97 protein-coding genes (1 of these 97 running past the window's edge) are annotated in these 115,343 nt (G+C 71.8%); 57 read left to right on the forward strand and 40 right to left on the reverse strand.

Annotation, left to right across the window (positions count from 1 at the left end; genetic code table 11):
- Positions 1 to 171: 171 nt before the first annotated feature.
- Positions 172 to 915, reverse strand: coding sequence for an IclR family transcriptional regulator (locus tag ACFC0D_RS07880; protein WP_376432452.1), 744 nt, complete (start codon positions 913 to 915; stop codon positions 172 to 174).
- A gap of 265 nt (positions 916 to 1,180) precedes the next feature.
- Between ACFC0D_RS07880 and ACFC0D_RS07885 the strand changes: the two genes are divergently transcribed.
- Both ACFC0D_RS07885 and ACFC0D_RS07890 read left to right on the forward strand, forming a co-directional pair.
- The gene (locus ACFC0D_RS07885) at positions 1,181 to 1,501 is read left to right on the forward strand and encodes a bifunctional 3-phenylpropionate/cinnamic acid dioxygenase ferredoxin subunit (protein ID WP_376432233.1); all 321 of its coding nucleotides are present in this window, start codon (positions 1,181 to 1,183) and stop codon (positions 1,499 to 1,501) included.
- Entirely contained in the window at positions 1,498 to 2,715 is a 1,218-nt protein-coding gene (locus ACFC0D_RS07890; RefSeq protein ID WP_376432235.1) for an NAD(P)/FAD-dependent oxidoreductase, read from the forward strand. The genes ACFC0D_RS07885 and ACFC0D_RS07890 overlap by 4 nt, the downstream gene beginning before the upstream one ends.
- Positions 2,716 to 2,932: 217 nt before the next feature.
- Here the strand turns inward: ACFC0D_RS07890 and ACFC0D_RS07895 are convergent, their stop codons facing one another.
- A complete protein-coding gene (locus ACFC0D_RS07895; protein WP_376432237.1) occupies positions 2,933 to 3,478 on the reverse strand; it encodes an EF-hand domain-containing protein in 546 nt (181 codons plus the stop codon).
- A gap of 127 nt (positions 3,479 to 3,605) precedes the next feature.
- On the opposite strand from ACFC0D_RS07895, the gene ACFC0D_RS07900 reads away from it, so the two are divergent.
- Together ACFC0D_RS07900 and ACFC0D_RS07905 are read left to right on the forward strand one after the other, a co-directional pair.
- Positions 3,606 to 4,664 carry a M28 family peptidase gene (locus ACFC0D_RS07900; protein ID WP_376432239.1) on the forward strand — a complete coding sequence of 353 codons (1,059 nt, stop codon included), beginning with the start codon at positions 3,606 to 3,608 and terminating at the stop codon, positions 4,662 to 4,664.
- A 104-nt stretch (positions 4,665 to 4,768) separates the two neighbouring features.
- Entirely contained in the window at positions 4,769 to 5,065 is a 297-nt protein-coding gene (locus tag ACFC0D_RS07905; protein ID WP_376432241.1) for an antibiotic biosynthesis monooxygenase family protein, read from the forward strand.
- Between the two features lie 25 nt (positions 5,066 to 5,090).
- On the opposite strand, the gene ACFC0D_RS07910 is transcribed toward ACFC0D_RS07905, so the two are convergent.
- Positions 5,091 to 5,552, reverse strand: a complete 462-nt coding sequence (locus ACFC0D_RS07910; RefSeq protein ID WP_376432243.1) for an RrF2 family transcriptional regulator — start codon at positions 5,550 to 5,552, stop codon at positions 5,091 to 5,093.
- A 150-nt stretch (positions 5,553 to 5,702) separates the two neighbouring features.
- Between ACFC0D_RS07910 and ACFC0D_RS07915 the strand changes: the two genes are divergently transcribed.
- Positions 5,703 to 8,399 (forward strand): FAD/NAD(P)-binding protein, encoded by a 2,697-nt coding sequence (locus ACFC0D_RS07915; protein ID WP_376432245.1) that lies wholly within the window; start codon positions 5,703 to 5,705, stop codon positions 8,397 to 8,399.
- Positions 8,400 to 8,405: 6 nt separating this feature from the next.
- Here ACFC0D_RS07915 and ACFC0D_RS07920 read toward each other — a convergent pair whose 3' ends face one another.
- Positions 8,406 to 9,632, reverse strand: a complete 1,227-nt coding sequence (locus ACFC0D_RS07920; RefSeq protein WP_376432247.1) for a Tm-1-like ATP-binding domain-containing protein — start codon at positions 9,630 to 9,632, stop codon at positions 8,406 to 8,408.
- A 104-nt stretch (positions 9,633 to 9,736) separates the two neighbouring features.
- Here ACFC0D_RS07920 and ACFC0D_RS07925 point away from each other — a divergent pair, with 104 nt between their 5' ends.
- The 3 genes from ACFC0D_RS07925 (at position 9,737) to ACFC0D_RS07935 (ending at position 11,667) form a co-directional block, all read left to right on the forward strand.
- On the forward strand, positions 9,737 to 10,315 hold the full coding sequence (locus ACFC0D_RS07925; protein ID WP_376432249.1) for a Type-2Aa cytolytic delta-endotoxin: 579 nt from the start codon (positions 9,737 to 9,739) through the stop codon (positions 10,313 to 10,315).
- A gap of 76 nt (positions 10,316 to 10,391) precedes the next feature.
- Positions 10,392 to 11,012 (forward strand): L-threonylcarbamoyladenylate synthase, encoded by a 621-nt coding sequence (locus ACFC0D_RS07930; protein WP_376432251.1) that lies wholly within the window; start codon positions 10,392 to 10,394, stop codon positions 11,010 to 11,012.
- Between the two features lie 28 nt (positions 11,013 to 11,040).
- Positions 11,041 to 11,667, forward strand: a complete 627-nt coding sequence (locus ACFC0D_RS07935) for a DUF4232 domain-containing protein (protein WP_376432253.1) — start codon at positions 11,041 to 11,043, stop codon at positions 11,665 to 11,667.
- A 16-nt stretch (positions 11,668 to 11,683) separates the two neighbouring features.
- On the opposite strand, the gene ACFC0D_RS07940 is transcribed toward ACFC0D_RS07935, so the two are convergent.
- Entirely contained in the window at positions 11,684 to 13,339 is a 1,656-nt protein-coding gene (locus ACFC0D_RS07940; RefSeq protein ID WP_376432255.1) for an FAD-dependent oxidoreductase, read from the reverse strand.
- 44 nt (positions 13,340 to 13,383) lie between these two features.
- Entirely contained in the window at positions 13,384 to 14,298 is a 915-nt protein-coding gene (locus tag ACFC0D_RS07945) for a diiron oxygenase (RefSeq protein WP_376432257.1), read from the reverse strand.
- 338 nt (positions 14,299 to 14,636) lie between these two features.
- Here ACFC0D_RS07945 and ACFC0D_RS07950 point away from each other — a divergent pair, with 338 nt between their 5' ends.
- Complete coding sequence (locus ACFC0D_RS07950) at positions 14,637 to 15,074, forward strand: hypothetical protein (RefSeq protein ID WP_376432259.1); 438 nt, start codon at positions 14,637 to 14,639, stop codon at positions 15,072 to 15,074.
- Positions 15,075 to 15,172: 98 nt separating this feature from the next.
- Here the strand turns inward: ACFC0D_RS07950 and ACFC0D_RS07955 are convergent, their stop codons facing one another.
- On the reverse strand, positions 15,173 to 15,529 hold the full coding sequence (locus tag ACFC0D_RS07955; protein WP_376432261.1) for a zinc ribbon domain-containing protein YjdM: 357 nt from the start codon (positions 15,527 to 15,529) through the stop codon (positions 15,173 to 15,175).
- A gap of 115 nt (positions 15,530 to 15,644) precedes the next feature.
- Here ACFC0D_RS07955 and ACFC0D_RS07960 point away from each other — a divergent pair, with 115 nt between their 5' ends.
- The gene (locus tag ACFC0D_RS07960; RefSeq protein ID WP_376432263.1) at positions 15,645 to 16,448 is read left to right on the forward strand and encodes an N-formylglutamate amidohydrolase; all 804 of its coding nucleotides are present in this window, start codon (positions 15,645 to 15,647) and stop codon (positions 16,446 to 16,448) included.
- 4 nt (positions 16,449 to 16,452) lie between these two features.
- On the opposite strand, the gene ACFC0D_RS07965 is transcribed toward ACFC0D_RS07960, so the two are convergent.
- Together ACFC0D_RS07965 and ACFC0D_RS07970 are read right to left on the reverse strand one after the other, a co-directional pair.
- On the reverse strand, positions 16,453 to 18,333 hold the full coding sequence (locus tag ACFC0D_RS07965; RefSeq protein WP_376432265.1) for a serine/threonine-protein kinase: 1,881 nt from the start codon (positions 18,331 to 18,333) through the stop codon (positions 16,453 to 16,455).
- A gap of 122 nt (positions 18,334 to 18,455) precedes the next feature.
- Positions 18,456 to 19,520 (reverse strand): AI-2E family transporter, encoded by a 1,065-nt coding sequence (locus ACFC0D_RS07970; RefSeq protein ID WP_376432267.1) that lies wholly within the window; start codon positions 19,518 to 19,520, stop codon positions 18,456 to 18,458.
- 163 nt (positions 19,521 to 19,683) lie between these two features.
- Between ACFC0D_RS07970 and ACFC0D_RS07975 the strand changes: the two genes are divergently transcribed.
- Entirely contained in the window at positions 19,684 to 20,538 is an 855-nt protein-coding gene (locus ACFC0D_RS07975) for a DMT family transporter (protein ID WP_376432269.1), read from the forward strand.
- Positions 20,535 to 21,716, forward strand: coding sequence for an MFS transporter (locus tag ACFC0D_RS07980; protein ID WP_376432271.1), 1,182 nt, complete (start codon positions 20,535 to 20,537; stop codon positions 21,714 to 21,716). The genes ACFC0D_RS07975 and ACFC0D_RS07980 overlap by 4 nt, the downstream gene beginning before the upstream one ends.
- An 8-nt stretch (positions 21,717 to 21,724) precedes the next feature.
- Here ACFC0D_RS07980 and ACFC0D_RS07985 read toward each other — a convergent pair whose 3' ends face one another.
- Complete coding sequence (locus ACFC0D_RS07985; protein ID WP_376432273.1) at positions 21,725 to 22,123, reverse strand: molybdopterin-binding protein; 399 nt, start codon at positions 22,121 to 22,123, stop codon at positions 21,725 to 21,727.
- A 128-nt stretch (positions 22,124 to 22,251) separates the two neighbouring features.
- On the opposite strand from ACFC0D_RS07985, the gene ACFC0D_RS07990 reads away from it, so the two are divergent.
- Positions 22,252 to 23,712, forward strand: coding sequence for a basic amino acid/polyamine antiporter (locus ACFC0D_RS07990; protein ID WP_376432275.1), 1,461 nt, complete (start codon positions 22,252 to 22,254; stop codon positions 23,710 to 23,712).
- A 58-nt stretch (positions 23,713 to 23,770) separates the two neighbouring features.
- Positions 23,771 to 25,036: an arginine deiminase gene (locus ACFC0D_RS07995; RefSeq protein ID WP_376432277.1), complete on the forward strand. Its 1,266-nt coding sequence runs from the start codon at positions 23,771 to 23,773 to the stop codon at positions 25,034 to 25,036.
- A gap of 74 nt (positions 25,037 to 25,110) precedes the next feature.
- Here the strand turns inward: ACFC0D_RS07995 and ACFC0D_RS08000 are convergent, their stop codons facing one another.
- The 8 genes from ACFC0D_RS08000 to ACFC0D_RS08035 form a co-directional block, all read right to left on the reverse strand.
- Positions 25,111 to 25,599 carry a DUF1269 domain-containing protein gene (locus ACFC0D_RS08000; protein ID WP_376432280.1) on the reverse strand — a complete coding sequence of 163 codons (489 nt, stop codon included), beginning with the start codon at positions 25,597 to 25,599 and terminating at the stop codon, positions 25,111 to 25,113.
- A 77-nt stretch (positions 25,600 to 25,676) separates the two neighbouring features.
- Positions 25,677 to 28,547 carry an NHLP bacteriocin export ABC transporter permease/ATPase subunit gene (locus tag ACFC0D_RS08005; protein WP_376432454.1) on the reverse strand — a complete coding sequence of 957 codons (2,871 nt, stop codon included), beginning with the start codon at positions 28,545 to 28,547 and terminating at the stop codon, positions 25,677 to 25,679.
- Positions 28,548 to 28,668: 121 nt separating this feature from the next.
- Complete coding sequence (locus ACFC0D_RS08010) at positions 28,669 to 30,945, reverse strand: NHLP family bacteriocin export ABC transporter peptidase/permease/ATPase subunit (RefSeq protein WP_376432282.1); 2,277 nt, start codon at positions 30,943 to 30,945, stop codon at positions 28,669 to 28,671.
- On the reverse strand, positions 30,942 to 31,748 hold the full coding sequence (locus ACFC0D_RS08015) for an HlyD family efflux transporter periplasmic adaptor subunit (protein WP_376432284.1): 807 nt from the start codon (positions 31,746 to 31,748) through the stop codon (positions 30,942 to 30,944). The genes ACFC0D_RS08010 and ACFC0D_RS08015 overlap by 4 nt, the downstream gene beginning before the upstream one ends.
- 97 nt (positions 31,749 to 31,845) lie before the next feature.
- A complete protein-coding gene (locus ACFC0D_RS08020; protein WP_376432286.1) occupies positions 31,846 to 32,097 on the reverse strand; it encodes a hypothetical protein in 252 nt (83 codons plus the stop codon).
- Between the two features lie 426 nt (positions 32,098 to 32,523).
- Entirely contained in the window at positions 32,524 to 33,771 is a 1,248-nt protein-coding gene (locus ACFC0D_RS08025) for a VWA-like domain-containing protein (protein ID WP_376432288.1), read from the reverse strand.
- A complete protein-coding gene (locus ACFC0D_RS08030; RefSeq protein WP_376432290.1) occupies positions 33,768 to 34,991 on the reverse strand; it encodes an AAA family ATPase in 1,224 nt (407 codons plus the stop codon). The genes ACFC0D_RS08025 and ACFC0D_RS08030 overlap by 4 nt, the downstream gene beginning before the upstream one ends.
- A 62-nt stretch (positions 34,992 to 35,053) precedes the next feature.
- Entirely contained in the window at positions 35,054 to 36,457 is a 1,404-nt protein-coding gene (locus ACFC0D_RS08035; RefSeq protein WP_376432292.1) for a hypothetical protein, read from the reverse strand.
- 136 nt (positions 36,458 to 36,593) lie between these two features.
- On the opposite strand from ACFC0D_RS08035, the gene ACFC0D_RS08040 reads away from it, so the two are divergent.
- The 5 genes from ACFC0D_RS08040 (at position 36,594) to ACFC0D_RS08060 (ending at position 42,335) form a co-directional block, all read left to right on the forward strand.
- The gene (locus ACFC0D_RS08040; protein WP_376432297.1) at positions 36,594 to 36,725 is read left to right on the forward strand and encodes a hypothetical protein; all 132 of its coding nucleotides are present in this window, start codon (positions 36,594 to 36,596) and stop codon (positions 36,723 to 36,725) included.
- Positions 36,726 to 36,733: 8 nt separating this feature from the next.
- Positions 36,734 to 38,788, forward strand: a complete 2,055-nt coding sequence (locus tag ACFC0D_RS08045; RefSeq protein ID WP_376432299.1) for a prolyl oligopeptidase family protein — start codon at positions 36,734 to 36,736, stop codon at positions 38,786 to 38,788.
- Between the two features lie 373 nt (positions 38,789 to 39,161).
- Positions 39,162 to 40,706, forward strand: coding sequence for a globin domain-containing protein (locus tag ACFC0D_RS08050; RefSeq protein WP_376432301.1), 1,545 nt, complete (start codon positions 39,162 to 39,164; stop codon positions 40,704 to 40,706).
- The gene (locus ACFC0D_RS08055; RefSeq protein WP_376432303.1) at positions 40,703 to 41,500 is read left to right on the forward strand and encodes a pyridoxamine 5'-phosphate oxidase family protein; all 798 of its coding nucleotides are present in this window, start codon (positions 40,703 to 40,705) and stop codon (positions 41,498 to 41,500) included. Before ACFC0D_RS08050 ends, ACFC0D_RS08055 begins: the two co-directional genes overlap by 4 nt.
- Before the next feature lie 124 nt (positions 41,501 to 41,624).
- Positions 41,625 to 42,335 carry a DUF6215 domain-containing protein gene (locus ACFC0D_RS08060; RefSeq protein ID WP_376432305.1) on the forward strand — a complete coding sequence of 237 codons (711 nt, stop codon included), beginning with the start codon at positions 41,625 to 41,627 and terminating at the stop codon, positions 42,333 to 42,335.
- Positions 42,336 to 42,454: 119 nt separating this feature from the next.
- Here the strand turns inward: ACFC0D_RS08060 and ACFC0D_RS08065 are convergent, their stop codons facing one another.
- Positions 42,455 to 43,021, reverse strand: coding sequence for a DinB family protein (locus ACFC0D_RS08065; protein ID WP_376432307.1), 567 nt, complete (start codon positions 43,019 to 43,021; stop codon positions 42,455 to 42,457).
- A 199-nt stretch (positions 43,022 to 43,220) separates the two neighbouring features.
- Here ACFC0D_RS08065 and ACFC0D_RS08070 point away from each other — a divergent pair, with 199 nt between their 5' ends.
- From ACFC0D_RS08070 to ACFC0D_RS08100, 7 genes are all read left to right on the forward strand, one after another.
- Positions 43,221 to 45,533, forward strand: a complete 2,313-nt coding sequence (locus ACFC0D_RS08070; protein WP_376432309.1) for an FdhF/YdeP family oxidoreductase — start codon at positions 43,221 to 43,223, stop codon at positions 45,531 to 45,533.
- A gap of 124 nt (positions 45,534 to 45,657) precedes the next feature.
- Complete coding sequence (gene moaA, locus ACFC0D_RS08075) at positions 45,658 to 46,668, forward strand: GTP 3',8-cyclase MoaA (protein ID WP_376432311.1); 1,011 nt, start codon at positions 45,658 to 45,660, stop codon at positions 46,666 to 46,668.
- A 61-nt stretch (positions 46,669 to 46,729) separates the two neighbouring features.
- A complete protein-coding gene (locus ACFC0D_RS08080) occupies positions 46,730 to 46,987 on the forward strand; it encodes a DUF6457 domain-containing protein (RefSeq protein ID WP_376432313.1) in 258 nt (85 codons plus the stop codon).
- Positions 46,988 to 47,001: 14 nt separating this feature from the next.
- Positions 47,002 to 48,234: a molybdopterin molybdotransferase MoeA gene (locus ACFC0D_RS08085; protein WP_376432315.1), complete on the forward strand. Its 1,233-nt coding sequence runs from the start codon at positions 47,002 to 47,004 to the stop codon at positions 48,232 to 48,234.
- A gap of 35 nt (positions 48,235 to 48,269) precedes the next feature.
- Entirely contained in the window at positions 48,270 to 48,716 is a 447-nt protein-coding gene (locus tag ACFC0D_RS08090) for a molybdenum cofactor biosynthesis protein MoaE (RefSeq protein WP_376432317.1), read from the forward strand.
- 94 nt (positions 48,717 to 48,810) lie between these two features.
- Positions 48,811 to 49,794 (forward strand): Dyp-type peroxidase, encoded by a 984-nt coding sequence (locus ACFC0D_RS08095; protein ID WP_376432319.1) that lies wholly within the window; start codon positions 48,811 to 48,813, stop codon positions 49,792 to 49,794.
- Positions 49,795 to 49,799: 5 nt separating this feature from the next.
- Positions 49,800 to 50,615, forward strand: a complete 816-nt coding sequence (locus ACFC0D_RS08100; RefSeq protein ID WP_376432321.1) for a family 1 encapsulin nanocompartment shell protein — start codon at positions 49,800 to 49,802, stop codon at positions 50,613 to 50,615.
- 31 nt (positions 50,616 to 50,646) lie between these two features.
- Here ACFC0D_RS08100 and ACFC0D_RS08105 read toward each other — a convergent pair whose 3' ends face one another.
- On the reverse strand, positions 50,647 to 51,123 hold the full coding sequence (locus tag ACFC0D_RS08105) for a GreA/GreB family elongation factor (protein ID WP_376432323.1): 477 nt from the start codon (positions 51,121 to 51,123) through the stop codon (positions 50,647 to 50,649).
- Positions 51,124 to 51,252: 129 nt separating this feature from the next.
- Here ACFC0D_RS08105 and ACFC0D_RS08110 point away from each other — a divergent pair, with 129 nt between their 5' ends.
- Both ACFC0D_RS08110 and ACFC0D_RS08115 read left to right on the forward strand, forming a co-directional pair.
- Complete coding sequence (locus tag ACFC0D_RS08110; RefSeq protein WP_376432325.1) at positions 51,253 to 51,888, forward strand: DUF1345 domain-containing protein; 636 nt, start codon at positions 51,253 to 51,255, stop codon at positions 51,886 to 51,888.
- Positions 51,885 to 53,429: a phytoene desaturase family protein gene (locus tag ACFC0D_RS08115; protein WP_376432456.1), complete on the forward strand. Its 1,545-nt coding sequence runs from the start codon at positions 51,885 to 51,887 to the stop codon at positions 53,427 to 53,429. The genes ACFC0D_RS08110 and ACFC0D_RS08115 overlap by 4 nt, the downstream gene beginning before the upstream one ends.
- Positions 53,430 to 53,455: 26 nt before the next feature.
- Here ACFC0D_RS08115 and ACFC0D_RS08120 read toward each other — a convergent pair whose 3' ends face one another.
- The 4 genes from ACFC0D_RS08120 to ACFC0D_RS08135 all read right to left on the reverse strand — a co-directional run bounded on the left by ACFC0D_RS08120 (position 53,456) and on the right by ACFC0D_RS08135 (position 59,003).
- Positions 53,456 to 54,385 (reverse strand): LysR family transcriptional regulator, encoded by a 930-nt coding sequence (locus ACFC0D_RS08120; RefSeq protein ID WP_376432327.1) that lies wholly within the window; start codon positions 54,383 to 54,385, stop codon positions 53,456 to 53,458.
- 85 nt (positions 54,386 to 54,470) lie between these two features.
- On the reverse strand, positions 54,471 to 55,307 hold the full coding sequence (gene fdhD / locus ACFC0D_RS08125; protein WP_376432329.1) for a formate dehydrogenase accessory sulfurtransferase FdhD: 837 nt from the start codon (positions 55,305 to 55,307) through the stop codon (positions 54,471 to 54,473).
- A 178-nt stretch (positions 55,308 to 55,485) separates the two neighbouring features.
- Positions 55,486 to 56,679 (reverse strand): MFS transporter, encoded by a 1,194-nt coding sequence (locus ACFC0D_RS08130; protein WP_376432331.1) that lies wholly within the window; start codon positions 56,677 to 56,679, stop codon positions 55,486 to 55,488.
- 32 nt (positions 56,680 to 56,711) lie between these two features.
- Positions 56,712 to 59,003: an FdhF/YdeP family oxidoreductase gene (locus tag ACFC0D_RS08135; protein ID WP_376432334.1), complete on the reverse strand. Its 2,292-nt coding sequence runs from the start codon at positions 59,001 to 59,003 to the stop codon at positions 56,712 to 56,714.
- Positions 59,004 to 59,307: 304 nt separating this feature from the next.
- Here ACFC0D_RS08135 and ACFC0D_RS08140 point away from each other — a divergent pair, with 304 nt between their 5' ends.
- The 14 genes from ACFC0D_RS08140 to ACFC0D_RS08205 all read left to right on the forward strand — a co-directional run bounded on the left by ACFC0D_RS08140 (position 59,308) and on the right by ACFC0D_RS08205 (position 73,110).
- Positions 59,308 to 59,934, forward strand: a complete 627-nt coding sequence (locus ACFC0D_RS08140) for a DUF998 domain-containing protein (RefSeq protein ID WP_376432336.1) — start codon at positions 59,308 to 59,310, stop codon at positions 59,932 to 59,934.
- Between the two features lie 67 nt (positions 59,935 to 60,001).
- On the forward strand, positions 60,002 to 60,649 hold the full coding sequence (locus ACFC0D_RS08145; protein WP_376432338.1) for an alpha-ketoglutarate-dependent dioxygenase AlkB: 648 nt from the start codon (positions 60,002 to 60,004) through the stop codon (positions 60,647 to 60,649).
- A gap of 90 nt (positions 60,650 to 60,739) precedes the next feature.
- Complete coding sequence (locus ACFC0D_RS08150) at positions 60,740 to 62,434, forward strand: protein kinase (protein WP_376432341.1); 1,695 nt, start codon at positions 60,740 to 60,742, stop codon at positions 62,432 to 62,434.
- Positions 62,435 to 62,821: 387 nt separating this feature from the next.
- Entirely contained in the window at positions 62,822 to 64,198 is a 1,377-nt protein-coding gene (locus ACFC0D_RS08155) for a nucleobase:cation symporter-2 family protein (protein ID WP_376432343.1), read from the forward strand.
- 80 nt (positions 64,199 to 64,278) lie between these two features.
- Positions 64,279 to 64,983: a helix-turn-helix transcriptional regulator gene (locus ACFC0D_RS08160; RefSeq protein ID WP_376432345.1), complete on the forward strand. Its 705-nt coding sequence runs from the start codon at positions 64,279 to 64,281 to the stop codon at positions 64,981 to 64,983.
- A 69-nt stretch (positions 64,984 to 65,052) separates the two neighbouring features.
- Positions 65,053 to 65,604, forward strand: coding sequence for a YciI family protein (locus ACFC0D_RS08165; RefSeq protein WP_376432347.1), 552 nt, complete (start codon positions 65,053 to 65,055; stop codon positions 65,602 to 65,604).
- A complete protein-coding gene (locus ACFC0D_RS08170) occupies positions 65,601 to 66,515 on the forward strand; it encodes an alpha/beta fold hydrolase (protein WP_376432350.1) in 915 nt (304 codons plus the stop codon). Before ACFC0D_RS08165 ends, ACFC0D_RS08170 begins: the two co-directional genes overlap by 4 nt.
- A gap of 79 nt (positions 66,516 to 66,594) precedes the next feature.
- Entirely contained in the window at positions 66,595 to 66,915 is a 321-nt protein-coding gene (locus tag ACFC0D_RS08175) for an L-rhamnose mutarotase (RefSeq protein WP_376432352.1), read from the forward strand.
- Between the two features lie 97 nt (positions 66,916 to 67,012).
- On the forward strand, positions 67,013 to 68,038 hold the full coding sequence (locus ACFC0D_RS08180) for a LacI family DNA-binding transcriptional regulator (protein WP_376432355.1): 1,026 nt from the start codon (positions 67,013 to 67,015) through the stop codon (positions 68,036 to 68,038).
- Between the two features lie 379 nt (positions 68,039 to 68,417).
- A complete protein-coding gene (locus ACFC0D_RS08185; protein WP_376432357.1) occupies positions 68,418 to 68,915 on the forward strand; it encodes a SigE family RNA polymerase sigma factor in 498 nt (165 codons plus the stop codon).
- On the forward strand, positions 68,908 to 69,297 hold the full coding sequence (locus ACFC0D_RS08190; RefSeq protein ID WP_376432359.1) for a hypothetical protein: 390 nt from the start codon (positions 68,908 to 68,910) through the stop codon (positions 69,295 to 69,297). Before ACFC0D_RS08185 ends, ACFC0D_RS08190 begins: the two co-directional genes overlap by 8 nt.
- Before the next feature lie 72 nt (positions 69,298 to 69,369).
- Positions 69,370 to 70,593 (forward strand): mannosyltransferase family protein, encoded by a 1,224-nt coding sequence (locus ACFC0D_RS08195; RefSeq protein ID WP_376432361.1) that lies wholly within the window; start codon positions 69,370 to 69,372, stop codon positions 70,591 to 70,593.
- A gap of 64 nt (positions 70,594 to 70,657) precedes the next feature.
- Positions 70,658 to 71,122: a hypothetical protein gene (locus tag ACFC0D_RS08200; protein WP_376432364.1), complete on the forward strand. Its 465-nt coding sequence runs from the start codon at positions 70,658 to 70,660 to the stop codon at positions 71,120 to 71,122.
- Between the two features lie 206 nt (positions 71,123 to 71,328).
- Positions 71,329 to 73,110 carry a sigma-70 family RNA polymerase sigma factor gene (locus tag ACFC0D_RS08205; protein WP_376432367.1) on the forward strand — a complete coding sequence of 594 codons (1,782 nt, stop codon included), beginning with the start codon at positions 71,329 to 71,331 and terminating at the stop codon, positions 73,108 to 73,110.
- 58 nt (positions 73,111 to 73,168) lie between these two features.
- Here ACFC0D_RS08205 and ACFC0D_RS08210 read toward each other — a convergent pair whose 3' ends face one another.
- The gene (locus tag ACFC0D_RS08210) at positions 73,169 to 74,152 is read right to left on the reverse strand and encodes a LuxR family transcriptional regulator (RefSeq protein ID WP_376432369.1); all 984 of its coding nucleotides are present in this window, start codon (positions 74,150 to 74,152) and stop codon (positions 73,169 to 73,171) included.
- Positions 74,153 to 74,302: 150 nt separating this feature from the next.
- Between ACFC0D_RS08210 and ACFC0D_RS08215 the strand changes: the two genes are divergently transcribed.
- On the forward strand, positions 74,303 to 75,715 hold the full coding sequence (locus ACFC0D_RS08215; protein WP_376432371.1) for an aminopeptidase P family protein: 1,413 nt from the start codon (positions 74,303 to 74,305) through the stop codon (positions 75,713 to 75,715).
- A gap of 162 nt (positions 75,716 to 75,877) precedes the next feature.
- Positions 75,878 to 77,851, forward strand: a complete 1,974-nt coding sequence (gene recQ / locus ACFC0D_RS08220) for a DNA helicase RecQ (protein ID WP_376432373.1) — start codon at positions 75,878 to 75,880, stop codon at positions 77,849 to 77,851.
- Between the two features lie 13 nt (positions 77,852 to 77,864).
- On the opposite strand, the gene ACFC0D_RS08225 is transcribed toward recQ, so the two are convergent.
- The 8 genes from ACFC0D_RS08225 to ACFC0D_RS08260 all read right to left on the reverse strand — a co-directional run bounded on the left by ACFC0D_RS08225 (position 77,865) and on the right by ACFC0D_RS08260 (position 88,470).
- The gene (locus ACFC0D_RS08225; protein WP_376432375.1) at positions 77,865 to 79,205 is read right to left on the reverse strand and encodes a patatin-like phospholipase family protein; all 1,341 of its coding nucleotides are present in this window, start codon (positions 79,203 to 79,205) and stop codon (positions 77,865 to 77,867) included.
- Positions 79,202 to 79,636, reverse strand: coding sequence for a hypothetical protein (locus ACFC0D_RS08230; protein WP_376432377.1), 435 nt, complete (start codon positions 79,634 to 79,636; stop codon positions 79,202 to 79,204). The genes ACFC0D_RS08225 and ACFC0D_RS08230 overlap by 4 nt, the downstream gene beginning before the upstream one ends.
- Complete coding sequence (locus tag ACFC0D_RS08235; RefSeq protein WP_376432379.1) at positions 79,633 to 80,118, reverse strand: hypothetical protein; 486 nt, start codon at positions 80,116 to 80,118, stop codon at positions 79,633 to 79,635. The genes ACFC0D_RS08230 and ACFC0D_RS08235 overlap by 4 nt, the downstream gene beginning before the upstream one ends.
- Positions 80,115 to 81,044 carry an acetoacetate decarboxylase family protein gene (locus ACFC0D_RS08240; RefSeq protein ID WP_376432381.1) on the reverse strand — a complete coding sequence of 310 codons (930 nt, stop codon included), beginning with the start codon at positions 81,042 to 81,044 and terminating at the stop codon, positions 80,115 to 80,117. The genes ACFC0D_RS08235 and ACFC0D_RS08240 overlap by 4 nt, the downstream gene beginning before the upstream one ends.
- Complete coding sequence (locus ACFC0D_RS08245; protein ID WP_376432383.1) at positions 81,041 to 82,111, reverse strand: hypothetical protein; 1,071 nt, start codon at positions 82,109 to 82,111, stop codon at positions 81,041 to 81,043. Before ACFC0D_RS08245 ends, ACFC0D_RS08240 begins: the two co-directional genes overlap by 4 nt.
- A 6-nt stretch (positions 82,112 to 82,117) precedes the next feature.
- Complete coding sequence (locus ACFC0D_RS08250) at positions 82,118 to 84,013, reverse strand: metallophosphoesterase family protein (RefSeq protein WP_376432385.1); 1,896 nt, start codon at positions 84,011 to 84,013, stop codon at positions 82,118 to 82,120.
- Positions 84,010 to 86,418, reverse strand: a complete 2,409-nt coding sequence (locus ACFC0D_RS08255; RefSeq protein ID WP_376432387.1) for a GMC family oxidoreductase — start codon at positions 86,416 to 86,418, stop codon at positions 84,010 to 84,012. The genes ACFC0D_RS08250 and ACFC0D_RS08255 overlap by 4 nt, the downstream gene beginning before the upstream one ends.
- A 138-nt stretch (positions 86,419 to 86,556) precedes the next feature.
- Positions 86,557 to 88,470: a S41 family peptidase gene (locus ACFC0D_RS08260; protein WP_376432389.1), complete on the reverse strand. Its 1,914-nt coding sequence runs from the start codon at positions 88,468 to 88,470 to the stop codon at positions 86,557 to 86,559.
- Between the two features lie 169 nt (positions 88,471 to 88,639).
- On the opposite strand from ACFC0D_RS08260, the gene ACFC0D_RS08265 reads away from it, so the two are divergent.
- Complete coding sequence (locus ACFC0D_RS08265) at positions 88,640 to 88,996, forward strand: hypothetical protein (RefSeq protein WP_376432391.1); 357 nt, start codon at positions 88,640 to 88,642, stop codon at positions 88,994 to 88,996.
- 87 nt (positions 88,997 to 89,083) lie between these two features.
- Here the strand turns inward: ACFC0D_RS08265 and ACFC0D_RS08270 are convergent, their stop codons facing one another.
- Entirely contained in the window at positions 89,084 to 90,742 is a 1,659-nt protein-coding gene (locus ACFC0D_RS08270; protein ID WP_376432393.1) for an FAD-dependent oxidoreductase, read from the reverse strand.
- A 233-nt stretch (positions 90,743 to 90,975) separates the two neighbouring features.
- Here ACFC0D_RS08270 and ACFC0D_RS08275 point away from each other — a divergent pair, with 233 nt between their 5' ends.
- The 7 genes from ACFC0D_RS08275 (at position 90,976) to ACFC0D_RS08305 (ending at position 96,295) form a co-directional block, all read left to right on the forward strand.
- Positions 90,976 to 92,100, forward strand: a complete 1,125-nt coding sequence (locus ACFC0D_RS08275) for a SchA/CurD-like domain-containing protein (RefSeq protein WP_376432395.1) — start codon at positions 90,976 to 90,978, stop codon at positions 92,098 to 92,100.
- Between the two features lie 68 nt (positions 92,101 to 92,168).
- Entirely contained in the window at positions 92,169 to 92,639 is a 471-nt protein-coding gene (locus tag ACFC0D_RS08280; protein WP_329112807.1) for a cupin domain-containing protein, read from the forward strand.
- Complete coding sequence (locus ACFC0D_RS08285; protein ID WP_376432398.1) at positions 92,636 to 93,904, forward strand: beta-ketoacyl-[acyl-carrier-protein] synthase family protein; 1,269 nt, start codon at positions 92,636 to 92,638, stop codon at positions 93,902 to 93,904. The genes ACFC0D_RS08280 and ACFC0D_RS08285 overlap by 4 nt, the downstream gene beginning before the upstream one ends.
- Positions 93,901 to 95,148, forward strand: coding sequence for a ketosynthase chain-length factor (locus ACFC0D_RS08290; RefSeq protein ID WP_376432400.1), 1,248 nt, complete (start codon positions 93,901 to 93,903; stop codon positions 95,146 to 95,148). The genes ACFC0D_RS08285 and ACFC0D_RS08290 overlap by 4 nt, the downstream gene beginning before the upstream one ends.
- Positions 95,149 to 95,175: 27 nt before the next feature.
- On the forward strand, positions 95,176 to 95,436 hold the full coding sequence (locus ACFC0D_RS08295; protein WP_329112804.1) for a phosphopantetheine-binding protein: 261 nt from the start codon (positions 95,176 to 95,178) through the stop codon (positions 95,434 to 95,436).
- 1 nt (position 95,437) lies between these two features.
- Positions 95,438 to 95,917 carry an SRPBCC family protein gene (locus tag ACFC0D_RS08300; RefSeq protein WP_376432402.1) on the forward strand — a complete coding sequence of 160 codons (480 nt, stop codon included), beginning with the start codon at positions 95,438 to 95,440 and terminating at the stop codon, positions 95,915 to 95,917.
- Between the two features lie 45 nt (positions 95,918 to 95,962).
- On the forward strand, positions 95,963 to 96,295 hold the full coding sequence (locus tag ACFC0D_RS08305; protein WP_376432404.1) for a TcmI family type II polyketide cyclase: 333 nt from the start codon (positions 95,963 to 95,965) through the stop codon (positions 96,293 to 96,295).
- 89 nt (positions 96,296 to 96,384) lie between these two features.
- On the opposite strand, the gene ACFC0D_RS08310 is transcribed toward ACFC0D_RS08305, so the two are convergent.
- Positions 96,385 to 97,413 carry a methyltransferase gene (locus ACFC0D_RS08310; RefSeq protein ID WP_376432406.1) on the reverse strand — a complete coding sequence of 343 codons (1,029 nt, stop codon included), beginning with the start codon at positions 97,411 to 97,413 and terminating at the stop codon, positions 96,385 to 96,387.
- A 53-nt stretch (positions 97,414 to 97,466) separates the two neighbouring features.
- Complete coding sequence (locus ACFC0D_RS08315) at positions 97,467 to 98,531, reverse strand: nitrous oxide reductase family maturation protein NosD (protein WP_376432408.1); 1,065 nt, start codon at positions 98,529 to 98,531, stop codon at positions 97,467 to 97,469.
- A gap of 330 nt (positions 98,532 to 98,861) precedes the next feature.
- Here ACFC0D_RS08315 and ACFC0D_RS08320 point away from each other — a divergent pair, with 330 nt between their 5' ends.
- The gene (locus tag ACFC0D_RS08320; protein WP_376432410.1) at positions 98,862 to 99,518 is read left to right on the forward strand and encodes a sortase; all 657 of its coding nucleotides are present in this window, start codon (positions 98,862 to 98,864) and stop codon (positions 99,516 to 99,518) included.
- A 96-nt stretch (positions 99,519 to 99,614) separates the two neighbouring features.
- Positions 99,615 to 100,289, forward strand: a complete 675-nt coding sequence (locus ACFC0D_RS08325) for a class F sortase (protein ID WP_376432412.1) — start codon at positions 99,615 to 99,617, stop codon at positions 100,287 to 100,289.
- A gap of 70 nt (positions 100,290 to 100,359) precedes the next feature.
- On the opposite strand, the gene ACFC0D_RS08330 is transcribed toward ACFC0D_RS08325, so the two are convergent.
- On the reverse strand, positions 100,360 to 100,788 hold the full coding sequence (locus tag ACFC0D_RS08330) for a DUF1707 domain-containing protein (RefSeq protein ID WP_376432415.1): 429 nt from the start codon (positions 100,786 to 100,788) through the stop codon (positions 100,360 to 100,362).
- Positions 100,789 to 100,844: 56 nt separating this feature from the next.
- Between ACFC0D_RS08330 and ACFC0D_RS08335 the strand changes: the two genes are divergently transcribed.
- A complete protein-coding gene (locus tag ACFC0D_RS08335; protein ID WP_376432417.1) occupies positions 100,845 to 101,471 on the forward strand; it encodes a TetR/AcrR family transcriptional regulator in 627 nt (208 codons plus the stop codon).
- A 193-nt stretch (positions 101,472 to 101,664) separates the two neighbouring features.
- On the opposite strand, the gene ACFC0D_RS08340 is transcribed toward ACFC0D_RS08335, so the two are convergent.
- Positions 101,665 to 103,542: an endoglycosylceramidase gene (locus ACFC0D_RS08340; protein WP_376432419.1), complete on the reverse strand. Its 1,878-nt coding sequence runs from the start codon at positions 103,540 to 103,542 to the stop codon at positions 101,665 to 101,667.
- 196 nt (positions 103,543 to 103,738) lie between these two features.
- On the opposite strand from ACFC0D_RS08340, the gene ACFC0D_RS08345 reads away from it, so the two are divergent.
- On the forward strand, positions 103,739 to 104,404 hold the full coding sequence (locus ACFC0D_RS08345) for an HAD family acid phosphatase (protein WP_376432422.1): 666 nt from the start codon (positions 103,739 to 103,741) through the stop codon (positions 104,402 to 104,404).
- A 211-nt stretch (positions 104,405 to 104,615) separates the two neighbouring features.
- Here the strand turns inward: ACFC0D_RS08345 and ACFC0D_RS08350 are convergent, their stop codons facing one another.
- Complete coding sequence (locus ACFC0D_RS08350; protein ID WP_376432425.1) at positions 104,616 to 105,011, reverse strand: hypothetical protein; 396 nt, start codon at positions 105,009 to 105,011, stop codon at positions 104,616 to 104,618.
- A 139-nt stretch (positions 105,012 to 105,150) separates the two neighbouring features.
- Here ACFC0D_RS08350 and ACFC0D_RS08355 point away from each other — a divergent pair, with 139 nt between their 5' ends.
- The gene (locus ACFC0D_RS08355; protein WP_376432427.1) at positions 105,151 to 106,329 is read left to right on the forward strand and encodes a low temperature requirement protein A; all 1,179 of its coding nucleotides are present in this window, start codon (positions 105,151 to 105,153) and stop codon (positions 106,327 to 106,329) included.
- A 162-nt stretch (positions 106,330 to 106,491) separates the two neighbouring features.
- On the opposite strand, the gene ACFC0D_RS08360 is transcribed toward ACFC0D_RS08355, so the two are convergent.
- Positions 106,492 to 115,343, reverse strand: the 3' portion of a protein-coding gene (locus ACFC0D_RS08360; RefSeq protein ID WP_376432430.1) for an amino acid adenylation domain-containing protein. Its footprint extends 3,676 nt past the window's final position; the window shows 8,852 of its 12,528 coding nt (coding positions 3,677-12,528); its start codon lies beyond the right edge, outside the window; the stop codon is at positions 106,492 to 106,494.

The following is a 115,343-nucleotide window of genomic DNA, read 5'->3' on the forward strand; positions in this document are numbered from 1 at the left end:
GGGGTTGCGCGTTGGGAAATCTTGAGAGAACGCCGACCCCGGGGGGCCACGTGGCCGGAGATCCCGTCGCCCAACCCGGTGGGGTGCCCCGAACCCCCCCCGACCCCGGCCTCCGCGGGGCGGGCCCCCCCCGCCCCCGCGTCGTGAGGGGCACCGCTCGGTGGATTCCTGTCAGAGGCCGTAACCCATGCGCCGGGACAGCTCGTCGGCCGCGACGACGGTCCGTGCGGCGAGCTCGGTGAGACGCTCGCGCTCCAGCCGGTAGGCCGGACCGGAGACGCTGATCGCGCCGATCACCCGGCCGTCGTGCGCCCGCACCGGCGCGGCGACCGCGTGGAGTCCCAGCTCCAGCTCCTCGGCGGCGATGGCGAAGCCCTGTGCGTACGCCGAGTCCAATTCGGCGCGCAGCATCCCCGCGCTCGTCACCGTGTGCTCCGTGAACCGCGGCAGCGCACGGGCGAGCAGACCCTCGCGCAGGGTCACCGGCAGATGGGCCAGGAGCACCTTGCCGCTGGACGTGGCGTGCAGGGGAGTGCGCCGGCCCAGCCAGTTCTGCGCGGTGACGGAGGCGGGTCCGCGGGCCTGCATGATGTTGACGGCCGCGTCGTCGTCGAGAACCGCGATGTTGACCGTCTCGCCCAGTTCGTCGGCGAGTTCACGGCAGACCGGCGCCGCCTCCTGGGAGATGTCCAGCCGTACGGCGGCGGCTCCGGCCAGGCGAAGGATGCCGGCGCCGAGGAAGTACTTGCCCCGGTCCTGCGCCTGGGAGACCAGGCCCCGGTTCTCCAGCACCCCGAGGAGCCGGAACGCGGTGGACTTGTGCACGTCCAGCTCGTCGGCGATCTCGGTGACCCCGACCTCGCCGTGCCGGGCCAGGATCTCGAGAACGCTCACGGCGCGGTCCACCGACTGGATCGCCCCCGCCCCGCCTCTGGGTGTCCGCTCCGGGGTCGTCCCGGTCGGTCCGTCTGTCTCCTCGGCCGGTTCGGCTGCTGTGCGGTCGCGGGTCATAGCTCAACTCTCGCCATCTTGCGGCCCCTTGGGCACGCATCTTCGGGAAGCCCTTGACGCGGCGGGCACCCCGACCGGATTCTGTTGCGCATAGCGCTCCCTCATGCGCCATACGCAACCTGATGTTACCGAAGCGTCCTTCAGATCACTCCTGGACCGAGGGGGGCCCGTGATTCCCGTCTGCCGCCTTGAAGACCTCCCCGTGGGCGAATCCGTCCGGATCGACACCACTCCGCCGATCGCGGTGTTCAACGCCGACGGCATGCTGTACGCCATCGACGACACATGCAGCCATCAGGACGCCTCTCTCTCCGAGGGATGGCTCGAGGGCTGTCTGGTCGAATGCCCGCTCCACGCCGCCTCATTCGACCTTCGTACCGGCCGGCCGACCTGTCTGCCCGCGCGGCGGCCCGTCCGCACGCACGAGGTCGTCGTCGAGGACGGCGTCATCCATGTCCGGCCTGCTGTGAAGGAGGGCACCGCGGCATGAGAACCGTCACCGTCGTCGGCGCCTCGCTCGCCGGCCTGTACGCCGCCCGCGAGCTGCGCGCCCAGGGATTCGACGGGCGGCTCGTGATCGTGGGTGAGGAACCCCACCCGCCCTACGACCGGCCGCCGCTCTCCAAGGACTTCCTCACCGGGCGGATCGACGAGGAGCAACTGGCCCTCTCCGACCCGGAGGAGAAGGCCGAACTCGACGCGGAGTGGCTGCTCGGCACCCGCGCCCGGGGCCTCGACGCCCGCGGCCGCACTCTCCTTCTGGAGAACGGCCGCACCCACGTCACCGACGGGCTCGTGATCGCCACTGGCGCCTCCGCCCGCCGGCTGCCCGGAACCGACGGACTCGCCGGTGTCCACACCCTGCGCACACTCGACGACGCGCGCGCCCTGCGGGCCGCCCTGGCCGGCGGCGGCCTGCGGGTCGTCGTGATCGGGGGCGGCTTCATCGGCGCCGAGACCGCCTCCTCCTGTGCCTCGCTCGGCCACGAGGTCACCGTGGTCGAGGCCGCCCCGCTCCCGCTGCTGCCGCAACTCGGCCCCGAGATGGCCGCGGTGTGCGCCGCGCTGCACCGGCGCGGCGGCACCGAACTGATCACCGGCACCGGCGTGGCCCGGCTGAACGGCCGGGAGTCCGTCACCGAAGTCGAGCTGGCCGACGGCCGGACGCTCCCCGCCGACCTGGTCGTCGTCGGCATCGGAGCCGTACCCAACACCGGGTGGCTCGCCGGCTCCGCCCTTCCGCTGAGCGACGGCGTCCTCTGCGACGACGGCTGCGTCACCGCCCTCCCGCAGGTCGTGGCCGTGGGTGACGTCGCCCGCGTCGGCGGGCTGCGCGCCGAGCACTGGACCAGCGCGACCGAGCAACCCGCCGTCGCCGTACGCAATCTGCTGGCCGGACGGACCGTGGACAGCGCCCGCCCGCTGCCCTACTTCTGGTCGGACCAGTACGGCGCGCGCATCCAGTTCGCGGGGCGCCACCGCGAAGGGGACGACGTACGGGTCGTCGAAGGCTCCACGGCCGAGGGCGGCTTCCTCTGCATGTACGAGCGGGAGGGCCGCACGACCGCCGTCCTGGCCGTCGACCGCCCCCGCCCCTTCATGCGGGCCCGGCGGGAGCTGAGCTCCGCTCAGTCGCCCGACCTGCCCCTGCCCTTCCGTCCCGTGCGGGCGGAGTCCTTGGCCCCGGTCCCCGAGCCGGGGTAGAGGTGATCGACCTCGGGCCTGAGGTCCAGTATGTCGAGGAACTCCGCGAGCTCGGCCGGGTCGGTCGTCCGGCTCGCGACGACCCGACGGGCGGCACGGCGGCGCTCTCCGGGATCCTGCTCCGGCGAACCGTCGTTCTCCTCTGTGAGGTCCATGACGCCGATCCGACCACACCACGGCCCGCCCCGCATCACCCGCCTCCTGTCGGCAGCCCCGTTCAGTGGATGCCGAGGAAGATGGCGCCCGGTGTGTTCAGGTCGTCGTTGTTGAGGTGGAACGCGCGCAGCGACCGGTTGATCTCCCGCTGGGAGACGTACGCGTCGCGGTCCAGGTCGAGCCGTTCGAAGACCGCCGGGCCCTCGTCGCCCGACACACCCCAGACGGCGAGATAGGCGGCGAACTCCTCCTTGCTGACCCGCTTGTCGCCCGTCGTGTCCATGATGCGGAAGATCGCCTCCGCGAGATTCTCGAGCAGCTCGGGGCGGTCGGTGTCGTAGCCCACCGCGCGGTGCGCGGCGACGAACTCCTCCTGGTTCAGCCGGTCCTGCCCGGGCACCGCCTGGGTGAGCAGCCCGAGCCACTGGGACCAGTACGCCCGGCCCAGTGCCTGGATCCGGGGATCGTCCTCCGCAAGCCCGTAGGCGTCGGCGTACGCCTCCACGATCCGCCGGTGGTCGGACCAGGTGACGAACCCGTTCCCGTCGGTGTCCAGGACCGCGAAGAGTCGCAGAAGCCTACGGGTGATCGGATCGAACGTCGCCATTCTTCCGCTTCCTTCCGGTAGTGACGTGGGTTTCGCCGTCCCAGTGTCGTCGCCCGTACGGACCGGGGCACGGCGCAACACCCGCCCGCAGGGCGCGCGAGGGCGTGGCGTGCGTCACCATCGGGTCATGGAACCCGGCCATGAGGTGGGCGACGACGTGCTCCCCGACGTGCCGGAGCTCGTCGCGGAACTGACCTCGCGGGCCGACCCGCGACGCCTGCGGCGCGATGTGGAGTTCCTCGCCGACCGCCCGCGCGGGCGGATCCACGCGCCCGAGGCCATGGTCCGGGCCGAGACCCATGTGGCGGAGGAGCTGGCCCGGGCCGGCTGGCGGACCGAACGGCAGTCCTTCGACGTCCGGTGGCGTCCCGGCTGCACCGATCGCCCCGGCAGTGCGGCGGCACCGCTCCGGTTCCGGCTGCACCGACGGCTCACCGGCGCGAACCTGCTGGCCACGCTCCCGGGGCCGACGGCGAGCGGAGACCGTCCCACCGTCCTCGTCGGAGCGCACCTCGACACCGTCGAGGGAAGCCCCGGTGCCGACGACAACGCCTCCGGAGTCGCCGCGCTCCTCGAGATCGGCCGGCTGCTCGGCGGGCTGCCACGGCCACCTGCGGTCACCCTCGCCTGCTTCGACATGGAGGAGCTGGGGTTCATCGGCTCCCGGGTCGTGGCGCGGGCACTGCGCCGCGGGCGTCGGGTGAGCGGCATGATCTGTCTGGAGTCGGTCGGCTGCTTCGCGACAGGGACGGGAACGCAGGCGCTGCCGCCGGGGTTCGGCGCGGTCTTCCCCCGCGTGGCCGCCTCCGTGCGCGCGGCCGGGCGGCGGGGCGACTTCACCCTCGTGGTCCATCGCCGTTCGTCGGACGCGGCCGCCGCCCTCTGGCGCCGGGCGGCGCGGGCCGGCGAGCCACCGCTGCCCGTCGTCACCCTGCGCGATCCGCGCCCGGACGGCCCGCTGGGAACCCTCGCGGGTCTCGTACTGCCCCCGGTGAACCACCTCGGCCGCAGCGACCACGCCGCGTTCTGGAATGCGCGGATTCCGGCCGTCATGCTCACCAACACGGCGAACTTCCGGAACCCCCGCTACCACCGGCCGACGGACACCCCCGACACCCTCGACTACGACCGCCTGACGACCGTGGCCGTCGCCACCGCCGTCACCGCCGTGTGCTGGAGCCCCTAGGGGCCAGGCCCCTCCCGGATCCCCCTCGGAGGCGGAAACGGCACCGTCGACCTACCGTGGTGAGGAGCGCGATCAAGCCGATCCCCGTTTCCGAGGAGGCTGCGATGGAGCGGCACTTTGTCTGGGTGACCACGCGCCGCATCAAGCCGGGCACCCTGGAGGAGTTCGAGCGGGCCTGGCGCCCCGGCTTCTCCCCCGACGGGCTGCGCCGAGCCCTGGCCTACTGGTCCGAGGACGGGCAGGAGATCACCGGAGTCTCCTTCTGGGACTCGCAGGAGGCCTGCGACGCCTGGCGGTCCTCCGACGCCGAGCGGGAGCGGCGCGAGGTCATGGCGCCGTACGTCGTCCAGGAGACCGAAGGCTTCTACCGGGGCGGCGAACTGACTCTGCCCGCACGCTGACGACCAACGGGTCCGTACGCCGCGACTACGGATAGGTCCGTACGTCGTCGTTGTACTCCCGGGCCCGCTCCCGCACGAGCGCGGGCAGCGTTCCCGACGCCAGGTCCGCGAGGGTCGTGCCCTCCAGGACCTGGCGCAGACTCGTGCGCACGGCCCGCCACACGTCCGGCATGGGCGCGGCGGCGCCCTGGTACTCCAGACCGGTCAGCTTCAGGTCGCGCACGCTCACGAGGGGCCCGTCCATCGCGCGGACGACATCGGCGAGGGTGATCTCCGCGGGGGGTCTCGCGAGGGTGTACCCGCCGTCCGGGCCGCGCACGCTCTGTACCAGCCGGGCCTGGCGCAACTCGCTGAGGACGACGAAGAGGAAGCGGACGGGGATGTCCTGACGGCCCGCGATGTCCTCCGCCTTCAGGGGCCGGTCGGGCGAGCAGGCCAGCTCCGCCATGGCCCGGACAGCGTAGTCCGTTCTTGCTGAGATCCTCACCGCCTCAATGTCTCACGGTTGGCGCGAATGCGATCCGGCGCGGGTCGCGAGGACGTGGCGGGCTTGTCAGTGCACATTGTTCATCGACATAGTGCACTTCACTGTGCAGCGCCCGCCTGGCTCGGAGGTTCGGTCGTGTCCGTGGTGTCCTTGAGGTCCACTCGTCCGCGTTCCACCGTGGCCGTCGTCGGCGCGGGCGCGGCCGGCGCGCTCGTCGCCGTCCAGCTGTGCGAGGCCGCGGCGCGTCGGCGCACACCCCTCGACCTGGTCCTGATCGACCCGGCGGCGGAGGCGGGCCGCGGAACGGCGTACGCCACCGAGGTCGCCGAACACCGGCTCAACGTCCCGGTCGGCGGGATGAGCTGCTACCCGGACGATCCCGGCCACTTCCTGCGCTGGCTCTGCCGCCATGGCGAATCCGCCGTCGCCGCCACCGACTTCGCGTCCCGCTACCGCTTCGGCTCGTACCTCGCCGACACCCTGGGCCGCGCCATCATCACCGCCCACGGCACGGTCTCCGTACGCCGCCTGCGGGCGAGGGCGACGCGCTGCGCCGACACCGCCGACGAGCGCCTGGAGCTCCGGCTCGCCGACGGCGGGACCGTGACCGCCGACACCGTCGTCCTGGCCACCGGGCCGGCCGCAGGCACCGCCGGCTGGGCCACGGACGAACTGCGCGGCTCCGACCGGTTCATCGCCCGCCCCTGGGCACCCGGCGCGCTCGACGAGATCGGCGCGCACGACGACGTGCTGCTGGTCGGCACCGGGCTGACCGCCGTCGACCTCGCGCTCGTCCTCGACCGGCCGGGCCGCACCGTCCACGCCCTGTCCCGCAGCGGCCTGTTGCCCCAACCCCACGCCGTCGCCCCGCTCCCGCCCGTACCGCCGCCGCCGGGACTCGCGGCCCTGCCGCTGCACCACCTGCGCACCGAACTCCGGCGCCATCTGGCCGCCTCGATGCGCGACCACGGCGACTGGCGGCCCGCCCTCGACGGGCTGCGCCCCGGCATCGTGGCGCTCTGGCAGGGCCTCACCGACGAGGAGCGGGCCGAGTTCCTCGACCGCGACGCCACCCGGTGGAACGTCCACCGGCACCGGATGGCCCCGACCACCGCCGAGAGCATCGCCCGCGCCCGCGCCGCCCGCCGCCTGCGGATCCACGCCGGCCGGATCGCCTCGGCCGCGCCCCGGGAGGACGGCCGGCTCGCCGTCGCGCTCGCCGACGGACGGGAACTGACGGTGGCCTGGGTGGTGGACTGCACCGGGCCCGGGCTCCGGATGGACGCCTCGGGCGACCCGCTGTGGGGCGGGCTGCTCGCCGACGGCCTCGCGGCGCCCGGACCGCTCGGCATCGGCGTCGCCACGGACGCCGGCCGGCTGCGCGACACCCACGGCCGCAGCGAGCGGCCCCTGTTCACCCTCGGCAGCCCGCGCCGCGGCGAGCTGTGGGAGACCACCGCCATCCCCGAGATCAGGGCCCAGGCCAAGGACATCGCCGAGGCCGTGCTCGCCCCGCTCACCCGCACCCCGCAGACCACCCGCCGCCGGCCCACCGACCAGTTCGGCCTGCCGCTGTCGACCCATGCCGCCGCCGCGGCCTCCTTCCGCAGTGGACTCGCCCGGGTCGTCACCGTGCGGGCGAAGGCGGCCGAGGCGTTCGCCCGGGCCACCGAGCTCGACCCCGGCTTCGCCCTCGGCCACGCCGCGCTCGCCCTGCTCGGCCACGAGTGCGGCGCGGACGTCGACGTGGACCGGGAACTCGCCGACGCCCAGCGCAGCGCGGCCGAACGCGGCGACGAGCGCGAACGCTCCTTCGTCGACGTCGTCACCCGCCGGGTCCGCTCCCACGACGGCGACGGTGGCGCGGACGGCGACCGGGCGCTCGTCGACCACCTCGACCGCTTCCCCGGCGACGCCTTCGCCCTCTCCACCGCCGTCCCCACCATCGCCTTCTCCGGGGTCGGCGACCTCGACGGCACGCTGGCCCAGCGGCTCGTGGAGCGCACGGCGCCCGCCTACGACGGCCACTGGTTCCACACCTCGCTCCTCGCCTTCCTCCGCCAGGAACAGGGGCGCATCGACGAGGCGGGCGCCCTCGCCCGGGTCGCCCTGGCGGCCGAGCCCGCCTCCGGGCACGCCGTGCACGCCCTCGCCCACGTCCACTACGAGTCCGGCGAGCACCGGGCCGGCCGCGACTGGCTCGACGGCTGGATCGGCGGCCAGGGCCGGGGCGCGGTGCACCGGGCCCACTTCTCCTGGCACGTGGCGCTGCACGAACTCGCCCTGGACGACGCCGAAGCCGTACGCCGCCGCTGGTTCGCCCAGCTCGCACCCCGCCAGGTGAACGGCGTCCGGGCCCTCGTCGACTCCGGCTCGCTGCTGTGGCGCGCCCGGATGTCGCGGAACTGGACGGGCCCCGTCCCCGTCGGCGGGGTACTCGACGCGGTCGCCCGCGATCTGGTCGAACGGCCCGCGACCGCGTTCACCGCCCTGCACAGCGCCGTCGCCCTGACCGCCGCCGGCGATCTGCCCGCGCTCCGACGGCTGCGCACCCACGCCGCCGGCGCGGACGCCGTGCAGCGTGAGGTCATCGCACCCCTGTGCCGTGCCCTCGAAGCCGTCCTGGAGGAGCAGTGGACCACCGCCGTGGAGGGGCTGCGCGGTCTGCTGCCCACCCTCCGTCGGGTGGGCGGCAGCGCCGCGCAGCGCGAGGTCGTCGAGGAGACCCTGCTGTACGCGCTGATGGAGGCGGGCCACAGCGACGCGGCCCGCCACCTCCTGGAACAGCGCCTCGACCGCCGCGCCTCCCCGCTCGACAGCCGACGCCTGACCGACCTGCCCGGGTGAGGGGCCTCAACCCCCCTCGATCAGACGGTGCAGCAATTCCGCGGCGGCGCGGCCGAACGACGGGTCGTTGAGGTGGGTGTCGACCTCCACGACATCGACCGCGCTGCCGCGCAGCCCGTCCCGGACGGCGGTGAACAGCGCCTCGTCCACCGCCGGGTCGTGGTACGGCCCGCCCGGCGCCCCGAGGGTGGAGAGACCGCGCAGCGGCAGACAGAGGGTCGTCGGGCCTGTCGCGGACCGCAGCTTCGCCGCGACGCGCGCACCGAGCTCCGCGCACTCCTCGGCCGTCGTCCGCACGACCGATATCGACGGGTTGTGCACCCGCACATCGCGGTCCAGAACGCGCTCGGGGACCGTGTCGAGCGGCCCGAACTTCACCAGGTCCAGCGCTCCGGGGCTCACCACCTGCGGAAGGCCCGCACGCCCTGCGGCGAGCAACCGGTCGGGTCCCGCCGTCAGGATGCCCCCGAAGAGGTCGTCCGCGAGTTCGCACAGGGTCAGATCCAGGACACCCGCGAAGAGCCGCTGCTCCGCCAGCGATTCGAGCGTCCGCCCGCCTGCTCCGCTGGCATGGAAGACCAGCACCTCGTAGCCCAGCTCGGTCAGCCGCTCTCGCGCCGCGTCGACGCCCGGTGTCGTCACCCCCGCCATGCTCGCCGCGATCAGCGGCCGGCCGTCGTCGACCGCCGGCGGCCGCACGGCCGCGAACCCCCGTGCCATCCCGGCGACGGCGTCGACCGCGTTCGCCAGTATCGGGGCCGACACCCTGTTGACCCCGGCGATGTCGACCACGCTGTACATCATCGTGATGTCCGTGGAGCCGACATAGGGCGCGACATCGCCCGAGGCCATCGAGGAGACCATCACCTTCGGCACCCCGAGCGGCAGTTCCCGCATCGCCCGCGTCGCGATCGACGTGCCCCCGCTGCCGCCGAGGGCGAGCACCCCGTGCAGCCTGCCCCGCTCGTACAGCCGCCGCACCACCTCCGCCGCGCCGCGCGCCATCGCCGTGACGGCCGCGCCGCGGTCCCCCTCGCTCCGTAACCGTTCCAGATCCGTACCCGCCGCCCTGGCCACCTCGGCGCGCGGGACGTCCGAGGGTATCCGCGCCGCACCGATCACCCCCGCGTCGACCACGATGACCTCGACCCCGCGACCCAGCAGCCGTTCGCGCAGCCATCCGTACTCGAGACCCTTGGTGTCCAGCGTGCCCACCAGTACAACGATCGCCATCCCCGTACTGTCCGGCGAAGTCGACAGAGCGACAAGAGAGTGGCTGCCCGACGCCAGACGGCATACTGACCCTCCTTGATCACCACAACGCATCAGGAGGAGTCATGACCGCCAGTTTCAAGACCGTCATCGAGGTGGGCGAGGGCCATCTCGACCAGGCCCGGGCCATCGACCGGACGTTCCAGGACGCGATCGCCCCGGCCACCGTCAACTTCGACTTCGACAACATCCGCCGGGCCGCCGACGCCATACCCGACAGTGCCGTCGTCAAGATGGTCCGTGGCTGGGGACTTCAGGAGCACGCCCCCGTCATGGTCATGGTGCTCTCCCTCAAGGAGGCCGTGCGTCAGGCACTGCCCGGCGAGTTCGCCGACGCCGCCTTCTGGGACACCGTGGAGCGGGAGCTGGCCCACGCGTTCACCGGCCTCGCCGCACAGGAGGGTGAGCCGGGACTCTCGTACTACGCGGAGGAGGCGGACCGCACCAGCTACTACCGGGACCTGTTCTTCGCTCTTCAGGACGAGGAGACCGGTGACCACATGTACGCGATCGCGTTCTGCATCGATGTGACCGTCGGACTGGAGAAGGAGAAGGCCGCCGCCCTGGAGATCATGGACATCGCGCCGTACACGATCCGGCTCAACGCGATCGTCCTGCGCCAGGAGCTGCGCCTGGCGGCCTGACGGTCGCCCGAACGTGCGGTGACCCGCACCGGCCCGCCGTCCCGGGCCGCCCCCGCGGGGAACCTAGACTGCCCGCATGGCGAAGTACTTCGACGTGCACCCCGAGAACCCCCAGCGGCGCACCATCAGCAGCGTGGCCGACAGCATCCGCGCAGGCGCGCTCGTCGCGTATCCGACGGATTCCTGCTACGCGCTGGGATGCCGGATCGGCAGCCGCGACGGCATCGGCCGCATCCGCTCGATCCGCGAGCTCGACGACCGCCACCACTTCACGCTGGTGTGCCAGAACTTCGCGCAGCTCGGCCAGTTCGTGCACGTCGACAACGACGTGTTCCGCGCCGTCAAGGCGGCGACGCCCGGCAGTTACACCTTCATCCTGCCGGCGACGAAGGAGGTCCCGCGCCAGCTGCTGCACCCCAAGAAGAAGACCGTCGGCGTCCGGATCCCCGACCACGTCGTCACCCAGGCGCTTCTGGAGGAGCTCGGCGAGCCGCTGCTCTCCAGCACTCTGCTCATGCCCGGCGAGGACGAACCGATGACCCAGGGCTGGGAGATCAAGGAGCGGCTCGACCACGCGGTGGACGCCGTCCTCGACTCCGGTGACTGCGGCACGGATCCGACGACCGTCATCGACTTCTCGAGCGGCGAGCCGGAGATCGTGCGCAGAGGGGCGGGCGACACCACGCGGTTCGAGTAGCGCGGGGGCGGCATGTGATGATCGCGGCATGACCGTCATACCTGTTCGGCACGGGCTGATCCTGGCCGCGGTGGCCGTCCTGACCACCGGATGCGGCCTGGCGGCCGAGCTCGACCGCGAGGCCGACCCCGGGCGGACCGCCACCCAGGCGGCCCCCGAGCCGTCGGTGCCCGAGGTGCCCCTGGCCCCGCCGGCCGAACCGCCCCGTCCCACGTCGACGGAGGGCTGCCCGGCCACCGGCGTCAAGGTGTGGACCGGCATGGTCAACGCCGCCATGGGACTGCGTTCCATGCCGGTGACGCTCACCAACTGCGGAGCGGGCGAGCAGCGGTTGAACGGTTATCCGGACGTGCGGGTGCGGGACGTGAACCGCGAGCGCATGGACGTCACGGTCCTCAAGGGCGCGGGGCCGATCACCACGCTCGACGACCCGGGCGCGCACCCGGTGACGCTGAAGCCCGGGGAGTCCGCACGCAGCGTCTTCGTCTGGCGCTACTCGGCCGTCGACGCGGCGACGCAGCGGGGGAGCGGCGTGTACGTGGAGATCGGCCCCGTCGCCGGGGTGGCCCGGCAGACGGTGGAGCCGGAGGGCGGCCTCGACATCGGCGAGACGGGCATGCTCGGCACGACGGCGTGGGAGAAGGTCGTGGACTGAGGTTCGTCGCGTACCGTCACCGGACGAGCCGCAAACGGCCTCGCTTCGCCGCCGCCACCAGCTCGGGCACGGTGCCGAGTTTGACCCGGGGACGCCCGGCGGCGCGGCCCCGTGCCAGTTCGGCCCGGTCGATGGCGGCGAGCCCCCGGGCGTCGACGAGCTGACGGGCGCGGCGGCGCGCGAGTCGCTCGAACGCTCTGTCCGTGCCCGACGGGGCGGGCAGGACGCCCGCGACGGCGTCGGCGAGAAGCGTGCCGATCGTCTCGGCGGCGCAGGTGCGGTTGGCTCCGATGCCGCCCGAGGGCCCGCGCTTGATCCAGCCGACGACATACGCGCCGGGCACCCCGGCCACCCTGCCTCCCTCGTGGGGCACGGTCCCGGTCGCCTCGTCGAAGGGCAGTCCAGGCACCGCCACTCCGCGGTAGCCGACCGCCCGCAGCACCAGCCCGGCTGGGATCTCCCGCTCCTGTGGACCCTCCGTCACCCGCGCACCCCGCACGGCGTCGTCGCCGACCACCGCCAACGGCGCGGAGTGGAACCGGAGCACGATGCGTCGCCCGGACCCCGGCGGACGTGCCCAGTCCACGGTCTCCCGGGCCACGCCCCGTAGCAGGGCCGCCTTCTCACGGGTGCCCGGCTCGGCGCCCTCGATCGCCGCCCCGGTCCGCGGGTCGTGGTCGTCGACCACCAGCCGCACACCGGACAGGTGGGTGAGCGCGAGCAGTTCGGACGCGGTGTACGCGGCGTCCTCGGGGCCACGTCGCCCGAGCAGGACCACCTCGCGCACCTTCGACGCGCGCAGGGCCGCGAGCGCGTGGTCGGCGATGTCGGTGCCGGCCAGCGTCTCCGGATCCATGACGAGGATGCGGGCCACATCGAGGGCGACGTTCCCGTTGCCGACCACGACGACCCGCTCGGCCGACAGGTCGATCGTGTCCGGCGCCGCCTCGGGGTGGGCGTTGTACCAGGACACGAACGTGGTCGCCGAGATGCTGCCCGTCAGGTCCTCGCCCGGGACGCCGAGCCGGCGGTCGGTCGAGGCGCCCACCGCGTACACGACCGCGTCGTGGTGCGCCGCGAGCTCCTCGACGGTGACGTCCTCACCGATCTCGACACCCAGGTGCATCCGTACCCGGGGGTGGTGGTGGAGGCGGGCGAACGTCTCGCCCACCTTCTTCGTCGAGGGGTGGTCGGGCGCAACGCCGTACCGTACGAGACCGCCGGCCACCGGCAGGCGGTCGATCAGGGTCACTTCGGCGTTGGTGTTCAGGAGCAGGTCCTCCGCCGCGTACATCCCGGCCGGGCCGGTGCCGACGACGGCGACCCGGATCGGCGCGAAGTCGGACGGCACACCACGCTCGAAGGCCGGCGCGCCCCAGGTGTGGAAGTTCGGCCCTGTGGCGGCCGGTTCGGCCTCCCGGTCGGCGAAGTACGCGGCGTTGACGGCCTCGTACTCCCGCTGCGTCGGGGAGAGGCTGTCCACCGGGAAGATCGCGTCGACGGGACAGGCGTCGGCGCAGGCACCGCAGTCGATGCACGCCTTCGGGTCGATGTGCAGCATCTCCGTGCTGCCGAACGCCCGCTCCTCGGGTGTCGGATGGATGCAGTTGACGGGGCAGACGGCGACGCACGTGGCGTCGCTGCAGCACGTCTGGGTGATGGCGTAGGTCATGTCGTCGGCTCAGCTCGGGTCGGCGGGTCGATGGGCGAGGCGCGTCAGATCAGGTGGGCGCGCTTGTAGAAGAAGAGCGCCGGTCCGGTGAGGAGACGGGCCGAGGCCAGGAACTCCATGAGGCCCGAGCAGCTGGACCGCATCAGCGACCGGTGGTGCTCGTTCGTCCGCGCCTCGTCGACGGCCCGCCGGGTGTCGAGGCCGGCGTGCGCGTAGACGTCGCGGTTCACCATGCTGGTGACGATGACGTACGAGGCGATCGCGATCACGAGCGCGTTGAGGTGCCGGCGCAGCGGGCCCGCGTGCCGCAGCCGCTTGCGGGTCTCGTCGCGGGCGAACTTCATGTGCCGCGACTCCTCGACGACATGGATGTTGTTGATGGTCCGGACGAAGGGCACGACCCGCTCGTCCCGCATCCAGTCGCGCTGCATGACGTCGAGGACCTCCTCGGCGACCAGGATCGCCGCGTAAGCGGCCTCGCCGAAGGCGACCGTCTTGAAGACGCGGCCCAGTTCGACCGCCGCCCGGCGGGGGCGGTAGGCCGGCGCCCCCAGCTTCGCGGCACCGCGGGCGAACATGATCGAGTGCCGGCACTCGTCGGCGATCTCGGTGAGCGCCCACTGGAACCGCGGGGAGGTCGGGTCCTTGGCGTAGATGTCCCGCAGCACCATCTGCTGGAGGATCATCTCGAACCAGATGCCCGTGCTGGCCACCGACGCGGCCTCCTGCCGCGTCAGCTCCTTGCGCTGCGCGTCGGTGAGTTCCTGCCAGTACGCCGTGCTGTAGAGCGTGCTCCACTCGGGGCTCGCTCCGTGGAAGTCCTTGTCGAGCGGCGTGTCCCAGTCCACCTCGACGACGGGGTCGTACGACAGCTTCGCGGCCGAGTCGAGCAGCCGCCGGGCGACGTCCTGCTCCGCGCTCCGGTCCCGGCTCTCCGTCCGGGCGGTGCTGCTTGCCATGGTGCGGCTCCTTGAATCGAGAGAGTTCGACCCGACGCCGGCCGGCTTCGCCGTTCCCGTCCCCGTGTGACGAGACCGAAGGCCACCGAGCGCCACCACGCTTGTTAGACGTGGCGTCTAGCAAGCTGTTAGACGGAACGTATAACAAGAGCGCCGTGCGGGCCTACCCCCGTGCGCCGAATTCCACGCGATCTCTCCACCCCCGCCGCGCGCCGACCCACCCATGAGGCAACCCCCGGCGTCGAGTTGCCGTCCTCCGGTGAAGAGAGGGGAGCCCGGGTCTCCCGAGAGCCGGCGCCCCGGCACTCCGGCGGCCCGCCCGGTCACCATGCCCCGGGGTGACCGCGCGGAACGACGACGCGATGCCCACCCTGACGCTGACGCCGGTCGCGGACGACGTCACCGAGGGCACGTCGCTGACCTGGCGGCTCCTGCTGTCCGAGGTCGCCGACGTGGACGTGAGCGGCCCGCTCGTCCTCCTGCCGGTCAGCGGTGGCGCCGAGCTGTCCACCGCGGATGTCGAACGGGGCTGCCTTGAGGAGAACTTCGGCGAGCTGCCGGAACAGCCTCTGTCGCTCTCGGGGATCTGGGAGTGCCCGACCATCTCGGTGAACGTGCCCGCCGGGCAGGCGAGCGCCGAGGTGAGGGTGCCGACGGTCAAGGACGCGGTGAGCGAGCCGACCGAGTCGCTGCGGGCCCGGCTGACCACGTACGACGCGGACTGGGAACCGCACGAGGGCCCGGGGTTCACGGGCTCGGTACGGGACGTTCCGTAGAACGGACTGTCCGAACGGACCGAACGGACCGAACGGACCTGACGGCGCCCGCGGCTCCGTGGCCGCGGCCGCCGTCCGGTCGGGAGGGCGAAGAGGCGTCAGGCCTTCTTGACCACGCTCGACTTGAGCTGCATGGGGCCGAACCCGTCGACCTTGCAGTCGATGTCATGCCCGTCCACGCCGTCCACCAGACGGATGTTGCGCACCTTGGTGCCCGCCTTGATGCCGCTCGGGCTGCCCTTGACCTTCAGCGTCCTGACCACGGTGACGGTGTCGCCGTCGGCGAGCACATTGCCGACCGCATCCTTGATCACCTTCGCGCCGCCGGTGCCGCCCGAGGTGGAGTCGGCGGAGGCGGACCACTCGTGGCCGCACTCCGGGCAGACCAGGAGTGCGCCCATCTCATAGGTGTACGCACTGGAACATCGGGGGCACGGCGGAAGATTCTCGGTCACACGGCCATTCTATTTCAGCCAGGGCGCCCCTACCCGCACTCCGTTGATCATGCTGGTGTCGGACGCCACGAGCCACACGTCACCAGCCATCGACGCCGTACAGCGAGGACCGCCCATGACCGACGCACCGCACTCCTTCCAGCTCCTCCCCGGAGCGCCGCACTCCCCGGTGCTCCTCCATGTGCCGCACTCCTCGCGCGAGCTGCCCCCGGACGTGCGCGACGGCATCGTGCTCGACGCCGAGGACCTCGCACGCGAGCTGGACCACATCACCGACTCCCACACGGAGCGGATCGCCGACCTGGCCGCCGGGGCCGCCGGCACGACCCCCTGGCGGTTCGTGAACCGGCTCTCGCGGCTGGTCGTCGACCCCGAGCGCTTCCCCGACGAGCGGGAGGAGATGACCGCCGTCGGGATGGGCGCGGTGTACACGCGCACCACGCACCGCGCCGAGCTGCGGCCGGACGGCTTCGACGCGCGGCCGCTCCTGGAACGGTACTTCGAGCCCTACGCGCGGGCCATGACCGCCGCCGTCGCCGATCGGCTGGCCACCGTGGGCCGGGCCGTGATCATCGACGTCCACTCGTACCCGACCGAGCCCCTGCCGTACGAGCTGCACGGTGACGGTCCGCGCCCGCCCATCTGCCTGGGCACGGACCGCCGGCACACACCGCCCGCGCTCCTCGCGTCGGCGCGGGCGGCGTTCGACGGCTTCGGCGGGATCGGCACGGACAGTCCCTTCGCGGGTACGTACGTGCCGCTGGAGCACTACGGCCGGGACACGCGCGTCAGTGCCCTCATGGTCGAGATCCGCCGGGACGTCTACATGAAGGAGCCGGGCGGCCCCGCCGGGCCGGGCCTCGAGGCGCTCGCCACGGCTCTGGCGGAGCTGGTCGACGCGGCGGGGAACACCGACTGAGACCTCAGCCCGAGGAGGCCACGGCGTTGCGCCACACCGTCAGGTCCAGGGTCATGTACTTGCTGGGGGACTCCTCGGCCGAGAAGCCCCGGACCGTGACGAGGCCCATGTGCCCCGTGCCGGTCGTGACGCACACCTGACGCCCGGGCGACAGCAGCTTCACGTCGACGTTCTCGGTGAAGCGGGTGTCCGCGCGGCACACGGCGAGCGACCCGTCCTGGCCGGGGTCGAGCAGGACGAGGCTTCCGCCCGAGCTCTCGGCGTCCAGGTAGCCACCGGTGTCGTAGGAGAGTTCGTACCCGCCGTCCTCGCCGTCCTGAGGCCGGACGTTCTCGTCCCCGAGGGTCAGGTGGTACCCGGCGGTGAGGTTGATGCCCTTGAAGTCGGAGGGCTTGGGCTCCGGCTTGGTGCTGGGCTTGGTGCTGGGCTTGGCTCCGGCGTCCGTGGTCGTGCCGCCCTGCCCGCCCTGCGAGGAGCTGCCGCCCTGCGTCGAACCGCTGCTCTTCGTCGCCTGATCCTTCTCCTTGAGCAGCATGTACGCCGTGCCACCCGCGGCGATGCCGAAGACCAGCGCGGCGGCGAGGGCGACGATCGGACCCCGCTTGCGCGGGGCCGCGGGCGGACGCGGCCCGGGCGGCACGGGCGCGCCGGGGAACCGGGGCGCCTGCGGGCCGTTGTGCGTCGGCGGGTAGGCGTATCCAGGAGCCGGTGTCGGTGTCGGGACCGGTCCGGTGGCGCCGGGAGCCGGGGTGGCGTGAGGCGCGGGGCCAAAGCCCGGAGGCGGCGGGGTGGCGTGCGCGGCGGGGCCGTAGCCGGTGGGCGGCGGGGTGGCGGGCCCCGTGGGGTTGTGGGCGGGGGCCGGCGCGGCGTGCGCGGTGGGCGTGTAGCCCGTGGGCGGCGGGGTGGCCGGTGCCGTGGGGGTGTAGACCGGAGGCGGCGGAGTCCGGTCGACGGCCGGGGCGGGAGCAGCCGTACGTACGGTGATGTCGGCGGCCACCGTGCCCGGCAGCCAGTCCTCGGGGCGTCGCAGCACCGTCTCGGCGTTCGCGGCCTGGCAGAGGCTGATGATCTCGGCGATCGACGGCCTCGCGGCGGGGTCCTTGGCGAGCGCGCGGCCGACCAGCTCCCTCAACCGCTCGGGCACCGCGCTGAGATCGGGCTCCTGATGGACGATCCGGTACAGGACGCCGTGCGAGGTCCCCTCGCCGAACGCCGGCACCCCCGTCGCCGCGTACGCCGCGACCTGGCCGAGCGCGAAGATGTCGGTGGCCGGGGTGATCCGGCCGCCCTCCGCCTGCTCGGGAGCCATGAACGTCGGCGTGCCGATGGTGACGCCGCTGCCGGTGAGCGAGGTCGCGTCGGCGGCGTAGGCGATGCCGAAGTCGATGACGCGGGGACCGTCGGCGGCGAGCAGGACGTTCGACGGCTTGAGGTCGCGGTGCACGATGCCCGCGCCATGGATGACGTGCAGTGCCTCGGCCATACCGGCGACCAGCAGCAGGACCGTCTCGACGGGCAGCGCCCCGTGGGCGACGACGGCGTCGGCGAGCGAGGGCCCGGGCACGTACGCGGTCGCGAGCCAAGGTCGTTGGCCGTCGGTGTCGGCATCGATGACGGGCGCGGTGAACAGCCCCTGCACCCGCTGCGCCGACTTCACCTCCTGCGCGAACCGGCGCCGGAACTCGGGATCGTCACCGAACTCGGACCGGATCACCTTGATGGCGACGGGCCGCCCACCGGGCGTGTACGACAGGTACACCTTGCCCATGCCGCCGGCGCCGAGCCTCGCGGCCAGGCGGTAGCCCGCGACGGTGGTCGGGTCGTCCCCGGCCAGCGGCTGGAAAATCTGCGACGCGTCGCCATGGCCGGGCTGCTGACCACTCATCAACTCATGTCTCCCACACAGAACCCCGTTGTCGTCGGGCACCCTATCCAAACCGGTGCCGTCCATGCCCCTCGGTCCGCATGAGCTGTGGGCCCGGCAGCCCCGACCTCGTTCCGGCGGGCTCAGTCGTCCTCCGGTTCCTGCGTTTCGCGCAGGGCCGTGCGGACCGACCAGATCACCGACACCAGCGGCACCGCCACCACCGCACCCACGATGCCCGCCGCGATCGTCCCCGCGATCACCGAGATCGCGACGACGAGGGGGTGCAGCCGTACCGCCCAGCTCATGACGAGCGGATGCAGCAGATGACCCTCGATCTGGCCGATGACCACGATCAGGCCGACCACGATCGCCGCCACCACCGGGCCCTTCGAGGCGAGCGCGACGATCGCGGCGACCGCCAGCGCGACCGGCGAACCGATCAGCGGGACGAAGGCGGCCATGAACTCCAGCAGGGCGAGCGGGACCGCCAGAGGGACCCCCAGAAGCCAGAGCGCGAGACCGACGAGGATCGCGTTCACCGCCGCCACCAGCACGATTCCGTGGGTGTAGCCGGTGAACGTGCGCCAGGCCGCGCGGCCGCCGATCGCGACGCGCTCCCGTACCGACCGCGGCAACTGCGTCTGGAGCCAGCTCCACTGACGGTCCCCGGAGTGGATGAAGAACACCGAGCAGAACAGCGCCAGGGCCAGTGTGGTGAGCACGGCCACCAGGTGATGCGCTCCGCTCAGCGCCCTGCTGATCAGGGTCGAGCGGTGGCTCGACAGATACTCCTCCAGCTTGGCCTGCACGTTCGAGAGGGCGTCCGGGTTCAGCCGGAACGGCGGCCGCTCCAGCCAGGTCTCGATCCGTTCGACGCCGTCCCGGAACTCGCGTACCAGCGTCGTCCGCTCGCCCTCCACCGCCTCGCCGACCAGCGCGAGCACGCCGAGGACGAGTGCGATGCTGCCGAGAAGCGTGAGGGTGACCGCCAGCGGGCGGGGCAGCCCCCGGGCGACCAGATCGGCGACCGGGCGCAGCAGAGCGGTGATCACCAGACCGAGGAAGACCGCCACCCCGATCTCGTGGAAGCGTCCGAGCAGCGCGAACAGGCTGTACACCGCGCCTCCGACGACGAGCAGCCGCCATGCGTAGGCGGCGGCGGTGCGGAGGAACGGGACCACCGACGGTGGTGTGCCTTGCTGCATGGCCAACGACGTACCACCGCGGACGCGGCGGACCACGCCCGAGCCCCGACATTCGCCCGAGTTCGGGGCCAGGGAGGTCCGGACGGGCGAATACGCGGAGAACCCCCGGCCCCGGCCGGTGTCGTCACTGCGGCTGTTGGCCCGTGCCGGTGAGTATCGAGGGATGGGCATCGTCCTGCCGGTCCTGTTCGCGGCGCTCGCCGCGTTCAGCAATGCGCTCGCCACGGTGCTTCAACGCCGTGCCGCGCTCACCGTCCCCCAGTCGGACTCCTTCCGGCCGGGACTGATCCTCGATCTGCTGCGGCGACCGCTGTGGCTGGCCGGAATCCTCGCGGTGATCGCGGCCGGGGTCGGGCAGGCGGCGGCCCTGGCGACCGGTCCGCTGTCGCTCGTGCAGCCGCTGTTCGTGCTCGAACTGCCGCTCGCGCTGCTGATCGCCACGCTGCTGACACGGGAGCGGCTGCCTAAGGCGCTCTGGCCGGCCGTGGCAGGAGTGGTGGGTGGGCTCGGGCTCGCGCTCGTGGCGGCCTCACCCAGCGGGAACCGTACGCATGTGGAGCTGGAGCGCTGGATTCCCGCGCTCGTGGTGAGCTGCGTCGCGGTGGTGGTGCTCGCCGCGGCCGGTCTGCGCAGGCCACCGGGCCGCGCCCGCGCCGGATGCCTGGGTGCCGCCACGGCGATCTGTTACGCGCTCACCGCGGCCCTGATGAAGGCGGCCATGCACATCCTCGACGACGGTGGCCTGGGTGCGTTCCTGACGACCTGGCAGACGTACGCCTTCTGCGTGACAGGGATCGCCGCGCTTCTGCTGCTCGAACACGCCATGCAGGGCGGGCCGCTCGTCGCCTCGCAACCGGCGCTGACCCTGGGGGACGCCACGGTGAGTCTCATGCTGGGAGTGCTGCTGTACGAGGAGCATGTACGGGGCGGGTGGTGGCTCCTGCCGGAGATGCTCGGCGTCGGCCTGATCGTGTTCGGTGTGTTCGCGCTGGCACGGGGCGGGGTGAGCACGTCGTGACGACCTCGCATCGGGGGAGCCGCCCGGGCTACAAGTCGGCGGCAGCGGTCTTCGCCATCGGCATGGCCGGCACGACGCTGCCCACACCGCTGTACGGGTTGTACCGAGAGGAGATCGGCTTCTCCGAGCTGATGGTGACGGTGATCTTCGCCAGTTACGCCGTGGGCGTGATCGCCACCTTGCTGCTGGTCGGCAACTACTCGGACGAGGCGGGGCGCCGCCCCGTCCTGTTCTGCGCGCTCGGCCTGGCCGCGGCGAGTGCGGGGTGCTTCCTCCTCGAGGGTGGTCTGCCGTTCCTCTTCGCCGGCCGGCTGCTGTCGGGATTCTCCGCCGGGCTGCTGAGCGGGGCGGGCACGGTCACCGTGCTGGAGCTGGCGAGACCGGAACGGAAGTCACGCGCGGGCTTCGCCGCGACCGCCGCGAACATGGGCGGACTCGGTTGCGGCCCTCTGCTGTCCGGACTGCTGGCCGAGTACGCGCCGATGCCGCTGACCCTGCCGTTCCTGACCCACCTCGGGCTGGTGTGCGTGGCCTGCGTCATCGTCCTGCTGCTGCCGGAGACGGTCGCCCACGCCCGCCTGCGGACCCGGCCCCGGCCGCCGGGTCTGTACGTACCGCCCCAGGTGCGCGGTGTCTTCGCTCCCTCGGCGCTCGCAGCCTTCGCCGGGTTCGCGCTCCTCGGCCTGTTCACCGCGGTGGCGCCGAGCTTCGTCGCCCAGACCCTCGACATCACCAACCTGGCCGTTTCGGGTGCCGTGGTCTTCTCGGTGTTCCTCGCCTCGACAGTGGGGCAGTCGTTGACGGGGAAGCTGCCGGCGAGAGCCGCCCTGCCGCTCGGCTGTCTCGTCCTCGTGGTCGGTCTTCTGCTCGTCGGCGCATCCCTCTGGGCCGAGGCGCTGCCGCTTCTGGTGGCCGGCGCGACCTGCGGCGGGCTCGGCCAGGGCCTCTCCTTCCGAGCCGCCCTCACCGCCGTGGGGGACGCGGCACCGCCCGCGCACCGGGCGGCGACGATCTCCTCGTTCTTCGTCGTCGCCTACACGGGCATCTCCCTGCCGGTGGTGGGTGTGGGCGCGTTGACGATGTGGGTGGGTCTGGACGCCGCCGGGCTGATCTTCACCGCCTGCGTCACGGTGCTCGCCGCGACGACCGGTGTCCATCTGGCGCGGCGGAAGGCGTGATGTCGCGGTCAGGGCAGATCGACGTGGACGTTCGTCGACTTCACCCGTGCGGTGACGGTGACCCCGACGGCGAGATCGAGTTCCTCGACGGACTCCCGGGTCACGAGCGAGACCAGCCGATGCGGACCGGACTGGATCTCGACGAGCGCGGCCACGTCGTCGACCCGGACCGAGGTCACGATCCCCACGAACGAGTTGCGCACGGATGTGGAGACCTCGTCGTCCGCCACCGCGTACACCCCGGAGCCCCGCTCCTTGGCGAAGGCGGCCAGACTCACCCCGTCGATCACCCGGTTGCCCGCACCGTCCCGGTCCACACGCAACCGCCCACCGTCGGCCCACCGGCGAACGGTCTCAGAACTCACTCCGAGCAGCTGCGCTGCCTGCCCAATGCTGTACGACGGCACGGAGGGAACTCTAGGCCACCGCTCTGCTTCGAGGCGGAGCGGGAGGCCGTGCGCCGTCGTCCCCCGATCGCACCAACCGGGCGCCACCCGGAGTGCTCGGATCACCCCGTTCATGAAGGATGTGGGCAATGACGAACGCGGACACGAGCACGGATTCTCGCGCCGGCGGATCCCCACCCGTCGCCAAACTGACCCTCCTCACGCTGACCGCCATGGTCGTCGGATCCATGGTCGGCGCCGGGGTGTTCTCGCTGCCGAGCCGGTTCGCGCAGGAGACCGGGGTCGCGGGGGCGCTCATCGCCTGGGCGATCGCCGGTGTGGGCATGCTGATGCTCGCCTTCGTCTTCCAGACGCTCGCGGTGCGCCGACCGGACCTGGACGCGGGTGTGTACGCGTACGCGAAGGCGGGCTTCGGCGAGTACCTGGGCTTCTTCTCGGCCTTCGGCTACTGGGCGAGCGCGTGCGTCGGGAACGTGACGTACTGGGTTCTGATCATGTCGACGATCGGCGCGATCGCCCCCGCGCTCGGCGAGGGTGACACCGCCCTCTCGATCGTCCTCTCCTCCGTCGGCCTGTGGGCCTTCTTCTTCCTCATCCGGCGAGGCGTGAAGGAGGCGACGGCGATCAACAGGATCGTGACCGTCGCCAAGCTCGTGCCCATCATCGTCTTCATCATCCTGGCGCTGTTCTACTTCGAACCGTCCGTGTTCGCGGACAACTTCGGCGGAGCCGACTACGCCGGCTCCCTCTTCAGCCAGGTCCGCGGGACGATGCTCGCCACCGTCTTCGTCTTCCTCGGGGTCGAGGGCGCCAGCGTCTACTCCCGGCACGCCAAGCGCCGGGAGGACGTCGGGAAGGCCACCGTCCTCGGCTTCCTCAGCGTCTTCGCGATCTTCGCCTCGGTCACCATCGTGTCGTACGGGATCCTCCCGATGGGCGAGATCGCCGAACTGCGCCAGCCCTCGATGGCCGGCGTCCTGGAGGCCGCCGTCGGCACCTGGGGCAAGGTCTTCGTCAGCGTCGGCCTCATCATCTCCGTGCTCGGCGCCTATCTCGCCTGGACCCTGATGGCCGCCGAGGTGCTCTTCGTCGCCGCCAAGGACAAGGACATGCCGCGCTTCCTGGGGCGCTCCATCGGCGACGACGTACCCGCGCCCGCGCTGCTGATGACCACCTCCCTCAGCCAGATCGTGCTTGTCGTCACCGCCTTCTCCGACGACGCCTTCAACTTCGCCCTCGACCTGACCAGCGCGCTCAGCCTTATTCCGTTCCTGCTGGCCGCCGCGTTCGCCGTGAAGATCGCGCTGCTGCCGCAGCGGGAGAAGGTCACGGGGCGGAGCACGCGGTGGGAACTCGTCGTGGCCGTCCTGGCCACGGTCTACACGGCCTTCCTCCTCTTCGCGGCCGGGCTCAAGTTCGTCCTCGTCTCCTTCATCATCTACGCGCCGTCCACCTTCCTGTTCGTCAAGGCCCGGCGCGAACAGAACCGGCGCCTGTTCTCTCCGGCCGAGGCCGTCCTCTGTGCCGTCTCCGTCGTCGGTGCCGGCATCGGCATCGCCGCGCTCGCCGTCGGCTGGATCGAGCTCTGACCGGTCGAACCACCCACGTACCCGCACCCGCAGCTTCCTCCGGAAAGGCGCACGCACCATGACGGGCAACGACACCACCCCCTCCCCGCGCAGCCTCGGAGTCCACTCCGAGGTGGGAAGGCTCCGCAAGGTCCTGGTCTGTTCGCCCGGCCTCGCCCACCGCCGGCTGACTCCGACCAACGCCGACGATCTGCTCTTCGACGACGTGATGTGGGTGGAGAACGCCCAGCGCGACCACGCCGACTTCGTCAACAAGCTGACCCAGCGCGGCGTCGAGGTTGTCGAACTGCACAACCTGCTCACCGAGACCATGGCGATTCCCGAGGCGAAGGCCTGGCTGCTCGACCGGAAGATCGTCGCGAACGAGGTGGGCCTCGGCCTCCTCGACGACACCCGTGCCTTCCTCGACGCCCTCGCCCCGCGCCGGCTGGCCGAGTACCTCGTCGGGGGCCTGTCGACCACCGATCTCCCGGACGACTTCCGCTCCGGCTATGTCGCTCTCGCCCGCGAGGCGACCGGCGTACGCGAGTACCTGATGCCACCACTGCCCAACACCCTCTACACCCGCGACACCACCTGCTGGCTGTACGGCGGTGTCACCCTGAACCCGCTCTACTGGCCCGCGCGCCACGGCGAAACCCTCCTGATGAAGGCCGTCTACACCTTCCACCCCGACTTCAAGGACGCCACCGTCTGGTGGGGCGACCCGGAACAGGACTGGGGCCAGGCCACCTTCGAGGGCGGCGACATCATGCCCGTCGGTAACGGCGTCGTCCTCATGGGCATGAGCGAACGCACCTCACGCCACGCCATCACCCAGGTCGCCGCCTCCCTCTTCGCCGACGGCGCCGCCACACACGTCGTCGTCGCCGGAATGCCGAAGCTGCGCTCCGCGATGCACCTCGACACCGTCTTCACCTTCGCCGACCGCGACATCGTCACCCTCCACCCGAAGATCATGGACGCGGTCCACACCTTCTCCCTGCGGCCCGGCGACAAGGCCCCCGGCGTCGAGGTCACCGACGAGGGCACCACGCCCTTCGTCGAGGTCGTCGCCAAGGCCCTCGGCCTGCCCGAGCTCCGGGTGATCGAGACCGGCGGCGACGTGTACGCCTCCGAGCGCCAGCAGTGGGACAGCGGCAACAACGCCGTCGCCCTCGAACCCGGTGTCGTCTTCACCTACGACCGCAACACCCAGACCAACACGCTGCTGCGCAAGGCGGGCGTCGAGGTCGTCACGATCGTCGGCGCGGAACTCGGCCGGGGACGCGGTGGCGGGCACTGCATGACCTGCCCCCTGATCCGCGACGCCGTCGACTTCTGACACGCCAGGGCCCGCCTCCGTGACGGGGCGGGGCCCGGGGCGTCCTCATGACGTATTCCGGAGGCGGGTGACCGCTATTGGGTGCCGGCGAGCTGCTCGGCCAGTTCCTTCTCGTCCGCGTCGCTCAGCGAGGTCTTCAGGACCGTGCCACCGTGCGGCTGCATGGCCACCGTGAACTTGTCGTCCGTGAGCTTCGACGTCATGATCACCACGGCCGCCGAACCCGGCTTGAGCAGGTTCTGCACCTGCTGCCGGAACCGGTCGTCGAGACCGGACTTGCTGAGCTTGCCGATCAGCCCGCCGACCGCCGCGCCGGTCAGCAGTCCGACCCCGGGCAGCAGGAACAGCAGGCCGAAGATCGCGCCCCACACCGCTCCGGACGTGACCGACGCACCCACGATGCGGCTCGGCGTGTCCACGTGCGTTTCGCCGTCCGCATCGACGGAGACCACCGCGAGGCCGTTCAGATGGACCACGTAGTCGCGCTGGAGGTCCTGGACCGTCGTGAAGGCGTCCCGGGCCACTGCCGGGTCGTCGTATCCGATGACGATGAGCTCAGACACTCGTGCCTCCAAGGGAACAGGCCAATGGAAAGAACGATATGTCCGAATGAGGGGAGTGGCATGTCGTACGCTCCCGGTCAGCGCAGTTGGCGGCGGACCAGCTCGTGGAAGAGTCCGCCCGTGTCGGCGAGCAGTTCGGCGGGGGTGCCCTGCTGGACGATCCGGCCGTCCGCCATGGCGATCACACGGTCGGCGTCCATGATCGTGGAGAGCCGGTGGGCGATCACGACACGGGTCGCCTTCAGGGCGCGGGTGGACTCGATCACCACCCGCTGGGCCTCGTTGTCCAGCGCGCTGGTGGCCTCGTCGAAGAAGAGGACGCGCGGCCTGCGGATGAGGGCCTGGGCGATCATCAGCCGCTGACGCTGTCCGGCGGAGATGGTGCCCCCGCCGTCGGACAGCATGGTGTGCATCCCCATCGGCATGGCCTTGATGTCCTCGGCCAGACCCGCCATCGTGGCCGCCGCCCACACGTCCTCGAGCGGGAACGGCTCCGTGCCGCAGATGCAGTCGAGGATCGAGCCCGAGAAGGGCTGGGCGTTCTGCAGGACGACACCGCACTGGCGGCGCACGGCCGCCTGGTCGAGCGCCGCCAGGTCCTGACCGTCGTACCGCACGCTGCCGGACATCGGCTTGTCGAAGCCGATGAGCAGCCGCAGGAGCGTCGACTTGCCGCAGCCGCTCGCCCCGACGACGGCGACGAACTCGCCGGGCCGCACCTGGAAACTGACGTCGTCGAGGACGAGGGGGCCGTCGTCCGAGTACCGGTAGGAGAGGTTCTGGGCCTCCATGGCGCCGCTCAGCTCGCCCGGCGGGGTGCTGGAGCCGCGTACCTCGGGGGCCTCCCGGAAGACCGGCTTGACCTGCTCGAACATCGGCTGGACGGCGGCGGCCGACAAGAGCGCGCCGGTCAGCTGCGTGACCGAGGACAGCATCATCGTCACGGCGGTGCTGAAGGTGAGGAACTCGCTCGCGGACATGGAGCCCCGGGCCGGTCCGGCCAGCAGCATGAACATCACGAGGGTGCACAGCGGCAGACAGACCGCGTTGAGGACGGTGACGACGTTCTTCAGACGGCCGACCTTCTGCTGCAGCTCACGGGTGCGGGCGAACTCGTCGGCCCACGCGGCGTAGGCGAAGCTCTCGGCCCCGGCCACACGCAGCTTGGGCAGGCCGCGCAGGGTCTGGAACGCCTGGTTGTTGAGCTTGTTGCCGATCTTGATCAGCTGCCGCTGGTAACGCAGCTGCCACAACCCCAGGCTCAGGAACACGGCCGCGATGACGAGCAGCATGGCGAGCGCGACCAGCGCGAGCGGCACGCTGTAGACGAGCAGCAGCACCAGGTTCATCGTGCCGACGGTGCCCGCCTGGACGACGACCGGGCCGATACCGGAGAGCACCCGGCGAATGGAGCTGATGCCCATCGCCGCACTGGCCAGTTCACCGGTGGAACGGCCCGCGAAGAACCTCGTCGGCAGCCGCAGCAGCCGGTCCCACACCGCGGGCTGCAAGGTGGCCTCGATCCGGCCCTCCATCCGCAGGATGGAGACGTTCTGCAGCAGCATGAACGCGGCGGACACGACGCTGGTGGCGAGGATCGCCAGCGCGGTCTGCACGATCAGGCCGTTCTCGGCGTTGGGTACGTACTCGCCGAGCACCTTGCCGGTGGCGATGGGCACCAGCGACCCCAGGCCGACCGCGACGAGCCCGCCCAGCAGGAGACTCCGCAGCTCCGTGCGGGTGCCCCGCACACTGAAGCGCAGGAGCGACGGCAGGCCCAGCGGCCTGTCGGGCAAGGGGCGGTACAGCATGACGGCGCGCGCTTCGAAGTACTCCTCGTTGTCCTTGCCGATGCGCTCCCGCTCGCCGGTGGCCGGGTCGACGGCCTCGTACCGGCCGCGCCGCCAGAGCAGGGCGACCGGGGTCGCGTCCTCCTCGCGGTAGCCGACCAGGGGTCCGCCGTACTCCTGCCACCACTTGCCGCTCAGCCTGATGACACGGGTGCGGATCCGCGAGGCGAGCGCGATGCGCTCGACCGGGTCGAGACGGGCGGAGACGGCGCCCGCCTCGGTCGGTTCGGACAGGGTGATACGTGCTTCGTCGGCGACCAGCCGGCAGACGGCGTAGGTCGCGTCGTCGCCGGCGCGGCCGCGCGCGCCCTTGCCGGAGCGGCCGATGGAGTCGAGGAGCGCCTGGTCCGCCTGCGTGCGGGCGGCCTCGCCGGCCTGGATGCCTGCCGCCGTACGGTCCTCGTGGGCGCGCTCGAGCTGCTCGATCCAGGTGTCCAGGGCGTACAGCAGGCGGTACTGCTGGTCGACCATGCCGTGCCACATCGCCTGGTCGACGAGCAGGGTGCCGGGGGAGTCTTCTCCGTACCCCCCGTCCCCGCCGTATCCCTCGTACGCCGCGCCGTACTGCACGCTGCCGGGGACGATCTGCATCCAGAGGATGTCGTCGTCCGCCCCGACCTGGCCGGTGGAGGTGGCGGGGCCGCCCAGCGGTGCCTGGTACAGCACGCGCAGACCACGGCCGATGCCGAGCGCGAAGGCGTGTTCCAGCGGGCTCAACCGGGGCTCGACGGCGCCGTACTGGGTCTGCTCGCCGGACCATTGATTCGCCGCCCACTGGCCGGCGGGGAACGACAGCTCCCTCAGCTCGACACGGCGCAGCAGGCAGCCTTGCAGGGGGCGGCCGATCAGGGTGTGCTCGGGGCCCTCGACGGGACCGAGCAGCAGGGTGCCCGCCTCCAGCCGGCCCAGGAAGTGCCAGGGGCCAAGCTGGGCGCTGTCCACGGCGAACAGGTCCATGGCGCCGTCGACGACGAGCCACAGCACGTGCGGGCCTTCGAGGGAGATGCTGCGCATCCCGGAGCAGTCGACCGCTGAACCCAGCCCGCCGAGCGCCGCGACGACCGGGTCGTGCACGAAGCCGGCATGCCGTCCGTCGATGACGACCGCCGGTTGCCCGCCGGTGGCTGCCGCGTCCTGGCCGCCGGCCACCGCGTCCTGACCGTTCCCGTGCACCGGGGTGTGGGCGTCGCGGACCGTGGGCTGATGAGGGAACGTCACCTCAGTGCTCCTTGACCAGTTCGGCGTACGGGCCCTGCGCCGCGACCAGATACTCGTGCCGTCCGCGCTCCACGACCGTGCCCCGGTCGAGCACGACGATCTCGTCGCTGTCGCGCACCGTGCTCAGCCGGTGGGCGATGACCACGCAGGCGCAGCCGCGGCGCCGCAGGTTGTCGATGATGAGCTGCTCGGTCGCCGCGTCGAGGGCGCTGGTCACCTCGTCGAGGACCATGATGCTCGGCCGGCGCACCAGCGCCCTGGCGATCTCCAGACGCTGGCGCTGGCCGCCGGAGAAGTTGCGTCCGTCCTGCTCCACACGGCTGTGGATGCCGCCGGGACGCCGGGCGACCACGTCGTACACGGCGGCGTCCTCCAGGGCGGCGACCACGGCCTCGTCCGGGACGGAGGGGTCCCACAGCGCGACGTTGTCGCGGACGGTCCCCTCGAAGAGGAAGACGTCCTGGTCCACGAAGGAGACCGAGGCGGCCAGCGCGCTGCGCGGGATGTCCTCCAGCCGCATTCCGTCGATGCGGATGGCGCCCTCCCAGGGGGCGTAGAGGCCGGAGATCAGCCGGGAGACGGTGGACTTGCCGCTTCCGGAGCCGCCGACCAGCGCGACCTGCTGCCCGGGGCCGACCGAGAGCGAGAAGCCCTTCAACAGCGGGGCGTCCAGCGGGCTGTAGCCGAAGGTGATGTCGTCCAGCTCCACATGGCCCTTGAGCCGGCGGGTCCGGGCGGCGGGCTCGCGTCGCGTGTACACCGGATCGACGGGGAAGTTCTCCACGTCCTTGAGACGGGCGACGTCGGCGGCGAAGTCCTGGATCCGGCCGGCCACGCCGTTGAGGCGGGTGATCGGCGCGGTGAAGCTGGTCACCAGGGCCTGGAAGGCGACGAGCAGACCGACGGAGAGATGGCCCTCCACCGCCCGCAGGCCGCCGATCATCAGGATCAGCGCGCTGTTGAGCGCGGCCAGGGTCGGGGCGACGACCGCCAGCCACGCGCTGGGCATGCCGAGCCGCTGCTGGACGTCGAGCGTGATCGCGTGCTGCCCGGCCCAGCGGCGGAAGAAGCCGTTCTCGCCGCCGGTGGCCTTCATCGTCTCGATGAGCTGGAGACCGCTGTACGAGGTGTTGGTCAGCCGGGCGCTCTCGGCGCGCAGCTTCTGGGTGTTGGTGGCCCGCAGGTGGATCACGACCCGCATGGCCACGACGTTGAGCAGGGCGATCAGCACGCCGACGACCGTGAGCTGAGGGTCGTACGTCCACAGCAGCACCGCGTAGAGCAACACCACGACGGCGTCCACGCCCGCCGCGGCCAGGTCGCGCGCGAGGGTCTCGGCGACCGCGTCGTTGGACTGCAGGCGCTGCACCAGGTCGGCCGGGTTGCGCTGCGAGTAGAAGCTGATGGGAAGTCTGAGCAGGTGCCGCAGGAAGCGGGCGCTGCCCAGGGTCGAGGAGATGATCCGCCCGCGCAGCAGATTGGCCTGCTGCACCGCGGTGAGCGTCGCGGTGAGGACGAGGGTGGTCGCCATCGCCACGAAGAGGACGCCCAGCAGGGAGGTCTGGCTCCCGATGAGGAACATGTCGATGTACGTACGGCTCAGCGCGGGCACCCAGGCACCGACGGCCACCAGCAGGAGGCTGGAGATCACGGCGGCGGCCATCGTGCCGGCCGTGCCGCGCAGGCGGGCGGGCATGGCGCTCATGACGCCCGGCTTGCGCCCACCGCGGCGGAAGCCGGCGCCGGGCTCGAAGGTGAGCACGATGCCGGTGAAGCTGGTGTCGAACTCGTCCATGGGGACGAACCGGCGGCCCTTGCCGGGGTCGTTGACGTACACGCCCCTGCGGCCGAAGCGCCGGCCCATGCCGTCGTAGACGACGTAGTGGTTGAACTCCCAGAAGAGGATCGCCGGGGCACTGACCTCGGCCAGCGCGGCCAGGTCCATCTGCATTCCCTTGGCCTGGAGCCCGTAACCGCGCGCCGCCTTCAGGAGGTTGCTCGCCCGGGAGCCGTCGCGGGAGACGCCGCAGGCGATGCGCAGCTCCTCCAGGGGAACGAAGCGGGAGAAGTGGCCGAGCACCATGGCGAGGGCGGCGGCGCCGCACTCCACGGCCTCCATCTGGAGCACGGTGGGGGTACGGACGGTCCGGGGCTTCCTGCCCTTGGGGGCGGGACGGCGACGGCGCTCGGCGGGCGGGAGCCGGCGGGCCGAGGAGCGGGACCGTGAGCGGGCGCGGCTCCCGGCGGACTCCTGGGGCGCCTCCCTGCGGGCGCTCACGGCAGCAGCCAGTCGACGGGGCGCTGCGCGGAGAGATGGACGGCGCCGGTGACCGGCGTACCGGAGTCGATGGCGTTCGGGGGACCGTCCGTGGAGGACCAGGTGTAGCCGGACTTGGTCGCGGTGGAGCGTTCCAGGGTCACGAGCACCGCGATCGGGTTGCCCTGCCGGGAGAACTGTGCGGCGAGTCCGCTGTCGCCGAGGAAGTTGCCGATCTGCGCCTGCGTCTGGGGCGCGCGGCCCACCGCCTTCACACGGCCGCGCAGCACTCCGAACCGGCTTCGGGGGGCGGACTGGACGCTCAGGTCCACCGAGGCGCCCACCTGGATCGCCGACGCGCTGTCGCCGGGCATGTAGAGCATCGCCACCAGCGGATCGTCGGGACGCGTCACCCGCTCCACCGTCGCCACGTCGGCGCCGGTGGTGACGACCGAACCCATCCTGGCGAACAGGGTGGTCACCCGGCCGTCGGCGACCGCGCGCACGGGCCGGTCGCCCTGCTCCGTACGGACGGTGAGAAGCGCCGTCCCGGCGGACACGGACGTGCCCTCCTCGACGAGGACGTCGGTCACCTGTCCGGCGACGGGGCTCTGCAGCAGGTAACTGCCCTCGGCTCGGGTGAGGATGCCGGGCGCGCTCTGCTTGGACGACACCGTGCCGGTGATCGCCCAGAAACTCGCGATCGCCATGACGACGACCGTGACGACCAGCACGAGGCGGCCCTGCGGGCGCGCGAAGCGTACGGGGACGTCGAGTTCTTCGGGCGATTGCAGCTTGGAAAGTGCCTTTTGGCGGAACTGCACGGACTATTCCTTCAACTGCATTTGTTTCGGTTCGGCACGGGGGAGGCCATGAACCCCGGAACCGGGCAGGTTCCGGGGTTCATGGGCGATATTCCGCTCAGAGACCGGCGAGACCGGTGACGGCGGAGGCGTTCACCGAAAGGCCGGTGACGTTGGAGGCCAGGCCGGGGACGCCGGCGACGAGGCCCTCGACACCCTGAACGGTCTGGAGGGAGGTGACGGCGCCAAGGACGTTGGTGACGTCGCTGGTCGCAGCGCCGGCGACGCCGCCGGAGATGCTGACGAGACCGCCGGAAACGGCGTCCAGCTCGGTGTCGGCGATCTCGCGGGTCTCAAGGTCGTTACGCATGATGCGCACCCTTCATTTGTTGGGGGGGGGGAATCCATTCCTGCGGCCATTCAGCAGGCCGTGATCCGGCCGTACTTCACGACTGCCGCAGCGCGGTGATCCAAGCACGCGAACGGGCTACCCGGCCAATTCTGTTGACGCCCTCACGTGCGCGGTTGTGTACCTCGGACAGCAGCCGTGCAGCTAATTTCACCGAACGGTGACACCTTCTCCGCAGGAACGAGTAACAGATCCGGGCGACCTTTCGCGTGCCGGGTATCAAACGGACAGAGCCGCACCACACGGACGGGATCCACCGGTGGGATCGAGGAGCAATGAAGGGGGCGCATCCAGGTCACGCGCACGATGTGCAGGTTTTCGACAGGTGCGATGACTTGATGGAGAGGGTGCGCCCACCGCGATATCCGACCCGGGGGCTCCCGGTGCCTACCCGATGTCGACGACCCGTGCCCAGTCGGGCGGCGAGTCGGGGACGTAGTCGGGATCGTCCTCGTCCCACGAAGGGTGTGACCGCCTCGGGAACAGCCCCACCACCGTCCGGCAGGGAGGCCGGGAGTCCGGCCACGGTGTCTGACCGTCGGTCAGGACCACGACCACATCGGGCGCCGGCCGCGCCTTGAGCGCCCTGGCGAAGCCCGTCCGCAGATCCGTACCCCCGCCGCCCATCAGCGGGATTCCCTCGGAGCTGCACAGCGGGTGCACGAAGTCGGCCGCGGCATCGCACGGCAGCACGCTGACGAGGTCCCGACGGCCGCCCACGGCGCGGGAGATGGCGGCGACCTCGAGGAGCGCACTGCCCAGCTCGGCGTCGCTGACGGAGGCGGAGGTGTCGATGACCACGGACACCCGGGGCGGCATCCGCCGCAGGCTCGGCAGCACCACGCCCGGCAGCCCGGCCGACCGCCGGGCCGGCCGGCCGTACGTGTAGTCCTCTCCGGCGCCGGAGGCGGACGCCGCCGAGCGGATGGCCGCCCCCAGCAGGTCTCGCCACGGCTGGGGAGGATGGAACGCCTCCTCCGCCCATCGCTGCCACGCCTTCGAGGCGTTGCCCGGACGGCCGGTGATGCCCTGCGCCACCCGGAACCGGACCGCGTCCCGCTCCTGCGCACTGAGCCCGTGCGCACCGTCCGGCCCGAGTTCCCACTCCCTGTCGAGACCGTCGGCGCCGCTGCCGCAGTCCAGCCAGGCATGCTCCAGCGTCCGCGCCCCGAGGGAGAACTGGCCCAGATAGTCCTCCATGAGCTGTCCGGGATCGAGCCCCAACGTCCCGGGCATGACGGCGCCTTCGGGCCGGACCAGACCGTCGCCGAACACGTCGTCGTTGATCTCGCAGTCCGCGGCGATGTTCATCCGCAGCCGCTCCCCGGGGCCCGTCAGTCCCTGCGCCCGCGCGACCCGGTCACCGCGCCCGTGATGGTCGCGCAGCAGATGCGAGACCTCGTGGACCCATACCCCGGCCAGTTCCTCCACGGGGGTTCGGTCGACGAACGCCGGTGAGACGTAGCACCGCCAGTACCGGTCGACGGCCATCGTCGGCACCCGCGTCGACTCCACGGTGTGCAGGGCGAACAGCGCCGACGCCAGATAGGGCCGCGCCCGCGCGGCCTGCAGCCGGGCGGCGAACAGCTTCTCGCGGTCCAGGGCCCTCTCCGCCCCGGATGCGCCCGCGCTCAACGGCCGGCCTGTGTGGCGAGCGCGGCCCGGGCCCCGGCCCGGTCGGCGCGCCGGGACAGGGACACCGCTCCGGCGAGCCGTTCGATGGACTCCGGTACGTCCCACTCCTCCTGGCGCAGCGAGGCGAGAGTGGTCGCGGGAACGACCACCAGGTCAGGGGCTCCCGTCTCCATCGCCCGCACCAGGAGCGCCCACGCCGCGTCCCAGCGGGTCTTCTCCGGGCGGGTGCGCACCGCGGCGACCACGCCGTCGAGCACGGCCTGGCGGAGATCTCCGCGCTCGGGCAGGACGGCGCTCTCCGGGTCGGCGAGCAGCATCTCGGGATCCGGGAGGTCCAGCCGGTCCAGACTCGCGAGCAGTTCAAGGCCCGGACCGTCGCCGACGGTTCCCCTGACCAGCATGGAGAGAACGTCCCGGGAGGAGCCGGCCGCGGTGGCGAAGGCGATCAGATGCAGCGTCATCTCCCAGCTGCGCGGCGACGGCCAGGGTCCGCCCCTGCGGGTCTCGTTGCTGGGCAACAAGTGGACGAGCTTGGGGCGGGCGGTGAGCAGCCCGCACACGGCGCGGCGGGCGAAGGCCACGGCCTCCGGCATCTTCGCCGCGTCGAGCCGGGGAAGCGTCGCCCGGGGCCAGGTCCCCCCGAGCCCGCGGACGACGACCTCGTGGTCGTGGACCCACTGAAGATGGACGAACCGGTTGGCCAGGGGCGGGCTCAGCTCCCAGCCGTCGGCCGCCGAGGCCCGTGGGTTGGCGGCGGCCACGATGCGTACCCCGGGCGGCAGCCGGAGGGCCCCGATGCGCCGTTCGAGGACGAGGCGGAGCAGGGCGGCCTGCACGGCCGGCGGGGCGGTGGACAGTTCGTCGAGGAACAGCAACCCCCGGCCGGCCCGTACGAGCCGTACGGCCCAGTCCGGCGGTGCCATCGGGACACCCTGTTCCGCCGGATCGTCGCCGATGATCGGCAGGCCGGCGAAGTCCGACGGCTCGTGCACGCTGGCGATCACGGTGGTCAGCGGCAGATCGAGGGTCTCCGCGAGCTGGGTGAGGGCCGCGGTCTTGCCGATCCCGGGCTCACCCCACAGGAGCACGGGCAGGTCGGCGGCGACGGCCAGGGTGAGGGCCTCCAGCTGGGGGTCGGGGCGTGGTTCGGTGGTGGTGTCGCGCAGAAGGGTCAGCAGGTCGCCGGCGACGTCGAGTTGGGACGGGGCGTATGAAGGCATGGGTGATCACCTGAGGGCTCGTCGTGAAGAAAGAAAGTGGGAGTGCCGGGAGTCGGCCCGGGTCAGAGGCGGGTGGCGTGCCTCGGGCGCGCGCGGTGCACACGGCGACGGCCGGGGCCCTGCCGCATACGGCCGGGTCCGGGGCCGATCAGACCGGCCCTGAACAGGCCGTAGGTCAGGCGCCGTTGGGAGGCCGCCTCCAGCTCGTCCCGCAGGGCGCCGTCTCGCAGCAGCGCCTCGGAGCCCAGCAGCCCCTCGACGACGGCCAGCGCGCCGGCGATGTCGCCGTGGTGCAGGCGCTCGCGGACGCCGTCGAGACAGTCCGGACGGCGGTGCGCCCGGTCGATGGCCTGGAGGCAGGGGAGTGGGGTGCCGGACAACGCGGCCAGCAACTCCTCCCGGCGGAGCTCGGCCGGATCGTGGTCCAGCGCGGACAGCACCCCGTCGACCAGGCCGATCCGGTGCCGGGCTCCCCGGCACTCCACGATGTGCGGTTGCCCCGTCCGGTCCGACAGCGACCGCGAACCGGCCGGTGGCAGACCGGGGACGAGTGCGGACGCGACCAGCGGGTGCAGCCGGTCGGCCTCGATCAGCCCGCTGCGGAGCAGCTCGAGATCGGGCAGCACCCAGGTCGCCGCATCGGGCAGCACCGGCAGCGCGGGGACGCCGCCGTCCGCGGGCGCCTCCGTGATCCGCATCGAGGGCGGTCCGGGGCCGTCCCGGTCCGCCACCAGGTCCAGGAACAGCCGTTGCCGGGCCCCGACGCGCACGCAGACGGTGCCGGCGGGCCGCCCCTCGGCGTGGAGCAGGATGCCCGCCTCGTCCGCCCATCGGTCGACGGCGCAGCGGAGATCCTGCGGCACCGCCCCCCGTGCCTCCGGGGTCGTCGGGGGAGGGTCGTCCTCCGACGGCGGCAGGGACCCGGACCGGGCCCGGAGCTCGTCCGTCCGGCGCGCGTCCCACAGGTGGCGATGCAGGTCGAGACGGAACCGCCGGCTCGGATGAGGGTGCGGATGACGGCGGGCGCTCGGCTCGGAGTGCGATCCGTCCCACAGCGCGAGGCTGATGCGCTGACCGCCGTCCGCCCACGCCGGCGGGGTCCGGACCACCAGGTGGACCGGGCCGGCGCCGTCCCGCCCGGAGGTTTCGTACCGGGTCAGGGCGACGGTCAGACCCGGGCGGAGCAGTCCGTCGGGAGCGACCCTCGGGAGATGCCAGCGCAGCAGGTCGGGTGCCAGATGGCGGAGATCGGCCCGTACTCGGGTGGCCAGTTCCCGGCCATGGGTACGCGACACGGACTTGAGGTCGAGATCGACGTCCACGCCGGCTGCGGCGCAGGCTCCTGCCCAGTCCCCGGCAGAGCGGCGGGCGGTCGCAGTCTCGATCATGGAGGGCGGCACGGCGAACTCTCGCACGCGCAGCCAGAAGGAAAGCGGGGAATTCCCATACGCGGTGTCAGTGAGCATCAGCACTCACCTTGCGCGGACGGGTCCCCCAATCTGCGGAGAGAATGAATAGTCATCGCGGTGATCATAGAGCCCCATGACCTCGATCTGCCAGGTGTTTCCGCCCGCGGGTCTGCCGGGGCCGTAGGGTGGGGCCATGGGAGACACACCGCACCGGTCCGGCGCATGGGGCCAGGGGCGCGATCCGGGGCGTCGGAGTATCGGCGTGCTCGGCTGGGCGTTGCCGGTCCTGGTGATGGTCGGCCTGTTCACGCTGCGGCCCTGGTGATCGGCGCCATGACGACGCCGCGCGATGATGACGACCCGTACCTGTGGCTGGAGGACCTGGAGGGCCAGGCAGCTCTGGAGTGGGTGGCCGAGCGGAACGCCGAGACGGCGGCCGCACTGACGTCGGACGCCGACTTCGCCGCCCTGAAGGAGCGCCTGCGCGAGGTGCTGGACGCCTCGGACCGCATCCCCTACACGGCGCGTCGCGGAGCGTTCCTCTACAACTTCTGGCGGGACGCCACGCATGTACGTGGCGTGTGGCGGCGGACGACGCTCGAGCAGTACCGCAAGGACGCCCCTCAGTGGGACGACGTCCTCGACCTCGACGCGCTCGCCGCCGCTGAGGACGAGAAGTGGCTGTGGGCGGGTGCGCGGGTGCGTCACCCCGAGTACGACCGGGCGCTGGTGTGTCTGTCGCGCGACGGTGGGGACGCCGTGGTGGTCCGCGAGTTCGACCTCGCCACGCGGTCCTTCGTCGAGGGCGGTTTCCAGGTCGGCGAGGCGAAGACGCGGATCGGGTGGATCGACGCCGACACCGTCTTCATCGGCACGGACTTCGGGCCGGGCTCGCTGACGGATGCCGGCTATCCGCGCACCGTGCGCCGGTGGCGGCGCGGTACGCCGCTGGAGGAGGCCGAGCCGGTCTTCGAGGCGGACGCGGTCGATGTGGCGGCCTCGGGTTGGCGCGACACCACGCCCGGATTCGAACGGGACTTCGTCGCCCGTTCCCTGGACTTCTTCCGCAGCGAGACGTACGTCCTCGGCGCCGACGACACGCTCGTGAAGATCGACGTCCCCGACGACGCCGACGCCTACGTCCACCGACGGCATCTGATCGTCACCCTGAAGTCCGACTGGCTCGGGCAACGGGCCGGTTCCCTGCTGGCGTTCGACTTCGAGGGCTTCCTCGCGGGCGACCGTACGGCGGCTGTGCTGTTCACCCCGGACGAGAGGACCGCCCTCGCCGGGCACTCGTGGACCCGGCACCATCTGGTCCTGGAGACGATGCGGGACGTCAGCACCCGCATCGAGGTCCTCACCCCCGACCCCGGCGGCGTCTGGGCGCGCACGCCGCTCACGGACGTTCCGGAGCTGTCGGCGGTCACCGTCGTGGACACGGACCCCGACCTCTCCGACGAGTACTTCCTGGATGTGTCGGGGTTCCTGCAACCCTCCACCCTGTACCGGGGAGAGGTCGGCGCCGACACCGAGATCCTCAAGCAGGCTCCGGCCCGCTTCGACACCGCCGGCCTGACGGTCGAGCAGTTCTTCGCCACCTCCCCGGACGGGACGCGGGTGCCGTACTTCGTCATCGGCCCCGACCGCGCCGTCACCGGCCCCGGGCCGACCCTGCTGTACGGCTACGGCGGCTTCGAGGTCTCCCTCACCCCCTACTACGGCGCGGTGAAGGGCCGGGCGTGGCTGGAGCGCGGGGGCACCTACGTGATCGCGAACATCCGGGGTGGCGGCGAGTACGGACCGGACTGGCACCAGGCCGCGCTCGGCGCCCGGCGGCCGCGCGCCTTCGAGGACTTCGCGGCGGTCGCCGCGGACCTCGTCGCCCGGCGCATCACCACCCCCGCCATGCTCGGCGCGGCAGGGGGCAGCAACGGCGGTCTGCTCATGGGTGCGATGCTCACCCGCCACCCGGAGCTCTTCGGCGCGATCGTCGCCCAGGTGCCGCTCCTCGACATGCTCCGCTTCCACAAGCTTCTCGCCGGGGCTTCGTGGATGGCCGAGTACGGCAATCCGGACGACGAAGCCGATCGCCCTCACCTCCGTGCGATCTCGCCCTACCACCAGCTCGCCGAGGACCGCGTCTACCCGCCGGTCCTCCTGATGACCTCCACCCGTGACGACCGTGTCCACCCGGGCCATGCCCGCAAGGCGGCCGCACGACTGCGCGAACTCGGCCACGAGGTCCTGCTGCACGAGAACACCGGCGGCGGCCACGCGGGCGCCGGCGACAACGAACAGGCTGCCCACAACGACGCCCTGGTCCACACCTTCCTGTGGCAGAGGCTCATGAGGGGGAAACGTGAAGAGCCCGCGCCTGTGCTGTGAGGGCTTGGAGTCGCCTCGTATCTTTTCCGTCAGCGAATTCCTACGAGTCGCGCGGTGACGGGCTTGTCGTATCGCTCGAACTCGTCGGTAACTCGTGAAAACGTTCGAGTTCCTGGCCTTGCGCAGTCCTGACCAGCCGGAACTCGACGTCGCCGTGATGGCCGAAGTTACCGTTCATGGATTCACGTGAGCGGGGTATGGTCGAGCCCGTTCGAACGCCTGGGCGTCCCTCGTCAATCAAGTGCGGTACATAGCACCACATTTGAAGGGACGGGGCGAACACCGGGAATTCCGATAGGGAGAGGGAAATCGGGGCACACTCGGACCCCACGTACGAAGACCGACCGAAAGATGTTCGAGGCGAGGCAAACCGATGGATGCTCCGACCCCCACGTCGGCCGACGGTGACAGGTCCGGCGTCAGTCCCGGAGCCGACTCCGGTGGCAGCAGTCGGGACGCGGGCTGGTTCGGTCGAAGCCCGCAGCATCAGCAGGACGGATCCGGATCACGGGACGCGAAGGAGCGCATACCCAGCCGCCCCGTCACCCCGATACGCCCGGTGGGCAACGGAGCCGACAGAAGCCGTACGGCACCTCAGCGACCGGCTCCCGCAGCAAGCCCGACCTCGGCCCAGGCCCCGGCCCCCGCGCCCGCCCAGGAGTCGAGACCGGCCGCCGCCCCCGCTCCGAGCCCGGCGCCGGCCGCCGCCCCCGCTCCGAGCCCGGCGCCGGCGCCAAGACCCGCCCCTGAGCCCGAGCCGCCGGCCGCGGTTCCTGCCCCGGCACCCGAGGACACGTCCGACGCCGGTCTTCTGCGCCGCACCATGGCCGAGATCGAGCCGATCGCCGACAAGGTCACCTCGTATTTCTACGCCCTGCTCTTCCTCCGCCACCCCGACCTGCGGAGCCTCTTCCCCGCGGCGATGGACACCCAGCGCGACCGGCTCTTCAAGGCGCTGCTCACCGCCGCGACCCATGCGGACGACACCGCCACCCTGACCACGTACCTGTCCCACCTCGGCCGCGGGCACCGGAAGTACGGCACCCTTCCCGAGCACTATCCGGCCGTCGGCGAGTGCCTCATCGGCGCCCTCTCCCGCTACGCCCCGGAGAGCTGGGGGCCGAGGACCCAGGCCGCCTGGGTGGGCGCCTACACCGCGATCTCCCAGATCATGATCGACGCGGCGGCCGAGGACGAGCTGCGCGCCCCCGCCTGGTGGCAGGCGGAGGTGGTCGCGCACGACATGCGTACCCCGGACATCGCGGTCGTGACGGTCCGGCCCGACCAGCCCTATCCCTTCCTCGCCGGACAGTACGCCTCGCTGGAGACCCCCTGGTGGCCGCGGGTCTGGCGGCACTACTCCTTCGCCTCCGCGCCCCGCTCCGACGGGCTGCTCTCCTTCCACGTCAAGGCCGTGCCGGCGGGCTGGGTCTCCAACGCCCTCGTGCACCGCGCCCGCCCGGGGCACGTGATCCGGCTCGGTGCCCCTTCCGGATCCATGACCGTGAACCACAGCACCGACAACGGACTGCTGTGCCTCGGCGGCGGCACCGGCATCGCGCCCATCAAGGCCCTGGTCGAGGACGTGGCACAGCACGGCCGCCGCCGCACCGTGGACGTGTTCTACGGCGCCCGCAGCAACCACGACCTCTACGACATCGACACCATGCTGCGGCTCCAGCAGTCGCACCCCTGGCTCTCGGTCCGCCCGGTCGTGGACGACGGCCCCGTGGGCCTGCTGTCCGGCGGCATCCCGGAGGCCGTGCGCGAGTTCGGCCCGTGGCACACGTACGACGCATACCTGTCCGGCCCGCCCGGGATGATCCGGCGCAGCGTCGACACCCTGGTGGGCATCGGCATCCCCACCCATCGCATACGGCACGACTCCATCGAGGAACTGGTCGGGGCAACGACTTGAGCACTTTCGAACAGACCGGGCAGCGGCAGGCGACGCCCCTGCGTACCACCCGCCCGGGCAGTGACGGCGAACATCAGGTCCAGCAGCGCATGGGCACCACGGAGCGCGCCGACAAGTTCTACGCCGATCAGGTTCTGGACCGACTCAACACCCGGATGCGGGAGTTCGTGGCGCGACAGGAGATGTTCTTCCTCGCGACCGCCGACAGACACGGCGAGTGCGACAACACGTTCCGGGCCGGCCCGCCCGGCTTCCTCCACGTCCTGGACGACCGGACTCTTGCCTACCCCGAGTACCGGGGCAACGGCGTCCAGGCCAGCCTCGGCAACATCGAGGAGAACCCGCACGTCGGCATCCTGATGATGGACTTCCTCCAGGACCGCATCGGTCTCCATGTCAACGGCACCGCACGGGTCGTGGCCGACGACGAGATGCGCCGCGCGCACGCCGGGCTCGCCTCCGACCCCGTGCCCGGCCGCCGCGCCCAGGTGTGGGTGCAGGTCGCCGTCGAGGAGGCGTACATCCACTGCGCCAAGCACATCCCCCATCTGCAGAAGATGCCGCTGCACGGCACAGGCCGCGCATGGGGAACGGACGACTTCAGGCGCAAGGGCGGCGACTTCTTCGGCGCCGCCGCCGAAGCGCCGGAGCGGGGTCCCTTCGTGCCCCCGCCCCGCGCGGACGCGGCGACCTGGCGGGCGGAGGCCGAGAAGGTCCTGGAGCGGGCCGAGCAGCGCGCGGCCGAAGCCGACGAGGCGTTCAGCGGCTGGTTCCGCAGGAACGTGTCCGTCTGATCCGCCCCACCCCGTCCGCCGCCGGTGTCCACCCGCGCCGGCGCCCAAATCCACTTGTCCCCCCGATGATCACGGGTTACGGTCCCCGGGCACATGGCGGGGGATCAGGGCAGGTGGGGGGAAGATGGCGGACAACGACACGGCGGTGCTCTCCAGAAGTGCGGTGGTGCGACAGGTCGTCGCGGGCCTGGTCCTCGTACCGGCCCTGTGCGCCGGTCTGTGGGTGATGGGCCGGACGATGGACTCGGGCGGCGTGAACAGCGGCTCGGGGCCTGCCTCGTGTTCGGACGGGAAGCCGGAGAAGGCGCCGGTGGAGCCGGGGCAGGTGCCCGTCACTGGGACGCAACTGTGCGAGGTGCTGAACCGTCCCGACCTCGCCGAGCTGCTGGGTACGCCGACGGAGCCGGTGAAGTCCGCCCACGGCAGCGAAAGTTCCTACGGGAGCGGCGACGAGAAGGTGGCCACGCCTTCGGCCGAGGTCGAGATCGGGACGTACACCGTGACGCTGTCGGCCACCTACGACGGCCGTCCGGTGGGCGGGGAGCCCTCGATCCTGTGGAACGACGCGCAGCCACGGAAGCTTCTCGGCCGCCCGGCGGTGCTCTACTCGGACGAGGCCATCAGAATCAGCTTCCGCCTCGACGGAAGCGACGCGCAGACCGGTCCCAGCATCCCGGCCCGCACCGTCGTCGTGGCCCAGGACGCCAAGGACAGCGGTGGATCCTTCGAAGTGACCCTGTGGCGCGAGGACGGCTGGGTACCGGACGACGCGGTGCTGCTCCGCATCGCCGAGAAGGTCCTGCCCACGCTCCCGGGATGGTCCGCCACCGGGTGACGGTCTCCGGCACGGCCGGTCATCGGGCGTGCCCGACCGCGGTCGCGGACCAGCCGCTCCGAATCCTCTCGCATGGCGGGGAGTTACCGCCCCGCCACCCCGTCAGCTCCAGGCCCCCGTCACTGGCCCACCCTGCCGTCGACGCACTCGCGCAGCAGGTCGGCGTGGCCGCAGTGACGGGCGTACTCCTCGATCCGGTGCACCATCAGCTCCCGCACCGGGGTCCCGTCCTCAGGCAGGCGCTCGCTCAGATCCGGGTGCTCGGCGAGCGCGGCGTCGGTCGCGGCCTGCTCACGCTCCAGGTCGGCGAACGCGGCGTCGACGACGGCCTGTTCGGCGACCGCACCGTGGAAGTCCGCGTCCTTGACGCCGTACAGCTTCGGCACCGGATCGCCGCTGATCCAGCTGCGCCAGTCCCGTTCCACCTCGACGAGGTGGCGGATCAGGCCGAGCAGCGACATCGTCGACGGCGGAACCGACCGTCGGGCCAGCTGCTCCGCGTCCAGGCCCTCGCACTTCATCCGCAGGGTCATGCGATAGCCCGCCAGGAAGTCCAGCAGCGTGGCAAGCTCGCCCTCCGGACCTTCCCCGTCGGTGTCGCGGGGGTCATTGTCCGGGTCGGTCCACATGTCGGGGTAGACGGTGGCCTGGGTCCAACGGGCGGGTTGCTCACTCATGCATCGCATGATCATCCGTGCGGACCGGGCTCGCAAGGGGTTTTCGCCCGCGCCCGGCCGTCACACCGGCCGAGGTCACCGTGGTCGCCCCGTGGCCGCCCTTCCGCCCGGCCGGCCCAGCCGAAATCGCGGGGTGTCCGAGGCGAGCCTAGGCTGAGGGAAATGCCCACCCCCGGGCCCCACGCCCGCACCGCGGAAGGTGAGGACCTTGAGCGCCTCCCCCGAAGAGCAGGAACGACTGGAACCGCGGGTGGGTCCCGAGCCCGACGCCGAGCCGGAGTTCCAGCCCTATCACCATCCGGCCGCCGGGTGGGGTGCGGCCAAGAGCGTGACACGGTTCATGGCACGCGAGGGCGCGCTGGTGGACGGGCCGCGGGCCATCATGAGGATGAACCACGAGAACACCGGGTTCGACTGCCCCGGGTGCGCCTGGCCGGACGACACCAAGGGCCTGCACCTGGACATCTGCGAGAACGGGATCAAGCACGTCACCTGGGAGATGACCCGCAAGCGGGTCGAGCGTGAGTTCTTCGCCGCCCACTCGGTGACCGAGCTGTCGGGGTGGAGCGACTACGACCTGGAGAACCAGGGCCGGCTCACCGAGCCGATGGTCTACGACCCCGACACGGATCATTACGTCCCCGTCAGCTGGAAGGACGCCTTCGAGCTCGTCGGGCGCACCCTGCGCGAGCTGGACTCCCCGCACCAGGCGTCGTTCTACACCTCCGGCCGGCTCGGCAACGAGGCCACCTTCCTGTACCAGCTCATGGCCAGGGAACTGGGGACGAACAACCTGCCCGACTGCTCCAACATGTGCCACGAGGCCAGCGGCCGCGCCCTCCAGGCGGCACTCGGCACCGGAAAGGGCACGGTAGACCTCAAGGACTGGGAGACCACCGACGCCCTCTTCATCATGGGCGTCAACGTGGCCTCCAACGCGCCCCGGATGCTCACGGCCCTCTCCGAGGCGTACCACCGCGGCGCGAAGATCGTGCACATCAACCCGCTCGTCGAGGCGGGTGCCACACGCACGATCATCCCGCACGACTTCAAGGACATGGCCACCTTCCACTCGACCCGGACGAGCACCCTCAACCTCCAGCCGCGCATCGGCGGCGACATGGCGCTCGTACGAGGCATGGCGAAGGCGATCCTGGAGCAGTCCGACTCCGATCCCAAGGCGCTGGACCGGGAGTTCATCGAACGCCACACCGCCGGCTTCGAGGAGTACCGCGCCCTCTGTGAGGCCACGCCCTGGGACGAGATCGAGAACCAGTCAGGGATCGGCCGCTCCGACATCCTCGCGGCCGCCCGCGTCTACCGTGAGGCCGACCGCAGCATCGTCAGCTGGTGCCTGGGCCTCACCCAGCACGAACACGGCGTCGACACCGTACGGGAGATCGTCAACCTCCTTCTGCTGCGCGGCAATCTGGGCCGGGAAGGAGCCGGGCCCTCGCCCGTTCGCGGCCACAGCAACGTCCAGGGCAACCGCACCTGCGGCATCGACCACCGCCCCACCGAGGAGTTCCTGGACCGGCTCGCCCAGGTCTGCGGGATCGAGCCGCCTCGCGAGCACGGGCTGGACACCATCGGCACCATCCAGGCGATGCACCGAGGCGACGTGAGAGTGTTCGTCGGCATGGGCGGCAACTTCGCCCTCGCCGCGCCCGACACCCCGTACACGTACGAGGCGCTGAGCCGCTGCGACCTCACCGTCCAGGTGAGCACCAAACTGAACCGCAGCCATGTCGTCCACGGGCGCCGGGCGCTCATCCTGCCCTGCCTCGGCCGGACCGAGAAGGACGACCAGCGCAACGGCGTCCAGAGCACCTCCGTCGAGGACTCGATGAGCATGGTCCACCTGTCCGTCGGCATGAAGCGCCCCGCCTCCTCGCACCTGCTCTCCGAGCCCGCGATCGTCGCCGGCATGGCCCGCGCCGCCCTGCCCGAGAGCCAGACGCCGTGGGAGTGGTACATCGAGGACTACGACCGCATCCGCGACACCATGGCCCAGGCCCTCGACGGGTTCGAGGACTTCAACCGCCGTGTGCGGCTGCCGCTCGGCTTCCGCATCAAGCAGCCCGCGCGTGAACTCGTCTTCCTCACCCCGTCCGGCCGCGCCGAGTTCTCCACCGCCGAACTTCCCGACGTCCTCCCGGACCCCGGGATGCTGGCGCTGGGCACCATGCGCTCCCACGACCAGTGGAACACCACCATCTACTCCGACAACGACCGCTACCGCGGCATCAAGAACCTGCGCACCCTCGTCTTCATGAACCAGGACGACATGCGCGAACGCGGGATCTCGAAGTTCGACCCCGTCGACATCACCAGCACCGCGAAGGACGGCAGCCAACGCCACCTCAACGGCTATCTGGCGATTCCGTACGACATCCCGCGCGGCTGCGCGGCCGGCTACATGCCCGAGATGAACGTCCTGTGCGCGCTCGGCGACTACAGCACCCAGAGTGACCAGCCGATCATGAAACACGTCAGGGTCACCATCACGCCCGCCGCCTGAATTCCGCATGTGATAGGCGCCCTTTATCACGTGATACGGAATTCCTCTTTGACGCACTCCACCGGCTTCACCGACGATTTCTTTCGAATGGAATGAAATTCGGGAGACAGGAAAAGGTGAGCCAGTGCCCTCAGCACCCTCCGTCCGGAGTCCGCTCCTGGACCGCTTCGGACGGGTCCACACGGACCTGCGGCTCTCGCTCACCGACCGCTGCAATCTGCGCTGCGCCTACTGCATGCCGGCCGAGGGCCTGGACTGGCTGCCCCGGACGGAGCTGCTCACCGACGACGAGGTCGTACGCCTCGTGCGCATCGGCACCATGCGCCTGGGCATCACCGAGGTCAGGCTCACCGGCGGCGAGCCGCTGCTCCGCCGTGGACTGCCCGGCCTGGTCGCTCGCCTCTCCGCCCTCACCCCGGCACCCGAGCTGTCGCTCACCACGAACGGCATCGGTCTCGCCCGGTGCGCCACCGCCCTGCGCGAGGCCGGGCTGAGCCGGCTCAACGTCAGCCTCGACACACTCCGCCCCGAACGCTTCGCCGAGATCACCCGGCGCGACCGGCTCGCGGACGTCCTGGAGGGCCTGCGCGCCGCGCGGGCCGCCGGCCTCGCGCCCGTCAAGGTCAACGCGGTGCCGGTGCGCGGGGTCAACGACGACGAGATCCCCGACCTCGTGGCCTTCGCTGTGGAGCACGGGTACCGGATGCGGTTCATCGAATCGATGCCGTTGGACGCGCAGGGCGCCTGGGACCGCGACCGGATGGTCACCGCCGAGGAGATCCTGGACCGCATCGGGGAGCGCTTCGCCCTCACCCCGATCGGCCGGGAGGGCAACGCGCCGGCCGAGGAGTGGTGGATCGAGGGCACGGACTCCGTCGTGGGCGTCATCGCCAGCGTCACCCGCCCGTTCTGCGGGACCTGCGACCGGGTCCGCATCACGGCGGACGGCCAGCTGCGCAACTGCCTCTTCGCCACGGAGGAATCCGACCTGCGCGGCCTGCTCCGCGGCGGCGCCGACGACGCCGCGATCGAGGCAGCCTGGCGCGCCTCGATGGCGGGCAAGGGCCCCGGCCACGCCATCGACAGCGCCGGCTTCCGCCGGCCCGCACGCCCGATGTCCGCCATCGGCGGATGACCCGCCGGGTGACCCCCGGCGCTCGGAACACCCCACCCACCGCAGCCGAGAGGTGCACGTAGTGAAGGCTTGGATCGACGAAGTCAAGGCCGAACTCGGCATCGACCTGGATGTCGATGTCGCCGAGCTGCTCGACTTGACCAAGGTGGTCGCTCATGAAGTCGCCCGCCCCGCCGCGCCGTTGACCTCCTTCCTGGTCGGCTACGCCGCCGCCCTGGCAGGAGGCGGCCCGGAGGCGGTCACGGAGGCCGGTGGGCGGGTGGCGGCCCTCGCCGAGCGCCGGGCGGGAGAGCGGGCGCAGGGGGCGGGGGAGGCGTGAACGGCGTGACTCGCGTGGCATCTCTCGACCGTCTCGACGCCCGGGCCCCCGTATCGGCGCCGGCCATGCCGTGGGAGGAGGCGCGGGCAGTCGCCCGAGCGGCCGCCGGGCAGCCCCTCCCGGCGGTCTCCCGGGGGCTGTCCGAGGCTCTCGGCCACGCCCTCGCCGAGCCACTGACCGCGCTCACGGACCTGCCGCCGTTCGACACGGCCGCGATGGACGGCTGGGCCGTGGCGGGACCTGGGCCGTGGCGGCCTCACGACGGCGGGATCCTGGCGGGCGAGCGGCCCGGACCGCTCGACCACGGCGCGGCCGTGCCCATCGCCACCGGCGCCTCGCTGCCGCCCGGCGCGACCGCGGTCCTCCGCCGCGAGCACGGTGAGCGGACGGCAGCGGACGGCCTCCTGCGCCACCGCTCCCCGGACCCGGTGGCTTCCGGCCGCGACATCCGGCCGCGCGGCCAGGAATGCCGGGCCGGTGAAACCCTCCTTCCGGCCGGTACGACCGTCACGCCGGCGGTGCTGGGCCTGGCAGCGGCCGCCGGGTACGACCGGTTGGCCGTGCACAGCCGCCCCACGGTCGAACTCCTGCTCCTCGGCGACGAGTTGCTCGATTTCGGTCTGCCCGGCGACGGGCGGGTCCGCGATGCGCTGGGCCCGCTGCTCCCGCCGTGGCTGGGCCGGTTCGGTGCCGAGGCGACCGGTGTACGCCGGATGGCCGACGCTCTCGGTCCGCTGAGCGAGGCCGTACGTCATTCCACGGCCGATGTCCTGGTCACCACGGGCAGCACCGCCGACGGTCCCGTGGACTTCCTGCACCTCGCGCTCGCCCGGGCCGGAGGCCGGCTGCTCGTCGACTCCGTCGCCGTTCGACCGGGCCATCCCATGCTCCTCGCCGAACTCCCGCCCGTGGCAGGCGGCCGCCCCCGACTCCTCGTGGGCCTGCCCGGCAACCCCCTGGCCGCCGTGGCAGGCACCGTCACCCTCGCGGCGCCGCTGTTGCACCGATTGGGCGGACACACCGACCGGGCTCCGCGCAGAGCCGAAGCCGCCGCGCCGCTGCCGGGGCACGCGCGGGACACCCGGCTGCTGCCGGTGCGTCTCATCGAGGGCACCGCGGTGCCGCTCGCCTTCGACGGCCCGGCGATGCTGCGCGGGCTGGCCCTCGCCGACGGCCTCGCGGTGGTCCCACCCGGTGGACTCGCCGAAGGCTCCGCCACAGAGGTTCTGGAGGCCCCCGGCCGATGACTCCGTACAGCCGCCCACGACGACGGACATGAACCATGCCGCACCGGCACGACATCGCCGATGACCCGCTACGGCTGCTCGCCGTGCGCGACACCCCGCTCTCCCTCGACGAGGTGTACGCGGCGGTGGGCGACCCCGCCGCCGGAGGCACCGCCGTCTTCGTCGGCACGGTGCGCGACCACGACGGCGGCAAGTCCGTCACCTCCCTGGAGTACACGGCCCATCCGGGCGCCACGGGCGAGCTGCGCCGGGTGGCGGAGAAGGTCCTCGCCGACTTCCCGGTCCGCGCACTGGCCGCCGTGCACCGGACCGGCCGTCTCGCGATCGGTGACGTCGCGGTGATCGCGGCCGTCTCCTGTCCGCACCGGGCAGAGGCGTTCGCCGCGTGCGAGAGGCTGGTCGACGACCTCAAGCACCAGGTGCCGATCTGGAAGCACCAGGTCTTCACGGACGGCACCGAGGAGTGGGTCGGCGCCTGCTGACGGCGGTGCCCGGCCTGCGTCGCGGGCGGAGGCCGGATACGCTGAAGCCGTACCCTTTGTCGCCGTTCGTGACTGAATGTCTGCCGGGAGTCACGTGGTCACCACGCAGCCCGTCGTCGTACCGCCGCCGAGAGCCGCCGTGTTCCTCGTGGCCACGCTGAACCCCGGCGGTGAGGCAGCCGTACGGGACGCGCTGGCCGACCTCGCCGGGCTGACGCGCTCCGTCGCCTTCCGTTCACCGGACTCCGTCCTCACCTGCGTCGCGGGCATCGGCTCGATGGCGTGGGACCGCCTCGTCGGCGGGCCGCGCCCGCGCGAGCTCCACCCCTTCACGCCACTGACGGGCCCCCGGCACCGGGCGCCGTCCACCCCGGGCGATCTGCTCTTCCACGTACGCGGTCGCCGGATGGACCTCTGCTTCGAACTGGCCCGGCTCATCGTCGACGCCCTGGGCGCCGCCGTGACCGTCGTCGACGAGGTGCACGGCTTCAAGTACTTCGACGAGCGCGACCTCCTCGGCTTCGTCGACGGCAGCGAGAACCCGGAGGGCGGGCAGGCGGACGAAGCCGTGTTCGTCACCGACGACGAGCCGCCCTTCCTCGGCGGCAGCTACGTCATCGTGCAGAAGTACGTGCACGACATGGCGGCCTGGCAGTCGCTCGGCGTCGAGGAGCAGGAACACGTCATCGGCCGCACGAAGTCGTCCAACGTGGAACTCCCCGACGGCGTCAAACCGGACGACTCGCACGTCGCGCTCAACACGATCGTCGACGACGACGGCACCGAACAGAAGATCGTGCGCGAGAACATGGCGTTCGGCGAGGTCGGCCGCGGCGAGTTCGGCACCTACTTCATCGGCTACGCGCGTACTCCCGCGGTGACCGAACAGATGCTGCGCAACATGTTCCTCGGCGACCCGCCGGGCCTCACCGACCGCATCCTCGACTTCTCCACGGCCGTCACCGGCGGCCTCTTCTTCGTACCCAGTGCCGACCTCCTCGGCGACCTGCCCGCCCCGGCCTCCGGGACCGCCCACCGCGGCGATTCCCTGCGCATCGGCAGCCTCAAAGGAGCCTGAGCGTCATGACGAACCCCGCCGCCACCGACAACCTCCACCGCGAACTCGCCCCGATCACCCCCGCGGCCTGGGCCGAGATCGAGGAAGAGGCGCGCCGCACCTTCCGGCGCCATGTCGCAGGGCGCCGGGTCGTCGACGTCCCCGCCCCGGCGGGCCCGGGGCTCGCCGCCGCCGGCACAGGCCATCTCGACGAGATCGACCCGCCCGCCCCCGGCGTCACCGCGCGGCTGCGCGAGGCACGCCGACTGGTCGAACTCCGCGTCCCGTTCACCGTGAGCCGGGCCGCCGTGGACGACGTCGAGCGCGGCTCGCACGACTCCGACTGGCAGCCCGTGAAGGACGCGGCACGCGCCATGGCCTTCGCGGAGGACCGCGCCGTCTTCGACGGGTATTCCGCGGCGGGCATCGAAGGCCTGCGGTCGCGGACGTCCAACCCGGAGCTGGCCCTGCCCGCCGAGCCGCGCGACTACCCCGACGCGATCAGCAGAGCCCTGACGTCGCTGCGGCTGGCCGGCGTCGACGGGCCGTACGCGCTCCTGCTCGGCGCCGACGCGTACACGGCGGTCAGCGAGACCTCCGACCACGGCTACCCGATCGCGGCGCACCTGGGCCGGATCCTGGGAGGCGACCCGATCTGGGCGCCCGCACTGCGCGGCGCGTTCGTCCTGTCCACCCGGGGCGGCGACTTCGAGCTGCTCCTCGGCGAGGACCTGGCGATCGGCTACACCGGGCACGACGCGAACAGCGTCGATCTGTACTTCCAGGAGACGCTGACCTTCCTGACGTACACGGACGAGGCCGTCGTCGTGCTCACGTCCTGAAGCCCCGACGACCCGAATCCCGCCCGCCGCGCTACGACGAGCCGTGGATGTCGCCCAGGGAGAGGACGACCGCGGTCGTGCGGCCGTCGGGCGCCTGGTAGGTCACCGTGTCGCCGGCGCGGTGACCGAGCAGCGCGTGACCGAGCGGGCTGTCGGCGGTCACCAGGGTCAGGTCCAGCTCCTCGGCCACCTCGCCGACCTGGAGCGTCGACTCCGTCCCGTCCGCGAACCGTACGCTGACGGTGCTGCCCACCCCGATCACCTCCGTCGCCGGTGCGCCCGCGACGGACGCCTCCCGGATCCGGCCCTCGATCTCGGCGATGTGCCTGTCCAGACGGGCTACCTCCGAGGCGCGCTGCAGTTCGTCCGCCTCGTCCGCCCTGTCGCCCACAGGATCCTCGCCCCGCAAGGTCGCGGCCGCCGTATCCCGTTCGGCGCGCAAGTCCGCGAGTTCCTCCTGGAGCGCCCGCAGAGCGACGGCGCTGATGGGCTCGGGTCCACCGGTCATTCCTGCTCCCGTGATACGCGGGCGAATCGGTCGTACAGGCAATTCAATTACCGCACTCCGCGGAGAGTCCGGCAAATCGCGGCCCGGCGGAACCGGCGGTCCATATGGGCGCCGCTAATGTGGCGGCCCATGAGACGTTGGCTGCCGCGGTCCGCGGTTTCCCGGCTTGTCTGTTCGGTGGCCGTCGGAGTGGTGACGGGCGTCGTCATCGGCGTCCTGGCCGACGTACCGCTGGGAGTTCTCGCCGGTATCGCCGTGACGGAGACGGGATTCGTCGTCGCCGGGTGGATCCAGATGTGGCCGCTGGACGCGGCCACCACCCGCCGCGACGCCCGGCGTGAGGACTTCCGGCCCGTCACGGACGAGGTCGTCATCGTCGCGGTCGCCCTGTGCGGACTTGGCAGCATCGTCGTCCTGCTCCTCCGCGGCGGAACCGACACCGGCCACGCCGCCGCCGCGACCGCGCTCAGCGGTGTGTTCATGGCCTGGGCCGCACTGCACCTGATGTACGCCACCCGTTATGCGTTCCTCTATTACGGCAATTCGGAGGGAGGGATCGACTTCAATTCCGATCGGCAGCCCGCGTACCGGGACTTCTTCTACTTCAGTTACAACCTCGGTATGACCTATCAGGTCTCCGACACCGACGTGTCCAGTCCGACGATCCGGGCGGTGGTGCTACGGCATTCGCTCCTGTCCTATGTCTTCGGTACCAGCATCCTCGCCACCGCCATCAATCTCGTCGTCGGACTCGTCACCCGCTGACGTCGCCCGGTACGGACCGGGACCCGGGCTTGGAGGGTCGGCCCGGTCGGCGTCAGACTCGGACGCATGAGATCCACGACGCCACGCTCGTCCGTTCCGCCCCTGGCCATCGCCTCATGACGTCCGCGGTCGTCGTCGGCGGTGGTCCCAACGGGCTCGCCGCCGCGGTCCTGCTCGCGAAGGCAGGCCTGGAGGTCACCGTCCTCGAAGCCGCCGACGAGGTCGGCGGCGGCACCCGCAGCTACGAGGCGATCCTGCCGGGGCTGCTGCACGACCACTGCTCGGCCATCCACCCCATGGCCGTCACGTCGCCCGCGCTCCGGTCGCTCGACCTGGAACGCCACGGGCTGCGTTGGCTGCTTCCGGACATCGACTGTGCGCATCCGCTGGACGACGGGTCCGCCGGCATGCTGCTGCGTTCCGTCGAGGACACCGCCTCGGGACTCGGCACCGACGGCAGTCGCTACCGGGCCCTGATGGAGCCCTCGGTACGGCGCTGGGAGGCACTCGCCGAGGACGTCATGGGCCCCCTGCTGCGGATCCCGTCGCACCCGCTGCTGCTCGCCCGCTTCGGTCTGCCCACCGTGCTGCCCGCCACAGCCCTCGCCCGCTTCTTCCGGACCCCCGCGGCGCAGGCCCTGTGGGCAGGCGTCGCGGCCCACGCCTTCCGCCCGCTGTCCCACCCGCTCAGCTCGGCGATCGGACTCGGCATCCTCACCGCCGGCCACACCGCCGGATGGGCCGTGGCCGAGGGCGGCTCACAGTCCATCACCCGCGCCATGGAGGCGGCGCTCCTGGAGCACGGCGGCACCGTCCACACCGGGGTACGTATTACCGACGCCGCGCAGATCCCACCCGCCGAGGTCACCCTCCTCGACCTCGATCCCGGCCAGATCGCGTCCGTGTACGGCGACCGCCTGCCGCCCCGTGTACGGACCGCGTACCGCCGTTTCCGCCGGGGCCCGGGTGCCTTCAAGGTCGACCTGGCCGTCGAGGGCGGCGTGCCCTGGAGGAACGAACACGCCCGGCGCGCGGGCACCGTGCACCTCGGCGGGCCGCTCGCCGAGGTGGCGCGGGGGGAGAAGGACGTGACGGCCGGCCGGATGCCGGAGCGCCCCTTCGTCCTCGTCGGCCAGCAATATCTGGCGGATCCCTCGCGGTCGGTGGGGAACGTCCACCCTGTCTATACGTACGCCCACGTTCCGTTCGGCTACGAAGGGGACGCCACCGAGGCGATCCTGCGGCAGCTGGAGCGCTTCGCCCCCGGCGTACGGGAACGCGTCGTGGGCATGCAGAGCAACCGACCCGCCGACTTCGCCACCGCCAACGCCAACTTTGTGGGCGGCGACATCCTCACGGGAGCCAAGACGATCCCTCAACTCGTCCTCGGCGCCCGCCCGGCACTCGACCCGTACGCCACCGGCCTGCCCGGGGTGTTCCTGTGCTCGGCCGCCGTCCCGCCGGGCCCCGGGGCTCATGGCATGTGCGGCGCCGGGGCGGCGCGGTCCGCGCTGCGGCACCTCGGCATCCCGTCCGACTGACGTGACGGCGCGCGGGCCGACCGGCCCTACTGGGGCGCGGGATCCCCGGGGAGGTGGTCCAGAGCGGCGGCGACATCGTTCTCTCGGGCGACGGCCGTCAGCGCTCGGGCCAGGACCGAACCGGGCTCCCGGGCGGTGACCACGAGACCGACCGGCACCGTGCGGGCGGGCTCGACCAGCGGCACCGCCCTCATGCCGTGCGGGACGCCGAAGACGTGCAGCCAGGTGTGCGGCACGACACTGGCCCACCGGCCCGTCCTGACGTGGGCGAACAGAGCGGCCACCGAATCGGTCTCGACCCGGGGCGACGGCTCCACCCCGGCCTCGGCGAACACCTCGTCCAGCACCTGGCGGCCCTGCATGGCACCCGTCAGCAGGCACAGGGGCAGCCGGGAAGCCTCCGCCCAGGTCGCCGTCGCCCGATGGACGGGCATGTCGGCGGCACTGGTCAGGAGCACGTACCGCTCCTCGTAGAGCGGGACCGACCGGAAGTCCTCCGAGAAACCCTTGTGCAGATACGTGATTCCGGCGTCGATCTCGAAGTTCCGCAACTGCCGGAGGATGTCCTGCGACTGGAGGTCCGCTATCACCTCCACCCTCACCAGCGGATGGGCGACGCAGAACGGGGCGGTCAGCAGGGAGACGGCGCCGACGGCGGTCGGGACCGAGCCGATCCGTATCGTGCCGCTCAACCCGCCGCGCAGGGCGCCGACCTCGTCCTTGAGGGCGTCGCGGTCGGCCAGGATGCGCTGCGCCCACACCACGATGCGCTCGCCCTCGGGCGTGAGGCCCTCGTACTTGCGGCCGCGCCGGACCAGCGGCACGTCCAGCTCCTCCTCCAGCTTCCGGATCGCCTCGGAGAGCGCGGGCTGAGAGACGTAGCAGGCCTGGGCGGCCCGGGCGAAGTGACGCTCCCGGGAGAGGGCGACCAGGTACTCGAGTTGACGGAACAGCACGTTACGGGTCTACCCGACCACTCGTCCGAAAGCCAGCCTCGGCCGCATGCCGCGGGGCGCGGCGGACCGCCCGGACCGTGGACGGTCAGGCCACGGGCAGCGGTTGCAGGCGCTCGGACCCGGTGTAGACGTTCATCGAGGCGCCGCGCAGGAATCCGATCAGGGTCAACCCGCTCTCCTCGGCCAGGTCGACGGCGAGCGAGGACGGCGCGGAGACGGCTGCCAGCATCGGGATTCCGGCCATCACCGCCTTCTGCACCAGCTCGAACGACGCCCGGCCACTCACCATCAGCACCGACTCGCGCAGTGGCAGCAGGCCCGACCGCAGGGCGTGGCCCACGACCTTGTCCACGGCGTTGTGCCGCCCCACGTCCTCCCGCAGACACAGCAGCTCACCGTCGGCGGAGAAGAGCCCGGCGGCGTGCAGGCCGCCCGTGGTGTCGAACACCCGCTGCGCCGCCCGCAGCCGGTCCGGCAGGGCGGTCACCACCTCCGGTCCGATGCGCAGCGGGTCCCCGGCGACGGACCACGCCGCCGTGGTGCGCACCGCCTCCAGACCGGCCTTGCCACACAGACCGCACGAGGAGGTGGTGTAGAAGTTCCGCTCCAGCGACGCGTCGGGGGCGGCGACGCCCGGGGCCAGGGCGACGTCCACCACGTTGTACGTGTTGCCGCCGTCGGCCGTGGCCCCTGCGCAGTACCGGATCCCCGCCACCTCGTCGGCGGCGTGCACCACGCCCTCGCTCGCCAGGAACCCTGCCGCGAGGTCGAAGTCGTCGCCAGGGGTGCGCATGGTGACGGTGAGCGGGCGCCCGCCGACCCGGATCTCCATCGGCTCCTCGGCCGCCAGGGTGTCCGGTCGGTGCGAGGACACCCCCTCCCGAACGCGCAGCACCCGCCGTCGTACGGTCACTCGTCCCATGGTCTGCTCCTCTCGACGGAGCCGTGCTCCGACGGTGTTGTGCGGTTGAGTCCGTTCGACGCTCCGTCGGGCGGGACCTGGGCCCGAGGCCGGGGACCGTGCCATGGGGGTCGCCGACGGCCCCGGTCCGACGGCCGACGATATGACCCGCGGCGAACCCCGCCGCGTTCCCACGCCATCAGGGAAGGCTCCGGCGGCTGAACCATGCGGTGATCACCAGGCACAGGAGCCCCACGGCCGCCAGGGCCGCCAGCAGGGCGGGGTACGGAGCGGCTCCGGCGGTCACCGCGAGAAGCAATGGCGTCAGGAAGCCGCTGTAGGTGGCACCTTGATACAGGATCGCCGTCGAGGGCACGGCCTTCGGAGTCGCCAGGCGTTCGATCTCGAGGAGCCCCGAGGCCAGGGTGAGGCCGTATCCGGCACCCAGGAGGACCGCCGCTGCCGGCACCAGGCCCGCGGAGTCCCCGTACACGGCGCAGGCGCCCACCAGAAGTCCTCCGATCACGGTGACCATGGAGACGATGGTCGCCCGCGCGCTGTGCGCGTGGTGCAGTCGGACGGCCAGCGGCTGGACGGCAGTACCCACGGCGAGCGTCAGCGCCGTCACCAGACCGCTGAACACCGGCGCGTATCCCGGAACGCGATCGGCGACCAACGAGGGCAGCACGACGTAGGCGACCGTGGCGGCGCAGAAGACGGCCGGACTCGCCGGCAGCACCACCCGCACGAAGCGGGGGTGCGTGACGGCCGCCCGGCGCAGACGGGCGATGTGCGGCGCCCACGGGACGACCGCGGACCGCGACGCCGTCTCCGGTACGGCGGTGGTCGAGCCGAGCACCAGCAGGGCCAGCAGGGAGTGGGCGAGGCAGGGCAGCACCATCGGCCGCGGCAGCCATTCGGCGAGGACACCCGCCGTCAGCGCCCCGGCGGCGAAGCCGCCACCCGTGGCGTACGTCGCACGGCGGGCGCCGGCGCCCGGGCGCTTCGCACCGGAGGACAGTTCCTCCAGCCACGTGGTGCCGGCGGTCAGGATGACGCCGGCCGCGACGCCGGTGGCCAGACGGCTGACGTACACGGCGTTCTGGGACATGCCCGCCGCCGCCAGGAGGGCGCTGGCGGCGGCGGACAGCACCAGCGCGAGCCGCACCACGCGCCGCCTGCCGAGCCGGTCCGCGAACGGGCCGCCGAGCAGCAGACCGGGGAGGAGCCCCAGCAGGTAGGTGGTGAACATGGCGGCGACCGGGACGGAGGGCCAGTGCTCCTGGGTCCGGTACACCACCGCGAGCGGGGTGAACTGGTTCGCGCCCCACCCGGCGGCGAACAGCGCGGCCGCAACCGGAAGCCAACCGCGCGCGGCGCGATCTGCGGGCATGGGGACAGGTCCTTTCGGCGCTCGGCGCGGGCTCAGTCGGAGTCGCGTGCCGGTTCCAGTCGGACCACCACACCCTTGGACGTGGGGCAGTTGCTGATGTCGGCGACGCTGTCGAGGGGGACCAGGACGTTGGTCTCGGGGTAGTACGAGGCGGCGGAGCCGGGGCTGGTCGGATACGCCACGACCCGGAACGCGGGCGCTCGGCGCTCGACACCGTCGTCCCAGACGCCGACCAGGTCGACCAGGTCGCGGTCGGCGAGGCCGAGGCCGGCCAGATCGTCGGGGTTGACCAGGACGACCCGGCGGGCGTTGTGGATGCCCCGGTAGCGGTCGTTCATCGCGTACGGGACGGTGTTCCACTGGTCGTGGGAGCGCAGCGTCTGCAGGATGAGGTGCCCCTTGGGCGCGCGCAGCATCGTGAACTCGTTGCGGGTGAAGACGGCTTTGCCGCTGGGGGTCGGGTAGACGCCCCGGTTGACGGGGTTGGGCAGGGTGAAGCCGCCGGGCCTGTCGACGCGGGCGTTGAAGTCCTCGAAGCCGGGGATCACGCGCGCGATGCGGTCACGGATCGTGCCGTAGTCCCGCTCGAACTGCTCCCAGGGGATGTCCACCGCGTCGCCGAGCGTGCGCCGGGCCAGACGCGAGATGATCGCGACCTCGCTGAGCAGGTGCGGAGAGGCGGGGGCGAGGCGCCCGCGGGAGGCGTGGACCTCGCTCATGGAGTCCTCGACCGTGTAGAACTGCTCGCCGCTCTCCTGGATGTCGCGGTCGCTGCGGCCCAGGGTCGGCAGGATCAGTGCCGTGTCACCGCACACGGTGTGGGAGTGGTTGAGCTTGGTGGAGATCTGCGCGGTCAGCCGGCAGTTGCGCAGGGCCTGTTCGGTGACGGCGCTGTCGGGGGTGGCGCGCACGAAGTTCCCGGCGACGCCGAGGAAGACATGGGCCTTCCCGTCGCGCATGGCGCGGATCGAGTTCACCGCGTCCAGGCCGTGGTGGGAGGGAGGCGTGAAGTCGAACTCGCGGCCGAGGGAGTCGAGGAACGCCTGCGGCATCCGCTCCCACACGCCCATGGTGCGGTCGCCCTGGACGTTGGAGTGGCCGCGGACCGGGCAGACGCCTGCACCGGGCCTGCCGACGTTGCCCCGCAGCAGCAGGAAGTCGACGATCTCGCGGATGCTGGGAACGCCGTGCTTGTGCTGGGTCAAACCCATCGCCCAGCACACGATCACGCTCTTCGCGTTCAGCACACGCCTGTGGACCTCCTCGATCTCCTCGCGGGTCAGACCGGTCGCGGCGATGACGTCGTCCCAGCGGATCTTGCGGGCGTGCTCCGCGAACTCCTCGAAGCCGGTGGTGTCGGAGTCGATGAAGGAGCGGTCGAGGACCGTGCCCGGAGCGGCGTCCTCCGCCTCCAGGAGCAGCAGGTTCAGCGCCTGGAAGAGGGCGAGGTCGCCACCGGCGCGTATATGGAGGAACTGGTCGGCGATCGGGGTGCCCTTGCCGATCACGCCCCGCGCCCGCTGTGGGTGCTTGAACCGCATCAGACCGGCCTCGGGCAGCGTGTTGACCGCCACGACCTGGCCGCCGTTGCGCTTGGTCTCCTCGAGGGCGGACAGCATGCGCGGGTGGTTGGTACCCGGGTTCTGCCCGACGACGAAGATCAGGTCGGAGTTGTGGATGTCGTCCAGCGACACGCTGCCCTTGCCGATGCCGAGGGTCTCCCCGAGCCCGAAGCCGCTGGACTCGTGGCACATGTTGGAGCAGTCGGGCAGGTTGTTGGTGCCGTACGCGCGGGCGAACAGCTGGAGCAGGAACGCGGCTTCGTTGTTGAGCCGGCCGGAGACGTAGAAGAGGGCCTCGTCGGGGGAGTCGAGGCGGCGCAGCTCCTCGGCGAGAATGCCGAGGGCGTCGTCCCAGCCGATCGGCTCGTAGTGCGAGGCACCGGGCCGCTTCACCATGGGCTCCGTGAGCCGGCCCTGCTGGTTGAGCCAGTAGTCGGACCTGCGGCCCAACTCCGCGATCGAGTGCTCACGGAAGAAATCGGCGGTGACGCGTCGAGAGGTGGCCTCGTCCGCGATGTGCTTCGCACCGTTCTCGCAGTACTCGTTCATATGCCGCTCACCGGGCGGGGGCTCCGGCCAGGCACATCCCGGGCAGTCGAATCCCTTGGCCTGATTGATGTTCAGCAGAGTCAGAGCCGTACGCCGCACGGACGTCTGCCCCAGCGCGTACTCCAGCGCGTGCGTCACGGCGGGAACACCGGTCGCCCAGGTCTTGGGAGGGGTGACCGAGAGGTCGTCGCTGGGGTCCTCGATGCTGGTCATGGTGGGGGTGTGCCTCTCTCTGTCGCGGCCCCGGGGACCGATACCGCTGTCCGGAGAAAAAGGCGGCGACCCTTTTGCTTTTTCGGTTCGGGATTTGCCTGCGATTATTCGAATCCGGCTGCGAGAGAAGCTTCCGTCGTTTCCCCTGCGGGTGTCAAAGAGGGCTTTTCGATGAGTCGATAGGTGGCGCTTATCGCACGGGAATGCCTCGTCAATTGCCCGGGGGCGGAGCATCGAAATGGCCCCGACGCCCCGGGGGTCGTCGATGCCGGAAGGCGGCAGGGCCACGCCTTACCGTGGGCTGATGCGATCCGTTCCCAGGTGGGCCCTTCTTTCGTCGGGGTGTGCCCCTGTCCTGCTGGCCGGAGGCTGGATGGTCGCGGCGGGCATGGAGGGGTCCGCCTACGATCCCGTCACCCAGACGATCAGCGTCCTCGCCGCGTACGGAGCCGCGGGATTCTGGGTGATGACCAGCGCCCTGCTCGCCTTGGGCGCCTGCCATCTGCTGACCGCCTGGGGGCTGCGCCCCGCCGCGCTCGCCGGACGGCTGACGCTGGCCGCCGGTGGAGTCACGGCGCTCGTGGTGGCGTTGCTGCCGGTGCCGAGCAGCGGGGGTTCCCTCCGCCACGGTTCGGTTGCCGCGGTCGGCTTCGTCCTCCTGGCCGTGTGGCCGGTTCTGGCCGCCGTCCGCGGCGGAGCCGCACCGTGGGGACTACGACCCGCGCCCGCCCTCGCGGCGACCGCCCTGATGGGCCTCGGCGCGGCCTGGTTCCTGGTCGAGATCAACCGCCAAGGCCCCGCCGGTGTCGTCGAACGCCTCGTGACCTGCATTCAGTCCGTGTGGCCCTTCGTGGTCGTCGCGTCCTGCCTCCTCCATCGCGAGAACGACACTCAGCGCGAAGTGACCGGGGCGGATCCTCACTCCCGTTGAGCGGCCGCACCCTCGCCCCGAGCCCCCGATTCGCTCAAACGTTCGATTCTTCGTCTACGCTGGAACCATGACCGCACCGCGACCCCAGATGCCCGGCCTGCAGGGCTCGCTCTTCGACCAGGGTGCCGACATCCGACCCGGCCCACTGGACGGTGTCCGGCGGGTCGCGCTCGACGGCGGGGCCTGGGTCGACCACCTGCCCGGGTGGTTCCACGGGGCCGACGCGCTGTTCGAGGAGCTGGCCACGGGCGTCCCCTGGCAGGCCGAGGAGCGCAAGATGTACGACAACGTGGTCGCCGTACCCCGCCTCCTCGCGTACTACCGCGAGGGCGCCCCCCTCCCGCACCCCGCCCTCGTCGAAGCCCGCGAGGCGCTGAGCGCCCACTACGCCTCCGAGCTCGGCGAACCCTTCGTCACCGCCGGCCTCTGCCTGTACCGCGACGGCCGCGACAGTGTCGCCTGGCACGGCGACCGCATGGGCCGCTCCGCCACGCAGGACACCATGGTCGCCATCCTCTCCCTCGGAGACCCCCGCGACCTCGCCCTGCGCCCCCGGGGCGGCGGCCCCGTCGCCCTCAGGCTCCCTCTGGGCCACGGCGACCTCGTGGTGATGGGCGGCTCCTGCCAACGCACCTGGGAACACGCGATCCCGAAGACGACCCGCGCGGTCGGGCCGCGCATCAGCGTCCAGTTCCGCCCCCACGGCGTGGGCTGACACACCGCAGCCCTCGCGGATGTCCGCCCGTGGGCGGTGTGCGCGGCCCTCGGGAAGGCGTGTCACCGGCACCGAATACCATGACCGCTCATGAGCGCGAGCGAGGACCGAAGACCCCTGGTCGACGGGCGTTTCCAACTGATCTCCCGACTGGGCAGCGGCGGCATGGGCACCGTCTGGCGGGCACGCGACGTCGCCCTGCAGCGCGATGTCGCCCTCAAGGAAGTGCGTCCGCCCGACCCGGCCATCGAGGAGGCGAACCCCGGACTGGCCGCGCAACTGCGCGAACGGGCCGTCCGCGAGGCGCGGGCCCTGGCACGGCTCTCGAATCCGCACGTCGTGACGATCCACCACATCGTCGAACCCCAGGACGGCTCGCACCCCTGGATCGTCATGGAGCTCGTCGAGGGCCGCTCCGTCTACGAGCGTCTCGCCGAGGGCCCGATGTCCGTCCCCGAGGTTCTCACCCTCGGGCGGGAGGTCCTGTCCGCCCTGCGCGCCGCGCACTCCGCCGGCATCCACCACCGGGACGTGAAGCCCGCCAACGTGCTGCTCCGCCCCGACGGCAGCGCCGTCCTCACCGACTTCGGCATCGCCGTGCTCAGCGAGGCGACGTCGCGACTCACCGCCACGGGCGATCTGATCGGATCGCCCGAGTTCATCGCCCCCGAGCGCGTACGGGGCGAGGAGGGCAACCCGGCCTCCGACCTGTGGTCGCTCGGGATGCTGCTGTACGTGGCGGCCGAGGGTCACCATCCGCTGCGCCGGGCCACCAGCCTGGCGACCGTGGTCGCCGTGCTCGACGACCCGATCCCCGCACCGGTGAGGTCCGGCGCGCTGACTCCCGTACTCACCCAACTCCTCGTACGAGACCCGGCGTCGCGGCCCGACGGGGCACAGCTGGAACAGCTGCTTGCCGATGCCACGTCCCGGCACTCCGGCACCTGGACCCCGGCGGAAGCGACCCCCGGCGCGTTCGGCCCGCCGCACCCCCATCCCGCGTACACGCCCCGGCCCGCCGCGCAGGCGTGGCCCACCCCGACCGTTCCGTCCCACGCCTCCCCGGCCGTCGGCGGCGGGTTCGGCCCGCCCGCGCATCCCGTACCGCCTCTCGCGCCTTCCCGCCCGCGCCGCCGGACCGCGCTGCTCGCCGCCTCCCTCGCGCTGGCGGTCGCCGTGGCCGTCGTGGGCGTCGTGAATCTGCTGCCCGACGGCGGCTCGGACGGTGCCAAGGGAGGCGCGACCCCGACGAACGCGAACAACGGCCCGACCCGGGGGATCGCCACGGGGCCCAGCACCGCGGCGTCGCAGCCCAGCACCGCCTCCTCGTCCCGCGGAACCCTCCTCACGACGGCCAACGCCCGTGCCGTCATCGAGTCGTTCCGCGAGGTCAGCGGTTCGACGACGATGAAGGAACTGACGATCTACGAGGACTACGCCCTGGCCGAGATCCCGACCCGGCCCGGGGCGAAGACCTATGACGAGTACGAGTACCGCAACGGGGTCGCCCGGAGGACCGGCCCCGGCGGAACCATCGACGGAGCCGACGAGCAGCCGTTCGACGTCTCCGCCATGCCCTGGGACGGCCTTCCCGCGCTGATGAAGCGCGGCGACAAGGAACTGAAGGTCGAGCGTCCGACCATGCGCTACGTCATCGTCAAGGGCTGGACCTTCAACGACGACCGCCCGACGCTGTTCTTCTATCTCATCAACGAGTACAACGCGGTCGGCTACCTCGCCGCCGACAGCAAGGGAAAGGTCGTGTCGAGCCACCCGGCGTCCTGACGGTCCCGCATCGACGCCGAGGAGAGGCGACGAAATCCGCACCTGAAGTAACTCACGACCACTGATTCGTAAGTTACTTCAGGGTTCTGCTTAAAAAAGCATGGCCTGCTGTCTTGCGTGCTGCCGTACCCGTCCGCAAGGATCTGTGTCCGGCCCGGGCCTCCATGGCCCCGGTCCCGCACGCCTCCATGTCTGGATGCCTGGCCGCGCACCGGTAACCCCCGTGCCGCCAGCCGGTGAACCGCCCGATCCGCGCGGCCGCCCGGATGCCCCCTTCGAGGCTCTCCCGCGCGACCCGGCGTCGCGCCTCTCATTCACCTACCCTCAGGCAAGGCAGAGATGGCACCACTGGCCCCGCGGGGACGACCCCGTACCACCACGCATCCGGTGGACCAGGTCCTTCCGCTCCCCACCCTCTCGCTCTACGGCTTCCAGCACGTCCTGGCGTTCTACGCCGGTGCCGTGCTCGTGCCGGTCATCCTGGGGAACAGCCTCGGGCTCTCCCGTCAGGAGCTCGTCTACCTCATCAACGCCGACCTGGTCACCGCCGGGATCGCCACCATCATTCAGGCATGGGGCTTCTGGCGGATCGGCGCACGGCTGCCGCTCGTCCAGGGCGCGACCTTCACGGCCGTCTCGCCCATGATCGCCATCGGGCAGGGAGCCGGTGGCGGCACCGCCGGGCTGCTGGTGGTGTACGGCGCCGTCATCACCGGCGGTGTCGCGACCTTCCTTCTCGCCCCGTTCGCGGGCAGGCTGAGCGCGTACTTCCCCCCGATCGTCACGGGCACCCTCCTCACGGTCATCGGCATCGTCCTCATACCGGTGGCACTCCAGGACGTCGGCGGTGGTGCGGCGCTGAGCGGCGGGCCCCGCTACGGGGACCACGTCAGCCTCGCGTACGCGGGAGGGACGCTCCTGTTCATCCTGCTGGTGGTGCGGTTCGGCGGCCCGTTCCTGCGCAGTGTCGCCGTGCTGCTCGGACTGGTCGGCGGAACGGCCGTCGCCTGGCTGCTCGGAGACGCCGACCTCGGGGCGGTCGAGCAGGCCGACTGGCTCGGCGTCAGCACCCCCTTCCACTACGGGCTGCCGCAGTTCTCGGTCTTCCCCATGCTCGCGATGGTCGTCGTCATGCTCATCACCATGGTGGAGACGACCGGAGACGTGTACGCCATGGGCGAGATCACCGACCGGCACGTCGACGGCGAGACGGTCAGCCGCGCGCTGCGGGCCGACGGCGTCGCCACGGTGCTGGGCGGAGTGTTCAACTCCTTCCCGTACGTGGCGTTCGCGGAGAACATCGGTCTGGTCCGGATCTCCCGCGTCACCAGCAGGTTCGTCGTGGTCGCGGCCGGCGTCCTCATGATTCTGCTCGGCCTCGTGCCGAAGGCCGGCGCGGTGGTGGCCTCCGTGCCCCACCCGGTGCTCGGCGCCGCGGCCGTCGTGATGTTCGGCATGGTCGCCACCGTCGGCATCCAGATCCTCGCCAAGGTCGACCTCAGGCAGGAACGCAACGCCGTCATCCTGGCCGTCAGTCTCGGCGCCGCGATGCTCCCGACCGCCGTCGCACCGTTCTTCGAGCGGATGCCGACCGAGGTACGGGCCGTCCTGGGCAGCGGGATCACCCTCGGCACACTCTCGGCGGTCCTCCTGAACCTCTTCTTCCACGCGTTCGAGAGCCGTCGTAAGCGGGAGGACATCGACTGGGACGGACTGGCCGCGTACGAGGACGGGACGGGTCCGCAGACCGGCACGGCCCGCTGACAACGTCCTGTGCCCGGCGGAGCCCGTAACTCCACGGAAGCGCGCTGCTCCGCCGAGCCGTCACCCGAGGTGATCCGTACATGTCCCACCCTCCGTTCTCTCCCGACCATGCCAGGGCCGCCCGTCTGCGCATCGGCCTGGCTCCCGAACAGGTCGTCGCCGCCATGGGACAGCTGGGCGTGCATCGCCCGGTGGCCGCCGTCCTCTCCTGGGAGGCCGGGGTCGTGGCGCCTTCGGAGGTCGAACTCTTCGCACTGGCCGACGCGTTGTGGTGTGCCGTCCCGGAACTCATGGCGCTGCGACCGAGATCCCTCCGCGAGCACCGGCTGGCCAGGAAGTTCACCGCGGTGAGGCTGGCCCAGCGCATCGGCATGGACGCGGACGCGTACGCACGCGCCGAGCAGGACCACCGCTGGGGCGGAACCGACCGGCAGACCCTGTGCCTCGCGGACGCCCTGGGGCTCGAGCCGGACGAACTGCTGAGCGTCATTCGTCGCGCGGGCGACCTCGACGGCCTGCTCCGCCAGGCCGTCGAAGGCCGTTGGAAGCAGCACACCACCTCGCTCGCGCGGCTGGCCGGCGCACCCGAGCGCCGGGTCGCGCAGGCGCTACGGACCCTGCACCAGGAGTACGCCGCCTTCAACGAGCGCTACATGGGCCATGTCGTCGCCCGCAGCGACAACGCACGGCTGCGGGAGATCGCCACGGAGCGGGCCGGTTGGCTGCACAACCTGACGGACCGCTTCCTCCACCTCGTCGGCCACGACGCCGGACCCTCGCTGTGAGTGGTGGGGGACGGGCGGCTCGAAAAGTCTGTCGCTCCACCTCCCCGCATGGTGCTAGAGACTGTCGACATGGAGTTCTTCTGTTATCACCGAGACAGGCCCGCCTCCGAGGTGTTGCGGCACGAGTTGCTGGAGGACCACTGGTCCTACATGGACGAGTACGCGAAGGAGATGATCGCCCGCGGCCCGACCCTCACCGACGATCGCGAACTGCCCACCGGCAGCGTGCACATCGTCGACCTGCCGGATCCTGCCGCCGCTCGCGCCTTCGCCTTCGACGAGCCGGGCTACCAGGCCGGGATGTACCGGGACGTGATGCTGCGCCGATGGCGCAACCTGCTGGGGCGCACCATGTGGGACTTCCCCGGCGGCCGCGAGGGTGACGATCGCTACCTGGTGCTCGGTCTCGGCTCGGGGCCGGCCGCCGACCTCGCGCTGCCGCCCGACCGGGACGAACTGATCGCGTACGGGCCGCTGCTGTCCGACGACGGCAACACCTGGCTGGGTACGGCCGCGCTGGTGCGCGCCCCGGACGCGGACACGGCCCGCGCCGTTTTGACCCCGGACCGGTACGCCGACATCGAGGTCCACAACTGGCAGTTCGGCGGGCGTCCGTCATGAGCGGTGACGATGATGCCGTTGCGACGTTCACGGCCGCCGACGGGACGGAACTCGCCTACCACGTCAGAGGTGACGGCGAGCCGCTGCTGTGCCTGCCCGGCGGGCCGATGCGCGCGTCCGCGTACCTCGGAGATCTCGGTGGGCTGTCGCAGGGGCGGCAACTGGTCATGCTCGACCTGCGCGGCACGGGCGACTCCGGCATCCCCGCCGATCCGGCCACCTACCGCTGTGACCGGCAGGTCGATGACGTCGAGGCTCTGCGGGAACACTTCGGGTGGGACAGCGTCGATGTCCTCGCGCACTCGGCGAGCGGCGATCTGGCCATCCTCTACGCGGCCCGGTACCCGCAGCGCGTCCGCACCCTCAGCTTGATCGCGGCCCGCGCCCGCGCGCTCGGTGTCGACTTCACCGTCGAGGCCCGGCGCGAGGTCGTCGCCCTGCGCGCGGCCGAGCCGTGGTTCGCGTCGGCGCGCGATGCCTACGAAACTATCTGGTCCGGATCCGCGACCGACGCCGACTTCGACGCCGCCGTCCCCTTCTTCTACGGCCGTTGGGACACCGTCGCCCAGGCTCATGCCGCAGCCGACGTCGAACAGACCAATGAGCAGGCGGGGGACATCTACGCGTCGCCCGGCGCCTTCGACCCTGCCGCTGCCCGCGCCGCCATCGCCCGCTTGGACGCGCCGGTACTGGTACTCGCAGGGGAACTGGACGGCGGCCCGCGCCCTCATGTCGCCGCCGACATCGCGACGTTGTTCCCCCGGGCCGAACTCGCCGTCCAGCCGGGCGCCGGCCACTTCCCGTGGCTCGACGACCCGGCCGCCTTCACCCGGACCGTCACGGCCTTCCTTGCCGAAGGGGATGAATCGATTCACTCGCGCCAGGTCGATATGCGGGGGCTCTCGACCTGACCCTGTTGACGCAACCCGTGCTCCATGCATAATGTCCCGCCCAGGCCATGTGAAACCATTCACTCTCGGGCGGTGCACCATGCAACGCGTCTGTTTCCTCCTCAAGGTCCGTGAGGACCGTCTGGAGGAGTACCGCGAACGCCACGCCGCCGTGTGGCCCGAGATGCTCCAGGCGCTCTCGGCCACCGGCTGGCGGAACTACTCCCTCTTCCTGCGCGACGACGGCCTGCTCGTCGGCTATCTGGAGACCGAGGACTTCCGGGCCGCCCTGGCCGGTATGGAGGCTGCCGAGGTCAACGCCCGCTGGCAGGCCGAGATGGGGCCCTTCTTCGAATCCCTCGACAGCTCACGACCCGACGAGGCGATGAAGCCGCTCACCGAGGTGTTCCATCTCGCCTGACGCCCCTCGCGCCGGAGCGACGTACGCTGCCCGTCGGCTGCCCGACGATACTGTGAAGGCAATCCCGCCGCCCCGTCTCCCAGGAGGTCCCTGTCCGATGGCCCAGCCGGTGGGTATCAAGGACGTCGCACGCGCCGCCGGAGTCGCCGTGGGCACGGTCTCGAACGTCATCAACCGTCCCGACACCGTCGCGCCGGGGACCAGGGAACGGGTCCTCTCGGCGATCGACCGGCTCGGCTACGTCCGCAGTGAGTCCGCGCGCCAACTGCGCGCCGGCCGCAGTCGGATCATGGGGCTGCTCGTCCTCGACATGGGCAACCCGTTCTTCGTCGACGTCGCGAGGGGCGCGGAGCGGGCCGCGCGCGAGGCCGGACTCGGCGTCATGGTCTGCAACAGTGCGCAGAGCCCGAGCGAGGAGGCCGAGTACCTGTCGCTCTTCGCCGAGCAGCGGGTCCGGGGCGTGCTCCTGACCCCGGCCGACGCCACCGGCCGCAACATCAAGGCGTTCCGCCGCCACAAGATCCCCTTCGTCCTCGTCGACCGGGTCGCCGAGGACGCCACCGAGTGCTCGGTCTCCGTCGACGACGTGGCGGGAGGTGCGCTGGCCGTACGCCATCTCGTGGACGCGGGGCACCGCTCCATCGCCTACGTCAGCGGCCCGCCCGGCCTCACCCAGGTGTGCGACCGGCGCACCGGCGCCCTCGACGCGCTCGCCGAGGCCGGCCTCGGCCCGGACGCCCTGCGGGAGCTGCCCACCGAGCGACTCGACGCCGCCGCCGGCCGTGACGCCGGAGCCCGCCTGCTCGGGCTCGCAGACCGTCCGACCGCCGTCTTCTGCGCCAACGACCTGCTCGCCCTCGGAGTGCTGCAGGCCATGTACGACGCCGGCGTCCGCGTCCCCGACGACCTCGCGATCGTCGGCTACGACGACATCGAGTTCGCGGCCGCCGCGGCCGTCCCGCTCACCTCCGTACGGCAGCCCGCCGTCACCATGGGGAGCCTGGCCGCAGAGCTCCTGCTGGAGGAGTCGGAGGCGCAGGCCGGAAAGGGAGAGCACGAGCACCGTCGGGTCGTCCTCCAACCCGAACTGGTCGTACGGCGCTCCAGCCTCTCGGCCCGCTGACCGGGTTCCTCCAGCCGCTCCGCCGCCGATCGGCGGTTGTGCCGTCTCCCACGTCCTCGACCGCGAACAACTCCCGGACGCGCTGACGGAGAAGCACCTCAAGGCAGTCTTCGTCCGCGCCGACGGCTGACGCGTTCCGTCCCCCGTCCACCACCCGGCCACGCCCCGTCCGTGGTGCGAGTCGTCGGTGCGCGTGTGCTGTTCGGTCGGCCTCGGCGGCTCCTTCGTCGACCATCGCCGGCTGGTCGACCCGGCTGCGACGCGTGTCCGGAGTGATCGGTTCCGTGATCACCGTCACTCTGTTGATTCGTGGTCCGTGTCAACCGGACGCCTGGTGCCAGGCGTATGCGTGGTGAAGCGAAAGATCCGGGAGTGAGTGTTGACCGTTGAGGAGTTCGAGGCGTTCTACGAGCAGGCGGTCGCGCGACTCACAGGGCAGCTGTACGTGATGCTGGGCGATCTGCACGAGGCTCAGGACGTCGTACAGGAAGCGTTCGTCAAGGGATGGAGCCGACGGCGGCAGCTCGATCGCGACGGGCAGCCGGAGGCGTGGATCCGTACGGTCGCCTGGCGCCTCGCGGTGAGTCGTTGGCGTTTCCGCAGGCGAGCGTCGGACGCCTGGGATCGCGCGGGCGCCCCGCCGCCCGTCGAGGGGCCGGGCCCCGAGCACGTCGTGCTCATCGACGCGCTCCGTGACCTGCCCGCTCAGCAGCGCCGGACGGTGACGTTGCACTATCTGTGCGATCTGAGCGTCGAACAGATCGCCGGAGAGACGGGGCAGTCCGCCAGCACGGTCAAGACACACCTCGTCCGCGGCCGGGTCGCCCTCGCCGATCGTCTGCAGCCCCGGCACATCGAGGAGGACCCCGGTGCTTGAACCCCAGGAACCACAGGACCCTCTGCGCGAGATGTTCCGGCAGGCAGCCGCCTCGGGACAGTCCCGCGCCCGTGCCGTTCCGGTCGCGCGGATCGCCGAACGCGCCAGACGCGCGCACCGGCGCCGTGTCGCCGTCGCCGCCGGGGCCGCGTGCCTGCTCTTCGCCGGCGGCGGTGTGACCGTGGCGGCTCTCCTGTCGGACACACCGACTCCCGTCGGCCCGGCCACCAGCCCCTCGCCCGATGCGCCGTCTCCCGCGGAGACCACCCGGCCGCCACTGAGCAGCACGACATCGCCGCCACCCACCGGCGAGGGCATCTCCGGCACTCCGTCGGCCACCCCGACGTACCCGTCGGGGCGGGCGACCACCACGGCCCCCTGACGTCCGCGGCCGTTCACCGCGACGCGTCGTCGCGCGATCCGCCCTGCCTTCCCACACCCATGAGAGTCTCTTATGTCTGTGATATCCCCCCGGTCGCGGGAAGAGACGACGTCCGGGCCCCTGCCCTCCTCCCGCCCGGACCCGGTCGTCCGTCGCTCGGCCCGCCTCCGGCTGAGCGCCGAGGACCGGGACGTGCTGTGGCTGTTTCTGCTCACCCGCACAGCCATATGGACCACCGCCTACTGCGCGCGATGGCTCTTCCCCGCCGATGCCGACGCACGTGACCCGGGCTCCGTCCTCGCACCCTTCGAGCGATGGGACTGGGGCCACTTCCTGAACGTGGCGCGCGACGGCTACTTCCCCGCGGGAAACGGCCCATGGGACGCCGACTGGGACAACCGCGAGGCGTTCTTTCCCGGCTTCCCCCTCGCCCTACGCGCCGTACACACCGTCGTCCCGAGCTGGACCGCGGCCGGACTGCTGATCTCCTTCGTCGCCGGCGCCATCGCCGTTCTGGCACTCGCGCGGGTCGCGCGCCTGTACCTGCCCGACGCGGGCGCCGGCCGGCGGACCGTACAGCTCCTGCTGCTCTCGCCGTGCGCGATCTTCCTCGCCACCGGCTACAGCGAGTCGCTCTTCCTCGCCCTCGCCCTGCCGGCCTGGCTCGCGGCCCACCGCCGAAACTGGCCCCTCGCCGCCACGCTGGCCGCCCTGGCCACGACCGTACGCATCAGCGGTCTCTTCGTCGCCGCCGCCCTCGCCCTCCACTTCTTCCTGACCGCCCGCACCCGCGCCGACCGGCGAGCGCTGCCCTGGCTCGCCCTGCCGGCCCTTCCCGCCGTCCTCTACGCCTGGTACCTCCACTCCCACACCGGCGACTGGATGGCGTGGAAACACGCACAGGAACGCGGGTGGTACCGCCAGTTCCACGCGCCGTGGGAAGCCTGGAGCAACACCTGGGAGTCCGCGTTCGACCACGTCCAGACCACCGGCTACGCCTTCATGTTCCAGGCCGAACTCCTGGCCATGGCCGTCGGACTGGCCCTGGCGGCCCTCCTGATCCGACGCCGCCGCTGGCCCGAAGCCGCCTACATCGCCCTGAGCCTGTGGGCGCTCGGCACCTCCTACTGGTACACCTCCATCCCCCGATCCACCCTTCTGTGGTGGCCCCTGTGGATCACGCTCGCCGCCTGGAGCCTGCGCTCACCCCGGTTCAGAACCGCGTACTTCTGCCTCGCCGCGCCCCTGTCGACGCTGTTCGCCCTCACCTATCTGACAGGGCGCTGGGCAGGCTGACACTCCGACGATCTTGATCGGGGTCGGAGGCAACCCCCGGTTGCGGGGCCACGTCCTAGAGAGCGTGATCGAGCTCTACGACTCCGACTCTCCCGGCCCCGACACCGACGAAGAGACCGTGCGCCCGGGCCCGTTCCGGCGCCACGCGCTCTGGGTGCTGGGCATCACCGCCGCCGCGGTGGCGGCGGGGTGGGCCACCTCTCTGTTCCGGATCGGGTCCGAGCAGTACGGACTGCCGCCGGCCGCTCCCGGTGCGCTGTGGCCGTACCTGGCCGCCTGGGCCGGGATCGGCCTCGTCGTGGCGGGGGTCCTGCGGACCGCCGCCGCGAAGGTTCCCGTCTACGCACCCGGACGGATCGCGGCCGCGCTCATCTACGGGGGCACCCGGCTCTCCCTGGGCTGGCGCCCGGAGGCCCCCTTCCTCGCCGGGACGGCCGCGGTGGCGCTGATCGCGGCGGCCGTCTGGTGCGCCCTCGCGCTTCGCTCCCGTCAGCGGGCGCCGAAGGAGTGCACCGCCGTCGAGCGGTAGGCCCGTCCCGGACCACGCCCTGCCGTACAGTGCCCGGCACGGAGCCGCCTTCCTTCCACCGGAGCGGTGCCGGCCGCACCGCATTCGAGCGCTCATTGAGAAATTCCCGCAGAATTTTTCGTACTTTCGGTTATCGAGCGCACGCCTCGCGGTCTCCCGGGTGTTGGGCATCGACAACAGGCAGGACGGACAGGGTGGATCAGGGCATGGGCGCACAGCACGGTACGGAGCTGGTCAGGGCGGCGCAGAGCGGGGATCTGCGGGCACAGGACCGGCTCATCGCCACCTACCTGCCCTTGGTCTACAACATCGTGGGCCGGGCGATGAACGGCCACCACGATGTCGACGACGTCGTGCAGGAGACCATGCTGCGTGCGCTCGACGGGCTGGGCGGCCTGCGCTCGCCGGACAGCTTCCGGTCCTGGCTCGTGGCCATCGCCATGAACGGCATACGCAACCACTGGCGCGCGCAGCAGTCCGGCCTCCGGCCCGATGTCCTCGACGACGCCCGTGACCTCGCCCACCCGGGCGCCGACTTCGTCGACCTGACCGTGGTCCGGCTGAACCTCTCCGGCCAGCGGCGCGAGACCGCCGAGGCGACCCGCTGGATGGAGCCGGACGACAGCGCCCTGCTGTCGCTGTGGTGGCTGGAGTGCGCGGGCGAGCTGACCAGGCACGAGGTGGCGGCAGCGCTCGAACTGACCACGGAGCACACCGCGGTCCGGGTGCAGCGGATGAAGGCGCAGCTGGAGGCCGCCCGCGTCGTCGTACGGGCTCTGTCGGCACAGCCGCTCTGCCCCACGCTGCGGTCCGAGCTCGGCGGGTGGGACGGCCGTCCGTCCGCGCTCTGGCGCAAGCGCATAGCCCGGCACGCCCGCGCCTGCGCGCACTGCGCGGGCCTGTGGAGCGGCCTCGTCCCGGCCGAGGGTCTGCTCGCCGGACTGCTGCTGGTGCCCCCGGCGGGGCTGCTGCTCGCGAGCGTCCGCGAGAGCGCCGGCTTCGGGCTCGCCGCCGCGACCGGGCCGCTGCCGGCGGCGCCGTACGCGAGCGGGGGTCCGGCCGCACCGGAGGGGCCGTACGCGAGCGGCGGTCCGGCCGCGCCGGAGGGGACGTACGAGGCCGCCGTGACGGAGACGGCGCACATGCCCGCCGTGTCGGAGGGAGCGCGCCGGCCCGCCGCGACGGGTGGGCGGCACAAGGCCGGCGGGTCGCGCGCAGCGCAGGGCAGCCGCGGCGACCGCCGCAGGCAGGAGCAGCAGAGGAAGCGCGGTCGTCGCCGTGCCGTCGTCGCCGCGGGTATAGCCGTGGTCGCCGTCACCGGTGGGTCCTTCTACCTGATCACCGGCCCCCAGGACGACGTCGAGGCCCTGGACGCCGTGGACGCGACGCAGGCGGGGGCTCCCGGGGCCGCCCTGTCCGTCTCGCCGTCGCCGACCACCGCCTCCGCCTCGGCCACCGCCTCGAAGTCCACGACGCCGAGCCCGAGCAAGAGCGCTTCCCCGTCCGCGAGCCGGACCGCCACGCCCCGTCCCACGAAGCCGGCCCCCACACGCACCACCTCACCCGCGCCCAAGCCGAAGTCCACGCAGACGACGGGCGGTTCGGGCTCCGACTCCACCGCCGGCGAGGTGGTCGCCATCGTCAACTCCGAGCGCGCCAAGGCGGGGTGTGGTCCGCTGACCGAGAACTCCCTGCTGAACCAGGCCGCTCAGGGCCATTCCGTCGACATGGCGGCACGGGACTTCTTCGACCACACCAACCCGGACGGAGACGGCCCGGGCGAGCGCGTCACGGCCACCGGATACCGCTGGTCGACGTACGGCGAGAACATCGCGATGGGCCAGCGCACCCCGGCGCAGGTCATGGAGTCCTGGATGAACAGCCCCGGCCACCGGGCGAACATCCTGAACTGCTCCTTCAAGGAGATCGGGATCGGCATCCACAACGACGGCGGGCCCTACTGGACGCAGGTCTTCGGAGCGCGCTGACAGCCGGCGGCGCACTTGTCCTCGGTCCCGACGGGTGAGTCCGGCGGGCGTCGCCCGGTCACAGCCATCCGCAGCGCTGCGCCTGCAAGGCCATCTGGAAGCGGTTCGCCGCGCCCAGTCGGGCCATCAGGATCTGCAGGCGGCGGAAGAACGTGCGGCGGCTGATGCCCAGCTCGCGGGCGATGACGTCGTCACTCGCGCCGCCCGCGAGCAGCCACAGCAGGCGGCGGTCGGCCGGTGGCAGGCCGCCCGGAAGGCTCGTGCCGCCGTGGAACGGCAGGGCGTTCTGCCAGGACTGCTCGAAGAGCGCGATCAGTGCGGAGAGCAGACCGCACGGCTGCACGACCAGCATGGTGTTGTGGACGTCGGCCTCCTTGATCGACAGCGACACGAGCGCGTACGCCTCGTCGATGATCACGAGCTTGACCGGCAGCGACGGCAGCACCCTCGCCTGCTCGCCGGCCTCGATGCACGGTTCGATGGCCTCCTTCAGGTGGCCCGGATGCTCCAGCGACTCCCGCGAGTACACGACGCGCTGCCGCACGCCGCGGGCGAGCGTGGCCAGCGCGTCCTCCGTCGCGCCGGGCAGGGGGAAGTACGGCGGCGACTCGAACTGGCGGATCTCGTCGCGGGCGCTGGCCCACGCGTGGCGCATCCTCGGCCCGACGGCGTCCCCGGTGACGACCTCGACGAGATGGTCGTTGTACGCGGCGAGCCGTTGACGCCGGAACGACTCGAACGCGCCACCGACGGCGATGCGTGACTCGTCGAGCTCGGCCGCCCGATGCCGGGCGAGGATCTCCAGGCCCGCCGCGGGCGGCACAGGGGCCACCATGTCCCCGCCCTCCTCCGCGGCACTGGCCAGACCGGCGTCGACGAGAGCGCCGTACGCCGCGGCGAGCTCCGCGTCGCCCAGACGCGCGGCGACCCCGATCGCGCTCAGCGGAGCGGGCGCCAGCTCGAGCAGGGCCAGATAGACCCGGCCCGCGGCCTCGTCGATGCCCAGAAGCCGAAGGGCCTCACCGAGTTTCGCGTTCGTCATGCGTCGCATTATCGACGCACCCCGGGCCGGATGTGGCCGATCCGTGCCAGTGGCACTCCTCGGCCCCCGGCGAGCGCCGCGCGGGCTACTGTCCAGGCGCCGCCCAGGACGGGCGGTCGCGAAGAACCCACCGGGATGAAGGGGCACGCCGTGGCCAAGGGCCGAAAGAACGGTCTGTACGCAGGGATCTCCGACGAACTCTCCGCGCTGATGCGAACGGGCTGGGCGGACACGGAGCGGCACGACCTGCAGCTCGACGAGCAGGCTCCGTACGCCGCCCGCCGCAGGGCCGCGCTCTCCGCGCGCTTCCCCGGCGAGCGCCTCGTGGTCCCCTCCGGGAATCTCAAGGTCCGCTCGAACGACGACACCTACCCCTTCCGGCCGTACTCCGGCTATGTGCACATGACCGGGGACCAGGCCCGGGACGGCGCGCTCGTCCTCGAACCCCGCGCGGACGGCGGCCACGACGCCTACTGCTACCAGCTGCCGCGGGACGCCCGGGACAACGACGAGTTCTGGACCGGCCCCACCGCGGAGTTGTGGATGGGCCGCCGCCGCTCCCTCGCCGAGTCGGAGCGGGTGCTCGGTCTGTCCTGCCGCGACGTCCGCACCGCGGCCGGCGACCTGGCCGCCGCCACGGGCGTGCCGACCCGGATCGTGCGCGGCGTCGACCCCTCGCTCGAGGCCGCCGTCACCACCGACGCCGCGCGCGACGACGAACTGGAAGAGGCGCTCAGCGATCTCCGGCTCGTCAAGGACGCGTGGGAGCTGGCCGAGATGCGCAAGGCCGTGGACTCCACCGTGCGCGGCTTCACCGACGCGATCGGCGAGCTGTCCCGGGCGGTCGCCTCGTCCGAGCGCTGGATCGAGGGCACCTTCTTCCGCCGGGCGCGCCTCGAAGGCAATTCCGTGGGCTACGGCTCTATCTGCGCCGCCGGCGAGCACGCCACGATCATGCACTGGACGGACAACGACGGCCCGGTGCGCCCGGGGGAGCTGCTTCTGTTCGACGCGGGGGTGGAGACGCGCACGCTGTACACGGCCGACGTCACGCGCACGCTGCCGATCAGCGGCACCTTCACTCCTGTGCAGCGCAAGGTCTACGACGCGGTGTACGAGGCGCAGGAGGCGGGCATGGCCGCGGTGAAGCCGGGCGCCCGGTACCGGGACTTCCACGAGGCGTCCCAGCGTCACCTGGCGGAGCGGCTGGTCGACTGGGGGTTCATCGAGGGCCCCGCCGACCGCGCGTACGAACTCGGACTCCAGCGCCGTTTCACGATGGCAGGCACCGGTCACATGCTCGGCCTGGACGTCCACGACTGCGCGCAGGCCAGGAACGACGACTATGTCGACGGGGTGCTCGAGCCGGGCATGGTGCTCACCGTAGAGCCGGGGCTGTACTTCCAGCCGGACGATCTCACGGTTCCCGAGGAATGGCGGGGCATCGGCGTTCGGATCGAGGACGATCTGGTCGTCACCGACGGGGGCCACGAGAACCTGTCGGCGGATCTGCCGCGGTCCGCGGACGACGTCGAGGCGTGGATGGCCCGCATCGCGGGCTGACCGGGACGTGAGAAGGCCCGGTGCCGGACACGGGGGATACCCGGCACCGGGCCACGGTTGAAGATTGTACAAGCCGTCGAGGGGTCCGCACGCCCGGGCGGGTTGTCCACAGGTTCGCCCGGTGGGGCCGGGAGTGTCGGCGGACGCGGCTAGGCTTCAGGAATGGCCCTCTCCGATGCTTCCCCCGAGACCTCCGACGCTTCGCAGGTGCTCCACCGCGTGTTCGGATACAGCTCCTTCCGGGGCGAACAGCAGGAGATCGTCGAGCAGGTCGTCGGCGGTGGCGACGCCCTCGTCCTGATGCCGACCGGCGGCGGCAAGTCGCTCTGCTACCAGATCCCGGCACTCGTCAGAGAAGGCACGGGCGTCGTGATCTCGCCGCTCATCGCGCTGATGCAGGACCAGGTGGACGCGCTGACAGCCCTCGGCGTACGGGCCGGATTCCTGAACTCGACACAGGATCCGTACGAGCGGCAGGCCGTCGAGCAGGCATTCCTCGCCGACGAGCTGGACCTGCTCTACCTGGCCCCCGAGCGGCTGCGCACCGAGGGCACCCAGCGACTGCTCGACCGCGGCACGGTGTCGCTCTTCGCGATCGACGAGGCTCACTGTGTGGCCCAGTGGGGCCACGACTTCCGGCCCGACTACCTCGCGCTGTCCATGCTCCACGAGCGCTGGCCGAAGGTGCCCCGGATCGCACTGACCGCGACCGCCACCGAGGCCACCCACGCCGAGATCGCGGCCCGGCTGGGGCTCGAGGACGCCCGGCACTTCGTCGCCAGCTTCGACCGCCCGAACATCCAGTACCGCATCGTCCCCAAGAACAACCCGACCAAGCAGCTCCTCGAGCTGATCCGGACCGAGCACGCGGGGGACGCCGGCGTCGTCTACTGCCTCTCCCGGGCCTCGGTGGAGAAGACCGCCGCCTTCCTGGTCGAGCACGGTGTCGACGCCGTTCCCTACCACGCGGGCATGGACGCCCGCGCGCGTGCCGAGAACCAGTCCCGCTTCCTGCGTGAGGACGGGGTCGTGGTGGTGGCCACCATCGCCTTCGGCATGGGCATCGACAAGCCGGACGTCCGCTTCGTGGCCCACCTCGACCTGCCGAAGTCGGTCGAGGGGTACTACCAGGAGACCGGCAGGGCCGGCCGCGACGGAGAACCGGCCACGGCGTGGCTGGCGTACGGCCTGCAGGACGTCGTCCAGCAGCGCAAGCTCATCGACGGCTCCGAGGGCGACGAGGCGCACCGCCGCGGACTGGCCGTGCACCTGGACGCCATGCTCGCGCTGTGCGAGACGGTCGACTGCCGCCGCGTGCGACTGCTGGCGTACTTCGGTCAGAAGGGCGAACCGTGCGGCAACTGCGACACCTGCCTGACCCCGGGCGAGTCCTGGGACGGGACCGTCGCGGCGCAGAAACTGCTGTCCACGGTGTGGCGGCTCGCGAAGGAACGGCGTCAGAAGTTCGGTGCCGGTCAGATCATCGACATCCTGCAGGGCAAGAAGACGGCCAAGGTCATCCAGTTCGACCACGACGCCCTCTCGGTGTTCGGCGTCGGGGCCGATCTGAGCACCGCGGAGTGGCGCGGGGTCGTACGCCAGCTCCTGGCGCTGCGGCTGCTTGCGGTGGAGGGCGAGTACGGGACGCTGGTGCTGACGGAGGAGAGCGGCGAGGTGCTGGGAGGCCGCCGCACGGTCCAGCTGCGCAAGGAGAAGGCGGTCCCCGCTGCGGCCCGGAAGGAAGCGCGCTCGGGGAAGGGCGCGCGCGTCCCGGTCGACCTGCCGGCCGCGGCCGTGCCGGTCTTCGAGGCGCTCCGAGCCTGGCGTGCCGCGACGGCGAAGGAGCAGGGCGTACCGGCGTACGTCGTCTTCCACGACGCGACGCTGCGGGAGATCGCGACCCGACTCCCCACCACGATCGCCGAGCTGGGCACCATCGGCGGTGTCGGCGAGGCCAAGCTCACCAAGTACGGCGAGGGCGTGCTCGACACCCTGGGCCAGAGCGACGCTCCCGAGTCCGCACCCGAGGCCCCGGCGGCGGCCGCGTCGAAGGCCTCGGGACCGTTGTTCGACGACGAACTGCCCCCCGACCCGGACGAGGAGATGGAAGAGCCGCCCTGGGACGACTGGCAGTAGGCGGGCCGAGGTCCTACCTCGTCATCGCGCGCCGCAGGCCCACCCGGGCCAGCTCCGTCAGGGCCTCGGCGCGGTCGCGGAAGCCGTGGGCGCCGTAGGGCTCCACCGAGGCGAGCGCCCGGGCCGCTTCGCGCAGGCCGAGTTCCAGCTCCGTCGCGTGCCCGTTGCCCGCCCGGAAGGCCACGCGGCGGGCGTCGGACCACAGGTCCAGGCCCGTGTCATCGGCCGGTTCGCGCCGGGCGCGTACCTCCTGCCAGCCACCGTCCAGCCGCGCCCGCGCCACGTACTCGACCCCGGCACCGTCGGCCTCGACCCTGCCGTCGGCCAGCAGCACCCGGCCACCCCACGGCTCGTGGTCGACGTGTCCCACCAGGCGGGCGCCGGGCGAGGGCGTTCCGTCGGCGGGCAGCGGCAGCTCGACGGTGACGTCGAGGACGAGTTCGGCACCGCCCGCCTCCCCGCGCATCCGTTCCCGGAACCGGACCCCGCGCGGCGGATCCTGCATCACCGTGCAGGTGGTGTCCTTCCGCACGCCCGACGGTTCGGCGGAGCCGAGGTAGTCCCACGCGTCCCGGTAGCCCATCGCCACCAGGGTGTCGGCGGAGATCCGGCCTGCCAGGAACTCCGAGTCGAGCGGCAGCGGATGTCGCGGCCCGATCACATGCAGGGTGAACGGCGGGCCCGTCCTCTCGGCGGCCTCCAATTCGGCGAAGAGCGCCCCGTTGGCGCTCAGCTCGATCATGTGCACGTACTGCTCCAGGGGACCGTCGCCCCAGTACGAGGAGTTCCCGATGCACCACACCAGCCACACCTCGTCGGCGCCGCGACGGAGCGCCTCCGTCACATTGGCGTCCTTGATCCACACCGCGTCGGTCCAGACGCGCGCACCCCGGCGCAGCGGCGGGATGAACAGCGGCAGCGACATGCCCGCGGCCATCAACTCCAGGTCGATGTCCGTGTGCGGCACCGCCACGCACGTCTTCGTGGCGAAGTCGGCCAGGTTGAAGGTCCCCGCCACCGCCGAGGACCGGACCGCGTCGACATCGACGCCGAGGGCGGGCAGGACCTTGCGGACCACCCCGTCGGCGTCGCCGAGTGCGGGCAGCGCCCAGGGCCCCTTGAGATAGTCGCTGAGCGGCAGCAGCGAGCTGAAGTCCCGTACGCGGAGCGCGGACCAGCGCCGCCCCATCTCCGCCGGATCCTGTCCCGAGAGCAGCATCCCGGCGGTCATGATCCCGCCCGAGGTCCCGTCGACATGGTCGAAGGAGATGCCGTGCTCCCGCAGCGCCCGCACCACACCGGTCTGCCAGGCCACCCGCATCCCACCGCCCGCGAGCACCAGGGACCGCTTCATCTCGCGGCCCCCACCGTGCGCACGTTCCCGGCCCGGGACGCCAGTCGGCGCGCCATCAGCCAGCAGAGCAGGGCGGTCGCCAGATCGAAGAAGGCCACGAGGAGGGCGAGCGTCGCGAAGAGGTCCCGGAGGACCCCGATGCCCACCAGCACGAACGCGCCGAACTTCTGCAGCCCCGCCCAGAACAGCAGGTACGGAGGCGGGGCCGGGGTCAGCAGCCCCTGGACCAGGAGCCCGCCCACGACGACCATGAACATGCCGACGGTCGCGAACAGATGCCTGCTGATCCCCGTCGAATCCGCCGACAGCCGGTCCAGCACGAACCCCGGCGCGAACAGCTGGCACGCGCCGGTCAGCACCGTCACCGCGCCGATGAGCACAAGCACAAGACGCAGCGGGTCGCGCGTGACACGGGCCGGCAGCACACTCACTCGAGAGCTCCCAGCAGGTCGCCCTTGGCGACGATGTACCAGACGATCGCCGCCCAGGTGATCGTCGCGCCGACGAAGCGGATGTCGTTGAGCTTCATCCAGCGCACCAGCAGGGGCGTCAGCCCGGCCGGGCCGTCGAACTCCCCGGCCCGGATCCTCTTGTTGACCGGGATGATCAGCTGCTGGCCCACCCAGGTCAGCAGGAGGATGCCGGCCAGGCAGACCGCGGACAGAATGACGTACCACTCGCCCCACTCGCTCCACACCAGCACGATCCCGGAGACGAACATCAGGGGCACGACGACGGTGAAGAACTTGGTCGCCTCGGTCGTGGGCACGCCGAAGTGGTCGTCGACGTTCTCCGGAGTCAGGGTGCGCCAGGTCGGATAGAGGAAGAACCGGAGCACCCACATCGTGCCCATGTACATCGTCGCGCCGAACAGGAAGTACAGCGCGTTGATCAACAGCAGGGTTTCCTTCACGTGTCCGCTCCCACGTCGATACGCGGAGGAGCGGGCCAGTCCTCCGACAGTCCGAGTCCGACGACGCTGTCCAACGGCTCCCCGTAGGTCCGCCCCGGGGTCTCGCTCGTGAGGAACCAGCACTCGAAGTGGTCGTCGAGCACGCCCTGGGCCGACGGCAGAAAGACGGTGAACAGCGGGTCCTCGGCGATCCCCAGCTCGTGCAGCCCGGCGACCTGCGGCGCGTCACCCACGACCAGGCGTGCGCGGGCCCGCCTGCCGAACGCGATGTCGGCCGGTCCGTCGAGGTAGATGAACGACTTCATGAGCATCCCGCGGAACGCGCAGTAGTTCACCGCCCCCACCTTCAGCGGCAGCGCGGTCGCCGGCGGGCGTTCGATCTCGATGTACATCCCGAGCCGCCCGTCGACCTCGTACTGGCTCGACACCGCCGAGTCGCCGACCTTGAAGTCGAGATGGGCCCGGTGCTTGGGCATCCCCCAGATGCCCTTGCCGCCCTTGACCGAGATCTCGCTGCTCACCGGCAGGTCCACGACGTACTGTCCGGTGCCGAAGGTGCCGCGCAGCAGCCCCGGCAGCAGCGGTGGAGCCGGTCGCGCCCCGTGCGTGCACGCGATCGCGATCGAGTACTCGATGTACCTGCCGATGTCCGTACGCAGGTAGTTGACGACCGTGACGAGGAGCAGCCCCTTGCCGCCGGGCAGCGCCAGGGGGTGCAACTCGCCGCCCGGCAGCATCCGGGCGGCCGCCGCGCGGTCGATGGGGAACGCGGCCATCAGGGCGGGCGTGTCGATTGAGTCGACGGGCAGCTCGAAGGGGATGCCGTCGACCAGGGCGTGGCGTCCGGCGAGCCGGCGCTGCCGGCGCGGCACCGGTGACGGCACGGCCGACAGCCCCTGCCGGGCAAGGCGCAGGATCCGATTCATCGGGCGAGCTCCTCAAGGATCAGCGGGTACGTGTCGGTCGCCGCGCGGCGGCCCAGGAACACGTCGAGGTGGCCGTAGCCGGGCAGCATGTGCAGGGTGTCGCGGCCGGGTCGGTGTCTGTTCAGGAAGTCGTACGTGCGCTGCTGGCTCTCGGCCAGGAAGCACCGGTTGTCCTCGCCCGCGAAGAGCGCGATCCGCGCGTCGGTCCGCGGTGCCCGGTCGGCGAAGGACCGGGGGAGTCCCTCGATGCCCTCCGTCGACACCAGCTGCCCGGCGCGGATGCACCGGTTCATCTGGGCGAAGAACGTCATCGGTACGTCGGCGAACTCGCCGCGGATCCAGTCGTGCGTCGTCTCGTCGAGGTTCGCGTGGGACCAGAGGGCCGGCCACCCGCTGCCGTACGTGAAACTGACCATGCGGCACACCGAGTTCCGGCACTCGGGGTGCGTCGCGCGGACGAACCACACCATCAGCCGGGAGAGAGGGCCTGCCGGCCGGTCTCCCCAGGCCGGCGAGATGGAGGGCATCAGGCGGCCGACGACCGGCGCGAGGCGGGCGATCTTGAATGTCGAGAGGCCGGGGACGACCGGGTGCAGCGACACCGCGTTGCTGACCACCGTCTCGACCTCGGGGAGCAGGCCGGCCGACAGGGCCATCATGAACGACGTCGACCCCTGGCAGTGCACGACGGCCTTCAGCCGGTCCTTGCCCGTCGCCCTCAGCACGTGCGCCACCGCCGCGGGATGGTCGTACGCGGCCGCCTGGTCCAGCGTCCAGGGCACCGGATCGAGGTCGATCGACGCGCGCCAGTTCAGCAGCCAGACGTCCCAGCCTTCGTCGATCAGCGCGTCGACGAAGGTGCGCCGCAGCGGTGGCCGGAACAACTCGGCCCGCACCCCGGCACCGTGCACGACGAGGACGGGACCGCGGGTGGGCGGGCGGCTGCCCCGTACATGCACCAGCGTCAGCGGACGTCCGTCGAGCGCGGTCAGCGGCCGCACCTCGGTGATGTGGTCACGGCGGGTCGTCGGCCGGGGCGGCGCGCCCGGCTCGGGTGTGCCGGTCATGGGCGTTCACGCTCCCCGGGAGATCACGACGGGATCCTCGATCAGCCGCACGGCCGGCTTGCCGGTGGGCACGGGGCGTTTCCCGCCGGAGGGATCGTCGCGAACGTCCCAGTCGCGGCAGATCGTCTCCAGGACCAGCGGATAGAGGGTGAGGTCGCCGCCCGGCGAGATGTGCAGGCGCAGGAAACCCTTGTGGTCCTCGATGGACTGGCCGGACATCTGCCACTCCGCCACCTGGCCGCCCTTCGCCGACAGCACCCACAGGGCGAAGACCCCCGAGCCCACGACCGCGCCCAGGACGGCTGCGACGGCCAGGCACAGGAAGAGGACGACCCATCCGTCCCAGGAGGCCGGGAACGGAATCGCCACGGTGACGGCGAGCGCGGCGAGCGCGACCAGGGCCTGGGACAGCGCCGCGACCGCCGGCCCGGACGGCGGGGCCGCCTTCCGCGCCGTCGCGACCCCCGGCCCGGACGGCGTGGCCGATTTCCGCCGGCGGAGCAGCCGGCCGAGGAACCCGAGCACGAGCAGTGCCGCGGCCACGCCCAGGCACACCGCGCCGAAGCCCCAGAAGTCGCCGAGACCGGACCGGCGGACGGCGTCGACGGGCCGCGGATCTCCCTCCGCGAGGGCGAACAGGAGGCACAGCAGGAGGAAGAGACCGGCGTGCAGTCCGGCGGCCAGCTGGGCGAAGCCGGGGTTGCGCCACGGCAGCCAGTGCCCCGACCACGGCACGGCGATGCCCCGGGCGAGGCGGCGGGACGCCGCCGCGTCCGGATACGTCTTCCCCATCCGGGCGAACTCCACCGGTGGGTCGTCCTTGTCGCGCAGCCGCGTCCCGAGGGGCGGCAACGGCAGTACCGCGGGCAGCCGGTGGGTCGCCGCCAGATACGCGCCGCCCATCCCGCAGGTCACCATCTGGCGCCGCCGAGGGTCCGGTGCCGGGACTCCGGTGCCGGGCGGGTCGCCGGGCAGCCGTTCGGCGTACCGGGCGTAGTGGTGGTGGTCGCCGGTCAGCCACAGCCGGACGGACGCGTTCGTCGGTACGCGCTCCCCGGAGCCCGGATGGACGCGGCTGCGGATGATGTTGCGGTCGAACCAGTGCAGGGCGTTGAAGGCGTCGGCGTTCTTCTCCACGCTCTCCAGCCAGGTCGGTTCGGCGGAGCAGACGATCACACCGTCGCCGGGTCCCAGGTTCGCCGACAGGTGCTCCTCGAAGTAGCGCAGCTGGGGGTCGTCGAAGTACGAACCCAGCTGGCTGTCCAGGCCCACGAGCCACCAGCGTTCGGGCAGCCGCACACAGAAATAGCTGCGGGTCTGCCGGGTCTGCCAGGCGCCGATCGACCGCTGCTGCGTGAACATCCGCAGAAAGGCGGTCAGACCGTCGTACCAGTCGTGGTTCCCCGGCAGCGCGACCATCAGCGGCGGGTCCGCCGCCTCGGGCAGGGCGGCGCGGTAGGGGCCCTTCAGACGGTCCTCGTATCCCGTCGCCGAGGCCGCCGGGTACACCTGGTCGCCGCCGAGGACGAGCAGGGAGCCACGGCTCAGCCGCACGTCGCCCGGTGCCGGGGAGAAGCCGTCCCCCTGTCCGGCCGGCGGGACGACGAGCTCCTCCTCCGCGAGGGTCCACGCCACCGAGCTCGTCGCGTCGAAGCCGTCGCCGACGTCGGCCACGAAGTCGACCCAGATCTCCGCCGCGTCGGGCTTCCCGAGCGGGGCCTGCAGGAGGTGCGCGTCGAGCACCTTCTGGACCTCCCGCTTGTCCGAGTAGCCGGCGAAGACGGCCGCAAGCACGGCCTTGACCGCCGTACGGGCCAATTGCCCGGGCGCCAGCCACCGCACCTGCTCCTGCGGGGTGAAGTCGAGTACCTTGGCGTGTTCCCGCAGCTCACGTACCTTCACGCGCGCTCCCCGGCCGGCATGAAGTGGGAGCCGTAGACGTCCCACAGCTCGCCCAGGAAGAGGCGGCCGAAGCTCTGCAGCGCCCGTGCGGGACGAGGCCCGGAGGCGCGGAACGTCGTCAGCTGCTGGGCGAAGTCCCCGGCGAGGATGACGATGATGCCCGAGCCGAGCAGCGGCGCGTTCTCGTCGCCGTCCGCCGTCACGTGGCCGGCCACCATGCGGACGTACAGGGTCGAGGTGTCGCTCCAGATGTCGAATCCGGGGTCGTCGTGCACCTCCTTGTGCCCGACCAGCGTGAGCGGGTTCCCGCCCGGGTCGCGCAGGTGCAGGCGGTACAGCATCCTGCGCCGCGTCGGGTCGTCGTCGCGGGTGAACAGGTTGAACCAGCCCTTCTCGACGGGCAGTCGGCCGCCGAGGACGTCGCAGTCGACGTGCCCGGTCGCTCCGGCCTGGTGGAGGGGATCCGCGACGAACCGGTCGACGTCGTCGGCGGTGATCGTGAGACGGAACATCAGCCGCTGGTTCCGCGCCCGGCCGAGCGCCTGCCCCTCGTGGGGGTCGGCGACGTCGAGCGCGATGTGTCCCTTCATCTCCTCGGTGAAGGAGAGGCTGGTGGGCCGCTCGCCGTCCGTCGCCGCGGCTCCCGCCGCCGCCGGCGCCGACGCGGCCCGCGGCGCGAGGGGCTGTTCGAGGATGCGGTGGCAGGCACGGTCGGCGAAGGCGGCGATGGTGAGCGACGGGTTCGCGCCGACCGGTCCGGGCAGGGCCGCGCCGTCGAGCACGTACAGCCCCGGATGCCCGAAGACCTCGCCGTACGAGTCGCAGACGCCTTCGGCGGGGTGACGGCCCATCGGCGCGCCACCGAGCGGGTGCACGGTGATCACCCGGCGGGTCCACCACAGGGGGTTGTCCTGGAACTCGCCACCGAGCGCGTCGGCGATGTCGCTCATCGTCCGCCGTACACGCTCGAAGTAGCGGCGCGAGGTGAGCGTGGTCCAGTCGATGTCGAGATGGCCCCGGCGCAGGCTCATCCGGCCGTCCGGGAGGTCCCGTCCCATGCCGAGGAGCGGCAGCGCCGAGTCGGAGAAGACCCCCGGTCCGAGGAGGAGCGCGAGCCGGCTGCTGATGTTGCTCCGGGGCGTGAGACCGAGCCGGGAACGCAGCCGGTGAAGGCCGAAGCCCGCGGTACGGCGGACACTTCCGGGCACCTGTGCCACCTCGGCGAGCCAGTCCACGAAGGCCGGGTAGCCGGCGTCCTCGACGTAATAGCCGCGTCCTGTCGAGCCGTCCTCGTCGAGTGCGTCGCCGACCCGGATGGCACTGGTGATCACCGGTCCCGTGCTGCTCGCCAGCTTCCGCGGCCCGCTTCCCGCGGAGCCGCGGGTCGCTTTGAGGACCAGGCCGAGCAGATCGCCGTTGCCGCAGAACCGGTTGCCGAGCGTCGGGCTGATGCCGCGCAGCGCGGCGCGGTTGCGCAGGAGCAGGTACGTCGATCCGAACGCGCCGGCCGCGAGGACCAGCCGCCTGCAGTGGATCCGGCGCAGCGGCAGCCGACCGGTGGGGGTGCGGTGCCCCTCGCGGGCCGGGTCGTGGACGACGTAACTGACCTCGTATCCGCCCCCGGGCCGGGGAGCGAGACCGCGTACCTCGCAGCGGGTACGGATGTCGGCGCCGCGGTGGCGCGCGGCCGACAGATAGGTGTGGTCGAGGGTGTTCTTGGCGCCGAGGTTGCAGCCGACGTCGCATTCGCCGGTCAGCCGGCAGGTCTCCCGCGGCAGGCCGTGGATGTTGCCGTACTCCGGCTCGGGAAGGGGAGCGCCGGGGACGGGCGCCTCGTCGGGCCCGGAGGCGAACGAGACGGCCAGCGGCGGCCGGGACACCTGCAGATCCAGCAGCTCCGCGGCCTCCCGCATCGCGGCGGTCTTCGGCGTGTCCGTGTAGGGATACGGCGTGGCGCCGAGCATCTTCTCGACGTCGTCGTAGTGCGGATCGAGGTCGCGGCGGCCGATCGGCCAGTTCTCGTACCCTCCGCCGGGCAGCGGCGATTCATGGACGAACCACTTCTCGTCCTTGCGCAGCAGGACGTTGGCGTAGATCAGCGACCCACCGCCGAGACCGCTGGAGACGACCCCCTCCAGTCCGCGGAACGACCAGATGTCGAAGAGCCCGTGCAGGCCTTCGCTGGGGTCCCAGAAGTTGCGGGCCATGCCGGCGGGTGTACGGGGGAAGCTGCCGGGCGGGTACGCCTTGCCGCGCTCCAGGACCACGACGGACAGCCCACCGTCGGCGAGCCGGTACGCGGCGACCGATCCGCCGAAGCCCGAGCCGACCACGACGACATCGACTTCGCCCTCGACTGCGGAGTCGTTCTCCGGTCTGGCTGGGGACGGGGCTTCGTTCGTCATCGGCGATCCCCTTACGGGTGATGGTGATCATCCCGCCCCGTAAGGAAGACGCTAATGCCCGTCGCGCCGTCGCACGAGGCAGACGGCGCGTCCGGGGGAAGCGGGCCGTGCGGCCCGCTCCCGGGCCCCTGAGGCCTCCTACAGCCGCTTGGTGCGGCTGGCGACGAGCTCGCCTCCGGCGAAACCGTCCACGCGCACCGTCTCGGCCGTCGTGGCCCCCGGTACGGTGACCTCGGCCTGACCGTCGGGGATGTCCACGGAGGTACGGGGGCGCCGGTCGAGGAAGACGTCCACGCGGTCGACGTTGGCGGTCCTGAGCATCAGGCGGAGCGAGCCGTCGACGCGGCCGGCGTCGGTGATCGTCAACTCTCGTACGGGCTGTGCCTCGAGGAGTTCTCCGGCGCGTGCCATGAGATCGGCGTTGGCCTCCAGGAGGTCGCGGCGGGTCATGCGGTGGCGTACGTCCGGTACGACACCGAGGTCCTCCAGCGGCGTACCGGCTCGGTCGCCGACCCGCAGGGACCTCCGGATCGCCACGCGCATCCCCGCCCCGTTCGGCAGGGGGCGGTACGGCGAGGCGCTGATCGGGAAGAACGTCATGATGTCGCCGTGCGCCCAGACGTTCGCGCCGCCCGCTCCGGTGTTGTCGTCGGTGCCGAGCACGGTGCCGATCCGGTGGTCCTGGAAACCGGCGGCGAACATGTCGGTGGCGGAGTAGCAGCGGGCGTTGGTGATGAGGACGACCGGGCCGAAGTACTGCTGGCCGATGTCGTTGGCGAGGGACTCCGGCGTGAGCGGGAGGGCGGCGGAGAAGGCGGCCCCGATCTCGATCGCCTGTTCCATCGACTTCACCCAGGGGCTGAGGCTGGGGCTGCTGCGGCAGATGCGCAGATTGAGGGGGGTGTTGATGAACTGGAACGGCTCCGGCGTGATCCGGCGCGGTGTCAGGGTCTGCAGGGCGAGCTCCGACGCCCAGACCAGGCCGCCGCCGTTGTCGCGCACGTCGACGATCAGACCGTTCTGCGGCAGCTGCCCGAGGAGCCGGACGAACTCCCCGACGAAGGCGCCGGCGTTGTCGACGCTGAAGGTATGGATCCGGATGTGGCCGAAGGTGCCCGACGGGGTCTGGACGGTGCGGGCCGTGAAGACCTTCGGCATCATGCTCGGGATCTCGCCCGCCGCGGCGGCCGGGGATTCTCCCGAATCCACGGCCTGCTGCTGCTCGATGATGTGCGGGGCGAAGAGCATGAGGTTGGCCCGGCTGATCTCGTCGGCCTCGTAGTCCACGCCCATGACGAGCGCGGCCTCACCGGTCGGGCCGGCCATCGGCGGGAGGTTCTCCACGATCTGCCAGTTCTCGCGCAGCTCGCGCGCCGTGCCGTCGGAGCCCGTGTAGCTGACGGTCACCCACTCCTCGAACGGGGGCAGATGCGCCGAGAGCGAGCGCACCGTCAGCGACTGCACCCCTCGGCTACGGCGCGCCGCGGCATTGCTCCCGGCGAACCGGGCGGCGTTGAGCTCGACGGCCTGCTCGATGGGGATCCCGCTCCAGTGGGTGATCTCGACTCCCGGTGCGAAGCCCGGGGCGGAGAAGCCCTGCGTGATGCGGGTGACCAGGAAGCGCGGCTTCGATCCCTCGGAGCACTCCTCGACCCGGAAGGGGAGGAAGGCGATCTTGTTGGCGAACGGCGCGGGCAGCTGGTAGTTGGTGTGCAGGTCCCGGACCGAGTGGAAGACCGTGGCCATCTCCGCGTGGAAGACCCACTCCGGCGGCATCGTGTCCGCCATCTGCTGCTCCAGCTGCCGCCGGATGAGGCGCAGCCGCTGCACGGGATTGACCGCGTGCATCGCCATCTTCAGAGGCAGGTGCACGTAGTTCTGCTCGATCAGCACCAGGGCCTGATCGACGAGGAGCATCCGCTGCTCCAGGGTGAGCGCGCCGGCACCGGCCAGAAAGGTCTCGAGTTGCGTGGCGGCGGACAGGCGCTCACGGACCGGAGGGGCCGTTCGCTTGAGGTACTCGGGAGTGGTGTCGGCGCTGACTGGGCCCATGATGCCTCCGTGGTCGGTGTGCGGCTCCCTCCCTGTCTTCGGCCGACCGTGCTCCGATCGACAGAACTCACGCATCAGTTCACCCGTACAGGCCCCGGGCGGTCGGCACGCGTCCGTCGGCCCCGCCGCTCGCCCGCGGAATAATCCATGTGCGCGAAGGCGGGGCCGCGTGCGCCGCCTGGTACGCAGGGTGCTCACCGTGCTGTGGCGGGGCGATCCGTCACGCAGCCTGGAAGAGCTGCCGGTCGAGCTGATCGAGCACACCCTCGACCACTTCCGGCAGGGGCGCGATCGGTACGACGTCCGCCACATGCTGCTCGACGAGCAACTGCGGTTCGGCCGGCTCCTCGACCGCGGCCGGCAGCTGCCGGACCCGCCGCACCTGTCCGGGATGCTCGTCCCGCTCGCCGGGCTGCTCGTCCCCATCGGGATCGCCGTCCTGGTCTTCGACGACGTGTGGTGGCCGGGCGTGGCCCTGATCGTGGCCGGCGTCCTGCTCACCAAGGCACTGCGGCAGTCCGAGTGAGCCGCCGGTCGGAACACTCCGGTCGTCCGGGGCGCCCCTGGGATCAGGGCGCCCCGGACAGCCGTCGAGCGGGGGACGAGGAAGCGGTCACTCCCGGTCCAGGATCGCCGTGAGGACCTGCCGCAGCGTCTTTCCGGGATCCGCGACCGCCCCTTCGGACCGCCATGCGACGAACCCGTCGGGGCGGACGAGGACCGCACCGTCCGTGGTGACGCCGTGGAGCTCCGCCCAGTCCATGCCGTCCTCCGGGGACAGCTCCGCGTCGGCCCCTTCGCCGATGCGGTACGAGTCGACCGGCACCGACAGCTGCTCGGCGACGCGCTTCGCCGCGGTGTGCCACCTGCCGGCGCCGCCCGCGGCGCTCAGGAGCACCAGGGACCGCTCGTACAGGTCGAGGGTGGAGACCCGGCTGCCGGCACGGCTCAGCCACATGTGGGGCGCCCGGCTGCCGGGCTCGCCCGTCAACCGCAGCCCGTCGGGGACGACCGGAAGCTCCCGGTCGGCACCCTGGACCGCGCCCTGGGGATAGCGGTAGCCCAGCGCCACGTTGAGGATCCCGCCCTTCCTGCCCCCGGGGCCGCCGGCTCCGGGGGAGGGGGCGTAACCGGGGTGGCTGTGCTCGACCGAACGGGACGAGGCGCGCGCACTCGTCGCCTCGGCGACGGGCCTGCGCTCCGCGTCGTAGGACTCCAGCAGGCCGGGGCCGGCCCAGCCGCCCAGGACGGCGGCCAGCTTCCAGGCCAGGTTGTGTGCGTCCTGGATGCCGGTGTTGGAGCCGAACGCGCCCGTCGGCGACATCTCGTGGGCGGAGTCACCGGCGAGGAACACCCGGCCGTCCGCGTACCGTTCGGCGACCCTCTCGGCGGCGTGCCAGGGCGCTCTGCCCGTGATCTCCACATCGAGATCCGGCACGCCCACGGCCCGCCGGATGTGCTCCCTGCACCGCTCGTCGGTGAACTCCTCCTCCGTCTCGCCCTGCTCGGGGTGCCAGGGCGCGTGGAACACCCAGCGCTCCTGGTTGTCGACCGGCAGCAGGGCCCCGTCGGCCTCCGGGTTCGTCAGGTAGCAGACGACGAAGCGCCGGTCGCCGACGATGTCCGCGAGGCCGCGGGAGACGAAGGTGATGCTGACGTTGTGGAACAGGTCGCCCGGACCGTTGTGCCCGATGCCGAGCCGTTCGCGAACGGGGCTGCGGGGGCCGTCCGCCGCGACGAGATAGTCCGCGCGGATCGTGACGTGTTCGCCCGTGTCACGGCTCTTGACCTGGGCGGTCACCCCCTCGGAGTCCTGCTCGAACGACATCAGCTCGGTGGAGTAGCGCAGATCCCCGCCGAGCTCCTTGGCGCGCTCGAGGAGCACCGGCTCGAGGTCGTTCTGGCTGCAGAGGCACCATCCGGCGGGGCTGAAACGGGCGACCCCGCCACCGGGATCGATCTCCTTGAACAGCCATTCGCCGACATCGCCCACCAGACTCGGAGTCTGCAGGATGCCGTTGTTCCGGGCCAGGACGGACGCCGCTTCGTGGATGCGCTGCTCGACACCGGCGCCACGGAACACCTCCATCGTGCGCACGTTGTTGCCGCGCCCGCGCGGGTGGAACGAGGTGCCCCGGTGCCGTTCGACGAGGGTGTGCGGCACACCGAGGCAGCCTAGGAACAGCGAGGTGGAAAGGCCTACCAGCGAGCCGCCGACGATGAGGACGGGCGTGCGGTGACCGTCTTCGCCGGCTTCTTCGGTTCGGTTCATTGATCGCCTCCAGCGTCGCCTGCGACGCATGCCAGGGGTGGAATGCAGATGCATTCCCGGTCAGGGCCGATTCGCGCGTTCGGGGCACCCGAATGACGCGCAGTTCACTCATCCGCACCGTGGGGCTCGCGCGGATCGCGGCGTCCGCCAACGATCGGCACATGACGACTCCGGGCTTTCGGGCGCGGCGGTCCTTCCCGACCCTCCTCGCGGAAGAGAAAGAGGTGCGCTGGATGTCCATCTCGGGACGCATTTCGCAGTCGGCGTTCGACGGCTCAAGGCTGCGGGTGATCCTGCTGCTCGATCTGTACGAAGGAGCTCAGCAGCAGTTCCTGGACGCGTACGAACTCATGTGCAGGCAGGTCGCCTCCGTGCCCGGTCACATCAGTGACCAGCTCTGCCAGTCCATCGAGAACCCCTCGCAGTGGCTCATCACCAGCGAGTGGGAGAGCGCTCCACCGTTCCTCGCCTGGGTGAACAGCGAGGAGCACGTCGAAACCGTCAAGCCGATGCACAGCTGCGTCCGGGACACCCGGTCGATGCGCTACAGCATCCTCAGGGAGACCGGTCCCAGTCAGCCGCTCACGCCCGATCGGGCATCGACGCGCCAGCAGGTGGCCGCCCGCGTCGGCGACGGTGTGGCACGCCACGCCCTCACCTTCACCGTCAAGCCGGGCTCCGAATCGAAGGTCGCGGAGCTCCTCGCCGGGTACGAGTCGCCCAAGGCCCAGGTCGACGAGAACACCCGGCTGCGCCGCACCTCGCTCTTCATGCACGGCAACCGGGTCGTACGTGCCGTGGAAGTGGAGGGCGACCTCCTCGCGGCGCTGCGCCATGTCGCCCGTCAGCCCGAGGTGCGAGCCGTCGAGGAGGCCATCAACCCGTACCTGGAACAGGACCGGGACCTCACCGACCCCGAATCGGCCCGGGTCTTCTTCACGCGGGCTGCCCTCCCGGCCGTGCACCACGTGGTGTCCGGTCGGCCGGCGGCTGGGGAGGTGCGGCGTCACGCGCTGTACTACCCGGCCAAGGAGGGCTGCGGGATGGAGCTGGCCCGGCTGCTCGCCCATCAGGACGCGGCCGCGGCCGACGATCCGAAGAGCCCTGTGTACGGCAGCACCGTCTTCCAGCGCGACGACATCGTGGTGCGCCTCGTCGACCTCACCGGCGAGCTCGACGTCGACCCCGTCGCCTCGCTGGGCCTCAAGGGCCCCGGGAAGGCCGCTGAGCTGGAACGACTCCTCGACGGTGCCGCGATCGGCGTCGAGGGCTCCCTGGAGACGGAGCGCAACATCAACCGCCTCCTGTCGCACGCCGACATGCTGCCCATCACCGACCGCAGCTCGGCGGATTCCTGACGTGCGGCCGCGGCCCCGGCCGCGGCCGTTCACCCCGCACGACACTTCCACACCCGGAGGTAACAACCATGCTCAAGCAGCGTCCTCGCATCGTGAAACTGAGCGAGACGGAACCCAACCGCAGGCGCGGAGGTGACCTGCGGGCCATGCTCACGCCGGCCACCGTGGGTTCCACCAGCGGCTTCATGGGCCTGGCCATCGTCCAGCCCGGCGAACGCATCGGTGAGCACTACCACCCGTACTCCGAGGAGTTCGTGTACGTCGTCTCGGGCGCGCTCGAAGTGGACCTGGACGGCGACACGTACGCGCTCCAGCCCGACCAGGGCCTCCTGATCCCCATCGACATGCGGCACCGCTTCCGCAACGTCGGTGACGTGGAGGCCCGCATGGTCTTCCACCTGGGCCCGCTCGCCCCGCGTCCGAGCCTCGGCCACGTCGACACCGAGGTCACCGAGGACGGCGAGCTCGCCGCCGCGGGGCCGCACCTGACCGTGCACGACCCGGGACAGGTGTCCGAGCGAAGCGGGGCCATCGAGTGACCCGGCGAGTGGCCGTCACCGGTATCGGTGTGGTCGCTCCGGGCGGCACCGGAGCGAAGGCGTTCTGGGACCTCCTCGCCGCCGGCCGTACCGCGACCCGCGGCATCACCCTGTTCGACCCGGCCGGCCTGCGCTCACGCATAGCCGCCGAGTGCGACTTCGACCCGACGGCCCACGGCCTGGACCCGGAGCTGAGCCAACACGCCGACCGGTACATCCAGTTCGCCGTGGTCGCCGCCGGGGAAGCCGTACGCGACTCCGGACTCGACACCGACACGGAAGACCCCTGGCGCGTCGCCGTCTCCCTGGGCAGCGCCGTCGGCGGCACCACCCGGCTCGAACACGACTACGTCCTCGTCAGCGAGGGCGGACAGCGGTGGGACGTGGACCATCGCGCGGCCGACCCGAAGCTGCACATGGCGTTCTCGCCGAGCACGCTCGCCTCGGTCGTGGCCGAACAGTTCGGCGCCCGCGGCCCCGTGCAGACCGTCTCCACCGGCTGCACCTCCGGCCTCGACGCCGTCGGCTACGCCTTCCACACCATCGAGGAAGGCCGGGCGGACGTCTGCATCGCCGGCGCGTCGGACTCGCCGATATCACCGATCACCATGGCCTGCTTCGACGCCATCAAGGCGACATCGCCCGACAACGACGACCCCGAGCACGCCTCCCGGCCCTTCGACGACCACCGCAACGGTTTCGTCATGGGCGAAGGCGCGGCGGTCCTCGTCCTGGAGGAGTACGAACACGCCCGGGCCCGCGGTGCTCACATCTACTGCGAGATGGGCGGCTACGCCACCTTCGGCAACGCCTACCACATGACCGGTCTGACCGGTGAAGGGCTCGAGATGGCCCGGGCGATCGACTCCACGCTCGACCAGGCCCGCCTCGACCCCACACTGATCGACTACGTCAACGCGCACGGCTCCGGCACCCGGCAGAACGACCGGCACGAGACCGCCGCCGTGAAGCGCTCCCTGGGCGCCCACGCCTACGACACACCCATGAGCTCCATCAAGTCCATGGTGGGGCACTCGCTGGGCGCGATCGGCGCGATAGAAGTCGTCGCCTGCGTCCTCGCGCTGAAGCACCAGGTGGTACCCCCGACGGCGAACTACGAGACCCCCGACCCCGAGTGCGACCTGGACTACGTGCCGCGTACCGCCCGCCCCCGGAAGCTGAGGAACGTGCTCTCCGTAGGCAGCGGATTCGGCGGCTTCCAGTCCGCGGTCCTCCTGACCGGGCCGGGTGGGAGGTCACGATGAGCAGTCAGCGCCCACGGCGAGCGGTCGTCACCGGAATCGGTGTGATCGCCCCCAACGGATTGAGCGCCGAGGCGTACTGGAAGTCGGTCCGGGAAGGGCTCGGTGTTCTGGACCGGATCACCCGCGAGGGGTGCGAGCATCTGCCCCTCAAGGTCGCCGGCGAGGTCCGGGGCTTCGACCCCTCGCACCTCATCGAGGAGCGCTTCCTCGTCCAGACCGACCGGTTCAGCCACTACGCCATGGCCGCGGCCTCGATGGCCCTCGACGACGCCGGCCTCGCGCGGGACGACCCCGAGGAGCCCTTCGAGATCGGGGTGGTCACCGCCGCCGGTTCCGGAGGAGGCGAGTTCGGACAGCGCGAGCTGCAGAAGCTCTGGGGACAGGGTTCCAAGTTCGTCGGCCCGTACCAGTCCATCGCCTGGTTCTACGCCGCGAGCACCGGCCAGATCTCCATCCGGAGCGGCTTCAAGGGGCCGTGCGGAGTGGTCGCCAGCGACGAGGCGGGCGGTCTGGACTCCCTCGCCCACGCGGCCCGGGCCGTACGGCGCGGCACGGGCGCGATGATCGTCGGCGCCGCCGAGGCGCCCCTCGCCCCGTACTCGATGGTGTGCCAGCTCGGATACCCCGAGCTCAGCACCGTCGAGGACCCGGACCGCGCCTACCGTCCCTTCACCGCTAGCGCCTGCGGCTTCGTCCCTGCGGAGGGCGGCGCCATGCTCGTGGTGGAGGACGAGAGTCGCGCCCGCGACCGGGGAGCGGACGTCCGGGCCGTTGTGGCCGGCCATGCCGCCACGTTCACCGGCGCCTCCCGCTGGGAGGAGTCCCGTGAGGGACTCGCCCGTGCCATCCGTGACGCGCTCGACGAGGCCGCGTGCGCCCCGGAGGAGATCGACGTCGTCTTCGCCGACGCCCTGGGCGTACCGGAGGCGGACCGCGCCGAGGCGCTGGCGATCGCCGACGCCTTCGGAGCTCACGCCACCCGCGTACCCGTCACGGCGCCCAAGACCGGGATCGGCCGGGCCTACTGCGGGGCGCCCGTCCTCGACACCGCGGCCGCCGTCTTCGCGATGGAGCAGGGCCTGGTGCCCCCCACCCCCAACGTGTTCGACATCAGCCACGACCTGGACCTGGTGATGTCCCGCGCTCGCCCCGCCGAGCTGCGCACGGCCCTCGTCCTCAGCAGGGGACTCATGGGATCCAACGCGGCGCTGGTCGTGCGCCGCGGTGACGACTCCGCCCGGTAGGTCCGGGCGGGAAGGAGAAGCACACATATGATCACCACCGCACTGACCTTCGACGAACTCGCCTCGCTGATGAAGCAGGCGGCCGGAGTCACCGTCGACGCCCGGGAGCTCGAGAAGGCGCCGGACGCGCCCTTCAGCACCCTCGGCCTCGACTCGCTCGGCCTGCTCGGCATCGTCGGCGAGCTGGAGAACCGGTACAGCGTCTCGCTGCCCACCGACGCGGAGCGCTGCAAGACGCCCGCCGAGTTCGTCGGCCTCGTCAACAACACGCTCAAGACGGGAGTCTGACGTGTCCGGACACACCGACAACACCATCACCATCGACGCTCCGCTCGACCTCGTCTGGGACATCACCAACGACATCGAGAACTGGCCGAACCTCTTCAGCGAGTACGCCTCCCTCGAGGTGCTCTCCCGCGAGGGCGACTCCACCACCTTCCGCCTGACCATGCACCCGGACGAGGCCGGGAAGGTCTGGAGCTGGGTGTCGGAGCGCACCGTCGACCGCCCCAAGCGGACCGTCCGTGCCCGCCGCGTCGAGACCGGCCCGTTCGACCACATGGACATCCGGTGGGAGTACGAGGAGACGCCGGCCGGCGTCCACATGCGCTGGGTGCAGGACTTCGCCATGAAGCCCGACGCTCCGGTCGACGACGACTGGATGACGGACAACATCAACCGCAACTCCCGCACACAGATGGCCCTCATCCGGGACCGCATCGAGCAGGTCGCCCGCGACCGCCGGAGCGCCTCGGTCCTGCCGGGCTGACCACCCCCCACACCCGCACACCCGCACACCCAGGAAGGACGCTCGATGCACCACGCCCTGATCGTCGCTCGCATGGCACCCGATTCGGCGCCGGCGATCGCCGATGTGTTCGCCGCATCCGACCGCGGCGAACTCCCGCACCTGGTCGGCGTCACCCGGCGCAGCCTCTTCCAGTTCGGGGACGTCTATCTGCACCTGATCGAGTCCGAGCGGGACCCGGCGCCCGCCATCGCGAAGCTGACGGGGCATCCGGAGTTCCGGGACACCAGCGAGAAGCTGTCGGCGTACGTCAGCGCGTACGACCCGAAGACATGGCGCAGCCCCAAGGACGCCATGGCGCACTGCTTCTACCGCTGGGAGCGGGACGCCCGTTCCTGAGCTCCCGAGCGAACGCACGACGGAGAAACCCGAGGCCGCCCGCCCCGCGCAAGACGCGGAGCGGGCGGCCTCGGGTTTCGCCCTTCCCCTCAGGCGGGGACGGTGCACTCGAAGGCGTGGAGATACGCGTTGACCGGGCGGATCTCACCGATGACGAGACCCGAGTCCGTGAGCCGGTCGACCATGCTCTGCCGGGTGTGCTTCGCACCACCGACGTTGAGGAGCAGCAGCAGGTCCATGGCCGTCGTGAACCTCATCGACGGCGTGTCGTCCACGAGGTTCTCGATCACGACGACACGGGCGCCGGGCAGCGCCGCCTTCCGGACGTTCGCCAGCGCCCTGCGGGTGCTGTCGTCGTCCCACTCCAGGATGTTCTTGATGATGTACACATCCGCCTGGACCGGGATGTCCACGCGGCAGTCCCCGGGCACGATACGGACCCGGGAGGCCAGCGGACCGTCCGTCCGCAGACGCGGATCGGCGTTCTCCACCACCCTCGGCAGGTCCAGCAGAGTGCCGTGCAGGTCGGGGTACTTCTCCAGCAGACTCGCCAGGACGTGCCCCTGACCGCCGCCGATGTCCACGACCGACGACACGCCGTGCAGATCCAGCAGGTCGGCGACGTCCTGGGCCGACTGCCGGCTCGACGTCGTCATGGCCCGGTTGAACACGTACGCGGACTCGGGCGCGTCCTCGTTGAGGTACGCGAAGAACTCCCTTTCGTACACGTCCTCGAAGACGTTGCGGCCGGAGCGCACGGCTTCGTCGAGCTTCGGCCAGACGTCCCACGTCCACGGCTCGGTGCACCACAGCGCGATGTACCGAAGGCTCTGCGGGTCGTCCTCGCGCAGCAGCCGGGACATCTCCGTGTGCGCGAAGGTGCCGTCGGCGTGCTCGGTGAACACGCCCTGGCAGGACAGGGCGCGCAGCAGTCGCCGCAGTGTTCGCGGCTGGGTCTTGACCGCCGCCGCCAGGTCCTCGACGGTCATGGGGGTGTCGTCCAGGGCGTCCGCCACACCCAGGCGGGCGGCCGCGCGTACGGCGGCGGCGCACGCCGCCCCGAAAACGAGCTCCCGCAGCCGCATGGGCGGCGGGGGAGCCGGATCAACAGTCGTCATCTGTCGCCTTGTCTGTGCAGTCGTGCCGTGGGTGGGGGAGTGGAGCCGACCGTTCAGCACATGCCCGCGGGCTCCGAGACCTCACAGGTGTTGCCGCTGAAGGTGTTGCCCTTGCCGGTGTCCCGGTTGGCCAGGTCGGCCGAGCCGTTGCGCAGTACGACGTTGTCGCGGATCTCGTTGCGTTCGTTGAGGGCGCCGACGAAGCTCTTGAAGAGCACGATGCCGCCGGACAGCGGCGAGGTGCCCACGTTGTCCTCGATCCGGTTCTGTGCCACCAGCGTCTCCTCGGCGCCGGTGAGGACGATTCCCGAGCCCTGCAGGAAGGGCAGCCGGGGTGTCTTGGGGCAGTGCTTGTTGTTGGAGTGGATGTAGTTCCGGCGCAGGCTCATCGCCCCGGCGCGCGGCGTGGACTCGTCGCCCACCACGAACACGGCGGCGCAGTTCCCGGTCGCCTCGTTGCGGTCGACGGTCAGGTTCCGCAGGCGCCGCACCGTGATGCCGATCCGGTTGCCGGAGAGCTGGTTGTGACTGATCCGGGTCCCCTCGGCGTCGACGGCCCCGGCCTCCGTGTCGGTGGTGTTGGACACGAACAGTCCGGCGTCCGCGTTGTTCCGGGCGACGTTGTGGGTCAGCACACTGCGCACGGACCTCTCCAGGGCGATGCCCCAGTTGCCGTTCTTCTCGGCCGTCACCCGATGGACCTTCAGGCGGTCGGTCCGCGACGCCCACAGGCCGTTCTTGGTGAAGCCCCGGAGCGTCAGCGAGCGCACGGTGACGCGCTTGACGGGACTGCCGTCCTTGCCGGTCACGCAGATGCCGTGGCCGGCCTTGGCGCAGGTGTCGTCGGCAGCGGCCTTGCCGGGCACGATGACGGTGGGGAAGACCGTCGAGCCCCGCAGGGTCAGGTTCGATGTCGTGATGCGGACGCTCTCACGGTAGGTGCCGGGGGAGAGGACGACGGTGTCCCCCGGCTTCGCGGCGTCCACGGCCTTCTGGATTGATTCGCCGGGCTTCACCCGATGCACCGTCGAGTTGCCGGCCGCCGGGGCGGCGGCACCCAGTCCAGAGCCCACGAGGGCCACGGTGCAGGCCAGGTAGGCGATCTGTCGTTTGGTCATATGCCGAAGCTATGAGGGGGTGTTCCGGTCTGCCACCGCTGATCCCCCGGGTGGGCTGCATGTCCCCCGGAAGGTCCCCCGGCGCATCGCGCGCCGGACGGACGCTAGCCCGTTCGCCGCCAGGGCGCCGTCGCTTTTCATGTGCTGCCCGATCCGCTGTGACCTGCGGTGACGATGAAGGAAGGGGAGAACAGCAACCCGACCGGAGGACACCTGCGCGCGCTTCTCGCGTTGCGGTGATCACGGGCGGGCGTTTGCCTCGTGCACGGAGCACAGCACAGACGCCGCGCAGACAGGCCGGCCGAGAAAGCTCCGCAGAAGGAGAGAAGCATGCGTCTCGCACGTCGCGGTCTGCCGGTCGCCCTGATCGTCGTCGCCCTCACCCTGTCCGCCCCCACCGCCCTGGCCGCCGAAGCGGACCCCGCCACTGGAGCCGCCGCCTCCTGGGATCCCGCCGCCGGAGCTGCCTCCGGGGATTCCGCCGCGGGAACTGCCTCCGGGGATTCCGCCACGGGAACCGCGTCCGCCGGGGATTCCGCCGCCGGAGCCGCCGGGGAAGCCACCGGAACCGTCCGGATCAACCCGCGCAAGGCGTTCCCCGGGAGCACCGTCACCGTCTCCACGACTGCCTGCGGCAAGGAGACCTACGGCAAGGGCGAGTCGGAGGTGGGTGGCAAGTTCCACCTCCTGCCGGGCGACCGGAAGGGCGTCCTGGTCGGCGAGTTCAAGGTGCCCGAGGACGCCGCCTCCGGTACGGACACCGTGACCCTCAAGTGCCCGCCGCGGATCAAGCAGACCGTCACGTACCACATCTCCGGCCGCCCGAACGGTGCCGTCGACGCCGGCTTCGGCTGGGCCGCCGGGGCCGAAGGGAACGGCGGGACCGGTGACCAGCTCGCACTGGGCGCCCTCCTGCTGGGTGGAGCACTGGCCGGCGGAGTGGCCCGGATGCGTCGGCGTTCGGCGGGCGCAGGGACCTCGGCCTGACGATACGTCCGCCCCGGCCCGTAGCCCCGGCCCCCGGCCCCCGTGAGGAGGCCGGGGGCCGCTGGGCTCCCGGCACCGAGCAAAGGCATCACGACCATGAGGAAAGGCTCTGGGCCGGAGACCACCGGCACGCCGCCGCGGCGCCCTCCTTCGTTCAGGACGCTCGCCTGGATCGCGCTCTTCGGATTCCTGCTGCTGGCCGGCGCGCTGCGTGACAACGACCCCCCGCAGCCCACGGCGACGCAGGCCGGATCGCCGCCCGGCGCACAGTCCGCTCCTCGAGCCTCCTCGAACGGCCCCGGCCCTCAGCCGCTGCCGGCATCGCCCCCGGTACGGATCCGGATCCCGGCCATCAAGGTCGATGCCTTTCTGACGCGCCTGGAGCTGGACGCCGAGGGAACCCTGCAACCGCCCCCCGTGACGACCCCTGCCCTGGCGGGCTGGTACGCCGACGGAACCACCCCCGGCTCGCCGGGGACGGCCGTCGTCGCAGGACACGTGGACACCCCCGCCGGCCCGGCCGTCTTCCACCAACTCGGCGCACTCAAGAAGGGGGCCGAGATCACGGTGGACCGCCAGGACGGCCGCACGGCCCTCTTCAAGGTCGACGCGGTGGAGGTCCACGCGAAGGACGACTTCCCCGACGACAGGGTCTACGCCGGCTCCGCCCGCCCCGAGCTGCGCTTGATCACCTGCGGCGGCAGCTGGTCCAGCAGCACCGGCTACCAGGCCAACACCGTCGTCTACGCGACGATGAGCGCGGTGAAGTAGCCCCGCACCGACGGCCCGTCGCCTCCGGCCGGCCGCCGCCCGTCGACGAGTCGAGCCCGCGGGCTGGGTTCTACGCCTCCTCGCTCGTTCCGCTGCCGCCGGGCCAGATCGCGATGGCGAGCAGGACCGCCGCCCAGATGCCGAGGGGCGCGACCGGCCAGTAGTACGTGAGCTCGCCCTTCCCCAGGCACCGCACCCCCCAAATGCCCGACATGATCACCAGGCCGCCGAGCCAGTAGCGCCACTCCGCGAGCCATTCGGCGCGGTCCTTGCGGTCCCGCTCCGCGCGGGTGGGCTTCACGGCGGGCAGATCGGCCGTCAGCGCGGCGAGTTCCGTGGCGGTCCGGGCCTCGATGGCGGTCGCGGCGCGCGCCGTGTGTTCCGACGGGTCGAGCCGGCCCTCGGCGAGGCCGGCCGCGAGGACGGCGAGCGTTCGGTCGCGGTCCTGGTCCGAGATCCGTACCTCAGGTATGGCCGGACGGCTCCGGTCGTCCATCATCGTTCTCCCCCTTCGTTTAGGATACGACTGTATCTCAAAGAGGGGGAGCGTGCCCGATGCCCAAGATCGTCGACCGGCAGGAGCAGCGCCGGCAGATCGGCGCAGCCCTGCTCCGACTTGCCGCCGAACAGGGTCTGGATCAGGTCAGCGTGCGGACCGTCGCCGCCGCCAGCGGCCGTTCCGCCGGTGCCGTGCAGAAGTACTTCCGTACGAAGGAGGACCTGCTCGTCCTTGCTGCCGAACTGGCCGGTGAGCGGGTCGAGGAGCGGATGGCCCTGGTGGACACGGACCTGCCCCTGCGGCAGGCGCTGCGGGAGCTGATCCTCACCACGCTCCCTCTCGACGAGGAGCGGCGCGCCGAGGCCGCGGCCCAGCTCGCGTTCGCCGTCCACGCGGCGCACCATCCTCGCCTCGCCGCCATCCGACGACAGGTCGACCACGACATCCGGCAGGCACTCGCGGCGTGGCTGGAGACCGCCGCGTGCCCCGAGCCGGCGGCGACCGCCGACGCCGTCATCGCACTCTCCGACGGCCTGGCCCTACGGATGCTGTACGCCCCCGAGGAGCACGCGCCCCTTCTTGCCGCCCTGGACCGCGCGCTCGACGCGCTGACACCCGTGGGTCGTCAGGCCGCTCCCGACACAGGCGTACCCGGAGGTGGACGACGCACCCGCCACCGCTGAACCCGGGCAGGGCCGAGCATGATTGGTACGCGTGTTCATGCCCGTGGCCCTGACCAGGTCACAGCGGGTAGGAGCGGATCCGCCGCACCGACGCTGTACGGCCGCCAGGCGATCGCCGCGGCCTGGCTGTCCTGGCTGCGCTTCCTGTCGGCGTACGGCGCAACCGGACGGCGAACCCTCCTGGCTTCGGGCGTCACTGCCGCCCGATCCCGGTCGCGGCAAGCCAGTCGACGAGCTCCCGCTGCACGGCCGCCCGCTGCTCCGCCGTGGCCGGGGCGGCGCTCACGAGGGCGACGTGCACGCCCTCCGGGGCGGCGGACAGGAGAACCCGGCGGGCGTTCGTGCCTCCGGGTTCGGGGGCGACGGCGATCGCGCCCGTGGTCCCGGGCCCGGTGGCCGTGCCGAGGTCCGAGACGACCGTGGTGGTGGCGGGATCGAAGCCGGCGGGGAGGTGCAGTTCCGTCGGGGCGGCGTCCGACCCGTTGCTCCGCCAGACCAGGACGCCGTACGGCCGCTCCGTACCGACGAGTCGCGCCGACTCCGGCATGAAGGAAGGAATCCAACTCCACGTCATCGTCCTGCCCGCGTCGCGTGAGCGGTCCTCGTAGAGGAACGCGAGCGTGCGTCCGGCGACCGCGCTCGGGTACAGCCGGTCGACGAGCCGCGCGTCCTGGCGGAGCACCGGTGCGCCGCTGTCGTCGAGGCGTACGGCGGACAGGTCCTCGTCGTTCCACGCGTCGCCCTCGGTGCGGATCTTCCGCGGGTTGTCGTTCATCGCCTCGCGATGGCGCCCGCTGTAGATGTCCCACTGCCACTGGTGCGCGGACAGGACGGGGCCGGCGGCGGCCGGGTTCCGCCACCAGGTGTCGCCGCCGAGTCCGCTGTCGAGTGCCTGGTACAGCCCCTTGAGGACCGACGGCGCCTTGTCCGACGAGGTGCCGGTCAGCGGATGGCCGAACTCGCTGACGACGGCGGGGGTGTCGAGGGCCGTGGAGCGGCCGCGTACGGCCTGGAAGTCCGCCGAGTACTCGCCGTCCTCGGCCTTGGTCAGGTCGAAGAACCCGGACATCCGCGCCTGGTCGTAGAAGTGCGTGTTGAAGACGTAGCGCGGCCCGAGCGAGCCCACCCCGGCCAGACCACCGGGCTGCTTCATGAAGGAGAGGTTGGAGTTCCAGAACATGTTCGGCTCGACGAGCGCGGGCTTGTTCCGCCAGCCCGCCATGTCCATGCGCGCCCGGAACTTCTCGTAGAACGGCCACAGCAGGCCCTTCTCCCAGCTGCTGCCGTCCTGCCCGTTCGCGTACTGCCCCGCGTAGGGCTCGTTGTACGGGTCGAAGCCGGCGACGCCCGCGAACTCCGGGGCCTCCAGATGCGTCGCGAGGTACGTCATGGTCGCCTGGGCGGTGTCGAGAAAGGCGTCCTGGATGCCGTTGCGGTTGGTCCAGAAGTCGCGCATGGCGTCCTTGACCGTCCGGTTCTGGGTGATGTTCTGACCCCAGTGGGCACAGATGCCGCAGAACTCGCGCGGATAGCCGCCCGCCTCGACGACCCAGCGCGGTGCGCCGTCGCCCGAGTACCAGCTGTCCTTGTCGAAGACGTACCGCGAGAAGAGGTCCTGGTGGAAGTCGGGGTACACGCGCAGCCCGACGGCGAGGAACTCCCGCATCTGAGCCGTCGCCCGGCTCAGGTACTCCTCGTCGACCGTGCCGCGCGTGGGTTCCGCCGCCGCCCATGACAGCAGGAACCGCACCGAGTTGGCCCCGCCCAGTTCGCGTACGGCCCGCGCGGCTCTGCGCGCGTCCTCGACACCGGAGAAGGGCAGCCCGCCGTTCTCGGCCAGCTTGGTCTCGCCGGACACGTTGAAGCCGCGCAGGACGACCTCGCGTCCGTACCCGTCGACGAAGCGGGTCCCGCTGACGGTCACTTCGGCAGCCCGCGCGTCGTACGGCACGGCTTCGGCGGCACGCGCCGGAGCTCCCGCGTACAGCGCGCAGGACGCGAGGGTCAGGAACGCGGCGCCCCACGCCCCTCGTCCGTACCGGTGCGACCGACGTAACCCATGGGTGGCCATGGACGTACTGTCACGCTCATCTGACGAACCGTCAAGAATGGGAGTCGGGCGTTCACCGCGCGTGAACGAGGAATTTCCTACCGACCGGTAGACATGGCGTCGCGCAGGCCTGAATCTAGTCGCGAACATGCCAAACCGTCGTGTTCGTCCCGGCGCGCCCCACCGGGCGTGCCTTCGTCCACAGGAGATCCCCCACATGCATCGCCATACCCTCGGTGTCAGAACGGCCCTGTCCGCCGCTGCGGCAGTCGGCATCCTGGTCGCGTCCCCGGCCACCGCCATGGCCGCACCCGCCGCGACCGCGCCCGCCTCGGCCCCGGTCTCCGTGACCGCCGCGTCCACCGGCGGGGTCGCCGACCTCGCCGGTGTCGACTACGGCACGTGGCGTCGCGACGTCAAGGCGGTCGTCGACTCCGCCCGGCCGTACATCGAGCAGCGCACCGCGAACGCCGACGGCGAGAAGCAGGCGATCGTCCTCGACATCGACAACACCTCGCTGGAGACGGACTTCCACTTCTTCCTGCACCTGCCGACCCCGGCCGTGCAGGACGTTCGCGACCTCGCCCGCTACGCCCACTCCCGAGGCGTGGCCGTCTTCTTCGTCACCGCACGCCCCGGCATCATCCACGCCCTCACCCAGTACAACCTGAAGGCCGAGGGTTACCCCGTCTCCGGGCTCTACGTACGCAGCCTGCCCGACCTCTTCGAAGAGGTCAGCACGTACAAGACCGCCAAGCGCGCCGAGATCGAGGCCCGCGGCTACACGATCATCGCCAACATCGGAAACCGCCCCACCGACTTCGTCGGCGGTCACGCCGAGCGGACGTTCAAGCTGCCGGACTACGACGGCAAGCTCTCCTGACCGTGCCGCCGCGGTGCGCCCCGGACCTGCCTGCTCGCACGGGTGCGGTCCGGGGCGTTCCCGTTCCCGGGATCACAGCGTCCGCCCGGCCGTGCCCGCTACCGGCCCATTGCGCAGCCTCACCGGCGGCCCCTGCGGTGGCGTCGTCATCCACACAGTCCGGCACCGGCGTCGACCCCGACACGGTGACGAGTCCCGCCCGGAGCGGTGGTCAGACGGTGGTGAAGAGGTCCTCGGGCACATCGTCGAGGACGAAACCGCTGTCGAGGCGGACGCGGACCGTCACACGGTCCTTCTCCTGCTCGTAGGCCTGCCACGCCGGCACCAACGAGGCGATCTGCTCCTCGAGTCGGCCTCTGCTCTCCGGGGGCATCTGGTGGCCGAAGTCGTCGAGGAGCGACGTGAGCCTGAGGTACTCGCGGACCTCGTGGCCCTGTTCCCTCACGTGGGAGTCGACCCGTTCGACGGTTCCCTCGATCCCCGCCCCGAGGGACAGAGAACCGGCGATGGCGGCCCCGCCCGCGGGCGAGTCCTCGGCAGGGGTCACCGTGCCGGTCAGCCTCAGCTCGGCCGCCAGCCGCACCCGGCCGCCCTCATTCAGCGTCATCGATCGTTCATCGCTCCTGGTCGGTCGGGCCGCGACCCCGTACGCCCGAGGCGGCCCGGGTCCTGCCATTAGGCCACAACGGCGCGGCGAGCCGCTCACCGCCCGGGACTCGCGGGCGTTTCGTCCGATACTCGCCGTCATGACCGCTCAGCCTGACGCCGTGTCCGCTCCGCCCCCGGACTCCTCCGGCGAGTCCGAACGGCATGCCTCATGGCTGGAACTCTTCTTCGACCTGATCGCCGTCGCCGGCGTCGCTCAACTGGCGCACCTGCTGCACGGCGCACCCGGCCACGCCGACCTCGCCCTCTACTGCGTGCTCTACCTGGCCTTCTGGACCGCGTGGATGTGTTTCACGACGTACGGGAACGTGGCCGCCGACAAGGTGCACACCCGCACCGTGCTCATCGGCATGTTCGGGCTCGCGGTGATGGCCGCGGCCGTACCGGAGATCCGCTCGGACCACGCGGCCGCCTTCGCCCTGGCCTACGTCCTCGTCCGCCTGCTCGCCTCACAGGTGTGGCAGGGGCGCGGCGAGGTCCCGGCGGACTGGCCGATGGCGCAGCTCTCGGCGGGCGTCGTGCCGTGGCTCGTCTCGGTGTGGGCCGAGGAGCCCGTCCGGTACTGGCTGTGGGCAGCCGGGCTCGTCATCGATCTGGGCCTCACCTTCGCCCGGTCGAAGAACCAGGTCATGGCACGGCTCCAGGGGGAATGGGAGGAGCGGGACCGGCGCCACGGGCCGACCGCCGCCATCCCGAGGGCCGCCCGGTTCGACCCACGCCATCTGGACGAGCGACTCGGCCTGTTCACCCTGATCGTGCTCGGCGAAGGCATTGCCCAGGGTGTGGACGCGGCCTCCGAGGCCGAGTGGGACGCGGAGCTGTGCAGCCTGGCCGTGGGTTCCTTCGTCCTGCTCCTCGCGCTGTGGGCGCTGGCGGTACGCCGGTCGAGCGGGGTGCCCCTGCTCGGTTTCGGAGTGCTGGCGCCCCGCTTCTCGCTGCCACTGCACTGCGTGGCGACGGGAGCCCTCGCGTCCCTGGCCGCCGCGCTCGGCGCGGCGGTGGAGCACGCGGAGGACAGCCTCCCGCTCGGGATGCGCTGGCTGATGTGCGGTGCCATCGCCGTGTTCCTGGCCGTCGGTCTCCTCGCCGGCGCGCTGTCGGGGCGGGGTGCCCGGTGGATCGTGGCGGTCGGCCTGCCCATGGTCGCGGCGCCGTTGCTCCTCGCCTTCTTCGCCGAACAGTGGGCGCCCGCGACCCTCGTGTGGGCGCTCGTTCTGGTGGCGCGCTGGAACTGGATCTACGAGAAGCGCTTCGCCTGAGACCCGCCCCCCAGAAGTACGACATTCGCGACGTGCGCAGGAGCGCGAACGCGGGGATGTCCGCCGAACTCCGGGTGTCGAGGGGCGGGGCACCGGGTGACGGCCGGTGCCCCATCGAGGCGTCGTGTCGCGGTGGCCTGCGCCGATCGGTTCCGCGCTCGGTCAGAGGGCCTGGAAGGAGCCCGCCGACCGTGGTGGGAAGCCGTCGAGGTCGTCGGTCTCGGCTGCGACGGTGTGCCCGAGCAGGTGAAGCGGACCCGCTTCGACGCCGAGCGCCTCCATGCCGCGCCAGTGTGCCAGGGCCAGCTCGGCGTCCACCAGGCCGTGGACCAGCGGGAGTTCCGGGTGTGCCGCGTGGAGCAGGGACTCCAGTCGGCATGAGGCGATCGTGCCGGGAAGCCATGTCTGCGCCGCGTACCCCGCCGCCGCGGCCGGCGGCAGCCACGGAGCCGTCCGGCGCTCGACGGACCCGACGGACAACAGGCCGCCGCCGACCATCAGGACATCGCGCCGCTCCCGCATGCGGGCCAGGGCCGCGGTCGTGTCGAAGCAGTGCGGGAACGAGTCGTCGACGACGATCGCGCCTGCCCGCAGCCTCGACACGTCGAGCACCGTGCCGCCGCCGCTCACGGCGGTGACCAGGAGATCGGCTTCGTACACGGCGCCCGGCAGCGTCGGACCTGACTCGTGGACCTCCACGTTCCGGGCCAGACCGCGGGCGACCAGGTCCTTCTCCAGGCTCCGCAGCCGTGGCGCGCTGCCCGCGACGTCGCACAGGAGCAGCCGGTCGGGCGGCTCGGGCGAGAGCGTCAGGAGCAGCTCGAGGGACGAGCTGCCGATGGACCCCAGGCCGGCCACGGCGACGACGAGGTCGCCGAGTTCACGGCCCGTCCGGGCGAGCGCGGCGTGGACGGTCTTCACCACGGACACGGAGGTGGCCGCGTGCCCGGTCGTGAGGGCCGGCGCCGTCGGGGTGTCGGTGTCCGTCTCGCGCAGGACACCGAAGCCGTACGCCGTGAGGGACGGGATCATGCCCGCGAGCGAGACGCAGCGCGCGCCGAGCGACGACGCGTGCTCGACCGCTCGGGCCGTGCGGGCTGCGAGGTCGGACGTCGACGCGAGTTCGTCGGCGAACAGCGGAAGGCAGATGAATCCGGAGCGACCGAAAGGCGTGCTGATCTCCTCCACGAGTCGCGGCCGTCCTTCGGGGAAGAGCCGCCGACGGAGCTGTTCGCGCGACGCCGTAGCCACCGGTCCGCCGGGCGAGGCGAGCGCGGCGAGCCGACCGGGTGCAGGGAGGTAGCCGATGAGCGCGGAGTCCAGGACGCCGACGGCGTGCGACGGCTCCGGCTCCGCTCCCCGCTCGACCCCCGTTGCGCGGGTGCGTGTCGCCGTCGCCCGTACACCATCCGCTGCCGCGCTCATCGCGCTCCGCAGCGCGCCGGTGAACCGGGCGAAGGCCGACTCGTCCGGGAAGGCGGCGGTGGACGCGCGCAGCGTCACCCGCAGCTCTCCTTCACCGACCGGCCGCACCGCCAGGAACGTGTCCGTACCCACGGGAGGCGGCGCCAGGACGGCGTCCGCATCGTCCCACCTCACGCGCAGCGTGTCGCCGTTCAGTGGACCGAGGGCCGAGAAGTCCAGGAAGGTGAAGAAGAACTGGGCGGCCGGCGGCAGCCCGCCGCTCCTCGGGGGAGTGTGCGCCCCCTGGACGCGGGCCGCCTCGACCTCGTCCACCACCGCGCGCAGATCCTCGGCGAACGTGCGCTCCGCCTTCCCCGGACCGGGCGGCGGGCCCGGCCGCAGCGGTACGGCAGCGGCGTACGGGCCGAACACGAGGTGAGCGTCGGGCTGAGCGTCGTCGTCGCGGCCGGAGACGGCAAGACCGAGGATCAGATCCTCCTGCCCGGTCGCGGCGGCCAGTGTCCGGTAGTACGCGGTGAGGACCGGGGCGAAGAGCGTCGTGCCCGCCGCGGTGGCCATCCGGCGCAGCGCGGCGACGCGGTCCGCCCCCACGGTGAATCCGGCTGAGTGGTACGGATGGGCCGCAGGGTCTCTGACCGGCGTCCCGGTTCCGGCGGGACCCCCGAGGACCGGGCGCCGATACGCCGCGTCGAGTCGTGCCCTGACGGTGCCGTCGGACGACGCCGCGCGCTCCCGCAGGGCTACGTGGTCGCGGAAGGTTCCGCGCAGCGGCGGGAGTTCGGCGGGCTCGCCCCGTACGACACGGTCGTAGAAGGCGAGCAGCTCCCGGCCCAGCAGTGCCACGCTGTAGCCGTCGCCGATCAGATGGTGGGCGTGGACGACGAGCGCGTGCTCGTCCGGCCCGAGGGTGAGCAGCCGCAGTCGCAACAGCGGCCACGCCCAGGGCTCGAAGCGGCGCTCCCGTTCCTCGGCGATCCGTGATGCGAGGAGCCCCGGTTCGGCAAGGGTCTCGAAGTCGACCGGAAGCCGCAGGGCGGGCGGAAGTTCCTGCTGAACGGCGGGGCGCGCGCCGGCCGGGAACACGGTCCGCAGCATCGGGTGGCGTACGACGCAGGCGTCCACGGCCCGCTGGAACGCCTCGGGTCGCAGCGGTCCTTCGACCCGCAGACAGGCGAGCCATGCCGTGTGGGTCCCGGGTGCCATGGCCTCCGCAAGGAGGAATCCGCGCTGGGAGGGAGCGAGGGGGAACGGGGAGGGGCCGTGCGTGTGCACGTCGTCGCGGCCGAGCCGGTCCCCGGTGTGCGCCGGCTCGTCGACGGATCCGTCGGCGGCGGCGCTGTCGATCGCCGCGGCGAGGGCGGCCAGGGTGCGGTGGTCGTACACGACCGTGGGCCTGGGCAGGGCCGGGATCTCCTCCCGCAGCCGAGCGAACACCTGGAGGACGAGCAGGGAGTCGCCGCCCAAGGCGAAGAAGTCGTCCTCGCGCCGGATCACCTCGCTGTCGAGCAGCTCGGACCAGACACGGGCCAGCAGGACTTCGGTCGGTGTCACCGGGAGCGATCCCGGCGCGTCGACAGGCATCTCGGGACCGGTGGCCGGCGCGGACGCGGTGAGCCCGGCGCGGTCGATCTTCCCGGTCCCGGTCAGGGGGAGTTGGTCGACGAGGTGAATCCGGGCCGGGAGCATGTAATCCGGAAGCGTCCGTGCCAGATGGGCACGCAGAGCCGTGGAATCCGGCGTCGCGAGGCCCGGCCGGCACTGGACGAAGGCACTCAGGCGCTCGGCATGGTGGACAACGGCCGTTCGGGCGACCGCCGGATGCGTCAGCAGCACCGACTCGATCTCGCCCGGTTCCACCCGGTGTCCACGGATCTTCACCTGGTCGTCGAGCCGTCCGAGGAACTCGAGAACGCCGTCCCCGTCGCGCCGCACACGGTCGCCGCTGCGGTACCAGCGGCGGCCGTCGCGCTCGGTGAACACGGCGGCGGTCAGTCCCGGTTCGTGCAGATAGCCGGGGGTGAGCCCCACGCCGGCGATGAGCAGCTCGCCGGGCTCGCCGGGTGCGCAGCGCCGTCCGTCCGCCGCCACCACGTCGACCTCCGTGCCGGTGAGCGGCGCGCCGATGGGCAGCGTCCGTACGTCGTCGGCGGGGCGGCTGTCGACGATGTGGAACGTGGCGTTGATGGTGGCCTCGGTGGGCCCGTACAGATTGGCGATCCGGTGCACGGGCCCGAACAGGTCGTACCAGCGGCGCACATGGGCGGGTGGGAGCGCCTCACCGCCGACGTGGATCCAGCGCAGCGCCGACAGATCCGGCGCCGACGCACCGTCCCGTATCCGCGTCTCGGCCGCTTCGAGGAGCCGGGACCACAGGCTCGGAACCGAGCTCCACACCGATATCCGCGCCCGCTCGACCCGGTCGAGCAGTGCCTCCGGGTCCCGGAGCAGCTGCCGGGGCACGGTGACCACCGTGGCCCCGACAAGGAGCGGCGCGAGGAGCTGGCGTACCGACGCGTCGAAGCACAGCGACGCCGTCTGCGCGAGCCGGTCGCCTTCGCCGTACCCGAACGTGGCCAGCGCCCAGTCGAGGTAGTTGGTCATCGACCGACGGGTGATCGGCACCGCCTTGGGCCGCCCGGTGGAGCCGGAGGTGAAGATCACGTACGCGATGGAGTCGGGGCTCGGCGCCGGAACCTCGGCACCGTCGGACCACGGTTCGGCGGGAGCGGACGGCGGGTCGTCGACCGTGACCGGCGTGATGCCCGCGGCGGCGGCGAGCTCCGTCGCCGACGCGCGGGTCGCCGCATGGCAGACGAGAGCGCGGGTACGGGACCGCTCCAGCTGGTCGGCCAGGCGCGCCGGGGGATGGGCGGCGTCCAGCGGTACCCATCCCGCACCGGCGCGCAGGATGCCGACCACACCGACGACGGTGTCGCCGCCGGGCTCGGTCAGAAGTCCCACCAGCTCGCCCGGGCCGACGCCGTGGGCGCGCAGCCTGGAGGCGAGAGCACCGGATGCCCGGTCCAGTTCCGCGTAGGTCAGGACGTCACCGTCGCCTGATTCGACGGCCACGGCGTCCGGCGTCGCCCTGAACTGCGCGCGGAGGCGGGCGACGATGTCCGTGCGGACGTCCGACGGCTCGCGGGCGGGGACGGGCATCGGCCCGACAGGGACCGGTACCGCGGCGGCGGTCTCGGCCGGCCCGGCGACCGCCATGGGCTTCGCGGCCTCGGCGAGCTCGGCCAGGTGCTCGTCGGCCAGCCGGGCGATCGTGGTCCGGTCGAACAGCCGCGCCGGAAAGTTCCACGAGAAGGACAGCGCCCCGTCGGACTCCCAGCACAGCAGACCGAGCCGGGTGGCGGCGGAGGCCGTACCGGCGGAGGTCGGGCGGACCTCCACCGGGCAGTCGGGGTCGAGGGCGACCGGGAACCGCGCGAAGCTGAACGACGCGGGCGACGCGGTACGGGGTCCCGCACCGTCCGCCGGCAGGAGCCGGGCGAGATCCAGGCTGGTCAGCCGGCCGTGCCGCTCGGCCTCGGGCCACGCGTCGCGCAGCCGTACGGCGAGCGCGTGCACCGAGTCGTCCGGGCCGACGTGGACAGGGACGGGAAGGGTGTCGGCCAGCGGTCCGACGAGCCGGTCGATGCCGGGCAGTCTGGTCTCGCGGCGGGCCCGCGCGACATTGACGGACACGTCCTCCCGGCCGCCGCCCCACCGGGACAGACAGCGCGCGTAGGCCGCGAGCAGCAGATGGAACAGGGACACATCGTGTGCCGCGGCCACCTCGCGCAGCGCGGCCGACAGGTCGGGACCGGGCGCCACCTGGTGGGCGAGGAGCGGGGGTTCGGGGAGGCCCGACGGATCGCCGTCGTACGGCAGCGCGAGCGGCTCGCCCCTGCGGGCGAGTACCTCACGCCAGTACGCCCGGTCCTCGGCGAGGGCGGGCTCCGACCGTTCCGCCTGCTGGTGTGCGGTGTAGGTGGCGAAGTCCGCGGTGAGCGGCGGGAGTTGATGCGGGCGGCCCTGGGACAGGGCTGTGTAGAGCACCCAGAGTTCCTCACCGAGGACGTTCAGGCTGAAGCCGTCGGCGGCGGCGTGATGCACCACGAGTACGAGACGGGCGGAGTCCGCTTCCCCGGTACGGGCGAGCACCGCGCGGGCGGGAGCCTCGGCGGCCAGGTCGAACGGACGGTTGCACAAGGCCTCTTCGAGCTGCCCGAGCTCCTCCTCGACGGAGCCGATGCCGGGCAGATCACGGACCTCGTACCAGTCGGGTATCCGGTCGTGGCCGGGCGGCACGGTTGCTTGCGTGGGCGCCGCCTGCCCGGGATGGATCCGCAGGCGGAGCATCGGGTGGCGCTCGGCGAGCAGCCCGAACGCCGCACCGAGCAGATCGGCGTCGAGGGGGCCGCGGACGTCCTGCGTCACATACCCGTAGGCGGCGACGTCCGGGTACAACCCACCCTGGGTGTGGAAGGCGAGCTGGACCGGCGTCAGGGAGAAGGGGACGCCGTCGTCGGCCGGCCGGGAGGCGGCCGCACTCGCCGCGTGGGCGAGGGAGGGACCTTCGGAGCCGAGTTGGTGCGCGAGTTCGCCCAGGGTCCGGTGCTCGAAGAAGAGCGTGATGGGCAGGGATCGATCGAGCTCCTTCTCCAGCCGCTTGACGAGATCGACGGCCATGAGCGAGTCCAGCCCCAGGCCGAGCAGCGGTACGTCGTCACCGAGCTCGGCCGGGGGCACCTGGAGCGCCTCGGACAGCAGCTGCCGCAGGACCCCCGACAGACCGGTCGTGTCCTCGGGGCGTACTCCACTCGTCGTGGCAGCCGAGGAGGGGGGCCGGACGTTCGGACGCGTGGGTACGGCGACGGAGGCCGGGGTGCGGCGGGCGGTAGCGGTCCCCAGGTCGGCGACCATCAGCTGGGCGGCGTCGATTCCGCAGGCGTCGTGCAGGGCCTGAAGCGCCACGCCGGTCGCCGGCGAAGCGGGTTCGGTCGGGCCTCCCGCGCCGCCGCGAGGTTCCGGTCCCGCGAGCAGTCTCGTCCCCGCGAGGAGTCCCGTGTCGGCGAACGCCCCGAAGTTGACCGACAGCCACGGCCGGCCGGCCACGCGTTCGGCGGCGGCGAAGGCGTCGAGGTAGGCGTTGGCGGCGGCGTAGTCGCCGATCGCCCCCGCCAGGCCCGGCAGCACCGAGGCGACCGAGGAGAATGCCACGCACAGGTCGGGGCGCAGGCCGTGTTCGCGGAGTCCGCGCGCGAGCAGAGCGGTGCCGCGCGTCTTGGCGGCCAGCACCTCGGCCACCTCTTCGGGCGTCTTGGCCCGCAGAGTGCCGGGGCGCACCACCCCGGCCGCGTGGACCAGCACGTCGAGACGCGGCAGCCCGGCGAGCAGCGCGTCGACGTCGGCCTCGCGGGAGACATCGGCGGCGCGGTACTCCACGGTGGCCCCGAGCGCCCGGAGTTCGGCGAGCAGCCCGGCGGGCGGCGCGGTCGAGCGACCGGTCAGCACCAGGGTCGGCCGACCCCGTACCGCGAGATCACGGGCCAGCGCGCCACCGACCCCTCCTGCGCCCCCGGTGATCAGATACACGCCGTCGGCAGGCAGCGCTGCCGCCCGCGACACGGCTTCCGCGGCGACCGGCACGGCCGTCCGGCCGAGGCGTCGCCCGGCGCGCCAGGCGATGGCGGACGCCGCCCGGCCCCCACTACCGGCCAGCGGCAGAGGACGCGCGGCGAGTTCGCGGTCGAGCGCGTCGAGGCGCGCCTCGACCTCGTCCAGTGAGGACAGGTCGACGCTGTGGGCCGCGACACCGGGCAACTCCTCGGGCAGTGCCAGAGTCAGCCCCGTCAGGACCGCCTGCGCGGGGCGCGGACGTTCCGGCCCGGCACCGGTGACATGGACGTCCTCGGTGACGACGAGCACGCGCGGGCGGTGGTGCGCGAGTCGCGGCAGCAGGTCCTGGAGTTCGGACACCATGGCGCGGTGCGCCGCGTCGAGCGCGGTGGCGGAGTCCGGCTCCACCGCCGGACCCGCGAGCAGCACGGCTGCCGTAGGGGCCGGTGCGCCGTCGGGCAGTGGGTCCCCGGCCCGCCGGACCGTGACGCCCCGCCCCGTCAACCGTGCCGTGAACGCGCGGGCGAGCGGCGAGTCCGGGCCGGCGAGGAGGACGGTACGCGGCCCGGCACCGGCGGTCGGCGGGACGTCGCCCCACACGAACCGGTGCAGCAGCGGCCGAGGCCGGGGAGCGGTGGCAGGCCAGTAGCGGCGCCGCTGGAAGGGGTACGTCGGTACGGTGATCCGGGCCCGGCCTGCGTCCATGGCCGTACGGTCCAGCGGCACACCCCGCTGCCAGAGCCGGCCCACGGTCTCGAGCAGCCCCCGCGCACCGTCCCCGTCCCGGTTCCCGGCGGCGAGCACGAGCGCCCCCGCTCCGCGTGGGTGCGCCGCCGCGACGGCACGTACGGAGCCGCCCAGAGAGTCGGCGCCGAGCTCGACGAACGTGTCGTACCCGTCGCCGAGCAGTCGGTCCACGGCCGCGCCGAAGCGGACCGGCTGCCGCGCGTGGTTCCGCAGATACGCGGGGTCCAGGACCGGCTGCCACGCGGCGCTGACCGTACTGATCAGCGGAGTCGCCGACGGCCGGAGCGCGAGGGCTTCGGCAGCTTCGGCGAGCGGGCCGAGTGCCGGATCCATCATGGGCGAGTGGAACGCCCGGGTGACCCCGAGCCGGCGTGCCGCGATCCCGCGGGTGGACAGCTCGGCGACCGCTCGCTCGACGGCGGCCTCTGTCCCGGCCAGGACGACCTGGCGGGGACCGTTGACCGCGGCCACACTCAGCGCGCCCTGCGCGTCGGCCACCAGGGCGGTGGCCGTCTCCTCGTCGCAGCGGGCCGCCGCCATGGCGCCGGGGGCGCACAACTCCGCCATCAGCCGACCGCGTTCGGCGGCGAACCGTACGGCGTCGGCGAGCGAGAGCGTCCCGGAGACGCAGGCGGCGGCGATCTCGCCGACGCTGTGCCCGGCGACCGCGTCCGGCGTGATCCCCCACGCCCGTACCTGGCGGGCGAGCGCGACCCCGTGGGCGACGAGGAGCGGCTGGGCGATGTCGGTTCCGGCGAGCGCGTCGGGCGACACGTCGTGGTCGAGGCACCAGGCGGCGAGACTGCGTCCGCGGATCACGCCGGCGTGGTCGGACGCCTCGTCGAGCGCTTCCCGGAAGGCGGGCGCGTCCGCGTACAGGGCGCGGGCCCGACCCTGCGGGCGCACGCCCTGCCCGGGAAGGAGGAGGACGAGACGTGCCCGGGAGCGCACGGCGGCGCCGATCGGCGTCTCAGTGTGACGCCTGATCCCGTCTCGAACCGCGATGTCACGTATGTGGTCGTGGCGTACGGCGCTGTCGCGCGAAGCGTCGTCGCGTACGGCATCGTTGCGAATGGCGTCGTCGCGTACGGCGTCGTCGCGTACGGCGTCGAGCCGGGCGGCGAGATCGCCCTCGGCGACGACGGCGAGCCGGTCGGGTCCCTCGTCACGGGCCGAGGCGACGGCGGCGCAGACATCGCCCTCGTCGAGACCGGGGTGGTCGCGCAGATGGT

The organism is Streptomyces sp. NPDC056222 (assembly GCF_042264065.1).
Lineage (GTDB): Bacteria > Actinomycetota > Actinomycetes > Streptomycetales > Streptomycetaceae > Streptomyces.

Bases quoted from the DNA above. Each gene is read 5' to 3' on its own strand.
- ACFC0D_RS07890 (WP_376432235.1), top strand. From the start codon at position 1,498: ATGAGAACCGTCACCGTCGTCGGCGCCTCGCTCGCCGGCCTGTACGCC.
- ACFC0D_RS07895 (WP_376432237.1), bottom strand. From the start codon at position 3,478: ATGGCGACGTTCGATCCGATCACCCGTAGGCTTCTGCGACTCTTCGCG.
- ACFC0D_RS07900 (WP_376432239.1), top strand. From the start codon at position 3,606: ATGGAACCCGGCCATGAGGTGGGCGACGACGTGCTCCCCGACGTGCCG.
- ACFC0D_RS07905 (WP_376432241.1), top strand. From the start codon at position 4,769: ATGGAGCGGCACTTTGTCTGGGTGACCACGCGCCGCATCAAGCCGGGC.
- ACFC0D_RS07920 (WP_376432247.1), bottom strand. From the start codon at position 9,632: ATGGCGATCGTTGTACTGGTGGGCACGCTGGACACCAAGGGTCTCGAG.
- ACFC0D_RS07925 (WP_376432249.1), top strand. From the start codon at position 9,737: ATGACCGCCAGTTTCAAGACCGTCATCGAGGTGGGCGAGGGCCATCTC.
- ACFC0D_RS07930 (WP_376432251.1), top strand. From the start codon at position 10,392: ATGGCGAAGTACTTCGACGTGCACCCCGAGAACCCCCAGCGGCGCACC.
- ACFC0D_RS07935 (WP_376432253.1), top strand. From the start codon at position 11,041: ATGACCGTCATACCTGTTCGGCACGGGCTGATCCTGGCCGCGGTGGCC.
- ACFC0D_RS07940 (WP_376432255.1), bottom strand. From the start codon at position 13,339: ATGACCTACGCCATCACCCAGACGTGCTGCAGCGACGCCACGTGCGTC.
- ACFC0D_RS07945 (WP_376432257.1), bottom strand. From the start codon at position 14,298: ATGGCAAGCAGCACCGCCCGGACGGAGAGCCGGGACCGGAGCGCGGAG.
- ACFC0D_RS07960 (WP_376432263.1), top strand. From the start codon at position 15,645: ATGACCGACGCACCGCACTCCTTCCAGCTCCTCCCCGGAGCGCCGCAC.
- ACFC0D_RS07965 (WP_376432265.1), bottom strand. From the start codon at position 18,333: ATGAGTGGTCAGCAGCCCGGCCATGGCGACGCGTCGCAGATTTTCCAG.
- ACFC0D_RS07970 (WP_376432267.1), bottom strand. From the start codon at position 19,520: ATGCAGCAAGGCACACCACCGTCGGTGGTCCCGTTCCTCCGCACCGCC.
- ACFC0D_RS07975 (WP_376432269.1), top strand. From the start codon at position 19,684: ATGGGCATCGTCCTGCCGGTCCTGTTCGCGGCGCTCGCCGCGTTCAGC.
- ACFC0D_RS07990 (WP_376432275.1), top strand. From the start codon at position 22,252: ATGACGAACGCGGACACGAGCACGGATTCTCGCGCCGGCGGATCCCCA.
- ACFC0D_RS07995 (WP_376432277.1), top strand. From the start codon at position 23,771: ATGACGGGCAACGACACCACCCCCTCCCCGCGCAGCCTCGGAGTCCAC.
- ACFC0D_RS08020 (WP_376432286.1), bottom strand. From the start codon at position 32,097: ATGCGTAACGACCTTGAGACCCGCGAGATCGCCGACACCGAGCTGGAC.
- ACFC0D_RS08030 (WP_376432290.1), bottom strand. From the start codon at position 34,991: ATGCCTTCATACGCCCCGTCCCAACTCGACGTCGCCGGCGACCTGCTG.
- ACFC0D_RS08035 (WP_376432292.1), bottom strand. From the start codon at position 36,457: ATGCTCACTGACACCGCGTATGGGAATTCCCCGCTTTCCTTCTGGCTG.
- ACFC0D_RS08040 (WP_376432297.1), top strand. From the start codon at position 36,594: ATGGGAGACACACCGCACCGGTCCGGCGCATGGGGCCAGGGGCGCGAT.
- ACFC0D_RS08045 (WP_376432299.1), top strand. From the start codon at position 36,734: ATGACGACGCCGCGCGATGATGACGACCCGTACCTGTGGCTGGAGGAC.
- ACFC0D_RS08050 (WP_376432301.1), top strand. From the start codon at position 39,162: ATGGATGCTCCGACCCCCACGTCGGCCGACGGTGACAGGTCCGGCGTC.
- ACFC0D_RS08060 (WP_376432305.1), top strand. From the start codon at position 41,625: ATGGCGGACAACGACACGGCGGTGCTCTCCAGAAGTGCGGTGGTGCGA.
- ACFC0D_RS08065 (WP_376432307.1), bottom strand. From the start codon at position 43,021: ATGCGATGCATGAGTGAGCAACCCGCCCGTTGGACCCAGGCCACCGTC.
- ACFC0D_RS08090 (WP_376432317.1), top strand. From the start codon at position 48,270: ATGCCGCACCGGCACGACATCGCCGATGACCCGCTACGGCTGCTCGCC.
- ACFC0D_RS08100 (WP_376432321.1), top strand. From the start codon at position 49,800: ATGACGAACCCCGCCGCCACCGACAACCTCCACCGCGAACTCGCCCCG.
- ACFC0D_RS08105 (WP_376432323.1), bottom strand. From the start codon at position 51,123: ATGACCGGTGGACCCGAGCCCATCAGCGCCGTCGCTCTGCGGGCGCTC.
- ACFC0D_RS08110 (WP_376432325.1), top strand. From the start codon at position 51,253: ATGAGACGTTGGCTGCCGCGGTCCGCGGTTTCCCGGCTTGTCTGTTCG.
- fdhD (WP_376432329.1), bottom strand. From the start codon at position 55,307: ATGGGACGAGTGACCGTACGACGGCGGGTGCTGCGCGTTCGGGAGGGG.
- ACFC0D_RS08130 (WP_376432331.1), bottom strand. From the start codon at position 56,679: ATGCCCGCAGATCGCGCCGCGCGCGGTTGGCTTCCGGTTGCGGCCGCG.
- ACFC0D_RS08135 (WP_376432334.1), bottom strand. From the start codon at position 59,003: ATGACCAGCATCGAGGACCCCAGCGACGACCTCTCGGTCACCCCTCCC.
- ACFC0D_RS08140 (WP_376432336.1), top strand. From the start codon at position 59,308: ATGCGATCCGTTCCCAGGTGGGCCCTTCTTTCGTCGGGGTGTGCCCCT.
- ACFC0D_RS08145 (WP_376432338.1), top strand. From the start codon at position 60,002: ATGACCGCACCGCGACCCCAGATGCCCGGCCTGCAGGGCTCGCTCTTC.
- ACFC0D_RS08150 (WP_376432341.1), top strand. From the start codon at position 60,740: ATGAGCGCGAGCGAGGACCGAAGACCCCTGGTCGACGGGCGTTTCCAA.
- ACFC0D_RS08160 (WP_376432345.1), top strand. From the start codon at position 64,279: ATGTCCCACCCTCCGTTCTCTCCCGACCATGCCAGGGCCGCCCGTCTG.
- ACFC0D_RS08165 (WP_376432347.1), top strand. From the start codon at position 65,053: ATGGAGTTCTTCTGTTATCACCGAGACAGGCCCGCCTCCGAGGTGTTG.
- ACFC0D_RS08170 (WP_376432350.1), top strand. From the start codon at position 65,601: ATGAGCGGTGACGATGATGCCGTTGCGACGTTCACGGCCGCCGACGGG.
- ACFC0D_RS08175 (WP_376432352.1), top strand. From the start codon at position 66,595: ATGCAACGCGTCTGTTTCCTCCTCAAGGTCCGTGAGGACCGTCTGGAG.
- ACFC0D_RS08180 (WP_376432355.1), top strand. From the start codon at position 67,013: ATGGCCCAGCCGGTGGGTATCAAGGACGTCGCACGCGCCGCCGGAGTC.
- ACFC0D_RS08195 (WP_376432361.1), top strand. From the start codon at position 69,370: ATGTCTGTGATATCCCCCCGGTCGCGGGAAGAGACGACGTCCGGGCCC.
- ACFC0D_RS08205 (WP_376432367.1), top strand. From the start codon at position 71,329: ATGGGCGCACAGCACGGTACGGAGCTGGTCAGGGCGGCGCAGAGCGGG.
- ACFC0D_RS08210 (WP_376432369.1), bottom strand. From the start codon at position 74,152: ATGACGAACGCGAAACTCGGTGAGGCCCTTCGGCTTCTGGGCATCGAC.
- recQ (WP_376432373.1), top strand. From the start codon at position 75,878: ATGGCCCTCTCCGATGCTTCCCCCGAGACCTCCGACGCTTCGCAGGTG.
- ACFC0D_RS08225 (WP_376432375.1), bottom strand. From the start codon at position 79,205: ATGAAGCGGTCCCTGGTGCTCGCGGGCGGTGGGATGCGGGTGGCCTGG.
- ACFC0D_RS08240 (WP_376432381.1), bottom strand. From the start codon at position 81,044: ATGAATCGGATCCTGCGCCTTGCCCGGCAGGGGCTGTCGGCCGTGCCG.
- ACFC0D_RS08245 (WP_376432383.1), bottom strand. From the start codon at position 82,111: ATGACCGGCACACCCGAGCCGGGCGCGCCGCCCCGGCCGACGACCCGC.
- ACFC0D_RS08255 (WP_376432387.1), bottom strand. From the start codon at position 86,418: ATGACGAACGAAGCCCCGTCCCCAGCCAGACCGGAGAACGACTCCGCA.
- ACFC0D_RS08260 (WP_376432389.1), bottom strand. From the start codon at position 88,470: ATGGGCCCAGTCAGCGCCGACACCACTCCCGAGTACCTCAAGCGAACG.
- ACFC0D_RS08270 (WP_376432393.1), bottom strand. From the start codon at position 90,742: ATGAACCGAACCGAAGAAGCCGGCGAAGACGGTCACCGCACGCCCGTC.
- ACFC0D_RS08275 (WP_376432395.1), top strand. From the start codon at position 90,976: ATGTCCATCTCGGGACGCATTTCGCAGTCGGCGTTCGACGGCTCAAGG.
- ACFC0D_RS08280 (WP_329112807.1), top strand. From the start codon at position 92,169: ATGCTCAAGCAGCGTCCTCGCATCGTGAAACTGAGCGAGACGGAACCC.
- ACFC0D_RS08290 (WP_376432400.1), top strand. From the start codon at position 93,901: ATGAGCAGTCAGCGCCCACGGCGAGCGGTCGTCACCGGAATCGGTGTG.
- ACFC0D_RS08295 (WP_329112804.1), top strand. From the start codon at position 95,176: ATGATCACCACCGCACTGACCTTCGACGAACTCGCCTCGCTGATGAAG.
- ACFC0D_RS08305 (WP_376432404.1), top strand. From the start codon at position 95,963: ATGCACCACGCCCTGATCGTCGCTCGCATGGCACCCGATTCGGCGCCG.
- ACFC0D_RS08310 (WP_376432406.1), bottom strand. From the start codon at position 97,413: ATGACGACTGTTGATCCGGCTCCCCCGCCGCCCATGCGGCTGCGGGAG.
- ACFC0D_RS08315 (WP_376432408.1), bottom strand. From the start codon at position 98,531: ATGACCAAACGACAGATCGCCTACCTGGCCTGCACCGTGGCCCTCGTG.
- ACFC0D_RS08320 (WP_376432410.1), top strand. From the start codon at position 98,862: ATGCGTCTCGCACGTCGCGGTCTGCCGGTCGCCCTGATCGTCGTCGCC.
- ACFC0D_RS08325 (WP_376432412.1), top strand. From the start codon at position 99,615: ATGAGGAAAGGCTCTGGGCCGGAGACCACCGGCACGCCGCCGCGGCGC.
- ACFC0D_RS08330 (WP_376432415.1), bottom strand. From the start codon at position 100,788: ATGATGGACGACCGGAGCCGTCCGGCCATACCTGAGGTACGGATCTCG.
- ACFC0D_RS08335 (WP_376432417.1), top strand. From the start codon at position 100,845: ATGCCCAAGATCGTCGACCGGCAGGAGCAGCGCCGGCAGATCGGCGCA.
- ACFC0D_RS08340 (WP_376432419.1), bottom strand. From the start codon at position 103,542: ATGGCCACCCATGGGTTACGTCGGTCGCACCGGTACGGACGAGGGGCG.
- ACFC0D_RS08345 (WP_376432422.1), top strand. From the start codon at position 103,739: ATGCATCGCCATACCCTCGGTGTCAGAACGGCCCTGTCCGCCGCTGCG.
- ACFC0D_RS08350 (WP_376432425.1), bottom strand. From the start codon at position 105,011: ATGACGCTGAATGAGGGCGGCCGGGTGCGGCTGGCGGCCGAGCTGAGG.
- ACFC0D_RS08355 (WP_376432427.1), top strand. From the start codon at position 105,151: ATGACCGCTCAGCCTGACGCCGTGTCCGCTCCGCCCCCGGACTCCTCC.